Origin of the sequence: Membranihabitans marinus (assembly GCF_021729155.1) — a bacterium.
Lineage (GTDB): Bacteria > Bacteroidota > Bacteroidia > Chitinophagales > Saprospiraceae > Membranihabitans > Membranihabitans marinus.
Genome location: NZ_JAJQYA010000013.1, coordinates 1 through 115343 on the forward strand (window position 1 = coordinate 1; position 115343 = coordinate 115343).

Consider the following 115343-nt stretch of genomic DNA (forward strand, 5'->3'; position numbering starts at 1 on the left):
TTCTATCATAGAATACTCAGTCATACCCAGACATCTTTATAAATAAGTCCTGAAAGGACGTAGTCTAATAGCCGTGGTTTGAAAAACCACGGTATTGGCATCAAACAATGTTGATTTGGCGGGATTTTTGCCAAGTTGAAATAAATTATTTTTAGATCTACAGATAATATTACCATGTCATTCACAATATCTATTTGCAAAAATCATGACAAATCCATGTAAATACATCAGTGATTCAGATCAAAGCCATAGATTATCTGATGACGAATTACGTTTCAGTCACGCCAGAGCGCAATGAGAATTTGCTGTCGAATTTTATGTATTCTTGTCGCAGTGCAGTGGCTGGCCACCCATCCGGAGCGCAGTGGCTCCGGTTCCCTCATCCGATGGACATTTAGTCCATCGGGTTGCTCTATTGAGCAACTTCATTCGGTCATCCTCATCAAAGGTCGATTTACGACTTTTCCTCACCCACCCACAGCATGGTAGCTGTGGTTATCTCACCATTGACCGATTTACGGTCAATGATACTACGTATTATGTTCGATAATGTACTGCATTCGGTCATGAATGCATTTGGTAAAAGTCTGTCCAACCTTTGTTGACTGAATTGGTATTATATTTTGAAAAATAGTACATACTAATCCTCATTACCCTGTCTCCATAGATTTAGATTAAAGGCAATGTTTTGATAGCGTCTCTCAAAGAAAATTTCTGTACAAGGGGAATATTTTAGTTAATAGATTTTATTCATTTCACAAAGAATATGGTGTGGTAAATGAAAATTGAAATTTCTTAGTTTATTGTCTATGATTTTAATTTAGTTTAAGTTAAAATTTTGCTATTTGTTGCACTATGTTTGTGTTAAATTCTATAAAAAGTATTTTTGTAAAATATTCCATAATAATGCATATATGTTATTTAAGGTCCTGAATATGGCTATCTTAATGTAATTCTTCTTAAGTTGTCCATGAATTGGTCTGTATTATTGAAATTTTTATCGAGGTGTTATATTCTATATATAGAAAACTACGAATATTTAAAAGTGGTATTATTCTGTAAGTCTCACCTTCGTTGTAAAATAAGTTATAATATTTTGCATGAATAAAATTCATTATTGTTTTAATCATTGCGTAATTATCTTGTATAAAATGCTGTGAATCAATCTATAAAATAGGGGTGTTTTGTGGTTTTAGCCTGCTATTATTAATTTATTATTAATATTTTGTGTTGTTTTAAGTTTAATCAATTGTAATTTTAATGTTAATATCTTTGTCAATAGAAAAATAGTATAAGTTTTTTAAATGAAAGTACATTGTACTTCAGGTTTTGCTATATATTTTTGAGATGTGATTTAATTTAAAATTTTAAAACCTCTCAAATGGAAAATAAAATGACTTTCCGCTTAAAGCAGAAATGGTTCTTATTTCTACTTCTTACAATGTTTACATCGGGTTTTGCCTTTGGACAAGCTTCGTCTACCCTTACCGGTACGGTGGTAGGTGAAGATGGTCTTGGTTTAATAGGTGTTAATGTATTAGTAGAAGGAAGTAACAACGGTACCTCAACTGATTTTGATGGTAATTTTACGTTGAACGATGTGAATTTGACTTCTGACAAAATAATGTTTAGCTACATTGGTTACAAGTCTCTAGTCGTAAGTTTATCTGGTCAATCAACAATTACCGTTACTTTAGAATCTGATTCTGAAATATTGGATGAATTAGTGGTTGTAGGATATGGATCTCAATCTAGAGAAGTATTGACTACTTCGGTTAGTAAGATGGACACAAAAGTGTTGGAGAATGTTTCATTTTCCAATCCTACTTCAGCATTACAAGGATCGATAGCCGGTCTTAGAGTTCAGAGTACATCTGGTCAACCAGGTGCTCAGGCCCGAGTAGTATTACGGGGTGGAACTTCGATCAACAACCCGGACGGATCCAATCCTCTATATGTAATTGACGGTGTTGTTCGAAGCAATATGGATTATATCAATCCAAGAGATATAGAGTCTATCCAAGTATTAAAAGATGCTGCATCTACCTCAATATACGGATCTAGAGCTTCCAATGGTGTAATCATCGTAGAGACCAAGTCTGGAAAGGCGGGTCAAACCCAAATCAATTATAGTTATAATTTGATATCCTCTGATGTAGGTCAGTTGTATGAATTGGCCAGTGCCAAGGACTTTATATATTTTATGAGACTGGGTATAGCAGCCAGTGGTGAAAAGTCCCCTGGTGTACTATCATTCTTAACTCAGGCGAATGCAGGAGGAACGGGAAATGATTTGACTAATAATACTGCATTTACTACAATGTACCTGACTCCAGAAAACAGTTACTTATTGGATGAGCCTGCAGATCAATGGGGAGCCATTTGGGAAACCATTCCCGATCCATTAGATCCGACTAAGGATTTGATATTTAAGGGTACAGACTTTCAAAAGACGGTTTTTAGACGGTCTTATTCACATGATCACAATCTTTCTATTTCTGGAGGAAGTGAAAAAGCTACCTTTAATATGGGCTTAGGATATTTGTCCAATGAAGGGATTGCGATTAATACTGATTATACTAGATTGACTATGAACTTGAACGGTGAGATTCAAGCTACGGATAAGCTCAATTTCTTTGGTCGTCTTACCTATGCTAAAGTGACGGATTCTCAAGTACCCAATGTAGGAACGGTATTTAAAAATAATATTAACACGGCTCAAACTTCAAAGTATGCATTTGAAGATGGTTCTTTGGCGCCAGGTCGATTGTTTACCAATGGTAACCCAGCTTATTATATCAGTAGATACGATGCTAGTAATCAGAGAAACAATTATATGATGGTGGCTGGAGCTAGTTTAGAAATTTTGCCAGGCTTAATGTTTAAACCTCAGTATTCCATTGTAAATGATGATTATTATTCGAGAAGTTTTTTGAACTCTTATCTCAATGGACCTACTGTACTTAACTCTACTAGACAGGCCACTGCTTCTCAAAGTACTATAGTAGAACAACAAGCTGATGCGGTATTCAGATATGTCAAATCTTTGAATAATGTTCATAACCTAGAGACTACTGCAGGATTTTCAATGAATAAATCCAATCCAAGATCTTTGACTTCAGTGGGTAGAGACGCTGCGACCGATCTTATACCGACTGTAAATGCATCGGCCACTCCATGGAGTGTCAATGGGGCTGAATCAGAGTTGTTATTGTATGGATATTTTGGTAGAATCAATTATAATTTTGATGAAAAATACTTAGTAACACTTAATGCGAGATATGATGGTGCTTCTAATTTAGGAGACAATTACAAATGGGGATTCTTCCCAGGTATGTCATTTGGATGGAATCTTCACAAAGAAGATTTTTGGAAGGCCATACCAGAAGATTTACTTCGAGTTAAATTGCGTGCCAGTTATGGTGTCAATGGAAATATCAGTGGTTTAGGTGCATACCAAGCTCAAGGATCATATTCTGTTGGAGACCGTTATTTTGGAAATGCTGCTATTTACAATTCCTCATTAGCGAATGCAGAGTTGAAATGGGAGAGATCTAAGAGTTTCAACTTTGGTATGGATGTAGGATTGTTTAACCAACGAGTGGCGGCAGTATTGGATGTATATCAGAGGGTAACTGATAACTTGTTGACCAACCTTGCTTTGCCTAGATCTACTGGATTTACCAGTGTGCTTACCAACTTAGGTAGTTTGGAAAATAAAGGGGTTGAATTTGAAATAAGTGCTAATTTATTGCCTGTTCAGTCAGAATTCCAATGGAACCTCGGTGTGAATGCAGGTTTTGTGAAAATGAAAATACTTGAATTGCCTGACAATGGTATTGAGAACAACAGAATTGGAGGTATCAATATCTGGGATGAATCTTTGGGCGAATATGTGTGGAAAGGTGGTTTGCAAGAAGGAGGAACCATCGGAGATTTGTTTGGTTACAGACAATTGGGCATTTTCTCTACTGATGAAGAGGCAGCTGCTGGACCTGTAGATATGTTGGTAGTTGGAGCAGATAAAACAAAACACGGAGGTGATGTAGATTGGTATGATACTGATGGTAATGGCATCATCGATGAGAGAGATAGATTGTATATGGGTAATATATATCCAGATTGGACAGGAGGGGTGACGAATTCCTTTGCTTACAAAGACTTTAGTTTAATTGTTAGAACGGATTTCACTTTGGGTCATATGATTTACAACGAGACCAAAGCGCGAGTATTGGGTAATTTTTCTGGTCAAAATGCAATTTCTGAAGCGGTGACAAGATCATGGCAAAATCAAGGAGATGTCACTGATATCCCTAGATATTACTGGGCAGATCAAAATCAAAAACAAAACTTGAGAAGGGGTAATTCCGAATATTATGAGTCTGGAGATTTCTTGTGTTTACGTGAAATAACCTTGGCTTATAGTATGCCTAATAACATTTTAGAAAAATTGAGATTGGGTAATGTAAGGTTCAATCTTACTGCAAATAACCTATATTATTTCACCAAATTTACTGGGTTGAACCCGGAAGAAGGTGGTACGGACAACGGAAGATATCCAGTGCCGAAAAACATCATGTTTGGTGTTCAAATTTCTCCTTCTTTCTAAATCCTTTTTATTTCAAATAATCTAATTATGAAAAATATAGTTACTAAATATTATCTATTCTTATTTGTACTTCTCGGTTTTAGTAGTTGTACAGAAGATCTTACCCTATCTCCTATAAGTGAGATTACGAATGCTTCTTTTTGGACATCTAAAGAGGAAGCTGAAGGTGCACTAAATGGAATATATGTTCGTTTGAGAACCCAGGCTGCCAGTAATTTGTTTGCTTTGGGTGAGGCGAGAAGTGAAGTATGGACGCAAAATTTTGGTTTTGACCCTTCTGCCAACTTTTATGTTTTTACCAATGATTTAAGCAGTACCAATGCCGGTCCAGATTGGACAACTTTTTATTCGGTGATCCACGATGCCAATTTGATTTTGAAATATGTACCTGAAATCGATTTTGTTGATGAGGGAGAGAAAAATCAAATTTTAGCTGAAGCTCATGCTATGCGTGCTTTTGTGTATTTCATTATGACTAAGACATGGGGAGATTTAATTTTGGTTACGGAACCAACTGAAGATTTCGCACCAGAATCTATTTATAAAGAGCGTACATCTCAATCGTTAATCTTTGATTTTATTAAAAAGGACATCGATGATGCAATTGCGCTATTTCCCAACAGTGATTTTATGCCGGGTAGAAATAAGTGGAGTAAGCCGGCTGCACAGACTTTAAAGGCCGATGTATATTTGTGGACGGCTAAAAGATTGAATGGAGGAAGTAGTGATTTCAATGAAGCACTATCAGCTCTTGAGGAGGTGGAATTGAGTCAAGTAGCGTTGTTGGATAATTATTCTGATGTATTTGCTTTTGAAGCCAAAGGCAACGATGAAATCATAATGTCTATTCGATTTGAGGAAGGAGAGTCTTCAGCTCGAACAATTTATGGAGGAATTACTGGGATTATTGCACCAGTATTCCCTTATACAGATGCCGAAACTATAGCTAAGGTTTCTCCTTTTGAAGGCCGGTCATCATTTTGGCAAGTGAGTAGAGATGTCGCTGCTCAATTTGATACTGCTGATAGTCGTAAAGAAGGAAACTTCTACGAAGTATTCGAGACTAGAGATGGTGTTACTAGTTTTATGTACAATACTGATCTCAAATGGCCAGGTGTGATTACTGGTGGAGTAAGGGTGATGTACGATGATTATATATTATACCGCTATGCAGATGTTGTATTGATGAAGGCAGAAGCCAAAAATGCCTTGGGACAAGATCCATCTGAAGAAATAAATATCATTAGAAAAAGAGCATTTGGTGATCAATATCCAGGTCATGAATACACTTCTAGTACACAAGAAGAAAATGACGAGGTGATACTTCAAGAGCGATTATTTGAATTTTTGCACGAAGGTAAAAGATGGTGGGATTTAGTGAGGTTTGATAAGGCCTTTGAAAAAGTACCTTCCTTGCAAGGAAGAGGAGAGCACTTGTTGTTGTTCCCTATCAATGATAATATCCTTTCATTGGAACCGTTGGTGGAACAAAATCCAGGATATTAGTAGCGTTGTAAATGTTAATTGATTAGTTAATTCATTGGTCACATCGCAATTGATGTGACCAATGTTTTTAGGATGACTTTTCAATTGAGTCGGTTGTTAAAAAACCTTATGACGTACACTATTTCTGTGTGATAAATACAAATACAGGGTGGATTGTGTGTAGAATTTTTTAATAATAAATAGTTTAAAAATATATGAAAATAGGATTTTTGTTTCTCGGATTTATTACGTTATTTTCTTTTGTTCATCTTCCTTTAAATGATGACATCATAGTGTTAAATAATACCAGAGAATTGTTTGTGGATGATTATTTAATCGATGAAAAACACAAGGTTGATCACCATTTATGTGATCCAATTCCATCTGAGGGTGGATTGAAATTTGATAAGCCTTGGGAAGGAGTGTTTGTAACTTATGTGTCGGTGATTGATAACGGTCAAAAGTTTCAAATGTATTATCGCGGTAAGGGTATGGTAGAGGGTGAGTCTACTGAAGTCACTTGTTATGCCGAAAGCAATGATGGGATAAATTGGGAAAAACCCAATTTGGGCATTCATATGGTTGAAGGTACTACAAAGAACAATGTAGTTATGGTGAATGACGAACGCCTGTCCGCTCACAATTTTTCTGTTCACTATGATGACAGAGAAGGAATTCCTCAAGAGGAAAAATATAAAGCAGTAGGAGGAGCCAATCACAACAATGGTTCTAGAATAGGATTGACTCGATACGTTTCCCCAGATGGTATCCATTGGACAATGTACAAAGACAGTAGTGATTTGTTTCCAGATTATGCTTTGGATTCACACAATGTGCTGACTTATCTTCCCGCTGAAGATTGTTTTGCTATTTATTTACGGACATGGACTGGTGCCAAACCTGGATTGCCTTATCCGCCCAATGGGATCAGAACCATTGCTCGTTCTACATCCAAAGATTTTGTGAATTGGACGACTCCTGAGCTAATGGAATTTGGTGATACTAAAATAGAACATTTATATACCAATGCTACACAGCCCTATTTTAGAGCTCCACAAATCTTGGTGTCCATGCCATTTAGATTTTCGCCAAAAGAGAAGTTGTTGACCGATAAGCAATTGATATATAACGGAACGGATGAATCTCAATGGCAAGGAATATCTGATGCAATTTTTATGACGTCTAGAGGGGGAAATCAATATACTAGAAAATTCCTCGAGTCTTTTGTCCGACCAGGTGCCAGCCTTCAAAATTGGAGTGCTAGAAGTAATATTCCCGCTTTGGGTGTTATTCCAACGGCTTCTAATGAGATGTCTATGTTTGTGACCAGATACTATGGTTCTAAAGATGTAGCTTTGGAAAGACTGAGATTGAGGACAGACGGTTTTGCCTCGATAAAGGCCTATTTTGATCCTGGTTATATGGTTACCAAGCCATTAAAACTGGAGGGCACTACTTTGAATATCAATTTTGAAACCTCAACTGTAGGATATGTAAAGGTGGTAGTGTTGGATGAAAATGGGAAAGAGATTTCTGGTTTTGGAGCTGATGACGCAGTTATATTAAGAGGTGACAAGATCGATGGAGAAGTTACATGGGCATCAGGTAAGACATTGGCCGATCTAAAAAACAAAACGGTTAGATTGAAATTTTTAATGAAGGATGCAGATATGTATTCAATCGCAGTACAATAGATTTCGTATAAGCTTCACTTGTCGAAGTTTTATATTTATACTCCGCGGAATAACGTATTTGGTATTTTAAAATGGTCTTTTATTAATAATTGCAAATATCATAATAGATATTTGTAAAATAGTATGTCATTATTAATCAATAGTAGTAGGTGGTGTACTGGGTTAAATTTATTTTTGAGAGGAAGGTTGATGATGAGAGTTTAAAAGGAACTTTTATTTAAACTAGGATTTATCTTTAAAATTTAACGCTTAACCAGATAGTGCATACAATTATATGAAATATTCATATGCCACAACGAGAGATAGTCAGATCACAGTAAGCTTTGGTTTGCAAGATTTTATTCCGCAGGAAATATTCGACATTCATGTTCATCCATATAAAGCCATTCATTTTCCCGAAAATGAATGGCCTTTTTTAAAGGGCATCGATGAATTGGGCTGCCAACAACATCGCTTAGCTCTTCAGCAATATATGCCTTCTAAGACCATCCACGGATTGTATTTTGGTCTTCCGCGCAAATCGGCGCAACGTCAGGTAATGAATTCCTGGGTAGCAAATGAGGTGAGTCAAAACGGTAGCGATCTGAGTCGAAGCCTAATGGTGGTTTCGGCGAATGATGATATCTCAGAAGTAGCTTTAGCATTGCAGAAACCTATTTGGGTCGGTGTTAAAGTATACCATTGTTACGCTGATCGGCCGGATACCATGAATGCCTCCATCACAGAATATGCGCCAGAATGGATGTGGGAATTGTTAAATGACATGTCCGGGGTCATGATGCTCCATATTGTTAAAGATCAGGGTATTGAAGATTCAGATAATCAACAGGAGATCAGAAGATTGTGTAAGACCTATCCCAAGGTGAAATTGATATTGGCCCATGTGGCAAGGAGCTTTAATTATAGAACAGCTCGCAGGGGATTAAGCTTTTTATCCGATATTGAAAATGTAGTAGTAGATACATCAGCTATATGTGAGGTCGAAACTTATCGAGCGGCTTTAAAATCCCTAGGTCCTAGACGTATATTGTGGGGATCTGATTATGCTGTGAGTGAAATGCGGGGCAGATGCGTAACCATAGGGAATCAATTTTTTTGGTTGCATCCAGAATTAATTCAACCCGACTATCAATCTCCAACTGGGCACGAGTTTACCCTTGTAGGTATAGAATCATTAATATGCCTTCGCGAGGCAGCGGAAGATTTTGGATTAACCGGTGACGATGTACAGGATATTTTCTTGAATAATGCTTTGCGTCTTTTGCAACCCCACCTTTCGGTGGAAGATGAAAAAACTGACGTTAGCGGTCCAGATCAATGGTTGCGAGCCCGAGAAGTAATATGTGGTGGAACAGCGCTATTGTCCAAAAGGGCGGAAATGTATGAGGCCAATTCATGGCCAGCTTATTATAACCGATCTTCAGGTTGTGAAGTATGGGATCTTAACGATGTCAAATATATAGATTTTGTGGGAGGAGTGGGTACGACAATGTTGGGATATGCCGACAAAGAGGTCAATGCTGCAGTTCACCGACGTATGGCAATGGGATCTTATAGCTCCTTGGTCAACCCTCAAGAAATAACATTGGCAGAAAAATTATTGTCCCTGCATCCTTGGGCGGGTAAAGTTCGATATGCTCGAACAGGAGGGGAAGCCATGGCAGTAGCTGTGCGTTGTGCAAGGACGGCTACTGGTAAAAGTGGAATTGCCTTTTGTGGCTATCACGGATGGCACGATTGGTATTTGGCGGCCAACCTCGGTCAATCTTCTGCTCTCGACGGTCATTTAATTCCAGGATTACAACCCCAAGGTGTGCCTAGAGAACTGGCTGGAACATCACTGCCCTTTACCTATAACGATATATCTTCTTTCGATCGAGCCATAGAACAATTGGGACATAATTTTGCTGCTGTAGTCATGGAGCCAATGCGATCACAGTATCCTCATCCCGAGTTTATAGCTCACATAACACAAAAATGTAAAGAATTAAATGTCATTCTTGTAGTAGATGAGATAACCAGCGGATTGAGATACGGATACCCTGGGGCCCATCCCTCCATAGATTTACAGCCAGATATAGTAGTATATGCTAAAGCTATGAGTAATGGTTATCCATTTGGTGTAGTCATTGGAAAGCAGGAAATTATGGAAGCTTCCGAGGCCAGTTTTATTTCTTCTAGCTATTGGACCGATGGGATTGGGACTGCGGCAGCCTTGGCCGTATTGAAGAAAATGGAGGCAGAAAAAGTTCAAGAAACCGTCTGGCAAAAAGGTAAAGACCTAATGAATAGATTACAAGAATTGGCAGATCGATATCCAGGATGTAAAATTAAAGTGTTTGGAATGCCTGCCACTCCGAATATTGGCTTTGATTGTGGAGAAAACAGCCAGTTGTGTAAGAGTTTTTACATTGGGAAAATGTTGGAAAAAGGTTTTTTGGTATCCACTTTCTTTTATTTAATGCAGGCCCATAAAGCCAAACATATTGATTCGTTGTTAAAGGCTCTCGATGATGTATTTTCTGAATTGGAAGATATGATTATGACGGGAGAAATATTAAAAATAGAAACTTCAACTAAAAATCACGGTGGGTTCTCCCGCTTAACTTAAAACTAAAATATATTATGAAAAATAGCTTTTTACTTTTTATACAGTTGTGTTTTACTTTGTCCGTTTTTGGGCAAGGAAAGTTAGAAATCAATGATGATCGTCAGTTGTTTGTCGATGACTATATGGTCCAATCCATGGACAATGTATCTATGGTCATGCATCACCCAACCAGTGAAGGGCCTGTTCTATATTTCGATAAAGAGTGGGAGGGGAACTTTTCGGCATATTGTACGATAATTAAAGATGGACCGATTTTTAAGGCTTATTATAGAGGGGTTCGCGATGCAGGCAGTGACGGTAGAGATGGAGAAACCACCTGTATCGCAATATCTACCGATGGCATACATTGGACAAAACCAGAATTGGGTTTGTTTGATATAGACGGAAGCAAGGAAAATAATGTGATTTTGGCTCATGCAGCACCAATGAATCACAATTTTAGTCCATTCATCGACAAAAGCCCCAATTGCAAACCCGAAGAAAAGTACAAAGCTATTGGAGGGGTAAAGAAAAGTGGGTTAATGGCCTATACTTCACCAGATGGTATTCATTGGACGAAGATGCAGGCTGATCCTATATTCACAGATGGTATTTTCGATTCTCAGAATGTAGCTTTTTGGTCGGAATCAGAAGAGATGTATGTGATTTATTTCCGATCATGGACAGGGGATGGTTATTCTGGGTTTAGGAGTGTGAGTAGAACTACCTCAAAAGACTTTATCCATTGGACGAAACCCGAAAAAATGACTTTTGGAGATCGACCATATGATCATTTGTATACTCAACAGACCAGCCCATATTATAGAGCTCCTCAAATATACGTGGCTATCGGGGCTCGATTTATGCCCAATCGTCAGGTTTTGACCGATGAGCAAGCTGAAAAATTAAAGGTCAATCCCAAATACTTTAAGGATTGTTCCGATGCGATATTGATGACGAGTCGAGGAGGTAATAGCTATACTCGAACCTTTATGGAATCTTATATTAAGCCGGGTATCGGTTTGCAGAATTGGGTATCTCGATCCAATTATCCAGCCCTTAATGTGGTTCAAACTGGAGATACTGAGATGTCGGTTTATGTGAATGAAAATTATGCTCAGCCTACTGCTCATTTAAAGAGATATTCTATGCGTATCGATGGTTTTGCTTCTCTACAATCTGACTTTGAAGGGGGTAGTGTTGTATCCAAGCCTTTTACTTTTGATGGCAAAGAATTGGAGATTAATTATTCTACTTCGGCGGCTGGAAGTGTAATGATAGAAATACAAGACGAAAATGGACAGCCCATTCCCGGATTTACTATGGATGACTGTCAGGAGATCATAGGGAATGAAATATCGCGCATAGTAAGTTGGAAAAATAGTACTGATGTTAGTGGATTGGTGGGTAAAACCATACGATTACATATTGCATTGAAAGATGCCGATTTGTATGCATTGAAGTTTAATAAATAATGTAATCAATGGTTTGTTAATAAAGTTTTATACTTAAAATCAAAAGTTATGAATATTAGGGTAATTTTATTTTTGTCTGTTATTTTTTGGCTTCCTAATAAGGTATTTTCTCAATCAGTCCTGTCCATCCAAGACAATAGACAATTGTTTTTGGATGATTATATAATATCCAATCTAGATAATGTAACAGCTAAATTACATCATCCGGTGAATGAAGGCCCAGTATTGTATTTTGATAAAGAATGGGAAGGGAATTTTTCGGCCTACAGTAGTATAATAAAGGATGGTGGTCTATATAGGGCTTACTATAGGGGATTGAGAAATGCTGGTAAAGATGGTAGTTTGGAAGAGACCACTTGTATTGCACTATCAACTGACGGAATCCATTGGACAAAACCAGAGTTGGGTTTATTCGAAATAGACGGAAGCAAGGCCAATAATATCGTGTTGGCCAATGATGAATGGATTACCCATAATTTTAGCCCTTTTATTGATAAAAACCCCAATTGTCCAGCCAATGAGAGATTCAAGGCAATGGCAGGGCATACGAGAAAAGGTGGACTGTATATCTATGTGTCGGAAGATGGGTTTTCATGGAAGCGATATCATCCAGATCCCGTGATTACAGAAGGACCTTTCGATTCTCAGAATGTGGCGTTTTGGTCTGAATCTGAAAACCAATATGTGAGTTATTTTCGAACCTTGCGCGATGGTTTTAGATCTGTAAGTAGAGCTACTTCCAAGGATTTAATTCACTGGACAGATCCCGTAGAAATGGAGTTTGGCGATCGACCTTTGGAACATTTATATACACAGCAAACCAGTCCTTATTTTAGAGCTCCTCAAATATATGTAGCAATCGGGGCTCGATTTATGCCTAAGCGCCAAGTATTGACCGATGAGCAAGCCGAAAAATTCAATGTCAATCCCAAATATTTTAAGGATTGTTCCGATGCCATTATTATGACGACAAGGGGTGGGAATCAATATGATCGAACTTTTATGTCCTCTTTTATTAAGCCAGGAATTGGCTTGCAAAACTGGGTCTCCCGATCAAACTATCCTTCTTTAAACGTAGTCCAAACCAGTGATACCGAGATGTCGGTTTATGTCAATGAACATTATGCGCAACCCACATCCCATCTGAAAAGATATTCTATGCGGTTGGATGGTTTTGCATCCTTGGAAGCTGGATTTGAAGGAGGGACGGTTGTGACCAAGCCCTTTACCTTTGATGGCAAAGAATTGGAGATTAATTATTCTACCTCTGCGGCAGGAAGTGTAATGATAGAAATACAGGACGAAAATGGTAGTCCTATCTCTGGATTTGAAATGGAAGATTGTCAAGAGATTATAGGCAATGAAATATCGCGGATTGTTAGTTGGAAAAATAGCACCGATGTGAGTGCATTGGTTGGTAAAACTATACGGCTGAAAATTTCAATGAAGGATGCCGACTTGTATGCACTGAAGTTTAATAAATAGGTGAGGCAATCTGGCATTTTGATTTAGTACTAGATGTGAAAATTTGTATTTTTTAACAATAGAATAATAGAAAATGATTGCTGAATACGATATATCGGGCAAACTATTTTGGGTTATAGGTGGAGCAGGTTACTTAGGACAGGCTCTAGTAATGTATTTATTGGAGGGTGGAGCCAAGGTTTTATGTATTGACATTGGAGATCGAAGTCAAGAATTAAAGGCAAAGCTTTCGAATTCAGAAAATTATTTTGCTGCCAGTTTAGATGTCAATGAAAGTGGTGCAATAGCCAGCTTTGTTGACGATGAGGTGAAAAATTACGGAATCCCTGAAGGTATGGTCAATTTGACCTATGGAGCCACTGCCAAAACTATGGCAGATCTAACCAATGACGATTTGGCTAGGGTAAATCAAACCAATATATCTTCTACTTTTATCCTGTGCCGAGCGTTGAGTCAGTATATGATAAAGGTGGGTAAAGGCAGCATGGTGCTTTTCTCCAGTATGTATGGTGTGGTTGTCCCGGATCCCAAAATATATGAATCACCGATGTCAGTAAATCCTATTGAATATGGCATAGGAAAGGCAGGTATTGTGCAGATGACAAAATACTTAGCGGTTCAATGGGCAGAGAAGGGTATTAGGGTGAATTGTATCTCGCCAGGTCCGTTTCCCAATCCCAAGGTGGAAGAAGAATATCCAGAATTTGTCGATCGCTTGCGGGCAAAAGTACCGATGGCTAGAGTGGGGGAAGCACGAGAAGTGGCCAGTGTGGTTCATTTTTTATTGTCTGATGGATCGTCTTTTATTACGGGACAAAATTTATTGGTTGATGGAGGTTGGACACTTTGGTAGAAGGAGTTGAAATTACAATTACTATATTCAGATATATATTTTCTATAAACACTAGAGTAGATGAAAATATTTGAATGTACAGCTTAGACATCAAAAGATAATACTACATTTCTGTAATAAAGTAGTAGGGTAGCCATATATAGATGACTATATTTGGAAAACTACCAGTTGACTAAAATAAAATGTGGAGTTATTTTGTTTTTTTACCCATTTAATTTAATTGTTAATAGGTGTTCGTCAGATAGTTACAATTTTCTGATCTTGAATTTACTATATAAAATAACTGATCTATGAAGTTTAAATTTTTATTTTCCTTCCTTGCACTAAATATTGCTTTTTCGGCCTTTTCTCAAACATCTTCTGTTCACAAAATAAAGGATGTAATTATTTATGAGGATAATGATTTTCACTCTGCTTTTCCTTCGGTAATAAAAAAGGAAGATGGTGAAATCCTAGTTGCTTTTCGACGAGCACCAAATCGAGCGATTTTTTCCGAAGGTCATACCAACCATGTGGATCCCAACAGTTATTTGGTATATGTAAGATCTAGAGATAATGGTTTGTCCTGGAGTAAGGAGCCGAATCTATTGTATTCTCATCCCTATGGCGGGTCGCAAGATCCATGTATGTATCAATTAAAGGATGGTACCATACTTTGCACAAGTTATGGCTGGGCATTGTTGCGTGAGGATGGTTTGAAAAATATAAAGCAGCCCGCATTTATAGTCGATAAAAATTCAGTGTTTTTAGGAGGCTATATATTGAAATCTACCGATGGTGGAGATTCTTGGAAGGGCCCATATTATCCACCAACAGTACCACAGGAAATGAAATTGTCCGCTTTGGGAGATCCTTTACCTGCATATAATAGAGGGTCAATGTATGAAGGAAAAGACGGTAGATTGTTTTGGGTAGTAGCCGGAAGTGATGACGAGAATAATATCGGTAAAACCGCAAATTTTTTATTGATATCTGAAGATAAAGGTCATACATGGAAGTATTCTTGTGTGGTCGCTACCGATGACAAAGCTGTATTCAATGAGACTTCGATTTACGAAACGCCGAAAGGAGATTTAGTGGCCTTTTTGCGAACGGCTAAATTGGATGGAGAGGCATGTATTGCGAGATCAACTGATGGAGGAAAATCCTTCCAGCCTTGGAAGAAAATGGGTTTTAAAGGCCATCCCATGCAAGCTACACGATTGCCTGATAACAGAGTCCTCCTAGTCTATGGATACCGACATAAACCTTACGGAATTCGTGCGCGAATATTGAATGCGGAATGTACTGATTACGAAACAGCTGAAGAAATCATTATCAGAGCAGATGGTGGTAGTACTGATATTGGTTATCCTTGGTCGGTAGTATTGGATGAAAATACAGTGTTGGTAACATATTATTATAATCTTAACAATGGAACTCGCCATATAGCTGGTAGTATATTGGAAATCGATTAGTATCTTAGAATTTTTCATTATTGCCAACAAAATATTTCTCTTATGAACGATGGATTTAAGCGTAGACTATTTTTACAAAAATCACTTTTAGGGGGAGCATCATTATTGGTTCATCCAGTAATAAGTGCTTTACCTGACGGTAAAAATCTTGATTATAGCCTCGACCATATAAAACCTACAAAATTGTTCGATGGAGAGAAATGCTGGGTTCATCCCAGGGCAGGTATTGTTCCTAAATTGGGAGAAGGCAAAAATCCAAGGGTGGTAATGACTATGAATACCCTTGATCTCATTGGAAGCGATGTTTTCAAAGGTATGTATGGTATGCAGACCGATGACATGGGACAGAATTGGACAGAGGCTGAAAAAATTCCGGGATTGACACCTCGCTTTGAAGAAATTGATTCGGTTCAAAGACCTGTGGCGGCCAGTGATTTTTGGCCACAATATCACCGCAAATCAGGGGTGTTATTGGGTATTGGTCATACCGTGGTGTATACTCCAGAGTGGAAGGTTGTGATGCCACGACCTAGACAGACATCTTATTCTGTTTATGACGAATCAACAGGGGAATGGCGGGAATGGAAAAAATTGGCTATGCCCAATGAAGAGAAATTTGTAAACGCAGGTGCTGGATGTGCGCAAAGATACGACAACAAAGATGGTACTATATTTCTTCCTCTCTCTTTTTATCCTTCAGGTAAAAATTCCCATATTACTGTAGTGAAATGCGGTTTTGATGGAAGAGATTTAACCTATATCAGTCAAGGAAATGAATTGAATGTAGATGATGATACTAGAGGATTGCACGAAGCTTCAATGACGAGGTATAAGGGAAAGTATTATATGACGATTCGCAATGACAAAAAAGGCTTTATTACTTCCAGTGATGATGGCCTTCAATACCAGCCCATAAGGCCATGGACCTTTGACGATGGAAGTGATTTGGGCAGTTACAATACACAGCAACACTGGGTTACCCACAGCAAGGGTTTGTTCTTAGTCTACACGAGGAGAGGAGCCAATAACGATCACGTTTTTAGGCATCGTGCCCCGCTGTTTATGGCACGGGTAGATGAAGAAAAAATGTGTGTTATTCGTTCAACTGAGAGAATATTAGTGGAGGAGAAAGGGGCTAGATTGGGTAATTTTGGTGTATGTGATGTAAGTAAGGATGAAACTTGGGTCACGGTATCTGAGTGGATGCAGCCCAAGGGTGTTGAAAAATATGGAAGTGATGGCAGTGTGTGGATTGCTAAAATAAAATGGAATCAAGCCAATAGATATTTTAAGGCCTAGTAGTAGAAGTTATACCAAATGCATTTGGGTATAACTTCTAAATTATCCCAAGGCAAGAAGATTTTTGTCAGAATCACGGTATTTGAAAAATAGTACATCATTTCAAGAAAATAATAATACAATTTTTAGAATAGTTAGTGGATATTTGATTTTTGCCAAAATGTAACCCATTTTGAGTTATTCTATTACTTAGTCTTATTAAAACGAATAGATGATTACACTTAAACCCTACTTACGCTTAATAGCCATTCTGGCATGGTTGATAATCAGTTATTCTCCTTCATATTCACAGAGTAGTGAAAAACAGTATTCGCAGTATTTGTATAAAACCCTGGATGAAGCCCCATCTTTTTGGGTCAAGGTTCATGCGGCTGAGGCCTTATTGGACAATAATTTTTCCATTGACTTTGATGAATATTTTGGAGAGGTATTGAATACTGGTAGTTCGGAGAATATCGGAGCATTGAGAATTTTGTCGAAAATAAATCAGCGAGATAGTGGTAAACTCGTTGAGCTTGGCAATGAAATTTTGAAGATATTTCACGAGACAGAAAATCCACATACCAAGTTGGTTACTTTGGAATCCATGGGTAAATTAAATATGTATTTTGATGATGCAGAAATTTCTAGAATTGCATCCTCAGAAAAAGGTGGGATTCAAACTTTCGCCCAATGGGTCATGGCCAACGGACCAGACAGCAGTGAAATCGAAAAATTGGCCCAGCATTTATTTTCTACCGATACTTTACAGGTCAGATACGCTAGTTACGGATTGCGATTTTTAGATCGTCTTCCTCCATCTGTGTATGTTATGATGAAGGAAGCCTGGGAAAAGATGGATGAAGATCATCCATTTCGTATTTATTTGACCAGTGCACTATGGGTTCACTCTGGTCCTGAAGATGAGAGTATTATTTTAGCCTCATTAATGGATTATACCCAGGGGGAAAACTATGAAAAATACGAGGTTTTTCAATCTTTAGCACGCAAGGGCAATGAAACCATAATTCCACAGATAGAAACGAGTTTTTCTGATCCCGATGCCGATGTCAAAGTTTCAGTAGCTCAGGCTTATTTGGCGAATGAACATTATCTACAGAGCAAAGTCGGATGGTTGGATTGGGTAGTTTTGGTGGTATATGCTAGCTTTTTGTTGGGGATAGGATGGTTTTATTCCTATTATCAAAAGAGTAAAGAAGATTATTTTTTAGGGGGAGGAAATGTGCATCCCTTTATCTCTGGTATATCCATGTATGTATCGTTCTTTAGTGCTATTTCTTATCTGGCCGTTGCCGGAGAAGTCATTAAATATGGCCCATTAATGTCCATCATAGTACTGGTTAGCGCGCCTATTATCTTTTTGGTGGGCAGTTATTTTTTGATTCCATTTTTTATGAATCTAAAAATGATTTCAGCTTATGAAATTCTCGAAAAACCTTTGGGCAATCGGGTAAGAAAATTGGGTTCAGTAATCTTTCTAACTACGAGGATAGTTTGGATGGCCTTATTGATATTCTTGGCTTCCAAATCTATGGTTGTCATGATGGGATGGAATGAGGAAGTCATAATTTATATTACGGTATTGCTCGGTATTATTACCATAGTCTATACCACTATGGGTGGATTGAAGGCTGTATTGGTCACCGATGTTATTCAGTTTTTTATATTATTACTCGGTGCGGTTATGACGATAGGCATGGTCGCTTTTAAATTTGGTGGCGTTACTAATTTAATTCCCGATGCTTGGTCTGATAATTGGGAAACCATAGACTTCATTAGTTTTGACCCCTATGTTAGATTGACTATTTTCTTTGCCCTTATCAATACGATTACTTGGTGGGTGTGTACTACGGGATCGGACCAGATGGCTATTCAACGTTTTCTTTCAACCAAGGATTTAAAAGCCGCACGGCAGTCTTTTATGGTAACCCAATTGGGGCAAATGTCCATTGTCTTGGTATTGTTGTTTGTTGGTTTTTCAGTGTTAAAATTTTATGATGCCAGTCCCAATCTTTTGCCTAAAGGGAAGGATATGGTAGCTGATGCCGATTTTTTATTCCCTCATTTCATTGCCAGTCAATTTCCAATGGGTATGTCGGGTTTAGTCATTGCTGCATTGTTTTCTGCATCAATGTCGAGTTTATCCTCTGGTATTAACTCCACCAGTTCGGTGTTGTCTACAGATTTGTTGCCCCTGTTATTGAAAAATACCGAGGACACGAATGATTTAAAATATATTAGGATTAGCAGTGGGTTTATTGGTGTGTTGGTTGTGTTGCTCAGTTTGGTAATACCCTATGTGCCGGGTAATATTATAGAGGTGACGGCAAAAACCAACGGTTTGTTTATTGCCCCGCTATTTAATCTATTCTTTATGGCCCTCTTCATTAAAAATCCTCATCCTTTCGGTGTGGTTATGGGGTCATTGTATGGATTGTTGACTGCGTTTATCATTGCTTTCTGGGATGTTTTGACAGGGAATCCACCATTGTCTTTCTTGTGGATTGCTTTCTCTTCTCTCGTCGTAGCTGTAACTACTAGTGTCGTGTTGAGTCGATTGTTGAGTAACCTAGAAAAGAAGCATTATACGATATATGGTTTTATTTTTCTATTACCTTGGGTATTAATATTCTTTTATATTATTTAATTTATATAGATGAGAAGAAGTAAAGTTTTACAAAAATTAAGAGCTGGGCAACGTCCTAGCTGTACGAAAATAAATTTATTGGATGCCAGATCCTCTGAAATAGCAGGTATTACAGGTATGGATTGTGTATGGGTAGATCAAGAACACGTAGGTCATGACTGGTCGTCATTGGCGGCCAATATTTGGGCGAGCAAAGCCCATGATACCGACATTTTGGTCAGAGTGTCTAGAGGGGGATATAGTGACTATATCAAACCCTTAGAACTCGATGCTACCGGAATTATGGTGCCTCATGTGATGAGTGTTGCAGATGCCCAAAAAGTCATAAAAATGACGAGGTTCCATCCCTTGGGTCGCCGTGCCATGGATGGTGGAAATAATGATGCAGCCTATACCAATTTGGATTTTAATGAATACATAAAATTGGCCAATCGCGAGCGTTTTATTGTATTGCAAATCGAAGATCCCGAGCCCTTGGCAGAACTCGATGAGATTGCTGCTCTCGAGGGGTTTGATATGTTGTTTTTTGGTCCTGGAGACTTTAGTCAAGGCATAGGAGCACCTGGTGATTGGACGAATCCCCGAATTCAGGAAGCTCGAATCCAGGTGGCGGAAACCGCTCGGAAACACGGCAAGTTTGCCGGTACAGTAGGTAGCCCAGCCAATTTACAAGAATTGTATGGAATGGGGTATCAGTTTGTGAGCATGGGAGCCGACGTGGTTGGACTATCCAATTATTTTAAAGGTTTGATCAATGTGTTTAACGACAGTACCGAGGAAAAGGTCTCAAGTAGTTATTTAGAAAAACAATAGTATGAAGCAAAGATCATTGGGCAATACGGGAATTTCAGTTTCAGAAGTGGCCTTCGGTGCTGTGGAAATTGGGATGCAGTACGGAGATCATAAAATGCCAAGTGAAGCTGAAGCCAATCATTTATTAATGACGGCTTTGGATCGGGGGATTAATTTTTTTGATACGGCTCGCATGTATGGAGAAAGTGAGTCGAGGATTGGGCGTGCATTTGAAAATTGTCGCCATGATGCTGTGATCGCTACGAAGTGTGTTCATTTATTGGATAAAAATGGCCATCTACCCGATGATGAAGATCTTATCAAAAAGAATATTCTCCAATCAATCGAACAGAGTTTAACAGAATTAAAGACGGATTATATTGATTTGTTTATGTTGCATCAAGCCAATAGTGAAATATTGGAAAACCAGACTATTGCAGAGACATTTACAGAACTTCGCCAATCCGGTAAGACACGAGCCATTGGCGTCTCTACCTATGGTGCAGAGGATACCAAACTATGTATAGACAAGGAAATATGGAATGCCATTCAAGTGCCTTTTAATCTATTGGATCAAAGTCATGGTCGTTATTTTGAAGAGGCCAAGGCTAAGGGAGTTGCGATATTGATTCGCTCGGTATTGTTTAGAGGTATGTTGGGAGGACATGAATTAAATTTGCATTCTGCATTGTCAGCTGTACAAGACCAAATCACTGGTTATAATAATTATTTAAGACCTGAATATCCAACTCTGCCAATGTTGGCTACCAAGTTTGCCCTGTCTTATGATGAAGTGGCATCCGTACTTATTGGAATTGATAAAATGAAGTTTTTAGAAGCTGCGATTGAAGTCGCAGATCAAAATTATTTGTCTATATCGATGCGTGAAGAAATGGAGAAATTGGCTTTTCCAGAACCCGCATTTTTAAATTTACATCAATGGGAAGTCAATGGTTGGATTTCCTAAAATAAAAATATTATGATAAAAATAGGAATGATAGGAATGAGTCCGGGGAATGCACATCCCTACTCATGGTCTGCCATTATCAACGGAAAATATAATGGGGAAGAAATTGCTAAGATCGGTTATCCCGCTGTGACCGATTATCTGGATGCCCATCGGGAAGAATTGGGTATAGAAGGAAGTCGAGTGACTCATGTTTGGTGTCAAGATCGTGCCATTTCGGAAAGCATTGCTGAGTCATCTGGTATTGATCATGTGGTAGATCGAATGGAGGATATGATTGGAGAGATCGATGCCCTTATACTGGGACGGGATGATCCTGAAAACCACTGGGCTATGGCCAAACCTTTTATAGATGCCGATATTCCGATTTTTATAGATAAACCATTGGCTTCCAGTGCCGAAGATTTGGCCTCTTTCCAAGCCGAAGTAGATGCGGGTAAGTGGATCATGTCTTGTTCATCGATGAGATATGGTGTAGAGACCGCTCAAGCTTTGAAAGAAATCGATGAGTTGGGCAAAATAGAGATGGTTGTAGCAGTAGGTAAGAAAGATTGGACCAAGTACGGTGTCCATATGTTGGAGGCTGTAGTGACTATTCTCGGTGATCCAACACCGGTATCGGTAGAATCCTTTGGCGAAGATCGCAAGAGTATAGTAAAAATTGTTTTTGACACAGGTGTGGTGGCTACTCTACACCTAGTCATGGATATTTCAGGGACTTTCCAAGTTTCCTTGTTTGGACAGAAGGATTTTAGACGGTACGAAATGAAGGACAGTTATTCAATGTTTCGCAATAATTTGGAAGTATTTGTTGACAGTTTGAAGGCAGGAAAGCCTTTATTGGAATTTGATAAAACCCATGCCATCGTTAAATCGATAATTGCTGGTATTGAAAGTCAAGAATCTGGACAAAAAATTGTTTTTTAAAAGTAATTATCATGCACGTATTAGAATTGTTTAGTTTAAAAGATAAAGTAGCCTTGGTAACCGGGGGTGCTGGTATTCTGGGTAAGTCATTAGTAGAAGCATTGGCCGAGGCTGGTGGTAAAGTAATCATGGCTTCCAGAAATATAGAAGTTTTAGAAGAGGAAAAAAGAAATTTTAAAGCTCAGGGCCTCGATATTGATATATTGGTATACGATCAAGGCAATCACGATTCCATTGTCAAATTGAAGGAAGACATACAGAATGTTTATGGTCGACTTGATATTTTTGTGAACAATGCAGTAGCCCGACCAATGAAGACGGTCGATGCCGATATTGCAGTAGTGGAACAATCAATGCGCATCAATGCCGTTGGCGTAATAGATATTATGAGAGAAATGTCTGAATTAATGGCCTTAAATGGGGGCGGAAGCATCATAAACATCAGTTCAATGATGGGGATGTTTGGTCCTGATTTATCCAATTACGATGGCACTGATATGGGGACTCCACCTCCAGATTATTTCTTTCACAAAGGAGGGATGATAAATTTGACAAAGTATTATGCTAAGGTTTTGGCTGGCAAAAATATTCGAGTGAATACTATTTCTCCAGGGGGAATATTCAACAATCAACCGGAAAGATTTTTAGAAAATTATACCAAAAAAGTTCCGTTGCGTCGCTTTGGCACCGGTCAAGATTTTAAAGGGGTAACGGTGTTGTTGGCCTCTCATGCTGGAGCTTATATCAATGGGGAGAATATCCTTATCGATGGAGGTTTATTAGCCTAATGAAACCAGGTCTTTAATCAATCATTTATCCTTTGTATAGATGTGAAATATAAAACAGCTATAGATTTATTGCGAAAAATCTATAGCTGTTTTTTTGTTTGTATAGTTCACTGTGCTGAGACTACTGTAATTTTTGGCAATTGCAAGGCCGCAATACTGCCTCAGTCATACATTGAACAACTTTATTCAATGCTCTCCTCAAGGTATTCCTTTGACATAATTTCCATTTTCTATTTTAGGTATTCTTTATAATCCATTTTCTATATATGACAAATTGATATCCCTATTTAAATGCGACCGACATTTAAATAGATTTTTATTTTTAATGTCAGCTGTATGTGTATAATGATGTTTAATTGGTGGGTATTTTCTGTTAATGTGTTGATAGTATCTGTAAATAATAAAATTTTGGTATTATATTCATGAGCCTATGTGAAATGTCTAATATTTATGAAGTTCTATTTCAATAAATCTTAAAATCTAAGCACTATGTATCAGAAGTTCTTTACCTCATTATTATGTTTATTTCTTGGATTTTATGCTGGGGGTCAGATATCATCTTCCTCAATAAGCAACTTTCAAGACAACAACGACGGTTGGGATGAAGCTAGCCCCAGCCCCAATAAACCGACCTTAATCGCCACAGGTGGACCTGCTGGAGATAGTGATGGTTTTTTAAGGAATGAATCAACTGGTAGTTCAGGTGCAGGAGGAAAATGGGTGCTAATGAATAGCTCAAGTCCATGGATCGGCAATTATACCACTGCTGGCATTACCAAAATATCGATGGACGTGCGCAATGCCGGTTCTGCCGATGTTCATCTTCGAATGTCATTTGCTTCTGGGAATAATCAACTTTCATCCAACGCTGTAGTCGTAGCGCCGAGTGCTGATTGGTCTACCATCGAAATTGATATTTCTACCGACCAGCTTACGGTAGTAGAGGGCAATTCTACTGCGGCTGATATTATGGCCAATGTTACGACGGCTAGAATAATCAATAATGCCAATGCCGATTGGCGTGGTTCGCAAACCGCAGCTATTATAGAGATCGACAATATTAAAGCATTGACCGAAACAGCCGATGTCGATTACAGTCACGAGGCCTATTTGTCAGGACTGCATCAATTAGTCCCAGTTCAGAGTTTGGCTTCAGGTAAAATTGAGGCTGTATTAAGTGGAGATACCTTAAAAGTATCTGGGAGTTTTACTGGAATCTCATCGCAAGTAGATACCACTATTGGTGGTGGATTACATATTCACAGCGGGATAATTGGGATAAACGGAGGAGTTATTTTTCCTTTAAAGGCAGAGTTTTCTGATGATCTAACCAGTGGTAGTCTGACTATGGAGGACAATTCTTTTGTACTTTCCTCGGATCAAATGGAGATGTTGGATCAACATTTACTGTATGTCAATATTCATTCTAAAGACCATCCTAGCGGAGAAATTCGCGGTCAAATTACCCCTAAATCGCTTTACACTTTTTCTACTAATTTATTCGGCGGTTATCAAAATCCTTCAGTGATGACTAATGGAAGGGGATCTATTATTTTGACCATTTCTCAGGATAGTATGATGACTTTATCTGGAACTTTTTCCGGCTTACAAAGTGAATTTAATGCCGCAATAGGTGGGGGAGCTCATATTCACAATGGTATGGTAGGCAGCAATGGAGGTGTTATGCAAGCTATTTCTGCAACTTTAGATCCTAGTGGTTTATTGGGAAATTTTTTCACCGAAGATCATGAAATCCCTGTGTCAGAAGATTTTATCGATGCCTTGCTCAATAGAGAATTGTATATCAATATTCATACTGTAAATGCACCAAGTGGAGAAATTCGAGGACAACTCATACCTGCTTCCAGTAAAATGGTATTTCGCTCACATTTATCTGGAAATAATGAAGTTCACCTCCCAGAAACTTTAGCCAGTGGTCTGGTTATGGCTGAAATTATGGCTTCAGATAGTGTGGCCTTGTATGGTAGCTACAACAGTATGGTGGGAACATTAGCCACACAGATAGCTGGTGGTATTCACATTCATAAAGGAATGGCGGGACAAAATGGCGATGTAATACTTCCCCTAACCAATACCATTTTGGAAAATAACAGCGGAACCATTCCTTTCGCAGATAATGTATTTGAGACCAATGACACTCTGTTGACTGATATAATGAATAGAAGTGTATATGTCAATATTCATAGTTCGTCTTATCCATCTGGAGAAATCCGCGGACAATTGGTCGGTGATGCTCAGGCTCATTTTTCAGCCTTTCTGACCAGTTCACAGGAACTTAGTAATGCAGTGTCCGAAGGATGGGGGGGATTAAAGGCCGAATTGTTAAATAATGTATTGACCGTATCGGGATCATTTGAAAATCTTTCTGCCGATTTGGCCACGCAGATTAGAGGGGGAGCTCATCTCCATATAGCTCCTCCTGGGAGTAATGGAGGGATAGCATTTGACCTTAACTTGGACGTTGCAGACGATCTAAGGTCGGCTGTAATATGGCCAGATAGCAATAGATTTACATTGTCAGGAGAACAAGTACTTGAACTTCAAAAGCGTAATTTTTATATCAATGTCCACAGCAGTCAATATACTGGAGGTGAATTAAGAGGACAACTCTTATTTGATCCCAATCTAGTAGTCGTTTCTCTATTGGGAGGAAGTCAAGAAAATCCACCTGTAGATAGTCCTGCCAAGGGGTTGTTGATGGGAGAAGTGGATAATAGTACTGCTAAAATATTTGGTTCCTTTCAAGGTTTGACTACACCATTGAATGTGGCTTCATTGGGTGGGGCACATATTCACGGTCAAATGGCTGGGAAAAACGGCACTATTTTGAGTCCTATTGTTTTTGTTACTGATTCTACCAATCTCAATGGTGTGGCCAATGTAGCGAGCAATATTATCCCTATTCCATCAACGGTGGTCTTGGCTATATTAAGCCGCCAATTGTATATCAATGTTCACAGTGAGCAGTATGGAGGCGGTGAAATTAGAGGACAAATTCTTCCTCTGGCTCAAAACTATTTTATGGCCAATTTACTCGGAACCAATGCTTCACCTATGAATACTAGTGAAGGCAATGGATTGATATTGTTTGAATACCATCAGGGTTTGATTCAGGGTGCAGGTAGTTTCGACGGACTCGAAGGTCCAGTAGCTACCACGATTAGAGGGGGAGCACACATTCACAACGCTTATGTGGGTAGCAATGGTGGAATATTAGAGGACTTGACTATCTCACTTGACACAGATTCTACTGGAGGGGTATTCTTTGTAGAGGACAATACCATTCTTTTAGATGAAGAACAGAGGCAGGACTTTTTAGCCGGAGGAAAATATGTCAATATTCATAGTGCAACCTATGGTGGCGGTGAAATTCGAGGACAAATCTTACCTGTGAACAACTATTTCCCAGATGCAGATACTACGCAACTAATAGACAATCAGGTAGTAGTTATCGATACTACTGATGGAGAGGCACCGGTAGATTTTGAATGGTATGCAGGTATAGACAACAATCCTTTAGCCTATAAATGGCAATGGTCGGTGGATGCATCTTTCGATAGTTTATTGTTTGAATCTTCCTTAATCAATGATAATATGACCAGTGTAACATCGAGTAATCTAATGGATACATTGACGAGTTTTGGTTATTTTGCCAATGCTGATACAGCTTGTTTATACCAACGATTTTGGGTGACCGATGGAAGTTTAAGTGGTTTTGGACCGGTAGAAGAAATCTGTTTTGTACATGGGATTCGTACCAGTTTGAAGTCAGATCCACTGCTAAGTGTTACCAAAGTGGGACCAATTCCCGCACGGGATGAACTCCTTCTTACTATTCAAAACTATCAAGAATACGCAAAGCGTTCTACCATACAATTGCAGATTTTCAATGCACAAGGACGGATGGTCAAGGACAAGCGTATTCAACTGTTATCTCCGGATTATCGTGAGACCATTGAGCTTTACGACCTCAATCCCGGCACCTATTTCTTGAAATTAAATAATGCTATTTGGCCATTTGTGAAAATGTAAATAGATAATAAACTCTATGCAACAGATGAAGAAAGTATTTGGATTATTCTAAATACTTTCTTTTTTATAGGTATAATCCCAAATGTATATCACATAATATATAAAACAGTTTAAAAACTGGCCTATACATTATACATTGTATGGAAAATTTGATTGCCTACATTATTTTATTGATGCCCGCCTTATAAGTTTCCAAAGCCCTAATTCTCCCATGTCTGTGATCAACCATGGGTTGTGGGTATTGACTAGAATTCCACTCGGGAATCCATCTTTTAATGTAAATATGGTTGGGATCGAATTTTTTCAATTGTTCAATGGGATTAAATATTCGAAAATACGGGGCAGCATCACAGCCCGTTCCCGCAGCCCATTGCCAATTTCCATTATTCGAGGACAATTCATAATCCAATAGTTTTTTAGCGAAATATGATTCACCCCAGCGCCAATCGATAAGCAAATGTTTGCACAAAAATCCACTGGTAATCATTCTTACTCGATTGTGCATATATCCACTGGCATTGAGTTGTCTCATCCCGGCATCTACCATTGGATAACCAGTCATTCCTCTACACCATTTCTCAAAATCACTTTCATTGTTTAACCACTCTATTCCGTCGTACTTAGATTTAAAGTTTTGATTGACGACATGGGGAAAATGAAACAGAATTTGCATAAAAAATTCCCTCCAAATTAATTCACTTAAAAAGGTGGTATGATGATTTTTCAATTGAGCAATTACACTTCGTATCCCAACCGTACCAAATCGTAGGTGGGGACTTATATAACTGGTCGAATCTAAATAGGGATAGTTGCGATTTTTGTCGTATTGATCAATTCCCGTTAAGTCATAGTCTCGAACATATATCGACGAATGTTTAAAGCCAATATCTTCCAAGGATGGAAGATTGTGTTTCACTGAATAGAAATTAGGCATAGGAGGTAGTTCCAAAGGGGGAAAGGCTTTGTATTTTTCGAGCCACTTATTTTTATATGGGGTAAAGACGGTATAGGGAAGGCCATCTTTTTTGACAATTTCACTTTCTTCAAATATAACTTGATCTTTGAAGCTGTGAATTGATATTCCCTTGGAGCTTAGAAATTCTGAAATGACTTTGTCTCTCTTTATGGCATAGGGCTCATAATCCTTATTGATATATACATTTTCTATATCGTATGTTTCGATTAAATTTTGCCAAACTTCGATCGGTTTACCTTTCAGACAGAGTATTGACGATTGAAATTTAAGGAGGTTTTGATTCAGTTTAACCAATTGTTGGTGAATAAACTGTACACGTGCATCGTCGACAGGTAGTTCTCTAAGTATATTTTCATCGAAAATAAATATAGGCAAGACCTTGAGAGATCCATTTAGACTATGATTTAAGGCCGTGTTGTCTTCCAATCGCAAGTCCCTTCTATACCAAAATACCGCTACACCCATATCGTTTAATTGAAAAATAAAATATACCCATTAAGCGAGGTGGCAATAATCAGCCATATAAAATAGGGTAGAATGAGGAGGGATTTAATTTGGACTTCATTCTTAAATTGGAATAGAAAATAGGCGATTAGTAATGTCAATAAGGTAATGGTAATAAAGCCTAAAAGTACGGCGTGATAGTGAAAGAATATTGGATTCCAAGCCACATTCAATATCCATTGGATGGCAAATAAATAGAGTAATTTTTTTTGATCAATACCACTGCCCCAAAGATATGCCATATACACGGCAAAGCATATCATAATCAAGGTCCAAGCAGCACCAAATACCCAACCAGGAGGTGTCCATGGTGCTTGATTTAAATTTTGATACCAATTGGAAGCAACTCCCTTACTCGTAAATCTTCCACCGATGCCTAGAGCTGCAAAATTGAGCAGTAAAAACAAAATTATTTTAAGTATCATATTAAGTCGTTATTTGATTTATCATTCCCTTAAAAATAAATCCGTGGAAGGGTAGAACCCCATACCAATATATCCTGCCCATGACGCCTAGAGGTCTAAATGTAGCAGTCTGTATTAACTGATCTTCCTCCAGTTTAAATTCCAACCACGCTTCACCTGGCAATTTCATTTCTGCAAACAACAATAGTCGACCTTCTTCTTTATTAGCATATAATACTCGCCAAAAGTCAAGGGCATCACCCACCTCGATAGAGGTTTTCGATGTTCGACCTCGTCGCAATCCTACTCCACCAACCATTCTATCTAAATGCCCTCTTAATTTCCAAAGCCAGTCACCGTAATACCAACCATTTTCACCTCCAATACTCCATATCTTTTCTAGACATTTACTTCTATGTTGAAACCCTGCTCTGCGTACATCTTTAAAACATCCGTAGCTGGGTACTTGAATAAATTCAGATATATTAAAGTCCATTCCACTGCTGATGTATGCGTCTTTCCAACTCGATACTATTTCATTGTTTTCTATTTTGTTAAATGCTTTAGTTAGAGATTCCCTATAGCCAATAGGTTGAATATTCAATATTTCATTTAGTCTTTGATCTCTGCACACCACTTCTATTTTCATACTATTGACCAAGGAAACGGCTAACTTATAAGAAGTAGAGGTCACAAAATATAACCAATATGAGGATAATCTCGGCGTCATCACCGGTACCGTATAGATGTGGCGCTTCAAATTTCGAGCCCGGCCATACTCGAGCAACATCTCTTTATAGGTCAATATATCTGGTCCACCGATGTCAAAATTTTGATTATAAGTCTCTGGGTTCAACATGGTCTTAGATAGAAAGGCAATGACATCAGATATACCAATGGGTTGACATTTGGTATTCAGCCATTTTGGAGTAATCATTACGGGCAATTTTTCGACCAAATCTCGAATAATTTCAAAGGAAGCACTTCCCGATCCTATAATGATGCCCGCTCTTAATGTAGTGAAATCGTAAGACCCCTTTGCGAGTTCATCCTCTACATTTTTCCGAGAAGATAGATGTTTAGATAGTTCGGTTTCATTGACAATTCCACTTAGGTAGATGACGTGTTCAACCTTGGTTTGACTCATGGCTCTTCTAAAATTTTGAGCAGATTGATGTTCCAAGGTCTCGTAGTCTGATGATGCCGACATGGAATGGACCAAATAATAGGCACCATCAATATCATGGGGAATATGGTCCAAGGAAGTTGGATCCAATAGGTCGAGTTGAATTATTTCAATGGCGGATTTCAATGATGAAGGCGGTGAAAATCGATCTAGATCTCGAACACAACAAATGACTTTATGCCCCTGATCTACCAATATGGGCAGCAGTCGTTTGCCGATGTATCCAGTAGCACCTGTAAGCAATATTCTCATCTGTAAACTATCAAATATTCAATCAAAATTTGAATCAGAAGGAATATAACATTTTTAACTCAGACTTTATATTTATATGTAATCAGTATGTTGAATCGAAGTATAATTAGAATGAAAATTGTCGAGATAGCTATGTCAACTAGAGGATAACGGTGAATTTTTAAAGGTCTATTTAAATAAAGGTTTTATTTCAAGAGTATAGATTTTTCTTTAATTAGAAATTTTTACCATTTTTTTGGAAATTGACTGCGGAGAGGATGGATTCAATTGGATAAAATAAATACCATCTGCCAGGTCTTGAAGGCTTAATGCTATCTGATGGCCACGGTAAGTGGACAAATCCTTTATCAACACTTGTTTTCCAAAACTATTGAAGACGGATAGCTTTATAGTCTTCATATTTCCAGGAGGGACTACTATAATTTCACCAGATGTAGGATTGGGATAAATTTTGATGTCAGGATTTTTACGATCACTATTGTTGTCGATGCTGGTAACCGCGGTACAAGACGAAGGTGAAAGATTGTTAATGATAGCACTGTATTTGGGGGCCGGAATAACGGAAGTATCTTGATCCATGGTTTCCAACATTCCCCAACTGCCGTAGCGGGCATTGCGACTACTAACAAATCCGAAATGCATGGTTAGTAGGGGACGATCTCCAGATTGCAATTGACGCAATCTTTTCAACCAATGATCGTACATATTATACATGGCAGTATCTCGCTGAATATCTAGTAGTGCTTGGGCGTAAGTGGGCTCACTTCCAAATGGAGTCGGCGTCAGGTGTTGGCCTCCTTCGTAGAATATTATTGGTATGTCCAAAGGGTCGGCTATATTATTTTTGTGTTCGATTAGATAAGCCATAGATTCGTCCATTCCCTGACGAGCATGGTAAGCTACATCATTAGTCGTCGCATTTGGTCCCAGTTCATCTAATACATTATCTCCGTTTTCATTAATTCCAAAATAGAAAGTCAAAGCCAGTGCATCGTAACTGTTAGGACTTAGATTGTTGATGATCCTTTTACTTACATCGGGCCAACCCGTAAACCCACCGACTGCTCTAGTGATTCTATTTAATTGACCTTCAAAAGACTGTGTGAAGTGATCCAAACAGTTTTGGACATAGGGAACCAATCCTTCTGGCCAGGAAACATTGGGCTGAATACAACCATATTCATTTAACCACTGGGTTTGTCGGAAAATCCAGTTCCATATCTCATTGCTGTATTCCACCGTAAGATGTCGTTCGGGTTCGAGTTCATCTCTGAAGAGGTTGGCCATGCCGGTCATATAATTGTCACTGGCTGTGTGTGGCACACATACCCACCCATCTAGATCGTAATCATTCATCAATCTAATCATCATTTCATAGGGAACCCCTTTTTCATAAGCCCATGTGTAATGATCCACAGAGGAACGTTGAGACCAATCCACCAAATTGGGGTTTATCCAATCTTCGTCGTTATTGATGCCCCAATTATTGGTTTGTCCCCAATCCATAAATCGAATGGTCTTAAATTGAAGCAGTTTTTCCAACCAAATAGGGTTAAAAGGCTGTTCTTGATAAGTATTTTCAGTGCCCGGCATAAGGATTCGAATATTGCGGATGGGATCGTTGATATCAGATGAAGTGATGGAAAGTTCAATGGTGCCATTCAAAGGTTGAATTACGTCAAATACCATTCTATTGTCATGAGTTTGAACTAAATTCTCGTAGGAACCCCAAAAGGACAAAGTCCCCTTTCCTTCCCAGAGTACGGTGTATTGGCCTTTTGGCCAACCATCGGTAATGGCCCAGATGGTTACCGGTATTTGAGGATAGGGCGAGGAATCTATAGTTTGTGGACTGTGACTTGGATAGCCATCCTCTCTGTAGGTCAACTCATCGGCATGTCCACTATCGAAGCCGGCATTGGGATTTCCCACATCTTTGGAATACCATTCACGGGCATTTTTCATTAAATTGACAAATGGCAATTCTGTTCCATAATCCGTCAATCCCGAAACATTTGTACCAATATTCAATCGACATTCACTCTCCAATTGACTGAATCCTATTATGGGTAGACATATGCAGGCTAAGAAATAGATATTTAGAGGGAGAATGTTAATCTTCATGTTTTAATAATTATTCTAATATTTAAAATGATAGTTCGTATAACATAATACAAATCTTTATTTCTAAAAAAGATTTATATATTTTCAAAATGGAGAACTTCAAGAATCCTCTGTATCAAATATACACAGCTTAGCAAAAGAATGAATTTGTACAATGCGTTTTTATATAATACGAATTACATTTTATAATGACGGAAAAGATTTTGAGATGACTGAGCAAGATGCGTAGCATTGAAAGTCGTAAATCGACTTTCAGCGAAGGAGCCGTGAGCTCAGCCTCACGGATGGGGTGGCCGTTTGACGAGGCTACGACTGAAAGAAGCTCAAAGAGCCATTGACCGTAAATCGGTCAAGGTTGAAGGAGCCGAAACCTCCGCGTTTAGGGAGGGGGTGGCTCCATAGCCGTAGCTACGGTGTGACTGAGTAAAGTTGCTAGAATGGCAACCAAAGGTCGTAAATCGACCTTTGATGAAGGAACCGAGGCCACTATGCCGAGGCGTGATTGCCCTGCAAATCCTGGTTAAGATACTACCAGTATAGCATTATGTCTCAATCCACAATATTTAATCCACGACTGAATGAAGTAGTCTGAAAGACTACCAAATGCCCACTGAGGGCATTTGATGAAGGAACCGAAACCTCAGTGTTTCGGATGGGTTGGCATTGCGGCTCTACAATAAATCGAAAGATAACCGAGTAAAGTACGAAGTACTGAAGGTAGTAAATCTACCTTCAACGAGGATGACCGAGCAAAGCCGAAGGATCAAAGATCGTAAATCGACCTTTGACGAGGGAACCGGAACCTCCGCGTTGCGGGTGGGCTAGCCAACCCCCGTGTCGTGGGTGGGTGAGCTTATAAATTATAAATGTAATTCGTATAATTACTTCTCTGTATCCAAGTGTTTGTTTCATTATACCATATGCATTTGGTATCAATTACTAATGACCATGGCAAGCTTGAAACATCATTTTATATGAAATGATTTATGGTTATAGAATCGTGGAAATTCAATGATCAGAGTGAGATCGCTAAGATCTATTACATCACTTGGATCAATACCTCTATCATCATTAATAAGTCGATCGATCGGTATCTTCGTATTTGATTTGCAACTCATTGAGTTGGGCTTTTAAATCTTCAGTGATATCAGCCATATCGGCCTGTCCATAAAGGTTCTTCATCTCTTGAGGATCGGAGTTTAAATCGTATAATTCCCAGCTGTCGATATCCTCGTAAAAGTGGATGAGTTTGTATTGGTCGGTGCGAATCCCGTAATGGCGTTTTACCATATGTTCATTGGGGTATTCGTAATAGTGGTAATATAGGGCATCGCGGAGATTCTCTTCTTTGCCTTGTACGAGTGGAAGCAGTGATTCTCCTTGCATGTCCCCTGGTACGGGCAGGCCTGCAAGATCCAAAAATGTAGGAGCATAATCGATGTTTTGGACCATTTCCGAAACTTCCTTCACTGTATTTATATTCTTGGGAAATTTCATTAACAAAGGGGTCCGCATGGATTCTTCGTACATAAATCGTTTATCGAACCAGCCGTGTTCTCCCATATAAAATCCTTGATCAGAAGTATAGACTATTAAGGTATTATCCGCTAGTCCTTTTTCTTCTAAGTAATCCAATATTCGTCCCACATTATCATCTACGGAACGCACACATTTGAGGTAATCTTCCATGTAGCGTTGGTACTTCCACAGGGCTAATTCTTTTCCGGATAAGTTTGCGGCTTTAAATTTTTCGATGATGGGATTATAATATTCATCCCATACCGCTCGCTGTTCGGGATTGAGTCGATTAATCATATTTTCATAGCTCTTTCTGTATTTGGTCTGCAGATCGCCCTCGGCATCCAACATTTTTAGATCGTAAACCAAATCCATATCCTCGATGATGCTCATTTTCTGACTTTGGGCTGCCAATCGATTTTCATAATTGTCAAAATAGGTTTCTGGTACTTCAAATTTTATGCCTTCCATTGTGTGGAGTAAACTCGTATCAGGTTTCCATATTCGATGAGTAGCTTTGTGATGCAATAGGAGGCAGAAAGGCTGATCGCTGGATTGACCATCCAACCAATTGATGGCTTTGTCCGTTATAATATTGGTTACATAGCCATCGTTGAGGACGGTATCATTTTCATTGTTAATAAATACGGGATTGTAATAATTACCCTGGCCTATAAGCACATCGGAATAATCGAATCCTGTAGGCTTACTTTTTAAGTGCCATTTTCCTATAAGTGCGGTTTTATATCCAGCTTCTCGCAAATATTTGGGCATGGTGGGTTGACTGCCGTCAAAGCGTGAACTGTTGTGCGGGAATCCATTTTTATGGCTAAATTTTCCGGTAATCATTACCGCCCTACTCGGCCCACAGATGGAATTGGTAACGAAACTATTGTGGAACAGGATGCCATCTTTGGCGATTCGGTCAAGATTGGGGGTGCGGATATAAGTTGTATCGTATGCGGATAGGGTTTGGTAAGAGTGGTCATCTGTCATGATAAACAAGATGTTGGGTCTGGCATCTCGCTTGGATTCATCTGTAGATTCGGTTTGACAAGCGACACAAAATAGATATAGTGATATTAAAATCAAGTTACTTAACTTCATGTTTTTTAAATTTTAATTTTTTAAAAAATGATCAACCTAAATCATTATCTCCGTTAGCATTTCGTATCACATACTCCAATTCCTTTAACATCCGTATTTTACGGATGGCGAGATAAATATTGTTATAATGACATTGTAATACGAATTACATTTTATAAAATCCAGTTCTACAAAGAGCAGGTTTAATTCTTCCGTTTTCTCAAATAGAAGATAGTCTATTTTTACTAATTATTATCGGTATTCGCTTTGCGGTCTAGCTCTTTTGTAGAGAAAATCAAATCCTGTGATTACCTCTGAAATTGGTATTATCCCAAATGTAATTACTAGATGTAATTCGTATAAAATAATCTTTCCAAAGCAACGAATAGACAGCCAACAAATTTTAAATTGTAATTGATCTACGATGAATTCTATTCTCGAAATAATTTTTTTTAGGTCACAATCTATATCATTCCATTATCATACAGAGGCTAGCTGTGGACTAAGTTAATGATCTAATTCGAACTCTTGTAATTTTTTAAAAAATAATTCTTCCGCTAAAAACTGCCAATCAAAATTGATAGATTGGTTGGCAAGGTGAACATGATGATCTGAATCCAATATATAATCTTCTGGTTTGTTGAGAATTCTGGTCTTTGCATAAACCTCTTCAAACTGATGCCGGATTTTGTCAAACTCCCTACTTAGTTCTCCTATTTTTGATAGAGCTTGGCTTCTTTCATCGGGATTTTTCAATGAATCAGCTTCAGCAAGCATAACCAAAATCTTTGGAGGAAATCCAGCCATAGCATTTACTTGTCGATATATATCCAAGTTGTAATGATTTCTCATCGCGACCGAATCCAATCTATTAATGTTTTTGGAGACTTTGTCACATATGAGGAGAATCTTTCGCGCTTCCTCAACCCGCTCACCATATTTTTCTGTCCACGAACCGGGGTTTTGTAAATCTGGTAATTCTATTACAGCTTTATCCATTGGCTGATCCATGGTTTTTAAATAATTTCTCTGATTTCCATTCAATAAAGCATTTTTCCAAAAGGCAACTGGTTTTTCCAATTCATCGATAAATGAATATGAATTATTATATCCATTGATCGAATACATCCTATGGCGATACACCGATTTGTATTCTTCTTTTGTCCTTTTATCACCAGCCCAAGAATATTCTGCAAATGCCAAAATACCTCTAAAATACAATTCGAAATGGGGTGAATCATCATCCCAAAGTGTGAGAAACAATCCATCCAAATGGCTTTCTATAGAACTTTGAGCAAAGATTTTAATATTGTCGATATTGCTTTCATTCTGTGGCATCAACACCCATCTCGTTTGCCCTGCCGTAGCCCCTATGGCCTTTAATCCGTGAGCGGCATACCAATCCATTACCTTTCTATTGCCCGGTGCTTGGGGTGACATATAATTCCATCTCATGTAAACACAGTTTTTTGGGAATTCGTCTATAAAAGCCTCTAATTTCGGGCCGTTTACCTGCCAAAGACTATCCACTTCTCGTTCGGTAACATCTGCCTTGTGAGTCGGATAATACAGATTTACTTGCTTTAGTGGCATATCATCCCATACTATAGGTATTCGATTGTGTTTCTCGGCAAAATCGGTTACCTTATTCAGCCAATGTAATTGTAATTCCAAACTCGATTTGCCACTATTTCTACCCGTTGTGTGAACTTCGTCACCGCCTACGTGTAAATATTGTCCGTGGGGTAGGGCTTCCATTGCTTCGCGGTATAAGTCAAACTGTACCTGGTAAGTTGCAGAATCCAAAGGATTAAATGCCCAATCGCTGTTTATGTCATCGCGTAAATGGAAATATTCTGGATGTTTAAGTATAAATGATGCATGACCTAGACCTTGTACCAATGGACTCATTTTAATGTTTTTGGTCAAAGCATAGGTACTCAATTTTAGCCATTCCTCCTTGGATAAGGCATCAGCACTCCCAATAAGAGGTTGACTTTTGTATTTCAATTTATCTTCTAATTCTACAATGATGCCATTGATTTTGTACGATGCCAATCTATCAATAAGTTTATAGTAGTATTCCATCTTTTCCAGATGGTGTTTGACATCTAAATGTATGGGGCGGTATGCCAACAAAGGATAATCTTCAATCATACATTCGGGTAAATATACCTTTTGCTCCTCAGCATCTTCTATTAATTGATTTAGGGTTTGAAAGCCGTAGAAAAGTCCAGCGCCATCCTTTGCTGTAATAGTGATTTTGTTTCCAAGGATCTTCATGGTATAACCTTCGGGGCGAATATCCATTGATGAATTCAATTCCAAATTCAATACAGCATTACCAGCCGTTGTTTTAAGAATATCATTGGGGAGAAAATCGATTTCTTCCTCGGAATAATAACTTATTACATCGGTTTCCTTGAGATCGCTTACCCCTGTCACTTCAAATTTTTGAGGGGATGGCAGTATTTCAAACCTTCCAATTTCTTTATTTTCCGAACAAGCCAATAAAATTATACTGGAGAAGAAGAGAATCAATACATTTCTCATTAATATTTATTTTTTGTTGTAATACGAATTACATTTATAATTAACGGTAATCTTTCGATTTATTAGAAGTTTTACATCGTTTAAAATACTCGCCGTAGCTACGGCTATGCCTGTGTTTTTAGCCTCGTCAAACTTCAAATACTCTCGAAATCTTTTCCGTCATTATAAAATGTAATTCGTATAACTAATATAGGGTTATTTCGACAATTGTTTTTAAATAATACAAAGGTTATGAACCGATGTGGAGTTTATATCTGTCATTTTGTAGGAATTTTTGCTAACACATTATTAGTCTTTACTACTACAGAATATGAAATACAATATCCTCTATCGCTATTTTTAATGCCCTTCACAAAATCCTGCCAGACCTAGGCCAATATAGACTTGCCGATGGTACTATTTCTAGTATTGTCTACCAATGGTTTGATTTTTCTTAGACCAACCTATTTTAGGTTTATTTAATTATCTGAAAATCATCAATATGTTGGGTTTTCATTACAGAAGATAAATATTTTCAATCCAATAATCTAACTTCATTGTTGAGTAATTCGTATAATATCATCTCAATTATACCGCGGTTTATAAATATGATATAATTATTTAAATAATTGATATTCAACACTTTTATTGCAAAGTATTTTTATTCTTTTAAAAAATTATAAACCTAAGTCATTATCTCTGACTTCTTTTAGTTTCTCCTTTAATAAGGATTTCATTTCTTTGACTACTTCTTGATAATGTGGGTTATAAGCTAAGTTGTTGAATTGTTTTTCATCGTATTCCATATCAAAAAGTTCCAAGCCTTTGCTTCCATCTTCTTTATAGGATATAAAAGCCCACTTTTCATTTCTAATAAGATACATTAATTCTCCTTTATGTCTGGAAATCGAAAAAGCAAAATCGCGGACCTTTACCGTGGCATCATCTAAGGTAGTCACTAAACTTTTACCTTGTAAGTGGGGTGAATACTCCAGTCCAGCGAGTTCGGCAATGGTGGGATATAAGTCGATAAGCTCTGTAAAAGAATGGCATACACTAGGAGCTTTTCCCGGAACTTTGATAATGAGTGGAACTCGAACAGATTCTTCGTGAAGACTTACCTTCATCCAGAAACGGTGTTCTCCCAAATGAAATCCATGATCGGAAGTAAAAATAACAATGGTGTTGTCCTCTAAACCCTCTTCTTTCAGTGTTTGCAAAACCTTGCCCACTTGTCGATCCATATAGGCAACAGAGGCGTAATAGCCTGCAATAGCTTTTTTCTCTTGCTCCGTACTCATATTGGCATTTAAACTATTGACGTAATTGATGCCATTAGCAGGAATGTCGTCCCAGTCGTTGATTACTTGTGGAGGAAGGACCATTTCATCATGTGGATAAGGGATGAAATCAGCTTTAGGGGCTACAAAGGGTACATGGGGACGAACAAAGCCAACGGCGAGAAAGAAGGGTTCGTCTTTGTGTTCTCGAATTAGAGCACTGGCTTTTTCAGCCGTCTTGCCATCGGAATGGGCTAAGTCATCTCCTTCACCTTTGACGATGGTCATTACATTGCCTCCTTTTCTTTCTATTTCTCCGTAGGGATTATTTTGAACAAGTTCTGCTTCTCCTTCTGCCATCCATTCTGGACCTTGGCTGTTGAATCGCTCCGTCCACGACAGTTCGTCGTCTTGTCCATTTGAACCTTTTTCTATGTCAATGGGTACGCCCATATGATATATTTTACTGACTCTTGCGGTATAGTAGTCGTTGTCCTTAAAGAGTTGTGACCAAGATGGACGTTGCCCCACCTTGTCTCTGCCACTTACATAGCCATAGGTGGTGGTAGCACTGGGATAATAGCCAAACATAAAAGACGCCCTTGAAGGACCACAAACCGGATATTGGCAATAGGTTCTTGTATATCTAGTGCCCTCAGCAGCCAATTGGTCAATATTAGGAGTTCGACTGATTTTGTTTTCATAGGCGGATACAGCCGTAGTAGTGAGATCATCGGCGATAATAAATAGTACGTTGTATGGTTTATTGTTTTGAGCACTTGCGCTAAGTGAGATACAAAGTAATCCAAAGAATAATAAATATCGAGACATTAATGCTATTTTAAAGAGTCAAGTTTTAATTTTAAATTATCAATTACAGATTTTTCTGAAGGTGGAATATCGGTAATTTTTAATGGATATTTTTCATAAAGATCGTTTTCTAAATCATAAATAGAGCCATCGCCATAGATCTTCCAATGGGTATTGTATATAAAACGACTGGGTTTAAACTTGCCCCAATGTGGATCATAAGAGCAAAAAATCCATTCTCGATTATGTGGGCTATCAGGATCTTTTAAGTTATCAATAAAACTAATGCCGTCGAGGTCATCGCCTGAAGCCGAAGATTGAATCAAGTCGAGAAAACTAGGTAAAAAGTCCGTAAAATCAACCAGTCTTTCATTGACCTGACCTGGATCTATGCTGCCCGGCCAATGTGCTATCATGGGAACATGGGTGCCTAAGTCATTGGTATATCCTTTATTGCCCCTAAGTTTTTGACCTCTATTTATAGAGATTACATCTCTATCGGTACCATTGTCCCCTATGAAAAGGATTAAGGTATTGGAGCTCAAATTTAAGGTTTCTACCCGGTCGACAATCCGCCCCACTATATCGTCCATATACCTTACCATGGCAGAAAAATGAGTGGTGTCGTTGACTTTCTCATCACCATTATTGTAGTTTTTACTAAATGGTGTGGGTTCAAATGGATCGTGAACCAAGGTCATTGGGTAATAAACGAAAAAAGGCTCTTCCTGGTGATCTGTTATAAAGTCTTCAATGTATTCGGTAAACAGGTCTGGCCCATAGGATTTGGGGTAAAGTTTGATTTCGCCTTCGCTATTCTCCAAGGTAGGATTGCCATATCGGTAGCCTCGGTCTTTGACCTGCCACAAAAGATATTTATCAAATCCGGCTTCTTTGGGCAGACTGCCCGTTCTACCCCCTGCCAATTCCTGTTGTTTTTGATTGCCGTACAACTGCCATTTTCCAACGATACATGTGCTGTAGCCCGCTTCCTTAAAATAATGACCAAAGGTCTTTTCATTGGGATCTAAGAGGCCAAATCCTATATAGTTTCTGAAATTGTATTTGCCTGTCATTATCTGTACTCGAGAAGGCGTACATAACGGGGTAGAATGACAGTTTTCGAATATCATACCTTCTCTTGCCAATCGATTGATATGAGGGGTGAAATTGGAATTATTGCCATAACATTCTAATACTTCTCTACCCAAGTCATCGGCCATAATAAGGATAACATTGGGTCGATCCTGACTGTAGAGATTAAGAGCCCAGCAGAGTAAAAGGATAATCATCTTTACTTTGCTACAAAAAATACACTTTTCTAATTTTCGCATTGGGGACTGATTTAATTTTTTGAGCTAATAACTCCATCTGTTTTAATAATCAAGGCTTCTAACTCTTTAACTTTTTCTGGAAATAGGGGAGCCAGATTGTTTTCTTCATCGATGTCTTTTGATAAGTCGTACAGCGCTTTTTCAAATGTTCCATCTCGTTTAGCAACCCATCCCCTGCTCTTTTTTATGTGGAGTTTCCATTTTCCATATCTAATGGCCTCTACTTCTCCATTTCTGGCATAGTAGAGGAATGGATAATCTTCCAATTGGTCTTGGCTGGGGTTTTTGAGTAGGGACAATATATTATGTCCGTCATTGTTGTGAGTACTTGTGGAATCCAAAATATGAGCAAATGTGGGAAAAAGATCCAAGGTCGATGTCATAGATTTTATAGTATGGTTTGCCGGTATGTGTTTGGGCCAGGTGATGATGCAGGGTACTCTTTGACCGCCTTCCCAGGTTTCCGCTTTTTGGCCTCGCAGTTCTCCAGCAGAACCGTCTACCCTCAAGACTGGACCATTGTCAGAGGTAAATACAACAATTGTGTTTTCAAATATTCCTTCTTCCTTTAGTGTTTTAACGATTTGTCCCATGCTCCAATCCAATTCCATGATGACATCTCCGTATAATCCGAGTTCGCTTTTGCCTTCAAATGCTTCGGAAACGTATAATGGCAAGTGGGGCATGTTGTGAGCAAGGTAGATGAAAAACGGTTTTCCGTCTCTGTTCTTTATTTGAGCAATGGTTTCTTCCGTATATCTTTTGGTTAAATATCGTTGGTCTGGATCGTCTTCTATTTTTGTTTGATTTCTGTACATGGGCAATGGAGGAGCTTGAAAATCAATGCGTTTGTAATAATGATTGTTCATGTCATTGCTATAGGGTACGCCAAAAAAATGATCGAAACCGTGTTGATTGGGCATATATTGAGGCAAGTGACCCAGATGCCATTTGCCTATACAGGAGGTGGTATATCCGTGGTCTTTGAATAATTCAGCCATGGTGTATGTTGATGTATCCAATCCATTCTGAGAATACGGAAATAATACTGCTTCGTGAAGGTCCAATCTTTTGGGGTATTTGCCGGTGAGTAAACCCGCCCTCGATGGTGTACATACGGTTGCAGGCACATAAAATTCGGTAAATTTTAAACCCAATTCAGCTAGGCTGTCGAGGTGAGGAGTGGTATATCCTTTGGCGCCATAAGTGCCAATATCCCCATATCCTAGGTCGTCCACAAAGAACACTATGACGTTGGGCTTGTCGGTATTTTCATTTGTTTTTTTACATTGAAAGAAGGTGAGGATTAGAATGGCGAATAATAAGTATCTCATATGGTTTGGTTTCTTGAATTTAAGAATCATAAAATAACAAATAATTAAAAAACAACCTATAAAATTTTAGTGCAACTACTATTTCACAGTTGAAATGCCTTACATAAAATGGAAAAACGGTGAATAGAATTGCAGATAGGTCTGTTTTGTAGAGGATAAACCATAGAATATTACCTCCCTTCCTAGTTCTAGTTAATGGGCTCAGTTATGACTTTTCTCTTATTGATGGGATACATGGTTTTCTATTTATATTGGTTAATTCTAGGTGATACTCTGTTGTGAGTTACAGAAAATAGTAGACCATGGGCAATCGTTTAGGTTCCTAAATGTTGCTGGAAATATTTTAAATTTAAATATTTCTCAAGAGGTCTTATCTAAAATTATATGTGGATAGTGTTAGTTTGTCTATAGTAAAATATTAAAAATATGTTAATATGCCATTAGGTTTATTCTTTGTATGATTTATATCAAATACAAAGCAATGTACTTTTAATGTGTTGATATTCATGATGTAATCCGAAAATTATTAGTCCTGTGTCAATGTGTTTTAAGAGGAGGTATTTACTTTTATATCCATTTTTGATTTTAAATTATTGGAGAAATATTGAGTTTATCGTTGGTTATCATTTTTTCAATAATATTTGATTAGTTTTGACAAATTTGTCGCTTTAGACTATTTTAAAGATGAATTTTCAAAAATTACTGAATAGGTAGTTTTTAAGCGAGAATATAAAATATATAATAGTGAATAGGAATATTTTGGAAACCGAGGAAGCAATTTCCTTCGTAAAGGATACTTTTTCTTCTAATTTAAGTGATGCTTTGGGCTTGGTACGCGTATCATCACCTATAATGGTCTTGGATGGAACCGGGGTAAATGATGACTTAAATGGAGTGGAGCGATGTGTAACATTTCCCGTTAAACAAATGAATGACCAGAGGGCCGTGATTGTCAATTCATTGGCAAAATGGAAGCGAATTCGTTTAATGGAATTGGGGATAGAAGTGGATCGTGGAATTCTAACCGATATGAGGGCAATCCGACCTGATGAAGACTATAGTCCTATACACTCAATATATGTAGATCAATGGGATTGGGAGAAAAATATGGATCCCCAACACCGGAATTTGGCAACTTTAAAGGCCCATGTCAATGGTATTTATAATTCCATATTGAAAACCGAATCAGCTATAGCGGATAAATATTCTGATATTGCGCCGATACTGCCTCAAGAGATAAGATTTATCCACGCCGAGGAATTGCTACAGCGCTATCCCAACAAAAGTCCTAAGGAAAGGGAAAATGCGGTAGCAAAAGAGTATGGTGCTGTCTTTATCATGGGCATTGGTGGCCCATTGAGCAATGCTGAAATACACGATGGTAGGGCTCCTGATTACGACGATTGGAGTTCAGAAAATGAAGATGGGTATCGCGGTTTGAACGGAGATTTATTGGTGTGGAATCCGGTATTGAATAGTGGATTGGAATTGTCTTCAATGGGTATTCGAGTGGATGCTAAGAGTTTGGAACGCCAATTGACCATGAGGGGTGATGAGGCTCGAAAGCAACTCTTTTTTCATCAAATGGTATTGGGTGAAAAAATACCTCAAAGTATAGGAGGAGGAATTGGACAATCTCGTATGTGTATGTATTTATTGAGAAAACAACATATTGGAGAAGTGCAAGTAAGTGTGTGGCCCGATGAGGTAATTGAGCAAAGTCGAACTGCTGGAATTCAATTGTTATAGGATATTGTCTTTGTAACTATATTCGGTTTTGATTTTCTAGGTAAAGAAGAAATGGTTTGATATTTCCCTTACAGGGGAATGTGGTATTACATATTCTTATGGTGAAAACTGATCTTGTATTGTAGAGTCGCGCTGCATCATTCTTTTCAATAAGATTTGAAAAGGATCTTCAATAGACCTGTGATGGTTGTACCGGTAGCAGTATTCAAAAAGATATTTTTGTAGAATTTTGTTTTTGCCCGGGATGTTGCGCAACCAATGATTAATGGCCGGAGTTAAATCATCGGCATGGCTAGGGAAGTAATTTTCTATTTCGTCTTCCACAATGTATTCATAACTGAAGTCAGACTTTGTGTGGTTTTGATAAATTAAATCCATAGAAAAAACCGCATCGTCATCGATGTAATGCTGGATAAAATTCGTCAAAGTAGATTTGTCGATTTTGTCGGTATATATGCCTTGTATTCTATTAATCTTACCTTCTTTTTTTTCCATGGCCATTAAAATGGTTTTCTTTTCCAAACTCGGTTTACGTTGATCCTTATAATTTTTTACCGTAATGGGATACAGGTTTATTTCTACTGCACCATTTAATTTGTCAGCATGGAGAAATGGCTCCATGGCTAGTTTTACCTTTTGGATAAAGTGCCAAACTGTTTTTTGTCTGAGTTGTAAACTTTTACTTAAATCGGTTGAATGAATTCCATAGGGTTGAGAGGCAACGGAATAGACAATATAAAAAGCCTTTTGTAAACTAAATTTTACCTTGTGAAATAAGGTATTGGCTGTTGGCGATTGTACGTATCCACATGCGGTACAACGTCTATCATATTTTTTCACTCCTCCACAATACTTTTTACGATTACATCGGATGCAATGGAATCCTTTTTCCCATTTTTCATAAAATAAGTGCTTGAGACAGGATTCATCATTAGGATACTGATCTATAAACTGATCAAATAAAAGTAGAATGTTATTTGATTCCATTTTGGACAATATTTCAATTAATATAATGAAATATTGTTAGATTGTCAAAATATTATGATTTATAATAGAAACTTAGGCGATGTGTTCTAATAAATTCAATTTTTTGGTAATTATCCAAGTTCAAAGCTGGTAATACCGTAGACTTTATGCCAAGGCATAGTGGGTATTTTTTGGTAATACATGCGTGCGCACTCAAAGACGTAGCTGGCTTCAAAGCTTTCAACGAGATGTAAAGCATTTGAGTTGCTCATGGGGATATCGAGATATACCATTTGTTCTGGGACGGCGTTGAGGCAGGCTTTGTACAATTCCTCCGCAATGGAATAGGAATCTGCAAATAGAGGACCAATTTTGTAACCAATATTTGCTTTTCTGATGATCGCCATGCCTTTCAGTTGGCCATTTTCTACATATTTGAAGCTGTGGTTTTCTGGTAGTTTTAGCCAAGGAAGAAGGAAACTCGGTCTAGGAAATCCAAAGCATTGATTATCGTATGTGGATATTTCGGAAAAATCGCCATCATCAATGGCTGTAATATTGGAATGGATAGGAAATGTTTGTCCCTTACGCTCAAATCTTAGATCTCTAAAGGCGATTTTAAAACCACCTTTTTCGTAAAAGGCTTGCATATCCACCACTCCGTCCATACCGATGGTTGCACCTGGATGTATTCTAGACAAGAGTTTATCTCGTCTTTGTTTCCACAATTGTCGACCGATGCCTTGAGAACGGTGTGGTTCATCGACAATAAAGAAACCCATAAACCCAAATTTTCCATCATAGGAAACGATAGAACCTCCACCGATGAGTTCGTCATTGTGGTAGTAGCCATAGTATCCATTTGGGTCTGCGTTCCAGAAAGCTTGTGCGTCGTAGGGCCCAGGGTTCCACCCTTCTTTTTGAGCCCATGAAACCAGGGTGTTCAGTCCTTTTTGATCTAATGGACTAAGCTGTAACTGATTAATGTCCAACATAAAATAGATTTGAGGTTGTTAGCTAGTTTAAATTTAACGGTTGATTTTCAATACCTAAGGTAGGTAAGAATTTTTTCAATTCAAGGTAAAATCTGATTAAAACGTATTGAATTTGTAATTGTCGGTTATATTTAGGACATTGGATACTTTGTATTTTACTCGTTCACAGCCGGAACGCGGAGGCTTACCCACCCGAAACACGGAGGTTTCGGTTCCTTCATCCTGGCAATCCCACCCGGAGCACAGTGGCCTACCCACCCGAAGCCAGTGGCTTCGGTTCCCTCGCCAAATGTCCATTAAGGACATTTGGTTGCTCTAAGGAGCAACTTTGCTCGGTCATCTTCATCAAAGGTCGTAAATCGACCTTTGGTTGCCCTAAAGGGCAACTACGTTCGGTCATCCTGAAGGGATGATATGTTATAGCCGTGGTTTGAAAAACCACGGTATTGGTATTAATTAATGTTGATTTGGCGGACTTTTTGTTTTATACACCATAATATCACGGAGAAATCATTCTTATTAATTTAATGATGTCATACACGTTGTTTGTTAGTACAAAAAGTGTGACAAATCAATTTTATAACATCAATTGAAAGCCGCACTAGTAGCGCGGCTCTACATCGTGCAAACCTTCGTGTCTTTTGTGATGAATACTCCTAACCATTGATTCAGAAGCGATAGGTTAAATTGAATCTGACCCATCAATCATTACCCATTATCCATTAACCATTAACCATTATCCATTAACCATTAACCATTATCCATTATCCATTATCCCAAGTGTTTTTTAAAAAATTCTATAGTTCTCTGCCAGGAAAGCTGGGCTGCTTTCTCGTCATATCTCGGGGTGGTGTTGTTGTGAAAACCGTGATTGACGCCGGGATAAAAATGTACAGTATAATCTTTTTTGTTTTCTTTTAAAGCCGTTTCATAATCTGGCCAACCCGCATTGACTCTTTCATCCAACTCTGCATAATGGATCAGTAATGGCGCTTGGATTTTAGCCGTTTCTTCCGCTGTTGGCTGACCACCATAATACGGTACAGCAGCCGATAGATTCGCTATATTTACCGCCATCATATTGGATATCCATCCACCAAAACAAAAACCAACTACCCCAATTTTGCCATTGCAATCCTTATGTCCTGCTAAATAATCATATGCGGCTATAAAATCATTGAGCATTTCATGACGATCTCTTTTTCTTTGCATCGCCCTGCCTTCGTCGTCGTTACCCGGATATCCACCCAGTGGACTTAATGCATCGGGTGCTAATGAAATAAATCCTTCTACCGCAGCTCTTCGTCCTACATCTTCGATATAGGGATTTAAACCTCTATTTTCATGGACTACAATAATGGCGGGTTTCTTACCGGTGATATTTTTCGGTTTGGAATACAAGGCTTTGATTTCCCCACCTCCATTCGGTGATTTATAGGTAATGTAATCACTATCCAATCGTTCATCTTGGGGTGATATCACCATATTGTCTTTGTAATTGGGCATTATATAATCCAGTAAAGCCATTACGCTTATACCGCCAACTGCGTAGAGTGAAATTCTGTCGATAAATTGTCGGCGATCGATTTTGTTGTGAGCGTATTCATCGTATATGTCAAATACGTCCTGGGGAATGTCTTTCTTGTTTAATTTATTCATGATCTTGTGTATTTTATACCAAATTCATTTGGTATTAGTGAAATTCTATGTTGGATTGTCCTTAGATTAATCCCGACTTTTCGCACAATTACCTCATTGAATCTAAGATAATCATTCTGGTTTATTACATTGATAGGTTTACAAGTCCTTTTTATAAAAATAAGGCAGCCTTGGTTATCCACTATCAATGGGGGCTAATTTTATACTATAACCATTGAATTTCAAACCATAACTGTCCAGTATTTCTATCCAAAAGACATTGCCATTTATACTTACTGTCTTCGCCTTTGGCACAATAATAGGCGTGTTCTTCATGAGGGAGCTGGGCTTCATGAATATTTAAATACTGTTGGGACCAAAGTAAATCTTTCGGATTTAATTCTATTATTTTTAATCTGTAACGAGAGATAAAATCGTCCATCTTGGCAATACTATATATGCCCGTTCTTATTTTATTTTTTTCGTCGTAATAACAACTGGCATTGTTCTGTTTGGGGATGTCGATTCCCGATGCTAATTCATAGGTGTCAATGACAAACTGATTGCACTGGGTAGAATTTTTTATGGTAGAAAATGCAAAGAATGCAATTAATATCGTAGAAACTGCCAATATGGTAAAGGGGACTAATAGAAATTTTATTTTCATACTGATATATTTTAAACTAAGCTATAGAGGTCGATTCAATTCCTAATTTATCATCGATATGATCTCATATAAGTTGCAAGATGCAGACCCATAACTGCTATTGCGTTTGGGTAATAAAAGATTTTATAGGGTGTTTTATATTATTGTTTAGTCTATCTATATTTCACGATGTCTGCATAAAATACAAGTATTCTAATGGCTGCAGTTGTTGTTATTTTAATTGTGGAGTATTCAATTTTTGTCTGTGTTTTTTGACCGTATTTGTCTTATAACTCAATGATTGTGAATGTTATTATGAAAAAATAAAAATTAACACTTTAGCTGTGAAAGATTGTGGTTATAGGACTAATATATTTGGCAGGTCGTTCATTTTTATTCACCCTTAATAAATCCCAATTGCATTTTTAATTGTGGAGTATATTTCGATTTATTTATGTCTCGACGGTAATTCACATTTCACTCTGTCATTATAAAATACATTTGGTATAAGCCTAACAAGGATGTATGGTTCAAGGAATAGCATGAATCCAAATCATGCTTTAGTTTGATGAATTTTTTAATAAAGGAAATATAAGAGTTAGGAAGAAGAGGAAAGTCTTGTTATACGATTTCCGTCAATTATAAACGTAATTCGTATTACTTGGTTTTGCTTTTAATTTCTCTTTTAAGTTGATCCCACATTTCTTCAGGCACAGCGGATAATTTGTTGAACATTCCTGCCCCCATTAGCCATTCTCCACCATCGATGGTTATGCATTCCCCATTGATATAAGCGGCATAATCACTAGTGAGATAGGCTGCCAGTTGTGCCAATTCTATATGTTCGCCTACCCTGTGAAGTGGATTGTTGACAGCGGGATCAAGGACCTTTTGAACAGAAGGTGGAAATAGTCGATCCCATGCTCCTTTTGTAGGGAAGGGTCCAGGGGCAATAGCTACGTGGCGTATTCCGTATTTATGTCCCCATTCAACAGCTAGAGATTTTGTCATGGCCAGTACCCCAGCTTTGGCAGCAGCAGAGGGGACGGTATATCCACTACCGGTCCAGGCATAACTCACCACGATATTTAGAACCACTCCTTTGATTTTGTTTTCAATCCAATATTTACCAATGGTCAAGGTGTAGTTGGCCGTGCCTTGAAGAACGATGCCTATTACACTTTCAAAAGCGCGATGGGACAATCGTTCTGTCGGGGATATAAAATTCCCGGCTGCATTGTTGATCAATATATCGATTTGTCCAAATTTTTCTATTCCCTTCTGGACGACATTTTCCACATCATCTATTTTTCTGACATCTCCAGCTATGGGAAGCACTTCGCTTCCGAATTCCGATTTGATCTCTTCTGCTGTAGTGGTTAATTTGTCTAAACCCCTTCCCGTGATGATTAATTGACCCCCCAAAGAAGCAAAATACTTGCCCATTGACTTTCCCAGACCACTGCCTCCGCCTGTGATTAATATGGTTTTTCCTGCAAAGGTATTATTGGGTAACATAGCTGGGTGATTTGTGAGTGATCAATATCCTAAGTTAAGATTTATCCTAGAATTATAATAATATAATCGTCTTTGGACAAGAGATGTTAGAATGGCCTGAGTTTTTAAATTTTCCTTATATTGATTTCATCAGTCTTTGAAATCTTATCGCGGTATTGGCTAATCTAGGTTTAGTAATCGTTTCCTATTTTTTGGAAATTTAATTCCTTTTTTGTGTAAATCATCATTCTTCGGTTTCCAAAGCGGGCATTCTAAATTTTTCAATGACTGGGGTTTCGTGTTCTTCTTTCATTATCTCCACTATCTGAGCGAGGATATCGGGATGTTGACCTGCCACATTGTTTTCTTCGCGAATATCATCATCGAGGTTGTAGAGCTCAATAGTCAAACTGTCTTTTAATATATTTTTTCTGATTCCCTTCCACGGACCCATTCTCACCGCTTGTTGTCCAGTATAGGAGGGAAATTCCCAGTATAGAAAGGTATGAATCTCTTCACTATTTTCACCCAAAAAGGTAGGTAATAAACTCTTGCCATCGACTTCTGCGGAAATTGGACTGCCAGCTACATCGGCCAGAGTAGGAAAAATATCGTAGAATGCGGACATAACTGTGCTGGTACCGTGTTGGATCTTACTTGGCCAACTCGCTATCATAGGGACTCGGATACCTCCTTCGTGGGTATAGCCTTTGCCCCAGCCACGACTTTCATTAAATGGTCCTGCACTATTGAACCATTCGGAGTCACTGCCCCCATTGTAGGTAGGTCCATTGTCGCTTGAAAATATAACCAAGGTGTTTTCATATTGACCGATATCCTTTAGTTTTTGGATCAGTTGTCCCACCTGATCATCAAGGTAAGTAACCATGGCAGCATAAGCAGCTCTTGGATAACGGTGTGGAAAATAAGAGTTTTGACCTAAATAGGGTTTTTCATCGCCAAATTTTTCTATGTAATAGTCCACATATTCTTGAGGGGCCTGAAGGGGAACATGAGGTAGGGGGGAGGCAAAGTAAAGGAAGAAACTCGAATCGCGGTTTTCATCCATAAAATTCAATGCTTCATCTACCATCAATTTTGGCGCATAATCTTTTTGGGTATATATTTCGTAAGAGCTAGGGTCTAAGGTATCGGCTTCTGGATCTAATTTGTGTCCGGGTACAACAATTTCGTTGTCCAACCAAATTTTTTCATCATTCCGCCATAAATGTTTGGGATATAAATTATGGGCTTGACGTTGACAATTGTATCCATAAAAGAAATCAAAACCTTGATTATTGGGAACACCTACGGTTTCTGGAGCTCCGAGCCCCCATTTTCCTATAACGGCCGTCTTGTATCCTACTCTCTGCAACATTCGTCCTATGGTTTCTGTATTTTCAGGTATGGGTCGCTGGCCTTCGAGATTAATGTCGTAAATGGCTTTCTCATAATTCCAGACCTCTCCTCTTTCTCTCCATTCGTCGTTTCCGCGAACAACAGCATGACCCATATGCTTGCCAGTTAGTAAAACACATCTGGAAGGTGCACATACTGGAGCTCCTGCATAGTGGTCGGTAAAGATCATCCCATTTTGGGCCAAAGCGTCGATATTTGGAGTTTCTATTTTTTCTGATCCGTAAACGCCGATATCTCCATAACCTAAATCATCGGCTAGTATATAAATGATATTCGGTTTCCTATTTTCTACTTCATCCTTCGATTGGCAGGCCATCACTGTAGTTATGAGGAATAGCGAGAGATATAATAAAGATTTACTAGGGAGATATTTCATGTTAGAATAATTTTTATGATGGCTAAATCGACTGAACTTTGCGGTATTTGTTGAAAGACATTAACCTGTTTTCTTGAGGTATTCTGTTTTTTATAAACATTTGTATGTTATACGAATTACATTTATAATTAACGGTAATCTTTCGATTTATTGTAGAGCCGCAATGCATTGCGGCTTAAATATTGTGGATTGAGACATAATGCTATACTGGTAGTATCTTAACCAGGATTTGCAGGGCAATCACGCCTCGGCACAGTGGCCTCGGTTCCTTCACCAAAGGTCGATTTACGTCCTTTGATTGCTCAAAGAGCAATTTTGTTCAGTCATAGCCTCGTCAAACTTCAAATACTTTCGAAATCTTTTCCGTCATTATAAAATGTAATTCGTATTAATAATTGAAATTCCATATTAATTTATCCCTGTTCATCATTCAGGTTTACTTTAAAAATGGTAATATGGTATTAAATATAAAGTAAACCGTGGATAATATAAAACGGTATTTAAGTATGAAATTCAATTCGAATTACTGAGGAGTTATTTGCTAAAATTACACAATCGATAAAAACGAGGGGATTAATTTTATTTTCTTAACACGATAATTTTGTCATGGGAAATGTGATTTGACTACTTTTAAAAGAAATATTTGAAAAAATGAAAGCAAGGTTTACTCTAATAATGTTAATAATTGCCCATATATCCTCGGCAGACACATTGCGCGTATTATCATACAATATTTTGAATGGTTATGATTATGGCAAAGATACGGTTCGACAAGCCAATGCTATTGATTTTATAAAGAGTCAAAATGCCGATGTAGTGGCTTTGCAGGAATTGTGTGGATTTACGCAAGAAAAATTGGAAAAATTGGCCCAAAAGTGGGGGCATGCCTATGCCGTCATAGTAAAGGAAGAGGGCTATCCTGTCGGAATCACCTCAAATAAACCGATTGAATTAAAAAAGAAAATGAGAGAAGGGTTGTGGCACGGCATGTTGCACGTAAAAACACATGACATTGATTTTTTAGTTGTTCATTTAAGTCCATTTGATTTTCAATTTCGCAGGAATGAAGCCAAAATTATCACGGAGTATATGGCCAATGAAATCGACGATAAAGGAAATTTTTTAGTGCTCGGTGATTTTAATGCCCTGTCATCTTTCGATGGATTTTTAAATAATTCAAGACCGGCATTGTTAGAGAGATATCGGAACGGGGATGCCAAAAGTAAATACAGTAATTTAATGGATGGGGAATATGATTATTCCGTGATGTCTATTTTTTTAAGTTATCCTCTTATTGATTTGGCTGCCAAATATGTGTTGCCGAGAGATCGATTCTCCTATCCTACGCCTATTTTAATAGGAAGTTGGCGAGAAGTTGGCGAAATTATTCCCAGTCGATGCAGGATTGATTATATTTTGTCCAGCAGAAATTTAGCTCAAAAATGTAGTAATATAGAAATCATCAATAAAGGTGTGGTTGATTCATTGTCCGATCACTTTCCAGTTTTAGCGACTTTTAGATTATAGACAATTATTTGTATAAATCTATTTGGTATTTTAGAGATTGCCAGCACTAGGGTTGTCAGAGTTATAAGAGATAAATCTTGACTAATGTGGCGTGACAACTGAAAAATTCAAACCCTGATTTTTTAATAGGCTATACGGCTCTGAATTTTATAAGTCTTTGGAGGAAGGAAATATTTTTATATAATTATTTGATTTTATTTATTCAAGAATAGTGTTGTTTTATCTATTTGCTTGTTTGTATTATGTTAATTGGTTTTAATAATGTAGTGGTAAACGCATTAATAAGTTTTTGTTTCACGCTTGTTTTCCATTTAAATAAATACTAATTGTTGTTTGTCGTTGCTGGGCGTTTCGTAAAATTAATCTGGTTTAATTGTCTAATTTAATTATTTTAAATAATTAAATTAATAAATTTTTTCATAATTTTAATTTATGGTTCATAGAATAAAAAACTCATAATTATGAATACAATTAAATTATTCAATGTTCAAAAAGGGCGACTTATATCCAAATACGTTATATGGCTTGGACTTGCTTTAATGCTGTTAAACAAGTTTAAAGTACTGGAACATGAGACGTGGGAGATTGCGGGGTTTTCGATGGTCATTTTGGGAGGTTTATATATTATATTATACAATACCAAATTAGCTAATAAAAAATTGGCCATCATTGGATTGAGTGGTTTAGTGGCAATTACTTTAATCGTTGTTTATATTATGTATTTTAGCAATAAGTGAATTTGGTAAATAGTGTCTACAATGGATTCAACCGTATAATTTATTTTTATAAAAGGTCGACCATAATCCAAATTCATCACATGACTTGTGGACTTGTTTTAATGCTTTAAAATAAGTTTAAAGCCCTTCTGCATAAAGTATCGCGTATTTTGTAATCGTATTCTTTAGTGGAAATATACACGGAAATATTCAGATGTTAACTGGATTATAAAATGAGGAATATGATTTTATTAATCATCTATCACATTATTTAATTTTAAACTTTGTATTGTTAACAATAAATTGAGAATTAATCAATTATACCCTGTAACAAAAAAAGGCTGACTTCACGTGAAGTCAGCCTTTTTTTGTTACAGGGTATTCCTTACTTTATAATGTTTTATACCAATTATAAAAGTAATTCGTAAAAATTCATATCGTATTATTCAAAATAGAATCCGTTGGGTCCAACACCAACTGGATTTTGAATGGCCAATTGACCTACTTCATTGTATATTCTGATTTCACCTGCAGAACTAAAGTCTTTGGCGTCACCGAGGAATATTTCCCCAGTCTGTGGATGTACCGTTAAGTCATACAAGTAGGTAACATCGTCTAACAGAAACAAAGCATTGGCTGCGATTTGACCTGTCGCTATATCATAGATATAAATTCCGTTGTCACGATTGAATAAAATCCGTTGATTGGATTCGTCAAAGGCTAAATGAGCACCTTTGTTGGTGTAGTCTAAGTCCAGAGTAGATACAACGGTCTTGGTTTGAATATCTAAGCCTATAATACGTGCACCTTCGTCTCCATTGTCTACTTCTTTTCCACTGCAATAGATGTACAACACATCATTGGCTTCGTCAAATGCCAAATCAGATGGATTCCAGCCAATAGCTATTGAATCAACAGAATTGTCATTGAGGTTTACGGTATAAATGTGGTTTTTGTCTCTACCTTGCCATTCTTTTGGGCTTAGGACAAAAATTTCATCGTCCTCTAAGATCATTTTATCTGATTGTTCTCCTATATCAATACTGTCTACAACGCTTAAAGTTGTCATATCCACTACTTGAATGTATGGACTGTAAAGATTGGTTACATAACCGTTGTCACCGGAAAACTCCAAATATCTCGGAGATGATAATCCTGTAATTTCAGCTGTTTTGGTAAAAGTCGCTTGTTCTACCTCGGTAATTTTACCTGAACCATTTAATACCAAATAAGCGGCATCATCTTTAAAAGAAATGGACTGCAATACGTCACCTGCGGTTTCATTGTTTGCAGCGCTATATATATTTGTGTAAATAGTAGCCGTGGTAAAATCAATAAATTGAATGGAGGCATTGTTACTTCCAAATCCTCCTTCACAACTTACAAATATTCCATTTTCAAATTGAACTGGTTCTGGTTCTGTAATGATTGGATCATCTTTCGAACAAGCAGTGAAAAATAAAGTGGTTACAAGTGAAAGGAGTAATAAATGATTTAATTTTCTCATAGAATAAAATTGTATTTAGTGTTTATTTCAAATGTGATACCAGGCATAGGTCTATTTTTTATGCCTTGGTATGAATGATTTAATAGATTATATATGGTGGCATCCAGTTGCCATTGTTTATTAGACGATTTGAAGGTGATACTGGGATGTAGGAGAAAGTATGGATGCAAATCATCGGAATGATCACTGAGGACGTATCTTCTACTGGTGTATTCAATATCCAATAAGAACGAAATATTCTCGGTTATCGTCTGTCGGCCGTGCAAGTTTATCAAATGCTCAGGGTTGTAAATAGTCTGTTTGTAGGCTTGTGGATGGTCAATGAGAAATGTACGTGCCCATTGATATCTCGTTTGGATGGTGGTGAAATGATTCGACCAGGTTAGAGAAGCGTTGATGCCGTAATTTCTGGCTTTGTTGAAATTTTGAGGACTCCAGTAACCATCACCGGGCAACCATTGTATCCAATTGTCTGCATGGCGGTTGAACCATTCCAATTTATACGACCAATGCGATCCAATACTATGATGATGTCGCAATCCATAAGTAAAATTACTTTCTGGTATTAGATCGATATTCCCTCCAGGTACCCAAAATCGATCGTTAAAGGTGGGGAATACTATATTCCTACCACCATAGATTGTCCAAGATCCCAAATCTTTAGGTCTTATTTCTACCTTGATTTCAGATACCAAATCCATGTCAAATGAGGTTGCCCATTCTGGTTTAAGCAGTCCGGATACCGTAATTGGCAACCTTAGTGGATTATATATAATTTGGCTATAAATAGAGGTCGATGTCTGTTGATGTACCTCTGAATAATTATCTGATTTTGCCTGGAAGGACTGTATAATACCTCCGTATTTAAAGGTGAATTCATTGTTTAAATACCACTGATTGTCCAACCTCAATTGAGGATTGTAAAAAGTATGATGAGCATCGAGAATTATAGCTTCATCGTTGTAGTTTTGATGTTGGATTCCCATAAAGGATTTGATATTGGACACATGTCGGTTGGATACATGATTGTATTGTAGACTTGCGCGTACAAATCGGTCACTTTGTTCGGCTTTACTTTCTTTGCTGTTGATGGGAGCCGGAATCTGTCTAAATTGATCTCTAGCCCACAATGCCAATTTCCATTCCCTATTGGATTTTCTGTACTTAGCATCGTATTGCAAATTGTACACCTGATGAGCCGCGTGTTCTAGTTTTTGTTTTTCATTTTCATTGTTTGTATAAGTAAAATTGTTTTTGGATTGCAATCCACTTATTTGAAAGCGTTGGGTCCAATTTTTGTGTTTAAATCCCAGATTCAAATGAGCCATCCCTTGTTGATAAGATGTATAGCCCAATGTGAAACTATGGGGCATGGTCGGATCAATTTCTGTATCGGTATTGAGGGCAATCGTCCCTGAGATGGCACCGGCACCATAGATATTGTTAGATGCCATGTCGATGATCTGAATCTTAGATAGATCACTGAGGCTGATCATGGAGTAATCGTTCACGCCCAGCATAGGATTTTGGAGAACGATACCATTCCACACAATGGCTACTTCACCGGCTTTGCCTCCATTCATTGAGATGGTTGAGGAAGCTCCGGGGCCATAATTTTTAAAATAGATATTGTATTTATTCCTAAGATAGCCCGCAATGGAAGGTTGTTGATAAATTCGGTGATCGATATCTATGGAATCGTATTGGTGGGCTAAGGGCTGACCAGTAGAAATATTGATTTCAGGTATGGTTACAGCTGTATCTATAGATTGACTAAAAATACTGGAAATACTGCAGATCGAAATGATAATATGGCTTAAAAGTCTTCTAATATCCTTGATAATTATTGATAAAAAATTCAAAATGGGGGATAGGCAGAAGAGGGTCGATAACCGATTAGGCCATAGATCTTTCAATTGCTTTTCTCCCGAAAGCATAGAAAACAATAGAATGTGGGCAGGTCTTCTGGCTCTTCTTTTTATAGGATTAACCTTCCCGTCGAACAATAATGATCAACAGTGGTTTTACATCCTTCTGGTAATGTCTATAAATCTACTACCAGAAAAGAATTACAGCTGCGGGGACAGCTCCGGAATCTTTAGTTTCGTCTAAAAAGACGAGGTAAATCACCGGATTCCCTTTTCATTTCACAAATGGAAAACCCATTTCTATATTTTTACACTGCAAAGATAGTCGAATTTTTAATTCGACTATCCTGCATTCAATATCATTACATACTTAAGTACATGGATCGTCTTTTATCCAATTCTCTAAAGTATGGATCTTTTAAATCTTTGATGAAGTATATCATTTCTCCAGTTGATTTCATTTCTGGGCCCAAACTTTTGTCGACGTTAGGGAATTTGTCGAATGAAAATACTGGAATCTTAATGGCATAACCTTTAAGTTCTTTCTTAATGTCAAAATCTTTCAATTTTTTATGTCCCATCATTACGTGGGTTGCCATTTGTATATATGGAACACCATAGGCTTTTGCAATAAATGGCGTTGTTCTACTTGCTCTTGGATTGGCTTCAATCACGTATACTTTTTCATTGTGTATAGCGAACTGAATGTTAATCAATCCTTTGGTCTTCAATGCCTTGGCTAATTTCTCAGTATATTCCACCATGGTTTTGACCACGTTTTCGGACAAGCTATAGGTCGGCAATACTGCGCTACTATCTCCAGAGTGAATACCGGCGGGTTCGATGTGTTCCATTATCCCCATGATATGCACGTCGTCACCATCACAGATGGCATCGATTTCTGCTTCTCGAGCACGCTCCAAGAAGTGGTCAATCAATACTCTGTTGTCTGGCAAATGCTTAAATATACTCAATACATGTCTTTCGAGGTCGTGATCGTTGATCACTATTCTCATTCGCTGTCCACCTAATACATAAGAAGGACGAACCAATACTGGGTATTGAACTTTTTTAGCGATTTCAACGGCTTGATCTACATCATCAGCTACACCATAATCTGGGTATGGAATGGAAAGTTCTTTCAACATATCAGAGAATCGACCTCTATCTTCGGCCAAATCCAGTGAAAGATAATCGGTTCCTATAATTGGAATACCTTTTTCATGAAGCTTTTCAGCCAATTTAAGTGCTGTCTGTCCACCTAATTGAACGATAACACCTTCTGGTTTTTCAAGTTCGATGATTTCTTCTAAGTGTTCCCAGAATACAGGTTCAAAATATAGTTTGTCGGCGATATCAAAATCAGTTGACACAGTCTCGGGATTACAGTTGACCATAATGGCTTCGTAGCCGGCTTCTTTAATCGCCAAGATCCCGTGAACACAGCAATAGTCAAATTCTATACCTTGTCCGATACGATTGGGACCAGATCCCAAAACAATTATCTTCTTTTTATCCGAAGGAATGCTTTCATTTTCTTGCTCAAAGGTAGAGTAATAATAAGGAGTTTGTGCTTCAAATTCAGCAGCACAAGTATCTACCAATTTATAAGTTCTTCGAATACCTAATTTCTTTCTATGTCGAGTGACTTCATTTTCGTTGATTCTCATCAACCAAGCGATCTGAGCATCAGAATAACCGTGTTGTTTCAATTCCAACATAAAGTCGGCATCGATGTCTTCGGCTACATTGTAATGCATCAATCGTTGTTCTATCTTAACTAGACCTTTGATTTCTCTTAAAAACCAAGGATCTATTCCGGTCAATCTATGTATAGTGGTAACTGGAACGCCTAGTCTTAAGGCATCTTTTACCCGATAGATTCTGTCGTCGGATGGTGTTTCCAATCGCTGAAGTATATCATCGGTTTTAATCCATTCTTTTTTGTCTGCTCCCAATCCCATTCGATTGTTTTCTTGGGATTGACAGGCTTTTTGCAAGGCTTCGATAAAAGATCGCCCAATGGCCATAACTTCACCGACAGACTTCATTTGCAGTCCTAATACATGGCTAGAACCGTAAAATTTATCAAAATTCCATCGTGGCATCTTAACGATAACATAGTCCAATGTTGGTTCGAACAAGGCTGAAGTATTGCCCGTTACTTGATTGTTCAACTCATCCAAGGAATATCCTATGGCTAGTTTCGCAGCTATTTTGGCAATCGGATAACCCGTTGCTTTGGAGGCCAATGCAGAGGATCGCGATACCCGCGGATTGATCTCAATGGCTATTATTTTTTCTGTTTTGGGATCCGCTGAGAACTGTACATTACATCCACCAGCAAAATTACCCAAAGATCGCATCATTTTGATACTTAAATCCCGCATCTCTTGGAATGCAGTGTCGGATAACGTCATGGCTGGTGCTACGGTAATACTGTCTCCAGTATGGATTCCCATTGGATCCAAGTTTTCAACGGTACAGATAATGACAACATTATCGTTTTTGTCTCGCAACAATTCCAACTCATACTCTTTCCAGCCCAATACCGCTTCTTCTACCAATACTTCGTGGGTAGGAGAAGCATTTAGTCCTCGTCGGAGTGCTTCATCAAATTCACTGGCTTCCATTACAAATCCACCACCAGTACCACCTAATGTGTAAGAAGGTCTGATTACCAATGGATAACCGATCTTTTGAGCGGCTTCTTTTCCTTCTAGAAAAGAATTCGCTATAAATGATTTGGCTACACCTATGTCCATGTTGACCATCAATTGTCGGAACGCTTCTCTATTTTCAGTGATTTCTATGGCATCCAAATCAACACCGATGAGTCGAACATTGTATTTTTCCCAGATACCCATTTTTCCAGCTTCTATAGCTAGATTCAATGCTGTTTGACCACCCATTGTCGGTAGGACAGCATCAATCTGTCTTTCCTGAAGTATTTGTTCAATACTTTCTGGAGTTAGCGGTAATAAATATATGTTGTCAGCGGTTACGGGGTCGGTCATTATCGTTGCCGGATTGGAATTGATAAGGGTAACTTCTATACCTTCTTCCCTGAGGGACCGTGAGGCTTGAGACCCTGAATAATCGAATTCACAGGCCTGTCCTATGATAATAGGACCGCTACCAATGATAAGGACGGACTTAATACTTTGATCTTTAGGCATATTTGATGTGCTATTAAAATTGCGTGCAAATATACAGTACAAATGTTTAAACTATCAAATCATATTAAGATTAATTCAGAAATTATATTATAGACGGTATTGTAATGTCGAAATTTTAATCATTATCGCGTGGAGGAGGGAAGAGTGAAATTTAGAATTCTCAATTTTAAATCAAATTTGTTTACTATATAAATAATACTTCTGCTAACCCTGTTTTTCTTATTCTATTTATAAAATTAAACAGCAAATACCGAATTATTTAATCCCTCCTGTTGTCTGGAAATAAAGTTCTTCTCTTTTGTATTTTCATTGTTTACTTCCTGTGAAATGAGGATAGATAATTTTTCTACAAAAGAAAATAATCGATTCTAGATGGAAGAACATCAACAAGTAGGTATCATGTATATATAAAATAGGTGTATAATAGGTTGCTTTTTCAAATGGTATCGATTGCAAAAGCGAAATAATGAATTTGATCAGTTGTTATTAAACCTGTCACCTTGTCGATTAAGTAAAGACGACTTTATTGGCAATTCAGTAAATATTTATTATAAACTTGCCAGTCCTGAATTTTGTATTAACCATTTGAATCTCTGATTTTCCACGGATAAATAAACTTATGTCATTTTAAAAGTGAATATGGAATCGATGGTTCGGATAATTTTTATGGAATTTGAAGGATTTCTATAGATCTTGTGTCTTGAAAACTTTAAAATAGAATATACAATTATGGAAAAATCATACTTAACTTGGGAGGAATTTAAAAAAGTTGATCTGCGAGTAGGTACAGTCACAAAGGTGGAAACTTTTCCCGAAGCTAGAAATCCCGCTTATAAAGTATGGGTGGATTTTGGAGGAGATTTGGGTATTCGCAAAACAAGTGCACAAATTACGGTGTTATATTCTCCAGAGGAATTAGTGGGTAAGCAAGTGATCGGAGTTACTAATTTTGAACCCAAACAAATCGGACCCTTTATGAGCGAGTTTTTATTGACTGGGTTTGCCGACGAAAATAATAACATTATCATTGCAACCGCAAATTCTACAGCACCCAATGGTGCAAAATTGATATAAACCCAAAGGAATACAATATGCTAGAAGCAATTAAACAACGACGATCTATTTATCCTGAATTTTTTAATCAAGTACCGGTTTCTGAAGAAGAAATACAGGAACTGTTAGAAGCAGCTAGATATGCGCCTACTCATAAGTTGACCGAACCATGGCGATTTACTGTTTTGATGGGGGATAGTAAAGATCGTTTTCAATCTTTTACAGTGGATTCGTTGATGGCCAATGAAGCATTGTCTGCTAAAGCCCCTCGTATGGGCAATAAAATAGCTAAATCTTCTGCACTATTAGTAATAAAGTATCAACGAGACTTGCAAGAGCGACTGCCAGAATGGGAAGAACTGGCATCGACGGCCATGGCCGTGCATAATATTTGGTTGTATGCTGGACAGTTGGGTTTGGGTGGCTATTGGTCAACGGGAAAACCATTGATGAATGCGGCCAAAGACTTTGTTGAAATGAAAGAAGGTGAAGAAGTTATTGGTTTGTTTTTTCTTGGCAAATACGATGAAAATTTAAAAGAAAGACCCCGCAAAGCCGTAAGCGATTTTACGACTTGGATGAAATAACACAGTAAATAAACACTATGGCTGAATTTTCGATGGTTCTTATTTTGAATGATTCAAATGTGGATTTTGGTATTGAGTTTCACAACGCAACAGATTATGGATTTGTTCTAGAAGGCGAGGTTACCTTCAACGAATTGCCTCCTCAAGCTATCGATCTTCACATTAAACCTCATGACAATGAAAGGTGGAAGCGTTTTCCCTTTGATACCATCAATGACTATCCACATTTTGAACTAAAGATATACAAGCAGAGTACACAGGGCTTGGAGGCAGATTTCTTTGTGAAAATAAAACCTAAGCCCAAGCATTTACTTCAATCAATGTCATTGAGCGACGGTTCAGTTCACAAAGGGAAAAAATATTATTTATGGTCGGAGAAAGATCTCGATAGTCAAAAAATTCAAATCCCGTCTCCCAAAAAACACATTCGAAGAGAGACGGTGAAGCCAGAGAAAAAGGTATTTAATGATTTGTCTCAATTGGCCTTCTTTAAACAAGAACTCGATTTACACGCTGAAAATCTTTTTGACGATTTATCCAAAGTAAGACCAGACGAAATCTATCGCAAACAAATTTCCGCTTTTAATCATTATTTGGATAAAGCTATTGAAATGGGGGTAGATCGTGTTTTTATTATTCACGGCATAGGCAGTGGTAGATTGCGCAAAGGGATTCATCAAAAATTGTCCCATCACCCCTATGTTAGTCATTTTTCTAATACATACCATCCTAAGTATGGGTTTGGGGCTACAGAGGTCTTGTTTCAATAAAAATAATTGATTCCTTTGACGGTATATTATTTACATAGCCCTCGTTTTGGCAATTGTAATCTGGTAGATGTTATTCTTCTAATGGTCAATGAATCAAGGATATTTTATAATATTGAATAACCAAAGATTATTGATAATGTACTGTAATTAGTTTTCCAATGTACATAATCACTTAAAACCTCTCTACCTGTATAGTATCTCAGCTCAAGGCTATATTTATTGTTTTGATTGTATCCAGCTCCTATAGCATAGTTAATTCTTGATTTAATATCTAAATTGCTTCTAGAATTATAAATAATAGTCGAAGAGGAAGAACTCAGATCAATAACATAAGAGGCATTAATGAAAATTTTAGATTTTGGGTTGAGAAAGAAACTATACCTCACTCCAAAAGGGATTTCAATGGATTTGTAGTCAATTGTAGAAATCTTTTCGGAGACTACTTTTTCAGTTTTATAATATTGATAAGTGGGTTCGAGCAGGATCGACCATTTATTTTGTAAAAAAGGTAAAACATATTCGAATTCAATGCCCATTCTAAAGTTAACTTTATTGTCAAACTCAGTCCCAGTTAGGTTTGAAATACTATTTTTCATTGAAAGAGAGGAATAATTAATGCCAGGTCGAACATTTATTTTAAATAACTCATTGTTTTTCTTTTCTTCATACACTGTGAATTTATAATTATTACATTCGTTGTATGTTTTAAAAAATTTGATAAGTTGATTTTTATCATAATCTAGATTTTCAACTTTTGACATTTTAATAGTTTGACATTTTAAGTCAATCCAGAGTTGTTGTTTATATTTATCGTTTTTGTGAATTTTGCGATCGTCTAAATATTTTTTAAAAAACAATTGTTCTACACTGGAATCATCTTTGTTGTAGAAGAATTTTAATAAGTTACTCTGTTCAAAGGAATACAGACTCGCTTTCCCTTCAATTAGAACTTTTAAAAAGAGTTCTTCTTCGATTAAATCAAATTTTTTGACCACGCTTAATCGACTAATATCTTTACTAGATTTATCAATTTTTACCTTATGTCGACTGTATTTAGATTTATTGTGAATGCCGAATTCCTTAACTGTTTCGATAGTTGCCTTTTGTTTATCTGAATTTTCATTGAGTTTATATTCAAATTCTGTAGGATTGTTTTTCCAGTCAACGTTTTTGATTAAACAATTGACTTTCTGATTATTATCGCTTATAAAATAGCCTTTCTCATAGGTTATTTGAGAGTAGCATTTTAGACTCGTAATTGCCATTATTAGGAATAGAAGAAGGCTTTTCATAATTAGAATATTTTTAGAAATGATCAAAGAGTATTTTACTATGCGTTTTTCAGCAAAATGGAATTCAATTGTAATTGCATTAGTGTGAAAGGGGAGAATTGTTTTTTGTTAATACCTCTGAATTGATATGAATCTTAAGTCAACTAAATGGACTTCACAGCTATTGTCTAGATTACTACACTTTGAATGTAATTAAATAGAGGCTTAAATTCTTTCGGAGAAAGTAATGTTGTTCCACATGCGATTAATTTTAAGCTTTCGCAATATGGAGAATTTGCACATATACTTTTATAACTTTAAATCTGATGGGGGTGGTTTTCAAATGAAACATCTTGAGGCGTTTCGTATTGTTGATTCCTAAAATATTAGAAATATGATAGTAAAAATAATGATTTTTTTTTGATATCGACAACTTTTAATAAGAGAATAAGAAGATTAAAATGAATTCATTCATTCAAAAGGGTCATAAAATTCACTTTTAAGTTATAGGTAAATTTACTACATCCTATATGGTTTGACAAGACAGGGGTTACTTTTTAATATCGTATTGATCACCGGCATCAGCCATAGCCTGTTGTAAATCTTTATGCAGTTTTTGTCTAATTTTTCTATACTTTTTCTCCTTGTACACATTTTGATTTTCGAATGGGTCTTTCTCTAAATCGTATAATTCCCAACCCGGACTAGTCCATTCTGACTGGGGGCCTGCATTGTTCATAGGACGTCCATAATAGTAAATGAGTTTATAGCGCTCAGTTCGCAATCCATAGTGGGCTGGACGCGTAGGGCTATGGGTCCAATACCGGTAATACATATGGTTGCGCCAGTCTTTCACTGATTCTCCCTTTAATTGTTCTCTAAAACTTTGGCCTGCGATAAATGAGGGTTTTTCTAAACCAGCATAATCGGCCATTAATGCGGGGAAATCTATGTTTAGTATAATATCGTTGACTTCACTTCCACCCTTGATTTCTTTAGGATATCGAATTACAAAGGGCATGCGCAAGGATTCTTCCAACATCATTCGCTTGTCAAAGAAACCGTGTTCGCCCAAGAAATATCCTTGGTCGGAAGTGTATATAACAATGGTATTTTCGGTCAATCCCCTATCATCTAAATAGTCGAGGATATGGCCAATATTTTCATCGATTCCAGCTCCACTGCGCATAAAATCCTTTATAAACTTTTGATATATTTGATACCTAGCGCTGTCAGCGGATAGGTTTTCGGTGGAAAATGGTAGTCCAGGATATTTTGCCCAAAAATCACCAGTAGAGGCTTGTTCGTATCGCTGTCCCAATATGTCCATAGAATGACCGGTAAATACCCGATTGGTAGAAGATGGACCTACATCATATAGGTTATCTGGTGTCGGAATATCGACATCTTGGTATAAGGTTTCGAATCGATGAGCATAATCAAAAGGCTCGTGTGTGGCCTTAAAATGACACATTAAAAAGAAAGGTTGGTCGGTTTTTCTATCATCCAACCAATCCAAGGACATTTGAGTAATGACATCGGTCGAAAATCCCTTTTTTTGAATTAAATTCTTCTGATTGTTTTCCCAATAATCGCGTCCGCGGAAGTAGGGATCGTGGTAGATTCCCTGACCTGGCAATACCATATAATCGTCAAATCCCATCGGTTGACTTTTTAAATGCCACTTGCCAAACAATCCGGTTTGATATCCAGCTTCTTGAAGTACTTTGGCGATATTGTCATGGTGGGGATTGAGAGAATCTTGTAAGGTGAATACCTTATTATCGTGACTGTATTGACCAGTAAGAATCGACGCGCGACTGGGAACGCAGATGGAGTTGGTACAGAATGCATTGCGCAAAACCGCTCCTTCTTCGGCCAATCGACTTATATTTTTATTCTGTACATAATCTTTTAATATCCCTCCGTATATGCCCCAGGATTGAGAAGTGTGGTCGTCTGACATTATAAATACGATATTGGGACGAGAAGAGGATTGGGCTTGAAGTCCGTGTCCTAGGATGACAGTGAATAATATGATACTATAAAACAATTCTTTTTTAACAACCATTTTGATAAATTGTAATTTCATATAATATGTAATTCTATTCTTCTTCTGTTGAATAATGGATACCAATATAAGCTTTTATATCAATCGTTCGACCATTGGAATTGGATCGATCATAAACCTCAAAGTCGGTAATGTAATTACGGTCGAGACCAGCATTTATGATTTCTTCTTGCAGGCTTGGCTCAGTATCGTAGTCTACTACTTCAGAAAACATAAAATAATGACCTCCTTGAACCTCGACCACGGAGAGACCTTCGGGCACATAATCATATTCCGATACATCATAGCCTATTAAAATGGTCTTTCTCTGTTGTTCCTCTCCATCAAAGTCGGTTTGAACTCCAAATAATAATTCCGAATTGGGTTTGGGAATCTTCATACGGACATTCTCTGCAAAAATACGATGCCATAAATTTTGTAATCTTTCTTCGTAATCCTCCATATCATCTCCGTCAAGGCGGACGGCAAGACCCATAACTCTAAAAGCGGGGACATAGTAAAATTCCATGGCGATTTATTTACAATATGAGTGAATATCTAACTTTTAACTATTGGGGTATTTCTTCCAACTTCATGGTCTCTAGATAGTTCTGTCGAGCAAGTGCAGCCGTTTGATGATTGCCCAAATGATGCCAACCTGGAGGTTTGACAATGTATAGCAGTTTGTTTTTCCATCCCGGGGCGGCTATGATATCTCTATACAAGGCTATAAATTCCCCGAAATATACATCGATAAAACTGCCGGAGTCCATTTTTCTAGTTATGCCATATTCAATTTTTAAATCCGGTAATTCTGGTTGGAAGGTACCAAAAACCTTATCCCAAATCAACAATAGATTGCAGAAATTGGTATCCATATAAAGTGGATTTCGTGCGTGGTGGACTCGATGATGGGAAGGGGTAAGTATTATTTTATTGAGGAAGCCCATTCTCCCATCTTTTAAAAGATTCTCTCCCACATGAATAAAGGCTCCGTAGGTCCCATCAATAAACATAATTAAAAACAAGAGTTCAGGCTGTAATCCAAGCAAAATGCATACAGTGGTTCGAATGGTGTCGGCATAGGGTGCTTCCAGAAAAAAATGAGCATAAGTGACGGAAAGATTCATGTTTTCAGGGGCATGGTGTGTGGAATGGAGACACCAAAATAATCGGACTTTGTGCCCCCAATAGTGATAGAGAAAATGGCCGAATTCCCATACGATATAACCGTATAGGAAATAGTACCAAGTGAAGCTGGTCTGGAAAAGGGCATAGGGTTGAAACAAGCCTATGCAAAGAGCTACCATGGCGATGGCAATAAATCGGGAGATGATCCGGTTTGCGACATAGATTAAGAAGTTTATTTTGTAAACTTTGGTTTGTGGTTTTTTGTAAATTATTCCCAGTAAGAATTCAAGCATGACCAATAAAGGGATAATTGGGATGATAAGTGCTTTGATACCGTCGGCAGTAGTCAATGCGCTGTAATCACCGCTGGTCAAAATTTCAAACAATTGTTCTAGACCGAAAAATCCTTTTACTTCATTGAATAATACCGTTAACCATTCCATATATTATATATTGAGATGATTGTAAATTAATAATTTATTTTGGGATTATTTGGATTTGCCTATCCATGCAAGGTGGTGAGCTGTCGTGATAGTCAATTGTAAATAGAAAGGCAAGTTGGTGACGTTTTGAGATCTATAATTAGAACATCGAGGATAGGAGAAGGATAAATAATTCTTTTACGCCTCTTAGATATTTAATCGCATGGCTGATATGAGTTTCTACCGTTCTTTTAGAAATCCCCATTTGATCGGCTATTTCTTGATTGGGAATATGTTGAAACCGACTCATATAAAACACTTCTCGACATTTGTTGGGCAGTTGATCTAGGGTTTGAATAATTTCATCTTTCAATTCCATTGCAGCCCTACTATCATAGGAGGATTGTTCTTGTTGGAGTCTTTTTATGATTTCTAGGTGTTCGTTGGATATTTTATTCTTTCTCAACACCATAAAAACCTTGTATTTGGTGGCTTGGTACAGATATGCAGACAGATTGTGAATCGGATTTTGAGGTGGTTTTTGCCACAAGTCTATAAATATTTCTTGCACAATATCTTCGCAAGCGATTTTATTTTTTAACACTTTGTAGGCAGATAAATAAAGTTTTTCCCAATATTTGGCATATAACGTCTCCATAGCGGACACATCCTTTTTTTGTAAAAGGACTAGCAAGTCAAAATCTGACTGAGTGCTGGTCGTATGCTTCATACAAAAGAGAGTTAATCGTTCTACAGTTTGTTTTTAAATATTACTATTCTGTATCCTATTTTACAAAGTGTATCAAACTATGTATTTAACGTAAATATAAAGGTAATTTCTCAGTTATTTAAGATTCCCAATATTCTATGTGAAAATCTGCGCTAAAATTTAACAGTTGGTCCAGCGATATCAATGATTTGTATTGATGTTTTTATTGGAATAAAATGCTTTGTTCGAAAAAAAAATCATTTTTTTTATCAGTGAACTACGTGTTTGGTGGATTTAAAGCAACATAGAGGTATAGAAGACAGATATCAATATGAATAAAGCTAATTTTTCCAACCTATTAAAAAAATACTTGACTCGTAAAGCGTCTGAAGGAGAAAAAGAATTGTTGGAAAAATTTTATTCAGAAATTCAAAATGAAAATATAGGGTGGGAGGATTGGTCGTCAGAAGAAAAGACCGCTTTAGAAGCGAGGATGCGTTCTAAAATTAAAGCGAAGATTCAACCTCGTCCATCCATTTTTAGGATGCAGTCTTTTTGGAAAATGACAGCAGCTCTAGCTTTGTTACTAATCACGGCATATCTGGTTATTGATACCATTAAACCGATATCATCGGTTCAATCGCTTAGTCAAATCGTGGTATCCAAAGCAATAAATGCATCAAAGTCGGTATTGCTGTCCGATGGTAGTTATGTACTCTTGCAAAAAGGGTCTAGTATTAAGTACCCCCTATATTTTGACAAATCGAATCGACAAGTTGAATTGACAGGAGAAGCTTGGTTTGATGTGCAGCGTGATACGTTAAGACCTTTTTCTGTTCAAAGCAATGATATCACTACTACGGTTTTGGGTACATCCTTTAGTATAAAAGCACACGCTAACGAAAGTAATATCGAAGTGAAAGTGACCAGTGGTAAGGTCAGCGTGAAAAATGTAGATCAAGAGTTAAGTGTTTTGGTCAAAGATGAAGAGTTGTTGTACAATACTGAAACCAAGGATTTTACCAAGAAGAAAATTGAAAAATTAGCTACTGAAGCCAATAATGTAGAACGCAATGAATTTCAATTGTTAAATGTGACCATGGCTGAAGCAGTAGATTTTTTAAACAAAAGATGGGAAAAGATTATAGTTATTGAAAACGAAGAAATCAAGGATTGTCGATTGGTTGCTTCCTTTTACCAAGAAGATAGTTTAGAAGATATCTTGACCATAATATGTGGAGTAAGCAATTCGAGGTATAGTTATAAAGATAATCAAATAGTAATTAATGGAACTGGATGTAAATAGCAAAGTAATGAAATAAAAAATCAAATAAGGAATGGAATAAAAAAAGCCATCTTTTCTCCAGGCGTGCAGGCCATAAAGAAGGATGATGGCTTCTTGTTTAAATAATTCATAATCAAATTATTCAAATGGAAATCAAATTTACAGAAAATTTAATTTTTCGGGACTGTCCTACATATATTTTAGGGCTACCCGCACAAAAAAAACGGTTTTGGATGAGAATCAGTTTTGTTTTGGTCACCAGTCTGGTAATGGGCATACAAATGCTGATGGCTAGCGAGAGTTTTGGACAACGATTGAGGGCAGAGGTCATTCAATTGGATGTCGAAAATGAACAATTACCCGCAGTCTTTAAGAAAATCGAAGATCAAACTACTTTTCGTTTTGCTTATGACCCTAGCGTTATTGATGCCTATCGGGTCAGTATTCGACGCAATGCCATCAATGTGGAGACAGCACTCAACCTTATCCTAGAGGGAACACCTTTGCATTATAAATTAATTAAGGATAAGGTGTTGATTTACAATCGAAAGACTAAGTCCGTAGTTAGGCCCATATCCACCAAGGTAAATCATTTGTTTTTGGGACAGAAAATTCTCAAGGAATTAGAGATTAATCTTACCGGTAAAGTGGTTGATTCCGATGGCAATCCATTAATTGGGGTCAATGTTTTGGTCAAAGGAAGTGATAAAGGTACAGCTACTGATTTTGATGGTAATTTTTCGATCAAGGATGTCGATGAGCAAGCTGTGTTACTGATATCTTATATCGGATATCAAACCCAAGAAGTGGCTGTAGCGGGTAAGACTAATTTAACCATTACCCTAATAGAAGATTCACAGACTTTAGATGAAGTCGTAGTGGTGGGATATGGAACGCAGAAAAAGGTAACGTTAACGGGGTCTGTTTCTGATGTGAAAGGAAGTACATTGGCGAAGAATCCAGGTACAAATTTAAGTAACTCTCTTTCTGGTTTACTTCCAGGTATTATCACTAGAAGTTCTTCTGGGGAGCCAGGGCGAGATAATGCATTGGTTTTGGTACGGGGACGCAATACAACAGGGAGTACCAGTCCCCTAGTAGTGGTTGATGGAATCCAAGGTTTTTCTGGATGGGAGAGAATCAATAAGGAAGATATAGAATCGATTACGGTTCTAAAAGATGCTTCAGCAGCGATTTATGGAGCACGGGCAGCCAATGGAGTTATATTGATCACAACCAAGCGTGGAAGTGTTGATAAGCCAACTATTAGCTACTCTTTTAATCAAGGTATTAGTACTCCAACAAGAGTACCAGATATGGCAAGTTCAGCAACTTTCGCCAGTTATCTCAATCAATTGGATGTAGAGAAAGGAACTACGCCAAGATATACAGAAGCTGAATTGCAAAAATTTAGAGACGGCAGTGACCCGAATTATCGAAATGTAGATTGGCATGGTAGTGTATTGAAAAAAACAACTCCTCAAAGTCGTCATAATTTGAATTTGAGAGGAGGTAGTGAAAATATTCAATATTCAGTATCTGGATCATTTTCTAATGAGAATAGTATATTTAAAGAGGGTAGTCTTAATTTTAAAAATTATTCATTGTTTTCGAATCTGGATTTTAAAATTAATGATTATTTGAGTGTGGGCGTAGATGTCAATAGCATCTATGACATCGGTAATTACCCTACCGCAAACACGAGCACTACGTTTGCAGCCTTACGTCAGATTCCATTTTACCCAGTATATTGGGATAATGGATTGCCATCTGCAGGTATTGAGAGAGGTGAAAACCCCATTGTTATGTCTTCTTCTCTTTCAGGGAACCTAAGCGATAAAACTCAACGAAATATCATTAAAGGATCATTTGATCTAAAATTACCTTGGGTAGAAGGATTGGGAATAGACGGGTATTATGCGTATACCAATAATAATACCTTAGAAAAATTATGGCAAACACCGTGGACTGTATATGATTACGATGCAAGTAATGATGAATATATTCCTAAAACAGGAGGTGGAATCACAAATCCGCAATTACAACAATCTCAATCAACTTACCAGCGTAATTTGATCAATTTGAGATTGAAATATGAATTTTCTATCGACAAACACAATTTCAATACTTTCGTAGCTGTAGAGCAGGAAGAAAGTAAAAACAGTTCATTTTCTGCCAAAAGAATTAATTACTTATCCAGATCTATTGATGAGTTATTTGCAGGTAGTTTGGCCGATCAAGCCACTTCTGGAGTAAGTAGTGATTTTGGTCGAAAAAATTTATTTGGTAGGATTAACTATTCCTATGACGAGAAGTATTTATTGGACTTTAATTACCGATACGATGGTTCTTCTGCTTTCCCTGAGGGACAGCAATTTGGGTTCTTCCCAGGGTTGTCTTTGGGATGGAGATTGTCGGAGGAGAATTTTTTAAGTGGATTCTCTAATTTGGATAACTTAAAACTTCGATTCTCGACAGGTAAAATTGGTAACGATGCCATTAGTCCATTTCAATATTTAAGATTGTATTATTTGGGAAATACAGGTTTGCCATTTGGAGCAGATCTTGTACCTGATTTAGGTTTGGTCTCTGGTGTGGTTCCCAACCCCAATATTACTTGGGAAGAAGCCAATCTTACTAATATTGGTATCGATGCAGGATTTTGGGAAGGAAAGTTTGGTTTTGAAATTGATGTGTTTAAGCAGCGTAGATCCAATATCTTAACTCAACGTAATTTGTCAGTACCTAACTTTACCGGTCTAGTGTTACCAGTTGAAAATATTGGTATCGTAGAGAACAAAGGGATTGAACTTCAGTTGAATCACCAAGACTATAAAGGAGATTTCTCTTATCGTTTGGGAGCCAATGTGTCCTATGCAAGAAATAAAATTATAGATATCGATGAGGCTCAGAATGTACCAGAATGGCAAAAGTCTGAAGGAAATGTCCTCGGTTCTACTTTGTTGTATGAAAGTTTAGGAATTATCAGAACACAAGAACAATTGGAAAGTTTACCTCTTTATCCAGGTTCCCAAATTGGTGATTTGTATTATAGAGATTTTAATGAAGATGGAAAAATTACAGCATCTGATAGAATAAGGACTGATCATACCAATGTTCCTGAAGTGACTTTTGGATTTAATGCCGGTTTTGAATACAAGGATTTTTCATTGTTTATGAATTTTGCAGGTGCTACCAATTTTTGGCAGCAGTATCGTATATATTCATCAGAAGGGGTTAGTAATTTAGAAGATGTATTGGCCAATAGATATACTGAGGGAAGTATGGATTCAAAATATCCTCGACTTCCTAGGTTGAGCAGTGAAAGTGAGCCAAGTGGATTGCCTTCTACTTTCTGGCAAAAAGATGCGACATATTTGAAATTGCGAAACGTTGAATTAACCTATACTTTGCCCGATGCTGTTATAGAAAAACTTGGCATAGGCTCTTTGAATATCTATGTTAATGGTAGCAACCTATTAACTTTTGATTCATTGAAATGGGCTGATCCAGAGGCTACCGGAGCATTGGCCAATAGCTATCCGCAAGCCAAAATTTATAATATAGGATTTAATCTATCATTCTAAAAATTATGAAAATGAATTTACTTACAACTATAAAATTAAAATATACAGGGGTAAAACTAGGATACGCTTTCTTAGTGTCCATACTTCTTTATACCAGTATTTCATGTAATGACAATGTATTGGATATAGCACCATCCGATCGATATTCTGATTTAGAGGTGTGGCAAGATGGTGGATTAATTGAAGCTTTCGTTAATAATGCCTATGCCGTAGTACCCACAGGGTTCTTGTATCCTTTTAGAAATAATTTAAGCTGTTATGCAGACGAAATTTATTACCGAGGAGGGGGGACAGATTATATCAATGCTGGAGATATTACTGCTGATCGTTTATACAATTTGGATCGATGGAATGGCTCCCAAAGTTACTGGGACGTGGTAACCAAAACCAATATATTTTTTCAAAATATTGGAACATCCGAAATTGATGAAGATTTAAAAGCAAGAATGAAAGGGGAGATGAATTTCCTTAGAGCATATGCGTATTTTATGTTAAATCAAATGTGGGGAGGGGTTCCATTAATCACAGAACCTTTTGAATTGGATAGTAATTTCGATGTGCCTAGAGCTAGTTATGATGAATGTATGAATTTTGTAATTCAAGAATTGGATAATGCTATTGCCCTGTTGCCAACTACTTATGCAGATGAGGATTTAGGAAGAGTGACTAAAGGGTCAGCCTTGGCACTTAAATCTAGGGCTACATTGTATGCCGCAAGTCCATTGGTTAATAAATCCAATGATATGGCAAAGTGGCAGGAAGCTGCAGATGCAGCTAAGGCAGTAATTGATCTAGGTGTTTATTCTCTGTTTAACAATTATAAAACTTTGTTCCTTAGAGAGAATATGTATAATTCTGAGATTATTTGGGCTAAACCTTTTAATTATCCCATTAGTACAGAAAGAAGTTTTGTAGAATTAGCATTATACCCCAATGGATATGGAGGGTATGGACAACCACACCCCATTCAGAATATTATCGACGATTATGAGACGACGAATGGTTTGTTGCCTGAAAATGATCCTAGCTACGATGATCAAAATCCCTATGTCAATAGAGATCCACGATTCTATTATAGTATTTTCTATGATGGAGCTCCATTTCAAGGGAGAGAAGTACAAACCTACTTGCCCGGAGGGTTGGATACTAGAGAGAGTCCCATCTCTCCGTGGAATGCAACAGAAACTTCCTATTATTTGAGAAAGTTTTGTGACGATAAAATCGAAGGACCCAATACTATAAATCAAGGAAATTCTCCTTATATCTTTATTCGCTATGCAGAAGTGTTACTCAACTATGCTGAAGCGATGTATCATTTAGGCGATGAAGCTACTTGTAGAGAATATCTAAATATGATCAGAAGTAGACCTGGAGTTGAAATGCCTCCAATTACTGAAAGTGGAGACGAATTATTGGCTCGAATGAGAAATGAACGCAGAATTGAGTTAGCTTTTGAAGAACAACGATATTTTGATGTTCGCAGATGGATGATAGCACCAGAAGTATTAAATGAAAATGCATCGCGAATGGAAATCTATAGAGATCCAGATACCGGTAAAAAGACTTATACCGTAGCAGAGTTTAATGAGCGCTCGTTTAGTGATAAAAATTATTGGTTACCTATTCCTTTATCTGAAATTGAAAAGGATGCAAACCTAGAGCAGAATCCAGGATATTAATGACTAAATTGTAGGAGCAATAACTGTAGACTATGAAATCCATTCTCTTTTTTTTAATTCTTTTTATAGCGCATTTTGGAAATCCCATATTCGGTCAAGAAAAAATTCCAAATGTGTATCAAGAAGAGGGACTGGATTTCGTAGCTTCTACCCTAAATCACAAGGCCTTATTGGCTTATTACAATCATCCTGTTCCCAGTTACAAAGCAGATTGGGAATCATATAAATCTTTGTTAAGATCTAGGGTAGAGGAAAAAACAGGATTGAAGCGATATCCCGATCTTCCTTTGGATTATCACGAAACCCAAAGTCATTCCATCAACGGAATTACAGTAAAAAACATTTACTTTCAGACCAGACCTGGCGTATACGCTACTGCCAACTTGTACATTCCCAGTGGAGAAGGACCTTTTCCGGCTGTAATTACTATGATGGGCCATGGAAGCAATGCTAAATTATATGATTTATACCAGTCCATAGGGCAAACATTGGCAGTAAATGGCTATGTGTCCTTGAATATTGATCCCTGGGGCTCAGGAGAACGAGCAACTGTAGATGGACAACATGAATATCATGGATCCAATCTCGGTGCTTCACTTTTTAATATTGGAGAGTCTCTTATGGGAATGCAATTGACGGACAATATCAGAGGAGTAGACTTACTAACTTCACTTTCCTTTGTGGATAAAACCAAAATTGCAGCTACTGGATCTAGTGGTGGTGGGAATCAAACCATGTGGTTGACGGCCATGGATGAACGAATTCAGGTCGGTATGCCGGTGGTTAGTGTAGGTACTTTTCAATCCTATATTATGAGCAGTAATTGTGTATGTGAAACATTGATCGATGGATTGACCTATACCGAAGAGTCCTCTGTCTTGGGCATGGTTGCTCCCAGAGTATTAAAAATATGTTCGGCAGCTAAAGAGTCTAATAAAGCATTTTTCCCCGAAGAAATGAAGAGAAGCTATAACAATGCTTTACCCGTGTTTGAATTTTATGGTAGTGGACATCATTTAACCAATCAAATCTTTGAAACCACTCATGGGTATCATCCTGAGATGAGAGAAGCACTATTGGGCTTATTGGATTTTCACTTTAAAGGGATCGGTGATGGAATGCCCAGACCAGAAAAGCCATTCGAATTACTGGAAGCTGCCGATTTAAAGGTGTTTATAGATGGTCAAAGACCATCAAAAATTGTTACAACTATGGCCTACTGTCAACAAAGAGGTCGTGATCTTAAGAATGAGATTCGAGGGTCTAAATCAATAGATCTTGAGGAAAAGAAATCCCTTTTATCTGGATTGCTAAAGCAAGATAGAGTTACAGAAAAACCTGTGGTTTTTCAACTGTCAAAAGAATTGGGTTGGGAACGGTATTCCTTTCAGGTGAAGGATGGAACATTAATCCCCGTTCTAATAAAACGAAATTCTCATGACTCGGGAAAGTATCTAATCATTGGAAGACCTAAAGGTAAGTCGGTTGTAGAAAACAAAATAATCGACGATGCTTTAAGGGATGGTTATCATGTGTGCCTGATCGATTTTTATGGTAGTGGAGAAGCTGCTTCTCCTGCAGAGGCTACTTTAAATGGAAGTTATTTGCCCGATTTTCACACGACGGCGAGAGCTGAATTGTGGTTAGGGTCTTCGATTTCGGGAATCTGGACACAGCAGTTGAATCATGTGATTGATTGGCTAAAAATAGAGCAAAAAGCAAAGACTATTGATGTCGATATGTCGAAAGAACTGGGGCCTGTGGCCTTGTTTTATTCCGCACTGTATGATCCTTTAAATTCAATTACATTGAGAGATGCACCGGTGAGTTATGTTTTTGACACAAGAGAGAATATTGATTATTATTCAATGGCTTTGCCCATTCCCAAGATTTTACAGTGGGGTGACCTTTCTTTGGTTGCAGCTATGTCTCAGTCGAATATTTATTTTGAAAACCCTCGAACCGCTTCGGGAAATCTAATAACCCCATCGGACTGGAAGTTGTTTGAAGCAGAATATCGTGATTTCAAGAAAACGTTACAAGTAAAAAATGGTTCAATCGATAAAAAGTAGATATGAAGGATAAACAGGCAAGACGGAAATTTTTAAAAGGACTCGGAGTAACTGGATCAGTATTTTCTCTAGCTCCAATGACTATGGATAATTTATGGACTCCTAACATTCAGTCAAAGTCAAATACATCTAAACCCAATTTCGTCACAAGTTATAACAAAACGATTGATGAGGCCAGAGAAGTGGCCTTAGATATATTGAAGCCTTCAAAGCGGGATCTTGAACACGGATTGGAATTACATAGAGCATCGATAGTATTTGATACCTATGGTTTTATGCCACGTTCTGCCTATGACGGTGATGCTATTGCTCAATTGGTTAATAGTGGAGCTTCATTATTGGAGATTAATAATATGAAAGAAGACCATTCTATGACACGGATGGTTTCTAATGCTATAGAATATCAGGAAGTTAAGTTGGGCTGGGAAGCATCTGGTGTAACTTGTGTATTTCAAAATACGGGCGAAGAGAGCAATACCATTAAGGTGTTGTTAAAGCGATTAGCTAGGTTTATGCACGTTACAGATAGTATACCGAAACTGGTTCAAAAAGCATTGACGGTAGAAGATATTCGTTTGGCAAAGTCGGAAGGTAGACACGCCTTGTGTTTTAGTGGCAACGGAGTACCTATGGCTTTGGATATGACATCACTTGAAGAGGAATTGGAGTATATCCGGATATTTTATCAATTAGGTATTCGAATGATGCACCTTACTTATAATCGCCGAAATCTAATTGGTGATGGTTGTGGTGAGACCTCTGATGGAGGCTTAAGTGATTTTGGTCGGGCAGTAGTCAAAAGAATGAATGAGCAAGGCGTAATTGTAGATATTGCACATTCCGGTTGGCAGACGAGTTTGGAAGCCGCTCAATTATCTACTAAACCCATGGTGGCAAGCCATACCACAGCGACAAGTTTGAAACATCATATCCGATCCAAACCCGATAATGTTATTCGGGCCATTGCCGATACCGATGGCTATGTGGGTATATGTTCCATACCGCGTTTTCTAGGAGGTAAGGGAGATATTTCTGTTATGTTGGATCATATTGATTATGTGGCCAAAAAATTTGGACCTCAATATGTGGGTATAGGTACTGATGTGCCTTACAGTTCGAGTAATTTTTCTGTCGAGAATGCTAAAATTCCAAAATATAGAGGAGCGAGAACGCGCTGGGAGGCCTTATGGCCAGAGGATCCATTTAAGGAAACTCATCGAATGCGTCAGAGTATGTTGTGGACGAATTGGCCGCTTTTTACGGTGGGACTGGTGCAACGTGGATATTCTGATGACGACATTCAAAAGATGATTGGCGGCAATGCATTGCGTGTACTCAGTGCAAATAGTCAAGCTAAAGTTTAAATGTTATTGTGGACGGTGTCAATATGTTAAGTATATTGGTTTTGGGTTAAATATATTTTTGCCTGGTTAATTTTTCAAAATATAAAAAAATGAATCATAATAAAACAAGAATAAAATACCATCTTTTATTTGGAGCGGTATTTTTCTTTGCTATGATTTCCCAAACGCAAGCACAGGCGGTAATTAATAACAACCCCAATGCTAAACGACCTTATTCATTGGTAGAAGTGAATTCGCCTGGAAATACCGATATGGGGCTTCCTATGGTTATCCAAAATGTGAAACTCATTGATGGATTAGGCAACAATCCGATAAATAATGCAACCGTAGTCATAGAAGGCAACAGGATAACTGCAGTTGGAAAAGCAAATTCTATTGAGATTCCAAGTGAAGCTGAAGAGGTAGATGGTAGTGGTAAGACTTTGATGCCGGGATTATTAGATGCCCATCTTCATACTCTAAATAACAATAAAACATTATTTACTTTTCTCAGTCACGGTGTCACGAGTTTGAGAGATCCAGGCCATCCCTTTCATTTTTATCAAGCTATGCAATTTGCCGATCATGTCCTACCCCGTGCCTTCTTAACTGGGGCTCATTTTGATGGATTTCCAGCTGTGTATCCCGATCATGGATTGATGATTAAAGATGTGGATCACGCTCGTCAAATGGTATTGCACCATGTGGAGAAAGGATCTTCAGCGATTAAGGTTTATTTTAGATTGCCATTGGAATATTACGAAACAGTGGTCAGTACAGCAGAACGATACCATATACCGGTTATCGGTCATTTAGAATTGGTCGATGCCGATGATGCTATTTTGGCTGGAATGACAGGAATATAGCATGTAACTTCTTTTGGTACAGCCATCGCAGAACCTAGTGAAGCGAGGTCATTTAAAGAAAAAGTAAGTAATAATAGTAGTGCGCGTAGAGAAGGGCGATTTCGATTGTGGTCAACCATTGATTTAGAATCTGAACGAGTGAAAAAAGTGATCCAAATAGCTGCGGATAACAAGGCTTATTTATGTCCTACCCTAGCTACATTTGAGCGACAAAGAGGAGACGATAAAGTGGAACCGTATGAAGCTAAGGCATTTGAAAACATGGTAAAATTTGTTGGAATGGCCCATAAAGCAGGAGTGAAGATCGTGACGGGTTCTCATACCACAGGGAAATATGTGGATTTCGGATGGGCCTATCAAAGAGAAATGGAATTACTAGTACAAGCGGGCATGACGCCAATGGAAGTGATCAAAGCCAGTACTATAGACAATGCAGAATATTTTCGAACAGAGAATCGACTTGGAAGCATTGAAGTAGGAAAATTGGCAGATATGATCTTGATAGATGGCGATCCAAGTCAGAATATAAAGGACATGTATAATATAGATCGAGTAATGCTAAATGGGATTTGGGTACCAACGGCAGATATTCAAGCTCAATATCAAAATAAATAGCGAACAGATAGAAAGTAATTCCTAAACAACTTGAGCTTTTGGATTACAGATATGATATTGAAGGCTCATCCAAAATAATATTAAATGAAGGAGAATCGAAGAAGTTTTTTAAAATGGACAGGATTATCCAGCATTGGTTTAACTCTGCCATCGTCTATAGTGGCAAGGCCAAAAAATATCGACAACTCTTCTTCAATTGATGGTGGGATGGCTCTCCCAACAGAAAGGAGTCAACGGTTTTCTAGCATGATGCAAGAATATTATGTAGGTTTAGTAAAGAAGAAGGATAAGGAACATAATCAACGGATATTTGGAATGTCATCCAAGCGGGAAGCATTGGAATACCAATCACAAATTAAAAAGCGTTGGTTGGATTGCTTAGGTCCATTTCCAGAAAAAACTGAACTTAATCCTGTGATTACTGGTCAACTGAATAGAGAGGGGTATCGAGTGGAAAAGGTAATTTTTGAGAGTCGGCCTGGATTTAAGGTAACGGCTAATTTTTATGTCAACGAGAAAACCAATGGTCCTTCACCGACCATTCTTGGGCTTTGTGGTCATACTAGGGAGGCCAAAGCCAGCGGCTACGAGGTTTTTGCACAATCCTTAGTTCGTAAAGGCTACAATGTTTTAATGATAGATCCAATAGGACAAGGTGAGCGTTTGCAATATGTGGATACCGATGGCGAGTCTGAATTTAGCTATGGGGTTAGAGAGCATATGTACGCTGGAGTTCCCCTAGTGTTGACAGGTGCATCCATGAGTGGGTTTTTTGTTTGGGACTGCATAAGAGCAGTAGATTATTTGTATACCAGAGCAGAAGTAGATAAAAATCATATTGGTGTGACGGGTAACTCAGGTGGCGGAACCCAGACCGCTTTATTGTGTGCGGTAGAAGATCGCTTGACCATGGCGGCTCCGAGTTGTTATATAACGACCTTGCGCAGAAATATCGAAAATGAGGAGATACAAGATACAGAACAGTGTCCACCTAAGATATTGGGCCATGACATGGATCATTTTGATATGATGGCGGCCATGGCGCCCAAGCCTATAATGTTGATCAGTCAAGAATTTGATTTTTTTGATACGAGAGGGACGGCAGAATGCTTTGAAAAATTAAAACATTTTTATAACCTATTAGGAGCTAGCGAAAATGTAGCACTATTTGTTGGTGATGGATATCATGGCTACCATTTAGACGGTCGAGAAGCGATGTACGGATTCTTTAATAAGATCACAGGAGTTAGCAATATTGATAAAGAAGGTGATGTAGATATAGAAGAAGATGAAGATTTATGGTGTACCTCAAACGGTCAATTGTCGGAAGCGGAATCTAAACAAGTTTATGATATTTTAAAGGAAAAGTCCATAGCCTGTGCACAACAAAGGAAGAGTCTTACTGGATCAGGTTTGAATAAGGCCATAAGTGAGGTACTTCGATTACCGATGGATATACCTTTGCCCGATTATCGAATATTGAGGGGTAGGAAGGAGAAAAAGTTTCCGAAATTAAATGTGGCTGATTATTTATTAGAGACGGAAACAGGTATTAATATATCAGTCTATCGATTGTCCGACAATTCATTGTATTCGCGTCCCCCACAATCTCCGAGCAAAGCTATATTATATGTATCACATAAATCGATGGATGAAGAATTGATATCAGATCCTTTTTTAAAAGAATTGGTTGATCAACATCCAGATCATGGTTTCTATTCCTGCGATTTAAGAGGTATTGGACAGTCATTTCCCAATATTATTATTCCCGATAAAATATTTTTTAAGTCTGAATATCAGTATGCCAATATCGGCAATATGCTAAATGAGCCCTTAGTGGGTAAACGCACTTTTGATTTGTTGTGTGTAGTTAATTGGTTGGCATCGCACCGACATAGAGACATTACTGTCGTGGCGAGGGGATGGGGAAGTATTCCAGCTTCTTTTGCTTCTTTGATGACGGATAAGGTCAATAAGTTGGTATTGAAAAATGCCTTAACTTCATTCTCTTCTATAGCGGAGTCCAAATATTATCACTGGCCCCTGTCTTCTATGCCTCCAGCAGTTTTACAATACTTTGATTTGCCTGACTGTTATGCGGAGTTGAAGAAAACGAAGCAGTTGGAGATGATGGATATGTGGGATGAAATGGCTGATAAAGCCTAGATTTCCCTTTGTCTAAACAGGATTAGTTAGACACTGAAGAATTCCAATGAGGTGAGGTTCGAATGTTTGATAGATGAATTGCAATATTAATCTACTGAAGTTTTTAACTACTCAGTCAGTCTTCATTAAATCTAGTTATGCCACAGTGGGTATGACTTCACTCGCTAGTGGCGAACCCACATGAAACACGGAGGTTTCGGTTCCCTCATCCGATGGACATTTAGTCCATCGGGTTGCTCTAAAGAGCAACTTTATTCAGTCGTGCACTTCGCTCGGTCATCCTAGACAATTCCCCTCCTTTGGAGGGGTGTCAGTTTACTGACGGGGTGGTATGGAAATTCTGTAGGAAATATTAAAATTTATTTTTTTTCAATTGAACCACCCCGTCTGACAAGTCAGACATCCCTCCAATGGAGGGGAATTTTTACCCGACTAACTCGTCCTAAAAAAAATTTTTTTCGTTATACAAAGTCAAAAATTTTCTTGACAATAGGCATCTCAATTTTCAAAAAATTAAATCCTTGACGAGATCCATTTTAGCATCCCGGTAGTTCGTTATATGAGTAAGACAAGGGGGCAATTGTTGTGCTGTGTAGGTAGACAATACACCAATTACGCCGATCCCTGCATTGATTTCCGCTTGGACTCCGGAAGCAGAATCTTCAAATATTAAACACTCTGAAGGTTCTACCCCAAGATTTTTAGCAGATTGAAGATAGACTTCAGGATCTGGTTTGTGGTGAGTAACATCTTCGCTGGCCAAAAGGGATGAAAAATAATTCTCGATACCGAGTTGTTGCAGAATCATAATTCTATTGGCAGCAGGTGCTGATGTCGCGTCTCCCAATTGAATATTGCTATCTTTCAAAAGAGTTAAGAAATCTAGGTATCCCGCTAGAGTTTCTACCTTGTCTTTATATAGTTCTCTAAATAAGCTCTCTTTTTCGTCTGCTAGGATATCCAATTCTTGTCCTTGAATCGGTCTGTCCAAGAAATGACTCATTATGTATTGGTTGTTTTTGCCATACATGTGGTCTTCAAATTCTTTTTCAGTAGGATAGATTTCATGTTTTTTGAAAAATTCCTGAAAGGCTATTTTATGATGGGGGTTGATTTGGTATTATTCGTTTTTACCCAAAAAACCTAGTTTCAAATTTTGTGAATTATAACCTCTTTCAACCGATCAATTAGATTTGTTATAGATCGAACTCATGTTAATAGCTAAAATCTGTATAAATTATTAAAAACATATCAATGAATAGAAAGTATTCTATTTAATAAAATGTCTAGTTTAATAAATATTTTTGAAGAATTTTTTTATTAAACAAAATTTGTATAATACTGTGTTAAGTGTAATTGTGTTTTTTATTATTGTTTTTTAAGTAAAATAAATTTATATTTATTGATAATTAATTATGATTAAAATAGCTAATGTCATAAATTGTGTTTTATAAAATACATGTAATTTTATTATTTTTGTATGTGTTTTATTTATTGTAATATGTGTTTAATTTATAGTATGTTTGAATTATTGTAAAATAAATATATTATACGAAATCGATCTTAAGTCAATTTAAATTACTTTTTTTATTTGCACCGAAAGTGGTTATAATGAGGAAATAGCTGGGAAATATTCTAACAATTACGACTGGAACGAAATTGGTCAACTACATAATGATGGAATGGAAATTCTCTTCAATGAACTTAAAAGTAAGAAACTAGATTTAAATATTAGTGAAGGAAAAAATATTTTAAAAAGAATTGCACTGGAATATTTTGAAGAGATTCAATTGAATTTAAAACATCCTCACTATCCTATTGGTTATTTACAACATGAAAAAATAGTAGTAAATAGTTTTAAGCACTTTAATATTTTTTATGAAGGTAGTAGTGAACAAATTCATGAATTATTTTTAGAAACTGGGATAGACGATGAAATTGTTCTTAATATTATAAAAATTATAGAAATTTTTGAGAATTCTAATTATAATACTTCGTATGATAAATTAAGGTTGAAATTTAATGAATTTAAAATAGAATTGGAAGGATCAAATGATTGGAATTATATTTTAGATGATACATATAATATTGCACTGGCTTCATTTGATTATTGGACTCGTAATTTCGATAAATGGGAGTCTGAATTTGGGAAAATTCAATTAAGACAAAGTAATAGGTTGTTATCAGTGGGCAGAGCGGATCTAGATGGAGCTACATATGGAGCAATAATCGGCGACGGTCCTAGTGCAGTAGGAAGTGCATTAACATCTTCAGGATTAGGAATTATTATTTCAGTTTTTTGGGAATGAAAAAAGTAATTGTTTTTTTATATTGGTGGATAATAGGAGTAATAGTAATGTTCGGATTCTATAGTTTTATTAAATTGACCAACAAAGAAGAAGAATTCAATGTGGGTGTTTCATTATTGGCGTTTATCGCGTTATCTTTTATTCTCACCTTAGTCATTAAAAAGGAAAAATAATTGTTTCCCAAATAAGAAGATTATATACTAATTTATATTAGTAGTGAGAAATTCAATATCCATGTAGGGAGTCTTCCTGAAAAAAATTCTTGATGATAGGCATCTCAATTATCAAAAAATTAAATCCTTAACGATATCCATTTTAGCATCCCGGTAGTCCGTTATATGAGTAAGACAAGGGGGCAATTGTTGTGCTGTATAGGTAGACAATACACCAATTACGCCGATTCCTGCATTGATTCCCGCTTGGACTCCGGAAGCAGAATCTTCAAATATTAAACACTCAGAAGGGGGTACTCCAAGATTTTTGGCAGATTGAAGATAGACTTCGGGATCTGGTTTGTGGTGAGTAACATCTTCACTGGCCAATAGGGATGAAAAATAATTCTCAATGCCGAGTTGTTGTAGGATCATTATTCTATTGGCAGCAGGTGCTGATGTCGCTACACCCAATTGTATGTTATGCTCTTTTAGAAGAGTTATAAAATCTAGGTAGCCCGCTAGTGTTTCTACCTGGTCTTTATATAGTTCTCTAAATAAACTCTCTTTTTCGTCGGCAAGGATATCCAATTCTTCACCTTGAATCTTCCTACCTAAAAAATGACTCATGATGTATTCGTTGTTCTTGCCATACATATGGTCTTCGAATTCCTTTGCAGTAGGATAGATCTCATATTTTTTGAAAAATTCCTGGAAGGCTATTTTATGATGGGGATTGGTATCACAGATGACTCCATCCATATCGAAGATGACTGCTTTTATTTTCATGGAACAAAACTAGGGTTTTGCCATGGTAATTTGAAAATATGCCTCAATATATCGTCAATATTTTCTTCTTTATTTAACCCATTAATTCGAATTGCATTTATAATAAAGACTTCACCAAATGAATTTCCGTGATTATAAAATACATTAGATAAATGTATTTTGCAAAACATAAATTTTATAACCGGTTAATACCAATTACAAACGTATTTGGTATAATATACTTCGTTTGGGGAGAATAATTATAAATGCATTTCGTATAAGACGCACAACTTTGCTTAAAAATCATTTTAAAATTATGATTATCCAGCTTTACTTCGGCTAATTCTGTGACAGCGATAATAATTCAATACGACGTCCACCATTCTGCAAAGGTCTGTGTAGAATCTTTTACTATGATTTCGTGTCCAATTTCTGGATTTATAACTTGGATATTCAACTCTTTTGCTTTTGCCAGAATACGTTCTATGGGATCTGTCCAAGTGTGAAATGCCAATTTAAATCCTGCCCAATGAATGGGCATTATTTTATTTGCCTTTAAGTCCAATCCTGCTTGTGCTGTTTCTTCTGGCATCATATGAACATCGGGCCACAGTTCATTATACTGCCCACATTCCAATAAGGCAATATCGAATGGCCCATACTTTTCACCAATCTCTGAAAAGAAGGGGGCGTACCCACTATCGCCACTAAAATAAATGTTTTCTGTTGCTGATTGGATGACCCAAGAACTCCATAAAGTACTCTGTCTGTTGTTCAATTTGCGACCCGAAAAATGTTGTGCTGGTGTACAAACAAACTTCAATGAATCAATTTGTGTTTCCTCCCACCAATCCATTTCTATAATTTTGTTAGATGATACGCCCCAAGCTTCCAAGTGCACACCAACTCCAAGAGGTACAATGAATCGGAGGGTCTTATTCTTTAGTTTTAGTACGGATTGATAATCGAGGTGGTCATAGTGGTCATGGGAGAATATCACTGCGTCGATCTGTGGTAGTTTTTCTACTTCGAGGGGAAACTCAGAATTAAACCTCTTACTTCCCAGCCAGGGATGTGGGGCAGCCACTTCACTAAACATTGGGTCAATCAGCATATTTTTCCCATCCATCTGTAATAAAAATGAGGAGTGGCCATACCATATTAATCTTGCCTTACCTTGATATTGAGCAACTGCTGCCGAATCGATTTTGTTTGCTTTTAAATCTTTCTTTGGGCGATCATTGGGTACTTTTGCAGTGAAAAACTTGTAAGCCAAACCCATGGTTTCTGAAAAACTGAGGTCTTGAGGTGCTGAAGTATTGATATTGTAAAATATCCCTTCTTTAAATTGCTGCGATTTTTGATACCTATTTTGTCTTTCTATCAGAACATCTCCTCCAAAACTCGGGTAAAAATTAGTGAACATCAAGTATCCAATGATTAATACACCAATAATGATTGGGATCGTTATCAATATATTTTTTAAAGTATTTCTGTGCATTACCCTTATTTGTGCTTAGTTATTTCCCAAAATTTAAAAACTTAATTTAATTTGTTTTTTTCCCTGTATGTCTTTAGACCTATGCCTTCTTTTTCAAGAGACTCGAGAAATAGGGAGGGTATTCAAAACCCAGTTAATAAACTACTTCTGAGTTGGTTTTATTGGTATCTAATTGAATATTCTTGACCTCTTCAATTAGGCGCAACTGTAAAACTTCAACAGATGGTTTCTCAGTTTCCTTTTTGACTGTGTCAGTGAGATTCGTCGTACCCTCCCCAAATCTGGGTTAGAAAATCGAAGATTTTAATATAAAATTATCGTATTTCTTTTCCTATGTTGTTAATTTTTCTTGCCGAGCTTTCTTCAAGCTGTTTCAATAAACATACTAGTCATTGACTTCAAAGAGAATATGGCCTGTGGATGAAAATCATTCCTCGCTCTGAAAACGGCTCAATAAGCTTTCTCCACGAACCATAGATGGAAAATATTGAGGATATTCAGGTTTAATAGCACTCACTTCATCCAGTTGTTTTATTTCCTCATCGCTTAATTCAATATCAGCAGCACTCAGGTTATCAATTAACTGTTCTTCCTTACGAGCCCCAATAATGACACTTGTAACACCTTGTTTATGAAGTAACCAAGCCAAGGAAATTTGTGCAACAGAAGCATTTTTACTATCTGCAATTTCCATCAATTTATCCACGACATTAAAACCCTGTTCCTCTTCAACCGGTGGAAATTTAAATTTCTCTCTTCTTCCCGATCCCTCTCCTTCTCGGTTATATTTACCACTTAAGAAACCTCCAGCTAACGGACTATAAATCAATGTGCCCAGTCCCAAATCGAGAGAAGCAGGTATAATTTCCCTTTCTAGCTCACGACCCACCAGAGAATAATAAGCCTGAACAGAACAGAATTTTTCTGTGTTCAACAATTTCGCCATTCCGTCTGCTTTGGCAATTTGCCATGCGCTGAAATTCGAAAGTCCAATGTACCTTACTTTGCCTTGACGAACTAAGTCATCCAGTGCTTTCAATGTTTCTTCAAGAGGTGTAGTTGTATCGAACTGATGAACCTGGTATAAGTCAATATAGTCCGTTCCCAATCGCTTTAAACTGCCTTCCACTTCACGCATAATTGCCAGGCGGCTAGTTCCCAGGTCATTGGGTCCAGGAGACATGGTGCTGTATACCTTAGTGGCTATAAGTACATCTTTCCGTTTATTGCCTAAAGCTTTTCCAAGCATCATTTCTGATATGCCAGAACTATATACATTGGCGGTGTCAAAAATATTTATACCAGCATCAATCGAAAGGTTAACCATTTTTGTGGCGAGTTCCTGACCAGTTGCCCCAATCATTCCCAAGAAACTTCCAACTTCGTTGTTGAAGGTCATGGTTCCGAGTGTTAACTCCGAAACGTACAATCCTGTATTTCCTAAGCTTTTGTATTTCATAATTTTTATGTCTTATTAAATTGAGTATTTAATTTAGGATTCATGTCATCATTTAAAAAACCATCTCTGACAGTTAGTACTTTGGCAAAAAGACATCGTCATTGTGTCATTTGACAGGCAATCGATCTTGAATTATATTTATTATCATTCACATAGTGAAGTGGAAATTCATCGAAGACCTTGGCTAGTTCTTCAGTATTTTCACCGGCGTAATCTTTGACCTAGGGACTAGATAAAATATAGTAGTTGCGCATTTCAATTTTTGCCCAAAAGCCAGTGAGCATACCAAAAACATTTATTTTAAATATTCAGCGAATGGTATCTTCCGAGGAGTCAATAATTATCTCTTTAATACCAAATGCGTTTTTAGTAGTTAATTGTAAATGTATTACCTATAATCACGATTGCTTTTTTTTGTTTCAAATAATAAACTAAAGGTAAGTATGGAGATATCTTGATTCCTTATACTGATTTCCTAATCTTATATACTTTTTGGTTTTTTATTATCTTATTAACTTCTTTGATGAGTCTCTCTATTTTTTGGTCATAAGCGAACTAATGTGGTTTTGCATAGACGTCTGATCATTATAAAATATATACCTTCCAGTATTTCGTATAAGACGGATTGTAACTTTAGATATTAGGATATGACCAATTGGGTTTTCAAATGTAGATTAGACACGTATATTTTGTAATTGGATATTTAATTTCGATATTCATGTTGATCTATAGTATATTAGTAGTCTTAAATCATCATTGTTTATGTATAATTTTAGACAATTATTTCCATTGTTTATTTTATTTGCCGCTTGTTTTTCTTGCAATAAGGTAGATATTTCGCAAGAGATAAGGGAAGAAATGTCTAAGCTGCCCGATCAATTAGATTATAATCAACATGTCAAACCTATATTGTCTGATAAATGTTTTGCTTGTCATGGTCCAGATAAAGCTACGATATCGGCTGGTCTCCAATTGCATCAGAGAGAATTGGCCTATAGTGAATTGGTTGACCATCCAGGTAAATATGCTATTGTGCCTGGAAAATTGGGCAAGAGCCAAGTCATAGCTAGAATTTTAACTCAAGACCCAGATTTGGTGATGCCAAAACCCGAATCCCATCTTACACTTTCCAACTATGAGAAGGCGGTATTGATTCAATGGATAAAAGATGGGGCAGAATACAAATCTCATTGGGCATTTCTACCCTTGGATGAAACACTAGATGGCGAGGATCTTGATAAAAATCAATATTTTAATCCTATTGATAAATACGTTCAAAGAAAATGGAAAGAAAATCAATTACATGGAAATCCATTGGCAGATAAGGAGACCATATTGCGCCGGTTGAGTTTTGATATTACTGGACTGCCACCGAGTGCTGAAGAGATATCTGCTTTTTTAATGGATACCAGTGTTCATGCTTACGAAAAACAAGTAGATCGATTATTGTCATCACCACAATATGGTGAGCAAATGACATTGAGGTGGATGGATTTGGCGAGATTTGCGGATACTCATGGGTATAGTGTGGATCGTTACCGAGATATGTCACCATGGCGAGATTGGGTCATCAATGCATTTAATGAAAATATGGGTTATGATGAATTTGTCGAGTGGCAATTGGCTGGTGATTTGATGGATAATCCCAGTAAAGACATGGTCTTGGCGACTGGATTTAATAGAATTCATCCTCAGAATATGGAAGGAGGCATTGTCAATGAAGAGTTTTTAATTGAGTATGCAGCCGATAGGGCCAGTACTTTTGGGCAAGCATTTTTAGGGCTTACAGTGGCTTGCGCCAGATGTCATGATCACAAATATGATCCAATCAGTCATAAAAACTTCTATGAGTTGACCAGCTATTTTAATAATGTAAATGAGTCTGGACAAATATCGTGGAATAATGCCATGCCAGTGCCTACCATGTTATTGCCCACTGAGGAGCAAGAGGCTGTCATTGATTTTTTGGAGTCGGAAATAACTAAACAGGAAAACAAAAGAGATAGTCTTATTCAACGAGTTGTCCGAGAAGAAGCTGTAGAATGGATCTCTAATCAAGGGTATAATGAATTGCCAAAAGAAGTAGGTACAGCGTTTTGTACGGCCTATTTTCCCTTAGACAAAGATTTGTCAAATACTATTAGTCCTAAGGTTGTGGGGGATATGGCCAATGAAACAGGGGGCAATAAAAAGATAGAGTGGTCAGAGGGCAAGAAGGGCTCAGCGATATTATTTAACGGTGACAATTGGTTGAATTTAGGAGGTGAAGGTGTTTTTGGCAGACATGAGTCTTTTAGTGTGGGTTTTTGGATTCATCTTCCAGCGGATTTAAAAGATGGTAATATTTTTCATAAAGGGGATGGCGCTATTCTCTACAATTGGCGAGGGTATCATCTGCGTATTGTCGGTCAACAGTTGGAAATGATGTTGGCCCATACTGCACCAGATAATGCTATTGTAAAATATACCATGGAGGATGTGCCGCGTGAACAATGGATTTATTTGACCATGACCTATGATGGGAGCAGTAAAGCCAAAGGGTTGCGATTGTACCTCAACGGTGAGGAGATGGCGACAGAGACTAAGGTCGACAATCTATACAAGGATATTTTATTTCATCGGCAAAATGAGCCAGGATTACAGTTTGGCGCTAGATATCGAGGTAAGGGTATTAAGGGAGCCATGTTAGATGAAGTGAGGGTGTATAATAAAAAACTTACCGAAATGGAAATTCGTCTTTTGGCCACAGGAGACAGTGATGATTATTATCCAGATAGGCCTCCAGAAGCATTAAGTCAAGATGAAAAACAGTGGTTAACGGAGTATTATATTGAAAGAAGGTCGGATAAATTAGAAAAGAATAATCAAGCTTTACAAGATCTGCGAAAAAGATATGTGGATTCAATGGAGGTTATCCAAGAAGTTATGGTTATGAAGGAAAAAGAGGAAGCCGTTCAGGCTTTTGTACTAGAGCGCGGGGCATACGACAGTCCAAGTGAAAAAGTATATCCCAATACACCAGAAGTGTTTTTACCTATTCCAGATCAATATCCCAACAACAGGTTGGGTTTGGCCAAATGGCTGTTTCATCCCGATCATCCATTGACGGCTCGGGTGGCAGTGAATCGAATTTGGCAGGATTATTTTGGTCGTGGATTGGTGGAGACGAGTGAAGATTTCGGGAATCAAGGTAGTATGCCCAGTCACCCTAAACTACTCGATTATTTGGCAAAATATTTCCAAGATTCAGGTTGGGATTTGAAGGCAGTTCAAAAGCATATAGTGATGTCCTATGCCTACCGTCAATCGTCGATTAGCGAAGAAGGTCATCCCGATATTGAAAATATATGGTTGTGTAGGGGGCCTGTAAAAAGGTTGTCCGGAGAGATGTTGAGAGACCAAGTACTCAAAGCATCAGGGTTGTTGAATGCCACTATCGGAGGTAAGAGTGTTAAGCCATATCAACCTGCTGGATTGTGGCGAGTGAATGGTTCGACTTATGTGGCAGACAAAGGAGAATCCTTATATCGACGCAGCATGTATACTTTGTGGAAACGATCAGTACCACATCCAACTATAGCTAGTTTTGATGCTCCTGCCAGAGATGTCTGTGTGATTAGAAGACAAGAAACCAACACCCCGCTTCAGGCATTGGTCTTGTTAAATGATCCAATCTATATAGAGTCAGCCAGGGTAATGGGAAGTAGATTTTCCAATTATCCGAATGCTGAGGCCGGAATTGTGGAAGGGTTTTTAAGATTGACGGGGCGAAATATTAAGTCAGAGGAAATGGATATTTTATTGAAATTATATGGTGCAGAGGTTGAAAAATTTCAAAACTATCCGAAAAAGATGAAGGGATGGTTGACGATGGGTGATAGTTCTGTAGCAGATGATCATCGATCTGCAGCAACGGCAGCTATGGCTGTAGTGATGAATACTATAATGAATTCAGATGCCTCGATTATGCTTCGATAAAATTATTTGGTAAGTAAAACATAGATTATGTGTGGCCACGAAAAGATATTGCGATCCAACCATCCAGAACTTTCACAGGTAGAGCGCCAGCTGGATCGAAGAAATTTTTTGCAGAAAACAACTTTGGGACTAGGGGCATTGGCTTTGGGGAATTTGCTGAACCCGAGGATGGCCCATGGTCAAGTGAGTCCATTGATGCAAAATGGATTGGGTTTGCCTCATTTTGTGCCTAAAGCCAAACGAGTGGTTTATTTGTTCCAGAGTGGTGGACCATCGCAGCTCGATTTATTTGATTACAAGCCTGAATTGCTGCAGAGATTTGGCCAGGACTTGCCGGCTTCAGTGAGGTCGGGGCAAAGATTAACTGGGATGAGTGCCGATCAATCTATTTTTCCAATAGCACCTTCAACTCTCCAATTTAGTCAATATGGTGAGTCTGGTGCATGGGTAAGTGAGGCTATGCCTTACCTATCGGAAATAGTGGATGATTTGTGTTTTATAAAGTCTATGCAAACAGATGCCATTAATCACGATCCAGCCATTACGTTTTTACAAACGGGCAATCAAATTGCAGGACGACCTTCCATTGGTTCGTGGTTGAGTTATGGATTGGGGTCGGACAATGACAATCTCCCGACTTTTATTACTTTAATCTCCAAAAATGGTTCTGGTCAGCCTTTGTATGCCAGACTTTGGGGCAATGGTTTTTTGCCCACTGAACATCAAGGGGTGCAATTTAGAGCTGGGAAGGATCCTGTTTTGTATTTGAGCGATCCCGAGAATTATGATGGACATGATCGAAGGCAAATGTTAGATTATTTAAAAGAGTTAAATGGTGTCCAACATGATGTTTACGGAGATCCAGAGATTAATGCTCGAATAGCGCAATACGAGATGGCTTTTAGGATGCAAACTTCGGTGCCGGCTATTACTGATTTGTCTGATGAAAAAGATTATATTTTTGATATGTACGGGGAGGATAGTCGTGACCCAGGAACTTATGCGGCCAATTGTTTAATGGCAAGAAGGTTATTGGAGCAAGATGTCAAATTTGTGCAGCTCTATCATCAGGGATGGGATCAACACGGTGACTGCCCTGGCGGGGTAAGATCGAATGCTAAAAAGACGGATCAGGCTACAGCTGCCTTGATCAAGGATTTGAAGCAGCGAGGAATGCTAGAGGATACTTTGGTAATTTGGGGAGGTGAATTCGGTCGTACGGTATATTCTCAAGGACAATTGTCCAAGAGTAATTATGGAAGAGATCATCATCCCAAGGCTTTTACAATGTTTATGGCTGGTGCTGGAATAAAACCTGGAATAACTTATGGATCGACCGATGAATTTTGTTACAATGTAACTGAAAATCCAGTTCACGTTCACGATTTTCACGCCACCCTACTTCACCTGTTTGGCATTGATCATGAACGTTTAATCTATAAAGTGCAGGGGCGGAGATTTCGATTGACCGATGTACATGGTCATGTAGTCCAAGATATCTTGTCTTAGTTCTATTTTTAAAACCATTTTTAAGGGAGTTAGAATACATGGTTAAATATCATCAGAAGCGTCCAAAAAAAGTAAAAAAAGCCCTGAAGGGGCGTAGTCTAATAGCATAGGGTGCAACCCTATGGAGGATAGATCTTCCAAAAATAAGTCCTGAAAGGACGTAGGCAAATAATAGAGATAATGGGTATAGTAAAAATATTGCTGTGTTAAAAATATTAATCTTAACAGTGTTAATGAATAGAATAATAACGATAGAATGAATTATGTAGGGTAATCATTAAAACGCTTTAATCGGATTTGTCATGATTTTTTCCCAATATATCTTTATATGAAAATATATAAGATTAAATCCAAATTTGTTTCATAATAAAAATATGATATCGCAAAAATATCGCAAAATCAACTCTGAACAATATCTCCTCACCCACCCGAGATCAAGAGATCTCGGTTTCCTCATCGTAGACCGATTTACGGTCTACGGTTCTTCGAACTACATTCGGTCGCCCACAGCTATTAGACTTCGTCCTTTCAGGACTTTCCTTCAAAGTAAGATTTTATACCGAATGAATTTATTTTGGACGATTATACTAGGATGTATATGGTGAATTATCCTCAGATTAACATCTTATTTTAACAAACATAGGTTCGTTTTTCTTTTGATCCATTTTTAAAGCCTAAATTCTTGGTTTTGAATAGCTATTTCTTTGTATTGAATTTATTTTGGACACCTGTGAAATATCAGATGTTTCCATTTTGGGCTTTATTTAAATAGTTAATCATTTTTTTGATATTCTTATTGTATTAGATGTTATTCACATAATTTCTAATAAATATTGTATTGGGTAATTATTAATTACGTTGGGTATAACAGTAATGTGTAGTCGTATAATGTTGTAAATAAGTTGTTTATAGGTTTGAATAGGTGAATGTATATTTTTATATAGAAATTCCAATAATGTGTATGTAAATAATGGTAAATATTGAATTTTAGGAAAAAATATTTTTTTATTTATATACAATGAGATGAATTATGATGTGTTAACATGGCGAATATCTTAAATAGAGACAAATACTTAATATTATTCTACTGTAATTTTTTAAACAAAATCAGACCTTTACGATGCTTGACTGGGTGTTAATGTGTTAAAAATACTTATGTGATTATCTTATAATTTGAATTTCTGTTCATCGACAAAATGAAAATAATTGTTGGATTATATAAACTAATGTTTCTTAACAATTGTAAAATGTATTCTGTTTTTCGATTTTTAACAATTAGTTAATAAATTTAACAAATATTTTTTGTTGTAAAATAGTATAACTAATTTTTGATCTCTAACAGTACTAATTCATGCGAAATAGTTCTAAATACTAGTAAATGAATTATTTATTACATTAGATTGTTATATTTTAAGTGTATAATTTACTGTTAATGTAAGTAAATGTGATGTTATATTACATATATAGTTTGGTTTAATTAATATGTGAGGGCAATATGCTGTATTTGTTAGCTATATTTATGACTTATTTATTCTAAACCAAAAAGCATATTAAATGAAATCAATTCTACAAGGAATAGTTCTATTCCTGTGGCTGCCTATGTTGGCCATAGCAGAACCCAATTCGTCAGGAGATGACGTAAAACCCAATCTCGATTTAACCCTTTCTCTTGTTTCCGATGTTAGTTGTTATGGTGAGTCCGATGGTTCGGCGACCATAGTTATAGCCGGATTGTCCTCATTGTTTAAGTATTCTTATGAGGTGAAAAATAGCGCTGGAGACGTAGTTCAATCAGGTACAGAAGGACTGTTGGACAATTTGTTGGAAGACTTATTAGATCTTAATACTGGTTTGACGGTGCGCGTTGAAAATTTGGCTGCGGACGATTATACCTTTATTTGGAAATCTCGTCCGTTAATCATTGGTCCAACTACGACCAAAACACAGACTTTTACAATTGACGAGCCCGATGAATTAAAAATTGCTGGTCTCAATATTATTGACCTGTCCTGTATCAATCCAACAGGGTCTATTGAGGTATTGACTACTGGAGGTCTTGGAGGTATTGACTTAAGTTTTTTAAATTTAGGAGAAATTCTCAATATCGGTGGTGAGGGAAATACCATTACCGATTTAACAGAAGGCGTATATGATATTCTCGTTAAGGATATCAATGGTTGTACTGCGGATACCACAGTAGAAGTAGAATACTTGATTGAGTTTCCGGAAGTAGAAATTATTGGAGACGTTAATCTTGGATGTCACGATTTGTTAGATCTTTCTGTTACCTCATCAGATGGGGTAAATTTATCCCTCGATACTCCTGATGGCAATATTGTAGGAGACTTGGTTGGAAACAGCTTTTCCGTAAACACTCCTGGTGTGTATGTAGTATCGGCATTGGACATATTGAATGGATGTGTATCGAAGGATACTGTAAATGTAGTGGCCGATATTGATATTCCATTGTTGGATGCGGGAACTGATCGTATCTTAGGTTGTTTAGACGATCTCGAATTGACAGCCATTACTGATGCCACTTCTATTGTTTGGGAAAACTTAAGTGGTAATGTGTTGAGCAATAATAATGTATTGGAAGTAGAAGCTCCTGGTACATATGTAGCTGTAGCATTGAATTATTTAACAGGTTGTGAGTCTAGAGATACTGTAATTGTGACTCCTGGAGATGAAGATGACAATGCTTTGCTAGACTTTCAATTAGGAGCAACCTATAATTTGGGTTGTTTAAATGTTTTGGATTTGGTAGTAATTAATCCATCAGAATTGGCTATTACTTGGGGAACCATCGGTGGTCAAATTCTTGGAACTGAGGGAGAAGATATTTTGCGTATTTCTGAGCCAGGTCTATATATTGCTTCAGCTGTTGATTTGGTTACCGGATGTTTGGTTTCAGATACTATTAAGGTGATAGCAGAGGTTGACATTCAACCTATTTCTATAGATGAAGATGAAACCTATTTGCCCTGCGAAGGTAGTTTGGTAATCGAAACCAATTATGATAATATTGATGCTAATGTAGAGTTGTTGTGGAAAACCATTGAGGGAGATGTAGGAATCGATTCTGATGGTACGACAGCTGAGGTAACTGCTGCTGGTGTATATGCAGTAGTGGCAACTAATATAATTACGGGATGTAAAACATCTGATACTATTACAGTGGTAGATCCAGTGTCTTTGGAAGCTACGGCTACCATAGTTCAGCCAAGCTGTTCAGGAGACAGCAATGGTTCTATTTCTTTGGCAGTAACTGGTGGTGTAGCCCCTTATTCTTATGATTGGTCCAATGGTGCGAGTACTAAAAATGTAAGCAATTTAGCTCCTGGAACCTATTCAGTAGAAATAGAAGATAGTAACGGATGTGGAAAAACATTCACTTATACAATAGTAGCGCCAGAAGAAATTGAGGTAGATGCTACTGTTTCACAGCCAAGCTGCTCTGCTGAAAACGATGGTGCAATTTCATTGACTGTATCGGGTGGAAATTCACCTTATACTTACAAATGGTCAAATGGTTCAACTTCTAAGAATGTTAGTAATTTAGCTCCAGGAAGTTATACTGTTGAAATAAAAGATAATAATGATTGTATTTCGACAGCTACATATACAATAGTACAACCAGATGCTATTGCTGTTTCTCTTACTTCATCTCAAGATGTGGTATGTGCCAGTGAAAACAGTGGTTCATTGAATGTGTCTGTATCGGGTGGAAATTCACCATATACCTATAAATGGTCAAACGGTGCAACAACTCAAGATATAGCCAACCTAACTGCGGGTAGTTATAGTTTGACGGTCACTGATGCCAATGGTTGCTCGGCTACAGCTTCTTACGATGTAGACGAAGTAGATCCGATTACGGCAACCACTTCTATTGATTCTATTGGATTCAATAACTCTAAACTTTCAGTAAGTGTTTCTGGAGGAACTGCCCCTTATCAATATTTATGGAGTACAGGAAAAACAACTTCTACCATTGAAGTTGGTCCTGGAAGTTATACACTAACCATCACCGATGCCAACCAATGTTCTGATGTAGTTAATTTTGTCGTTGATCCACATATGGTAGAAGAACCAGATTCATGTGATTTGGCTTTAGAAATTGAGACTACTGTAGAAACCGATACTAGTTTAGGAACTGCCAAAGTAATTATTACGGGAGGAACTTCTCCATATGTTTATTCTTGGAGTACAGGTGACGATAGTGAATCGATTGATAGTCTTGTGGCTGGAACTTATACAGTTACTGTAACGGATTCATCCATGTGTGCAGTGACTATGGACTTTGAAATAGAGAAAGTTACAGATACTATATATCTCAATTGTCAAAGTGATATTATTGTAGATAGTTGTAATCAAATCGTGGAATACAGTGAGCCAAGTATTGAATCGACAATGAATTACACTATTTCACAGATCAGTGGATTGTGTAGTGGAAGTATATTCCCGATTGGGGTAAATGAAATTACTTATTTAATCCTATTTGAAGATGGCAGTTATAAATTCTGCAATTTTAATGTAATTGTGTCTCCTGAGGAATTGGATTTCACTCTTCAACATCCAACTCAAATGGATTCAAAAGATGGATCAGCTACTTTACATTTGCCAGATTCTACTCTTGAATATTACTTGGAATGGAGTGATTCATTACGTCAGTTAGGACCTCAAATGGTTAATGTAGGAGCAGGTGAATATACGGTTAAGGGTATGGATGAAAATGGCTGTATCATCAATGAAACCATTGAATTGGAAGATGTTAAACCATTGGAATTGATGCGAGCCATGGTATTGAATACTGTAGATACTTTGAGCAATGGAATGATCGAAGTCACTGTTGTAGGGGGTACTTATCCTCATAGTTATTCATGGACGGGTCCAGAAGGATTTACTTCTACTCAAGAAGATTTATATAACGTAGCTCCTGGATCTTATATGTTGGAGGTGGTTGATGCCAATGGTATGTTTGGATCGTTTGGACCTTTTGTAGTAGAATCTGAAGTTTTAGCCTCTGCGGAGAGTACGAACTTAGGTAGATTTAAGACCAATGTCTTAGATCAAACCAAAGTTTTCCCTAATCCATCTCAGGGTGATTTAGAATTGCAATTGGATTTCGATATTGTAAAAGATCTAGAAATCAATGTTGTAAATGCATTGGGAGAAACAATAAAGATTTCCAAATACGACAATGTTAAAAATTCAACCATTAATTTGGATCTAAATAGTTTGGTGCCAGGTCAGTATTTCTTAATACTAAAGTCTGGTGGTCAAATCGCTAATAGAAAGATTACCTTGTATTAATTGACAAGTTATAATTTGCTTTGGATAGAGGTTCTCGATAATGATTCGGGAACCTCTTTTTTTATTTATATTATTATTGTTTTCTATATTGCTGTATATTTAAAATATTCGATATGCAGGATGTAAATAGAGATCTATCAAACCATCATGAATTGCTCACCGACATGTTTCCACAATTGTCTAGTGAAGAGATATGGGCAAATTATAGATTGTCCGAGGATGATGTTTCTTTTTTTAATGAAAATGGTTATCTGTCTCATATAAAATTACTGGAGGAGGACCAAGTAATGATTTTGAGAAATGAGTTGGAGGAAATAGCCGGTGGTCAACATCCCAATCACGATTTGTTTCACGAATACCATTCCAATGAATCCGGTGATCCCAATGCGGTTTTGTTTCATTCATTAGGTCATTGGCGGATTACTCCGGGTTTTCACGATGTATTATGGAATCCGAGGTTTGTGGTGGCGGCCTCTCAACTATTGGGTGATAGAGCGGTGAGATTTTGGCATGATCAATTGTTTTGCAAGCCAGCTCAACACGGTGGGGTGGTCGCATGGCATCAAGATTATAGTTATTGGACTCGAACCTCGCCTATGCAACATTTAACATGTTGGGTGGGTCTAGATGATGTCGATAAGTCTAATGGTTGTGTATATTATATACCAGGAAGTCATCGATGGCCTTTACTCGATAAGATTACACTAGCCGGTGATATGGATAGTTTGCAACAACATCTCAGTCCAGATCAACAACAACAATACGATAAAAAAGTAGCGATAGAATTGCCCATGGGGTATGGAACTTTCCATCATCCATTAATGGTTCACGGATCATATGAAAACAGATCCAATCGATCGAGAAGGGCTTTTGTGCTCAATGTTTTTGCCGATGGTACTCAGTCTAGCACCGATGGAGAACTATTGCAAGGTGTGCCGATAATAGAGAAAGGACGACGACTAGAAGGTCAATTTTTTCCTTTATTGTACACTCCTAGTCATCATCTAATAGATTCTTAATATCCCTTAATCCATTTGTTATATAGACTTGGTTACAATTCAGCGGACTGCGTCCATATATTTATATCTCCGTCTTTGGCATAGCGATCAATTTCTTTCAGTTCGTCTTGAGTAAAAGTCAAATTACTCAATGCTGCCACGCAGTCTTCTACCTGAGATACTTTACTGGCACCAATAAGGGCTGATGTTACTTTTTCACTGCGCAATACCCATGCTATGGCCATTTGAGCCAAAGATTGTCCTCTACTTTCCGCTATGCGGTTGAGTTGGCGTATATTTTCAATATTTTCTTCACTGAGAAATTGCGGCCTTAACGACTTGTTTTGATTGGCACGGCTATCCTCGGGAATACCTCCTAAATATTTTTGTGTCAACATACCTTGAGCAAGAGGTGAAAATACAATGCTTCCGATTCTCAAATCATCTAAGGTATCTAACAAATTATCTTTTTCAACCCAACGATTGAGCATGGAATAACTAGGCTGGTGGATGATAAAAGGAGTGCCTAGTCTTTTTAATATTTTATAGGCTTCGCGTGTTCTCTGTGTATTGTAGGAAGATATACCGACGTAGAGAGCTCGACCCGATCGCACAATATGATCTAGAGCTTCCATGGTCTCCTCTAAAGGAGTATTGGGGTCGAAGCGATGTGAATAGAAAATGTCTACGTAGTCTAATCCCAGTCTTTTTAGACTTTGATCGCAACTTGAGATAAGGTATTTTCGACTGCCCCATTCTCCATATGGACCAGGCCACATATTGTACCCCGCTTTGGATGAGATGATCATCTCATCTCTATAGCCCCTAAAATCTTCTTTTAAAATGCGACCAAACGCCAACTCTGCACTTCCTGGAGGGGGCCCGTAATTGTTGGCTAAATCAAAATGAGTAATTCCTAAATCAAAAGCTTTTCTACAAATGGCTTGTTTATTGGAATGAGGATGGTCATCGCCAAAATTATGCCACATGCCCAATGATATGGCGGGAAGATGAAGTCCACTCTGTCCACATCTTCGGTAAATCATTTTGTCGTATCGATGGTCCAAGGGTTGATAGTCCATAAATTTTTCTATTTTAGTTGTCCAATTTACAATTATTGAATTTTTCTTTATATCAAAAGAATGGTTTGTTTAACTTAAAAACATCTTTAATGAAATATTTTATTCTGTTTTTGGTCTCTTGTTCGACTTTCATTTTAGAGGCAACTCCGTATGAAAAACGTAATTTATTACAAAAACAAGTATCGAAGGAAGAATTATTTCAATTTATTCAGAAGCCAGAAGATTGGATCCCCTATCCTCAATACAATGATCGCGGGGCATGGGATGAATTTTTAGCCGGAGCTAAGGAGTCTCTTATTCAAGCTGGAGAGTCCTATTTGGATTATCAGTGGCAGGTGGTTAAGCTCAGTGATTATCTTGAGTTTGAAAAGAGTGGGTCGCGAGATATTATGCAAAAACCATTTGGAGATAATAATTCGGCGATGTCTGCATTGGTATTGGCTGAGTTGGCCGAAGGAAAAGGACGGTTTATGGATCAGATCTTAAATGGAACATGGCTGGCTTGCGAGATGACGACCTGGGTATTATCTGCTCATTTGCGTTCGCATCAGACCAATAAGCGTTCCATCCCCGATCCATATGAATACACCATTGATTTAACTGCTGGTGATTTGGGTTCATTCTATTCATGGGTGTATTATTTTTTTAAAGACGAGATGGATAAGGTGCATCCTTTGGTCGCACAGAGGTTGAGACAGAATTTAGAGGATAGAATCTTGCGTCCATATATGGAAAGAGATGACTTTTGGTGGCAAGCTGTTGATCTAGAGCCTGGAGGCAAGGTCAATAATTGGAATCCATGGTGTAATTTTAATGTGCTGACCACCTTTTTATTGCTAGAATCAGATAAAAATAAGCTGGTGGACGCCGTTTACAAATCTATGGTCTCAGTCGATCAATTTATCAACTACAATCATGTCGATGGGGCCTGCGAGGAAGGGCCTTCCTATTGGGGCCATGCCGCTGGAAAAATGTTTGATTACTTAGATCTTCTTTCTATGGCTACTGAGGGAAAGGTGGATATCTTTGATCAGCCAATTATTAGAAATCTCGGTGAATATATTGCCAAATCATATGTAGGTGATGGTTGGGTGGTCAATTTTGCCGATGCTACCGCTCGATCCAAAGGAAAGCCTTTTGTGATTTTTCGATATGGCAAAGCAGTGGAAAGTACTGAAATGAAGGCTTATGCAGCTTATTTATATGAAAGCCAGAAGGGCGATAAAAAGTGGAGTTTTGGAAGGGATTTTTTTAGGGCTATGGAGGCCTTTCGAAATTTGGAGGAAATAGAATCTATTAATCCTTCCCTGCCCCATTATCAGAATGCATGGTATGCAGAAACAGAGTTTTGTTATATGAAAAACAATAGTGGATTCTTTTTTGCAGGAAAAGGAGGATATAATGCCGAAAGCCATAACCACAACGATATGGGTAGCTTTTCTTTGTACTATAATCAAACTCCCGTCTTAATTGATGTGGGAGTAGGTACTTATACACGGCAGACCTTTAGTAGTGAGCGATATTCGATATGGACCATGCAAAGTGAATATCACAATCTTCCTTTAATTAATGGCCAAGGACAAATGCCTGGGCATAAGTATCGATCGAAAAACGTAGTATTTGATGATCAAAATCAAATTTTTCAATTGGATCTCGCTCGTGCCTATGGTGATGAGGCCAAAGTGAAAGAATGGACAAGACAGTATAAGTTATTGAGTAATGGTCTTCAAGTGAAGGAGGAGTATTCTCTAGCGGAAGTTGATCAACCTTCTGAGTTGCATTTTATGACTTGGGGAAAACCTACATTAATAAAACCGGGGCAAGTGAAATTAGTGGCTGGGGACGAAACTTTGATTTTGGAGTATGATCCAGTAGAGTTGTCCTTCGAATCTGAGACTATAGAAGTTACAGATAATCGCCTGCGCAGTGTGTGGAGGGAAAGGGTGTATAGAATAGTCCTCTCACTTACTTCAAATGCAAAACAAGGGAATTTAACTTATCTTATTAAGACTATGTAGTTAAAATAGATTTAAGAGAATTTTGTGGAGGTCTTGGTTGACAGAGTTGATAATAGTTCTTAGTTGGCTATTGTAGCTATATCTATGGGTGTGAATAGCTGTAGTTTTTTATATGATTAATGTTGGTATTATTTGTCTGTTAGACTATGTCTTCGCTTTATGGATGGAGTAATTAAATGCTCTGTTTGATTACTGGAATTTCTTTTTTATTAACGGTGATTTTTTTCGTCTTTTTTAATGTTAAATCAGGATAAATCGATTTTGAATTGATCGATTTTATACGCAATCGTTTACAATAGTTATCTATTTCTCTATTGAAACTTTCCTTCCTGCAGTTTTTTCTACACTAAAACCATTGGTGATGGAATTTTTCATTTTGGTTTAAATCCTATGAATTGGTTCAAAAAGTAATTCTTTTTTGAATAGTTAGAAAGTGAATTCCGTTGGAGTATGAATGTTAAAACACGTTAATTGTCAATAGTTGTTTTTGTTTCCATTATGTTAAAATTAACAAATTATTACATTTTTAGTAAGTGAATGCATGAAATGTACCACAAATTGCACGATATGTACATGAAAAATAATTCCTTCTTAATATACCTTTATCGAGAAAATAAATAGTGTCAAAAATTGCCTAAAAGCTATTATAATAATTTGTAAATGCAATAAAATAAAATAAAGTTGGCAGCGTTTTTGGCGTCTTTTATGTTTTCTATATGTAAATTTAATGTTGTGAGGCATTTTTACCTATAACAAAAGGTTAAAACGGTGAATTGCTGTAGTCCTTAAAATTGTTAAGGAAATTAATATGAATTCAGTAGTGGAAAATATTTGGTAATTTTTAATTAGGATTTTATGAAGTGGAAATTTATTTACTCTTGTTTTTTTGTAGTTGTCAGTGCGCTGACTCTGCAAGCACAAAGCAACCTCAAATTAACTGGAACAGTTATCGATAGTGAGGAAGAACCTCTGATTGGGGTAAACATAATCGTTAAAGGAACTTTGAATGGAAGTTCAACCGATTTCAATGGCAATTTTGAACTTGAAGATGTTCCATCCGATGGTGTATTGGTCGTTTCTTATGTGGGTTATGAAACCACAGAGGTGGCGGTGGACAATAGAACTAATGTGTCCATCACTTTAGGACAAAACCTGCAAGCATTGGAAGAAATCGTAGTAGTGGGATATGGAACTCAGAAAAAGGTGAATCTTACTGGTGCAGTATCTTCGGTTTCGAGTGAAGCATTGGCCAATCGTCCTATACCCAGTGTGGGGCAAGGTCTACAGGGCTTAATTCCAAACCTTAATATTTCAATTAGGAATGGTGATCCGACTCGAAGTGCGGATTTTAATATTAGAGGATATGAATCCATAAATGGTGGATCTCCTCTTATATTAGTTGATGGTGTGCCGATGGATATTGAGCGGATCAATCCCAATGACATTGCCAGTGTCAATGTGTTGAAAGATGCATCAGCAGCAGCAGTGTATGGAGCAAGAGCAGCTTTTGGAGTTATTTTAATTGAAACTAAAAAAGGTAAATCTGGTAAAGTAAACATTCAATTGTCTACTGAATTGTCAGCGGCTAAGCCAATATATCATATCGATCCAGTGACCGACCCTTATACCTTCGTATTGGCTAGAAATGCGGCATCGATTAGAACCAATGGTTCTCCATCTTATAGTGATGAGTTTGTGGCAGATGTAAAGGCTTTTTCTGATGGAACTGGACCAGAGTGGGGTGTGCGTGATGGGGTATTACAGTTTTATGGGTATAACAACTATCAAGATCAGGTAATTACAGATTATGCTCCACAACAAAAATATGACTTAAGTGTATCCGGAGGTTCAGAAAATGCGACCTATTATGTGTCATTGGGAGCATTAAACAAAGATGGGTATTTAAAGAACAAAGAAAAGAATGAAAATTTTCAACGCTATAATGTCTTAATGAAAGCCGATTTTAAGGTAAATAATTGGTTGAGTTTGGATGAAAAAATAGTTTTTAATTCACAGATAAGTGATAAACCTCACTTTTACAATTGGGATGTAAATATTAATACTGTGGCTCGGGTTTCACCCATTACAGCTATTACTTTTCCCGATTTAGATTATTACCTCACTCCGGGTGATCATGATGAATACGCTCAGTATATTGGAAAACATTTTTCCACGGTAAACTTTTTGCCTTATTTGGAGCAAGGTGGTCGTGAAACTTTTACTAAAAACGATACTTGGTTGTCTCAAGGAGTTACCTTAACACCTCTTGCAGGATTGAAAATTCGAGGAGAGTTTTCCTATAATATTTATAATCGAACCTATCAGGATGTGGCCAGTAAGGTGGAGGTCATAGAAAATTCAGATTTGGAGTCGGGCATTATTGTAGGTAATGGATTTAGTGGTAATGATTGGATTAATAACATCAATGATTACAACACCTATTACGTGTTAAATACTTTTGCTGAATATACATTGGATCCTGGTAATGACCATTACCTCAGAGGTATGGTGGGATTCAATCAGGAGTATGGTAGTAATTCATTTACCAGATCACAAGCCAATTCATTGATTACTCCACTGATTACTGATTTGAATGCAACCACTGGTAATCAGCAGACATTTGGAGGTAAATCACATGTGGCTCTTCGCGGAGCTTTTTATAGACTCAACTATATTTACAAAGACAAATATCTATTTGAAGCCAATGGTCGATATGATGGAACTTCAAGATTTTCAAAAGACAGTCGATTTGGTTTCTTCCCTTCATTTTCTGCGGGATGGCGGATATCGGAAGAAGGTTTTATGGATGGTACAAGATCGGTATTGGATAATCTGAAGATCAGAGCTTCTTATGGAGAATTAGGAAATCAGCTTTTGGGATCTAATTACTATCCCTATATCTCTACTTTGGGCATTGGAACTTCACCTTATTTAATGACAGGAGGATCGAGATTGCCTTATGTTTCGCCTGCGGGTTTGGTTAGTCCTTCATTGACATGGGAAACCGTAATTTCAAAAAACATTGGATTGGATGTGAGTATACTCAATCAGAAGTTGGATTTTACTTTTGATCTATATACAAGAGAAACTGTAGATATGTTGACCGATGTTGAATACCCGGATATTTTGGGAACAGATGCCCCTAAAGCCAATGCAGCCGATCTTAAAACCAAAGGTTGGGAGACCTCAGTTACATGGCGCGATCGAATTAACAATGATTGGAGTTACCGAATAACGGCTTCACTTTCCGATTGGAAATCTGAAATTACCAAATACGACAATCCGACGGGTGCATTGTCTGAGTTTTATGTTGGGTATCAGATTGGTGAGATATGGGGGTATGAAACCGTTGGTATTTTTCAATCTGCTGAAGATGTGGCTGCTGCACCTAATCAAGATCGATTGGGGAGTAACTGGAGAGAAGGAGATGTGCAGTATGCTGATTTAGATGGTGATGGAGAGATTAGCCCAGGTAACAATACCCTAGAAAATTCTGGGGATCGAAGAATCATTGGTAACTCTACACCGAGGTATAGTTTCGGTTTAAATTTCGATGTGAAATACAAAAACTGGGCATTGACTACCTTCTTTCAAGGGGTGGGTAAAAGAGATTACTGGCCATCTGATAACAACTGGACACCGTTTTTCCCTTTCAATGCTGGTCATGTTGAAAATTACTTTATCACAGATACATGGACGGTTGATAATAGAGATGCTTATTTCCCAGCTGCTCACTTGTCTACCAATACCAAGCAAAATCTCGAAACACAAACTCGATATCTTCAGGATGCCAGTTATATTCGATTGAAAAACTTGACGCTTAGTTATGATTTCAATGCAGATATGTTGAATAAAGTAGGAATAGGAGGAGTAAGACTTTATTTGTCTGGGATGAATTTATGGGAAGCTTCAAAAATTAGAAAACCATTGGATCCAGAAAATTTACATCAAAATGTATTGTCGGGAGAGAACTTTAATGGTGCTGTTGAATATCCTATTCAGAGAATATTTTCTGTTGGGGCCAATGTAAACTTTTAGTAAATATTAAATCAAGAAGAATGAAATATAAAAATATAATATACGCATTGTCAATGGTGGCTTTGATGTTGACCATGGGTTGCAATGATGATTTTCTGGAACGCTATCCATTGGATGAAATCAGTAATGAAACTTTCTGGAATACTGAAAATGATCTTAAGGTATATAACAATGGCTTATATGATTTGACAAGGAATGACGACAATGTTCCGATATTAATGGGCCATGACGGTGGATTTAATAGCCATAAATATGGCATCTGGTATACCGATGAATTTACGGACAACATTGCGCCACGACATTCACGACACAACAGATATCAGCAGGTGAGAGCAGGTAAACACCTCGTGCCTTCGAGTACGGAATGGTATGGGTATAAAGGATGGAATTTTGTGCGAGCTATTAATATAGGGTTGGACAATTACGACAATGCAGACATCGAGGATGCTGTGCGCAATAAATACGTTGGAGAAGCTCGTCTTTTTAGAGGTTGGTTTTATGCCGATAAAGTCTCTAAGTTTGGTGATGCACCCTGGGTAGATCATGAATTAAACGTTGATTCCGATGAGTTGTACGGGGCTCGAACACCAAGAGAGGAAGTTATGGCCAATGTTTTGGCGGATTTAACTTTTGCTGCTGAAAATTTGCCTTCAGACTGGGGCGATGGAGCCGGTCCAGGTCGATTAAATCGTTGGGCAGCATTATTGGTCAAATCTAGAGTATGTTTATTTGAGGGTACATGGAGAAAGTATCACGGTGGTAGTAATCCAGATATGTGGTTGCAAGAAGCTGCGGCGGCGGCCAAGGAAATAATGGACGATGGTCCTTATTCTCTTTATTCCACTGGTGATCCATTGAATGATTACAACGCCATTCATCAAATGACGGCCGACCTTACCGGTGTTTCTGAGGTGATGTATTGGAGAAGATACGAATTGGGAATTAATACCAATCACGTGCAGTCCTATCACAGAGGTTACAATGGAGGTGCTACTAAAAGTATGGTGGAAGATTATTTATGTGCCGATGGATTGCCTATAACGTTGTCTGATCAATATCAAGGAGATGAGGTTTTTGAAAATATTTTTGAGAATCGAGATCCGAGACTGCGTCAAACCATATTGCATCCCGATGATGTATTAAAATATGGATATGGTAATTTTGATACTAGACCTTATCCTCGATTGAGAGGTATGGAAGGTGGACAGACCATAGAGACTGGTTATCACATTATCAAAGTCTTTGATCCGGTTACTAGTTATGCAACCTACAATACCTCTAACACCCCTGCCATTACTTTGAGATTTGGAGAAGCGTTACTTAATTATGCAGAAGCCATGGCAGAGTTGGGTACTATTACTCAATCTGATTTAGATGCCAGTATCAATTTGTTGAGAGATCGTGTCGGTATGCCTCATATGGATTTAAACAATGTACCTGTCGATCCTAGATATGTAGACGATGGAGTTTCACCGCTTATTGTAGAAATTAGACGTGAACGCAGAGTGGAGTTGTTTATGGAAGGATTTAGATACGATGATTTGCGCAGATGGAAGCAAGGCAAAAAGCTATTGACCAAAGATTACGGGGTTCGCTATGATGATGCTGCTCAAGCTCGTTATGAAAAATCCAATGTAGCCTCCTCATTGGTCGATGGTATTCCCTATGTAGATGTATACAAGGGATCTGATTATGAAACTCCAGAATTCGATGAAAATAAGCATTATTTATGGCCAATTCCTTTGAGTGCTCTGTCTCAAAATCCGAATATTGGTCAAAATCCAGGTTGGTAAAATAAAATTTTTTATAATTTAATTGTATATGATCCCGACGTAAGTTATCTTGACGTCGGGATCATTTTTTATTTAAAAAACTAATATAACATGAGATTTAATTTTGTATGTCAATACTTGGCGGTAGTATTGATCTTGACATTGTCGTCGGCCATAACTTTAAGTGCTTCGAATAGCACATATTTTCCTTCAGATTCATCGGTACTTGACAATCCAATGAGTCCAGAATATTTAAAAAAGAATCTTCGGAAAGATGGACCAAAGTTGTTCTTTACTCCAGAAATAGAAGAAAATTTAAAGGCAAAAATTAAGTCAGATCCCATTGTTAAAAATGTATACAAAGCCATTCAATTGAATGCTGCGCAAATTGTTGAAAAACCATTGTTGAAAAGAGAAAAAATAGGTCGTAGACTATTGAGTGTATCTCGAGAAATGTTGTATCGGATGAATATTCTAGGTATGGTTTATCGGATGGAAAAAGAGGAAGAAATTCTCGAGAGAATCAATGAAGAAGTTATAGCGGTATGTGAATTTTCGGATTGGAATCCTTCTCATTATTTAGATGTTGCGGAGATGGCTCTAGCTGTAGCTATAGCTTTGGATTGGACAGATGGTGCTCTGCCTTCTAAGACGGTTTCTTTGGCTAAACAAACCCTAATTGATAAAGGGATAATGCCATCGTATAAAGGTAAGGCCGGTTGGGCAAAGGGTAATAACAATTGGAATCAAGTTTGTAATGGCGGGATGATTGCCGCATCGTTAATGATTGCTGATGTCGATGTGGAACTTGCCTCTAAAACCATATCAAGAGCACTGGATGGCATGCCCAACGCTTTGGAAGAATATGGTCCTGATGGCGTATATCCTGAGGGGGCAACATATTGGGTCTATGGAACATCATTTTCTGTGATGACAGCGTCCATGTTAGAATCTGCATTGGGAACTGATTTCGGATTGGGTACTTTTCCTGGATTTAGAGAAAGTGCATTGTTTAAGGTACTTTCTGAAGCACCGAGTGGTCGCTACTACAATTTTGCCGATTGTGGGGAATTCCCCTATAAGGTCGGTGATATGGTCTTGGCTTGGTTTGCAGCGAAAACAGGGAACAGTATGTACCTTCAAAAAGAGAAATTTTTGATTCCAGCTGAGGATATGGGTAAACTTCCTCGATATGCCGGTGGTGGTTTGATCTGGTTGTCGCAGTATGAAGCCAATAAAGACAAAGTCCAATTACCAACTTCGTGGAAAGGGGATGGAGCCAATCCCATTGTGTTTTTTAGAGATGATGCCTATCAGTATTATTTCGGAGGTAAAGGAGGTCGCGGTACAGTAAATCACGGAAATATGGATGGTGGTTCTTTTGTCTTTGAGCTCGATGGTGTTCGTTGGATCGTTGATTTAGGTAATCAGGGTTATCACGATTTAGAGAAAACGGGTTTTAAATTATGGGATAGATGTCAAGACTGTGAAAGATGGACACTGTTGACCAAAAACAATTTTGGACATAGTACCCTCTCTGTGAATGATGAATTACACGTAGTTAATGGGATGGCTAGTTTTATTGATTTTCAAGAAGGAAATCAGCCTTCAGCTACTCTAGATATGAGTCCTACTTTTAAAAATCAATTGGCAAAGGCTCACAGAACCTTTGTGAAAGATGGTCCAAGATCACTGCTGATCGAAGATGAAATTGAAGTATTGTCGACTACTAAAAAAGTAGTCTTTCAATTGATGACAACGGCAGATATTGAATGGACGGATTATGGTCTTACCTTGCATCAGGATGGCAAATCTCTTCATATTGAAAATGTGAGCCACCCATCGATTAAGGCCAATGTGGTACAACTCGATCCTCCTCCATTAAAGCTCGATCGTCATATGGCCAACTTAAAGCGAATAGAGTTTGAATATCCAGCATGGTTTTTTGAAAATAGCAAAGGCAAAATAAAAGTTAGGTTAAGTGGAATGTGATATGCTGGCAATGATTAAATCATTTAGATGAATTAATTCACAATATAATTGCATATGATGCCGACGAAAGTTATCTTGACGTCGGCATTATTTTTTATTTAGAAAACCAGAATTACATGATATTTAATTTTAACTGGACCGGTATTTCAGTGATGTTTATTTTGAATTTGTCGCTTATTTCTATGTTGACTGCTTCGAATAGTGAATTTGTCTCATCAGATTCCTTGATTCTAGAAAATCCAATGAGTCCAGAATATTTAAAAAAGAATTTGCGAAAAGATGGACCAAAATTGTTCTTCACGCCGGAAATAGAAGAAGATTTAAAGGCAAAAATTAAATCAGATCCCATTGTTAAAAATGTATATGAAGCTATTAAATTAAATGCGGCATCAGTTGTAAAAAAGCCCTTGTTGAAAAGGGAAAAAATTGGACTTCGACTATTAAGCGTGTCTCGAGAAATGTTGTATCGAATGAATATTTTGTCCATGGTGTACAGGATGGAAAAGGATGAAGAAATTCTTGAGAGAATCAATGAAGAAGTCATCGCTGTTTGTGAGTTTTCGGATTGGAACCCTTCGCATTATCTAGATGTGGCCGAGATGGCTCTAGCTGTAGCTATTGCTTTGGATTGGACAGATGGAGCTCTGCCTAAAAAGACGGTGGCTTTGGCCAAACAAACCTTAATTGATAAAGGGATATTGCCATCCTATCAAAAGAAGGGCTTTTGGGTTGAAGGTAATAATAATTGGAATCAGGTGTGTCATGGAGGCTTGATTGCAGCATCGTTGGTGATTGCTGATATTGATGTAGATCTTGCATCAAAAACCATATCAAGAGCACTGGATGGCATGCCTAATGCACTGAAAGAATATGGTCCAGATGGAGTGTATCCAGAAGGTGCAACTTATTGGATGTATGGAACTTCGTTTTCAGTCATGACAGCTTCTATTTTAGAGTCCGCTTTAGGGACAGATTTTGGATTGGGTACTTTTCCTGGATTTAGAGAAAGTGCATTGTTTAAAGTACTTTCTGAAGCACAGAGTGGTCGCTACTATAATTTTGCTGATTGCGGGGAATTCCCCTCAAGGGTTGGTGATATGGTCTTGGCATGGTTTGCTGCCAAAACGGGTAATAGTATGTATTTACAAAAAGAGAAATTTTTATTACCAGCCAAGGAAATGGGCAAATTACCTCGATATGCCGGTGGTGGTTTGATCTGGTTGTCGCAGTACACAGCCAATAAAGAGAAAGTTCAATTGCCCAATTCATGGCAAGGGGATGGGGCCAACCCCGTTGTGTTTTTTAGAGATGATATCTATCAGTATTATTTCGGAGGTAAAGGGGGGCGCGGTACAGTAAATCACGGAAATATGGATGCTGGGTCTTTCGTTTTTGAACTCGATGGTATTCGTTGGATCGTCGATTTAGGGAATCAGCGCTATCACGATTTAGAGAAAACTGGTTTCAATTTATGGAATTCATGTCAGGATTGTGAAAGATGGACATTGTTGACCAAAAACAACTTTGGACATAGTACCCTTTCTGTGAATGATGAATTACATGTAGTTGAAGGGATGGCTAATTTTATTGAATTTCATCAAGGAGATAATCCATCAGCCACTCTGGATATGAGTCCTACTTTTAAAAATCAATTGGTAAAAGCCCATAGAAGGTTTGTGAAAGATGGTCCAAGATCACTGCTGATAGAAGATGAAATTGAAGTACTGCCAACTACTAAAAAGGTCGTCTTCCAATTGATGACAACGGCTGATATTGAATGGACGGATTATGGCCTTACCTTGCATCAAGAGGGTAAAGTCCTTCATATTGAAAATGTGACCAACCCATCGATTAAGGCCAATGTGGTACAACTCGATCCTCCTCCATTGAAACTCGATCGTCATATGGCCAACCTAAAGCGAATAGAGTTTGAATATCCCGCATGGGTTTTTGAAAATGGAAAAGGAAAAATACAAATTAGGCTATCTGGAATTTAAGTCTAGTTATTTCAACTTTTTGTTAATCTATACTATTTTTTATGTTTAAAATTTTACTGTTTTTATTTACTTGTTTGACCTTTACATCGGCAAGTGATACCAAATCTGATATTGAAATCGTACGAGAAAGAATCATTGACGAGGCTATGAAGTCCTCTGTTGATGACAATGAAGTTAAGAATATTTTAGAGGATCAAACCCTGAGTGGAAACTGGGATTACATCAATTATATTGATACTACTAATACTGGTTTTGAGCATAGAGTACACCTGTCTAATATTATCAAAATGGCGTTGGCTTATAAGACAAAGAGCTCTCAATGGTATGGCAATCAAAAAGTGTATTCAGGTATTTGCAAGGCCTTAAAATATTGGAATGACCGCGATTTTATTTGTCAAAATTGGTGGTGGAATCAGATAGGAACACCTACTTCGCTGATGCGCGCATTATTGGTGATGGATGCAGACCTTCCGAAAAGCCTAACGGAGAAATCGATAGAGATTATCGGTCGTGCCCATATGGATGCTTCTGGAGCAAGACCGAGTGGAGATCGAATAAAAATAGGCGGGATATTGGCTAAAAAACTTTTGTATTTATACGATGAAAAGGAATTTTTAAGGGTCATAAATATCATTGAAGGGGAGATTAAATTTTCGACAGGGCGGAGAGGATTACAGCATGATTTTAGTTTTCATCATCGACAAGATCGGGTGAATAATACCCTGTCTTATGGAGCTGGTTATGCTAGCGCTTTTGCCGAATGGGCAGCTTATGTTTCTGGTACTTCATTTGCTTTTGGAGAAGAACCAATTCAAATATTAACAGATTATTATTTAGATGGAATTTGTAAGATGATGCCTTATGGACTATATCCGGATTTGGGGGCTAAGAATAGGAGTATTTCTAGACTAGGATCTCTTAAAAAGGTAAGTAATCAAACAGCGCTTTATTTGTTAAAGGTATCAGATTATCGATCGACAGAATTGCAAGAAATTATTAATGCTTCTTCAGGGCTACAAAATAAAGTGGCAGAATACAATAAATTTTTCTGGCAAACAGAATATATGTCCCACCAGAGATCAAATTTTTTTGCATCGGTTCGAATGTATTCTAGTAGGAACTATAATATGGAATATCCCTACAACAGTGAAGGGTTGAAAAATCATTTCCTTGGGGATGGATCGAGTTTTTTGTCGCGAACAGGTCAAGATTATGTAGATTTATTTCCGGTTTGGGACTGGCATAAGATCCCGGGAACTACCGTTGTTCAAAAACCAAATTTTCGACCGGAAAACCAAATTCAAGAAATCGGAGTTAAAGATTTTGTTGGAGGAGTGAGCAATGGTCAATACGGAGCAGCGGTGATGGATTATTGGAAATCTCAGGATTCGCTTAAGGCCAAAAAATCATGGTTTTTCTTTGATAATGAATATGTTTGTTTAGGTTCAGACATCGGTTCAAAATCAAGATTTCCGGTAGCGACCACCATCAATCAAAATGCTTGGAAGACCGATGTAGTGATCAATGAAAACGGCAGTCAAAAAATCCTAGAAGAAGGACGTTTTCAGAGTAAAAATCCTCAGTATGTATGGCAGGATAGCAATGCATACTTTTTTCCAAGTTCGCAATCTTTGGTTGTACACAATAGGATAGCCAGTGGTTCTTGGTACGATATCAGTAAACAGGCCAATAGTCCCAAAACAGAAATTAAAAAACCATTAACTACCCTATGGTTAGATCACGGTCATAGACGATCAAAGTCGAAGTATGCATACATTGTTCGACCGGGTATTTCACTTGAGGATGCTGATAAACTGGGTGATTATGAAGTCTTATCTGTTTTAGAAAATTCAAATATGGTTCAGGCAGTTTATCATAAAGATTTAGAGATTTTTATGGCCGTATTTTATAGTGGAGCTGAAATGGATATAGGAAATGGAGTGAAGTTGGAAATGGATGGTCCAGGTCTAGTGATGATAAAATTTGATAATAACGAGGTAACTGAAATAACCTTATCAGATCCATCGAGAAAGAACCGAAAAATGCATTTAAGTATTTCCCAACCATTGACTTGCAACAATGCCAATGTGGATTCTACCTTTGACGATGAGAGTGGACTGTCAACTTTATCTGTCACTATGCCCAAGGCCGAATTCAGTGGGCAAAGTGTAATTGTATCAATGAATTAAGAAAAGGAGTATATGGTATTTCTGGATAAATTAAATGCCCAAAATGGGCGATGGATTACTTTGTTTTTTGTGGGCATATTTTTGGTCGGATGTTTTCGACAATCTACATCTCCCG

71 protein-coding genes and 1 riboswitch (1 of these 72 running past the window's edge) are annotated in these 115343 nt (G+C 37.6%); of the genes, 42 read left to right on the top strand and 29 right to left on the bottom strand.

Translation table 11 applies throughout. The features are described 5' to 3' along the window. Positions 1 to 333 precede the first annotated feature (333 nt). The 16 genes from LVD51_RS09960 (at position 334) to LVD51_RS10035 (ending at position 27121) form a co-directional block, all read left to right on the top strand. Positions 334 to 489: a hypothetical protein gene (locus tag LVD51_RS09960; RefSeq protein WP_236971082.1), complete on the top strand. Its 156-nt coding sequence runs from the start codon at positions 334 to 336 to the stop codon at positions 487 to 489. An 892-nt stretch (positions 490 to 1381) separates the two neighbouring features. Further along, complete coding sequence (locus tag LVD51_RS09965) at positions 1382 to 4609, top strand: SusC/RagA family TonB-linked outer membrane protein (protein WP_236971083.1); 3228 nt, start codon at positions 1382 to 1384, stop codon at positions 4607 to 4609. 27 nt (positions 4610 to 4636) lie between these two features. Next, positions 4637 to 6115: a RagB/SusD family nutrient uptake outer membrane protein gene (locus LVD51_RS09970; protein ID WP_236971084.1), complete on the top strand. Its 1479-nt coding sequence runs from the start codon at positions 4637 to 4639 to the stop codon at positions 6113 to 6115. A gap of 194 nt (positions 6116 to 6309) precedes the next feature. After that, a complete protein-coding gene (locus LVD51_RS09975) occupies positions 6310 to 7788 on the top strand; it encodes a glycoside hydrolase family protein (protein ID WP_236971085.1) in 1479 nt (492 codons plus the stop codon). Between the two features lie 274 nt (positions 7789 to 8062). Further along, complete coding sequence (locus LVD51_RS09980) at positions 8063 to 10399, top strand: aminotransferase class III-fold pyridoxal phosphate-dependent enzyme (protein WP_236971086.1); 2337 nt, start codon at positions 8063 to 8065, stop codon at positions 10397 to 10399. 14 nt (positions 10400 to 10413) lie between these two features. After that, positions 10414 to 11853: a glycoside hydrolase family protein gene (locus tag LVD51_RS09985; RefSeq protein WP_236971087.1), complete on the top strand. Its 1440-nt coding sequence runs from the start codon at positions 10414 to 10416 to the stop codon at positions 11851 to 11853. Positions 11854 to 11901: 48 nt separating this feature from the next. Continuing rightward, positions 11902 to 13338, top strand: a complete 1437-nt coding sequence (locus LVD51_RS09990) for a hypothetical protein (protein WP_236971088.1) — start codon at positions 11902 to 11904, stop codon at positions 13336 to 13338. Between the two features lie 73 nt (positions 13339 to 13411). Further along, positions 13412 to 14191, top strand: a complete 780-nt coding sequence (locus LVD51_RS09995) for an SDR family oxidoreductase (protein ID WP_236971089.1) — start codon at positions 13412 to 13414, stop codon at positions 14189 to 14191. Positions 14192 to 14481: 290 nt separating this feature from the next. Then, complete coding sequence (locus LVD51_RS10000) at positions 14482 to 15648, top strand: sialidase family protein (RefSeq protein ID WP_236971090.1); 1167 nt, start codon at positions 14482 to 14484, stop codon at positions 15646 to 15648. 42 nt (positions 15649 to 15690) lie between these two features. Continuing rightward, complete coding sequence (locus LVD51_RS10005) at positions 15691 to 16947, top strand: hypothetical protein (RefSeq protein ID WP_236971091.1); 1257 nt, start codon at positions 15691 to 15693, stop codon at positions 16945 to 16947. 211 nt (positions 16948 to 17158) lie between these two features. Beyond that, positions 17159 to 19594 (top strand): sodium:solute symporter family transporter, encoded by a 2436-nt coding sequence (locus LVD51_RS10010; RefSeq protein WP_236971092.1) that lies wholly within the window; start codon positions 17159 to 17161, stop codon positions 19592 to 19594. Positions 19595 to 19603: 9 nt separating this feature from the next. Then, positions 19604 to 20407, top strand: a complete 804-nt coding sequence (locus LVD51_RS10015) for an HpcH/HpaI aldolase family protein (protein WP_236971093.1) — start codon at positions 19604 to 19606, stop codon at positions 20405 to 20407. A 1-nt stretch (position 20408) separates the two neighbouring features. Then, complete coding sequence (locus LVD51_RS10020; RefSeq protein WP_236971094.1) at positions 20409 to 21353, top strand: aldo/keto reductase; 945 nt, start codon at positions 20409 to 20411, stop codon at positions 21351 to 21353. 12 nt (positions 21354 to 21365) lie between these two features. Continuing rightward, complete coding sequence (locus LVD51_RS10025) at positions 21366 to 22280, top strand: Gfo/Idh/MocA family oxidoreductase (protein WP_236971095.1); 915 nt, start codon at positions 21366 to 21368, stop codon at positions 22278 to 22280. A gap of 11 nt (positions 22281 to 22291) precedes the next feature. Next, positions 22292 to 23068 carry an SDR family oxidoreductase gene (locus LVD51_RS10030; protein ID WP_236971096.1) on the top strand — a complete coding sequence of 259 codons (777 nt, stop codon included), beginning with the start codon at positions 22292 to 22294 and terminating at the stop codon, positions 23066 to 23068. Between the two features lie 489 nt (positions 23069 to 23557). Then, positions 23558 to 27121, top strand: coding sequence for a CHRD domain-containing protein (locus tag LVD51_RS10035; RefSeq protein WP_236971097.1), 3564 nt, complete (start codon positions 23558 to 23560; stop codon positions 27119 to 27121). A 157-nt stretch (positions 27122 to 27278) separates the two neighbouring features. Here the strand turns inward: LVD51_RS10035 and LVD51_RS10040 are convergent, their stop codons facing one another. From LVD51_RS10040 to LVD51_RS10085, 10 genes are all read right to left on the bottom strand, one after another. Next, positions 27279 to 28562, bottom strand: coding sequence for a cryptochrome/photolyase family protein (locus tag LVD51_RS10040; protein WP_236971098.1), 1284 nt, complete (start codon positions 28560 to 28562; stop codon positions 27279 to 27281). A 5-nt stretch (positions 28563 to 28567) separates the two neighbouring features. After that, complete coding sequence (locus tag LVD51_RS10045; RefSeq protein WP_236971099.1) at positions 28568 to 29026, bottom strand: TspO/MBR family protein; 459 nt, start codon at positions 29024 to 29026, stop codon at positions 28568 to 28570. A 1-nt stretch (position 29027) separates the two neighbouring features. Next, positions 29028 to 30443 carry an SDR family oxidoreductase gene (locus tag LVD51_RS10050; RefSeq protein ID WP_236971100.1) on the bottom strand — a complete coding sequence of 472 codons (1416 nt, stop codon included), beginning with the start codon at positions 30441 to 30443 and terminating at the stop codon, positions 29028 to 29030. 210 nt (positions 30444 to 30653) lie between these two features. Then, a complete protein-coding gene (locus tag LVD51_RS10055; protein WP_236971101.1) occupies positions 30654 to 32567 on the bottom strand; it encodes a T9SS type A sorting domain-containing protein in 1914 nt (637 codons plus the stop codon). Positions 32568 to 33299: 732 nt separating this feature from the next. Then, positions 33300 to 33479, bottom strand: coding sequence for a hypothetical protein (locus tag LVD51_RS10060; protein WP_236971102.1), 180 nt, complete (start codon positions 33477 to 33479; stop codon positions 33300 to 33302). 159 nt (positions 33480 to 33638) lie between these two features. After that, positions 33639 to 35192, bottom strand: a complete 1554-nt coding sequence (locus tag LVD51_RS10065) for a sulfatase family protein (RefSeq protein WP_236971103.1) — start codon at positions 35190 to 35192, stop codon at positions 33639 to 33641. Positions 35193 to 35678: 486 nt separating this feature from the next. After that, positions 35679 to 37724, bottom strand: a complete 2046-nt coding sequence (locus tag LVD51_RS10070) for a glycoside hydrolase family 20 zincin-like fold domain-containing protein (RefSeq protein ID WP_236971104.1) — start codon at positions 37722 to 37724, stop codon at positions 35679 to 35681. A 656-nt stretch (positions 37725 to 38380) separates the two neighbouring features. Then, entirely contained in the window at positions 38381 to 39814 is a 1434-nt protein-coding gene (locus LVD51_RS10075; protein WP_236971105.1) for a sulfatase, read from the bottom strand. A 5-nt stretch (positions 39815 to 39819) separates the two neighbouring features. Beyond that, positions 39820 to 41127, bottom strand: coding sequence for a sulfatase-like hydrolase/transferase (locus LVD51_RS10080; RefSeq protein ID WP_236971106.1), 1308 nt, complete (start codon positions 41125 to 41127; stop codon positions 39820 to 39822). Positions 41128 to 41138: 11 nt separating this feature from the next. Beyond that, complete coding sequence (locus tag LVD51_RS10085) at positions 41139 to 42461, bottom strand: sulfatase family protein (protein ID WP_236971107.1); 1323 nt, start codon at positions 42459 to 42461, stop codon at positions 41139 to 41141. A 741-nt stretch (positions 42462 to 43202) separates the two neighbouring features. Between LVD51_RS10085 and asnA the strand changes: the two genes are divergently transcribed. Continuing rightward, complete coding sequence (gene asnA, locus LVD51_RS10090) at positions 43203 to 44210, top strand: aspartate--ammonia ligase (RefSeq protein WP_394803168.1); 1008 nt, start codon at positions 43203 to 43205, stop codon at positions 44208 to 44210. 96 nt (positions 44211 to 44306) lie between these two features. Here the strand turns inward: asnA and LVD51_RS10095 are convergent, their stop codons facing one another. The 6 genes from LVD51_RS10095 to LVD51_RS10120 form a co-directional block, all read right to left on the bottom strand. Beyond that, complete coding sequence (locus LVD51_RS10095) at positions 44307 to 45197, bottom strand: hypothetical protein (RefSeq protein ID WP_236971109.1); 891 nt, start codon at positions 45195 to 45197, stop codon at positions 44307 to 44309. A 110-nt stretch (positions 45198 to 45307) separates the two neighbouring features. Continuing rightward, on the bottom strand, positions 45308 to 46171 hold the full coding sequence (locus LVD51_RS10100) for a GNAT family N-acetyltransferase (protein ID WP_236971110.1): 864 nt from the start codon (positions 46169 to 46171) through the stop codon (positions 45308 to 45310). Between the two features lie 771 nt (positions 46172 to 46942). Next, positions 46943 to 47830, bottom strand: coding sequence for a dienelactone hydrolase family protein (locus tag LVD51_RS10105; RefSeq protein WP_236971111.1), 888 nt, complete (start codon positions 47828 to 47830; stop codon positions 46943 to 46945). A 205-nt stretch (positions 47831 to 48035) separates the two neighbouring features. Further along, entirely contained in the window at positions 48036 to 48476 is a 441-nt protein-coding gene (locus LVD51_RS10110; protein WP_236971112.1) for a hypothetical protein, read from the bottom strand. 636 nt (positions 48477 to 49112) lie between these two features. Continuing rightward, entirely contained in the window at positions 49113 to 49973 is an 861-nt protein-coding gene (locus LVD51_RS10115) for an SDR family oxidoreductase (protein WP_236971113.1), read from the bottom strand. Positions 49974 to 50196: 223 nt separating this feature from the next. Then, the gene (locus tag LVD51_RS10120) at positions 50197 to 51747 is read right to left on the bottom strand and encodes an arylsulfatase (RefSeq protein ID WP_236971114.1); all 1551 of its coding nucleotides are present in this window, start codon (positions 51745 to 51747) and stop codon (positions 50197 to 50199) included. A 651-nt stretch (positions 51748 to 52398) separates the two neighbouring features. Here LVD51_RS10120 and LVD51_RS10125 point away from each other — a divergent pair. After that, positions 52399 to 53274 carry an endonuclease/exonuclease/phosphatase family protein gene (locus LVD51_RS10125; RefSeq protein ID WP_236971115.1) on the top strand — a complete coding sequence of 292 codons (876 nt, stop codon included), beginning with the start codon at positions 52399 to 52401 and terminating at the stop codon, positions 53272 to 53274. A 461-nt stretch (positions 53275 to 53735) separates the two neighbouring features. Further along, positions 53736 to 54011 (top strand): hypothetical protein, encoded by a 276-nt coding sequence (locus LVD51_RS10130; RefSeq protein ID WP_236971116.1) that lies wholly within the window; start codon positions 53736 to 53738, stop codon positions 54009 to 54011. Between the two features lie 421 nt (positions 54012 to 54432). Here LVD51_RS10130 and LVD51_RS10135 read toward each other — a convergent pair whose 3' ends face one another. The 3 genes from LVD51_RS10135 to carB all read right to left on the bottom strand — a co-directional run bounded on the left by LVD51_RS10135 (position 54433) and on the right by carB (position 60544). Next, on the bottom strand, positions 54433 to 55497 hold the full coding sequence (locus LVD51_RS10135) for a DUF5074 domain-containing protein (RefSeq protein ID WP_236971117.1): 1065 nt from the start codon (positions 55495 to 55497) through the stop codon (positions 54433 to 54435). Further along, entirely contained in the window at positions 55494 to 57359 is a 1866-nt protein-coding gene (locus LVD51_RS10140; RefSeq protein WP_236971118.1) for a TonB-dependent receptor plug domain-containing protein, read from the bottom strand. The genes LVD51_RS10135 and LVD51_RS10140 overlap by 4 nt, the downstream gene beginning before the upstream one ends. A 76-nt stretch (positions 57360 to 57435) precedes the next feature. Continuing rightward, positions 57436 to 57677, bottom strand: a riboswitch (cobalamin riboswitch). A gap of 50 nt (positions 57678 to 57727) precedes the next feature. After that, the gene (gene carB, locus LVD51_RS10145; RefSeq protein WP_236971119.1) at positions 57728 to 60544 is read right to left on the bottom strand and encodes a carbamoyl-phosphate synthase large subunit; all 2817 of its coding nucleotides are present in this window, start codon (positions 60542 to 60544) and stop codon (positions 57728 to 57730) included. 729 nt (positions 60545 to 61273) lie between these two features. On the opposite strand from carB, the gene LVD51_RS10150 reads away from it, so the two are divergent. The 3 genes from LVD51_RS10150 to LVD51_RS10160 are packed head-to-tail and all read left to right on the top strand — an operon-like array spanning position 61274 to position 62954. Further along, positions 61274 to 61618 (top strand): tRNA-binding protein, encoded by a 345-nt coding sequence (locus LVD51_RS10150; RefSeq protein ID WP_236971120.1) that lies wholly within the window; start codon positions 61274 to 61276, stop codon positions 61616 to 61618. 17 nt (positions 61619 to 61635) lie between these two features. Next, positions 61636 to 62184, top strand: a complete 549-nt coding sequence (locus LVD51_RS10155) for a nitroreductase family protein (RefSeq protein ID WP_236971121.1) — start codon at positions 61636 to 61638, stop codon at positions 62182 to 62184. Positions 62185 to 62201: 17 nt separating this feature from the next. Then, entirely contained in the window at positions 62202 to 62954 is a 753-nt protein-coding gene (locus LVD51_RS10160) for a Smr/MutS family protein (RefSeq protein ID WP_236971122.1), read from the top strand. Between the two features lie 104 nt (positions 62955 to 63058). Here the strand turns inward: LVD51_RS10160 and LVD51_RS10165 are convergent, their stop codons facing one another. From LVD51_RS10165 to LVD51_RS10185, 5 genes are all read right to left on the bottom strand, one after another. Beyond that, the gene (locus LVD51_RS10165) at positions 63059 to 64246 is read right to left on the bottom strand and encodes an outer membrane beta-barrel protein (protein WP_236971123.1); all 1188 of its coding nucleotides are present in this window, start codon (positions 64244 to 64246) and stop codon (positions 63059 to 63061) included. A 529-nt stretch (positions 64247 to 64775) separates the two neighbouring features. Then, the gene (locus LVD51_RS10170; protein WP_236971124.1) at positions 64776 to 66317 is read right to left on the bottom strand and encodes a sulfatase family protein; all 1542 of its coding nucleotides are present in this window, start codon (positions 66315 to 66317) and stop codon (positions 64776 to 64778) included. A 13-nt stretch (positions 66318 to 66330) separates the two neighbouring features. Continuing rightward, positions 66331 to 66804 carry a GyrI-like domain-containing protein gene (locus LVD51_RS10175; protein ID WP_236971125.1) on the bottom strand — a complete coding sequence of 158 codons (474 nt, stop codon included), beginning with the start codon at positions 66802 to 66804 and terminating at the stop codon, positions 66331 to 66333. Between the two features lie 40 nt (positions 66805 to 66844). Further along, positions 66845 to 67849 (bottom strand): sterol desaturase family protein, encoded by a 1005-nt coding sequence (locus LVD51_RS10180; RefSeq protein WP_236971126.1) that lies wholly within the window; start codon positions 67847 to 67849, stop codon positions 66845 to 66847. A gap of 139 nt (positions 67850 to 67988) precedes the next feature. Continuing rightward, positions 67989 to 68558 carry an RNA polymerase sigma factor gene (locus tag LVD51_RS10185; protein WP_236971127.1) on the bottom strand — a complete coding sequence of 190 codons (570 nt, stop codon included), beginning with the start codon at positions 68556 to 68558 and terminating at the stop codon, positions 67989 to 67991. A 310-nt stretch (positions 68559 to 68868) separates the two neighbouring features. Here LVD51_RS10185 and LVD51_RS10190 point away from each other — a divergent pair, with 310 nt between their 5' ends. The 8 genes from LVD51_RS10190 to LVD51_RS10225 all read left to right on the top strand — a co-directional run bounded on the left by LVD51_RS10190 (position 68869) and on the right by LVD51_RS10225 (position 82150). Beyond that, positions 68869 to 69843: a FecR family protein gene (locus LVD51_RS10190; protein WP_236971128.1), complete on the top strand. Its 975-nt coding sequence runs from the start codon at positions 68869 to 68871 to the stop codon at positions 69841 to 69843. 212 nt (positions 69844 to 70055) lie between these two features. After that, on the top strand, positions 70056 to 73409 hold the full coding sequence (locus LVD51_RS10195; protein WP_236971129.1) for a SusC/RagA family TonB-linked outer membrane protein: 3354 nt from the start codon (positions 70056 to 70058) through the stop codon (positions 73407 to 73409). Between the two features lie 11 nt (positions 73410 to 73420). Beyond that, entirely contained in the window at positions 73421 to 75088 is a 1668-nt protein-coding gene (locus LVD51_RS10200) for a RagB/SusD family nutrient uptake outer membrane protein (RefSeq protein ID WP_236971130.1), read from the top strand. A gap of 32 nt (positions 75089 to 75120) precedes the next feature. Then, a complete protein-coding gene (locus LVD51_RS10205; RefSeq protein ID WP_236971131.1) occupies positions 75121 to 77160 on the top strand; it encodes an alpha/beta hydrolase in 2040 nt (679 codons plus the stop codon). 2 nt (positions 77161 to 77162) lie between these two features. Further along, entirely contained in the window at positions 77163 to 78524 is a 1362-nt protein-coding gene (locus LVD51_RS10210; protein ID WP_236971132.1) for a dipeptidase, read from the top strand. Between the two features lie 89 nt (positions 78525 to 78613). Then, a complete protein-coding gene (locus tag LVD51_RS10215) occupies positions 78614 to 79369 on the top strand; it encodes an amidohydrolase family protein (protein WP_236971133.1) in 756 nt (251 codons plus the stop codon). Between the two features lie 138 nt (positions 79370 to 79507). Then, positions 79508 to 79984 (top strand): amidohydrolase family protein, encoded by a 477-nt coding sequence (locus LVD51_RS10220; RefSeq protein ID WP_236971134.1) that lies wholly within the window; start codon positions 79508 to 79510, stop codon positions 79982 to 79984. Positions 79985 to 80068: 84 nt separating this feature from the next. Next, positions 80069 to 82150, top strand: a complete 2082-nt coding sequence (locus LVD51_RS10225) for an alpha/beta hydrolase family protein (RefSeq protein ID WP_236971135.1) — start codon at positions 80069 to 80071, stop codon at positions 82148 to 82150. Between the two features lie 505 nt (positions 82151 to 82655). Here the strand turns inward: LVD51_RS10225 and LVD51_RS10230 are convergent. Beyond that, a complete protein-coding gene (locus LVD51_RS10230) occupies positions 82656 to 83264 on the bottom strand; it encodes an HAD family hydrolase (RefSeq protein ID WP_317207898.1) in 609 nt (202 codons plus the stop codon). A 568-nt stretch (positions 83265 to 83832) separates the two neighbouring features. Between LVD51_RS10230 and LVD51_RS10235 the strand changes: the two genes are divergently transcribed. After that, complete coding sequence (locus tag LVD51_RS10235) at positions 83833 to 84459, top strand: hypothetical protein (protein ID WP_236971136.1); 627 nt, start codon at positions 83833 to 83835, stop codon at positions 84457 to 84459. Between the two features lie 284 nt (positions 84460 to 84743). Here the strand turns inward: LVD51_RS10235 and LVD51_RS10240 are convergent, their stop codons facing one another. The 3 genes from LVD51_RS10240 to LVD51_RS10250 form a co-directional block, all read right to left on the bottom strand. Then, positions 84744 to 85400, bottom strand: coding sequence for an HAD family hydrolase (locus tag LVD51_RS10240; RefSeq protein ID WP_236971137.1), 657 nt, complete (start codon positions 85398 to 85400; stop codon positions 84744 to 84746). 343 nt (positions 85401 to 85743) lie between these two features. Next, positions 85744 to 86880, bottom strand: coding sequence for an MBL fold metallo-hydrolase (locus LVD51_RS10245; protein ID WP_394803167.1), 1137 nt, complete (start codon positions 86878 to 86880; stop codon positions 85744 to 85746). Between the two features lie 427 nt (positions 86881 to 87307). After that, entirely contained in the window at positions 87308 to 88339 is a 1032-nt protein-coding gene (locus tag LVD51_RS10250) for an aldo/keto reductase (protein ID WP_236971139.1), read from the bottom strand. A gap of 762 nt (positions 88340 to 89101) precedes the next feature. Here LVD51_RS10250 and LVD51_RS10255 point away from each other — a divergent pair. The 4 genes from LVD51_RS10255 (at position 89102) to LVD51_RS10270 (ending at position 100161) form a co-directional block, all read left to right on the top strand. Beyond that, positions 89102 to 92317, top strand: a complete 3216-nt coding sequence (locus LVD51_RS10255) for a DUF1553 domain-containing protein (protein WP_236971140.1) — start codon at positions 89102 to 89104, stop codon at positions 92315 to 92317. A gap of 27 nt (positions 92318 to 92344) precedes the next feature. Then, positions 92345 to 93826, top strand: coding sequence for a DUF1501 domain-containing protein (locus tag LVD51_RS10260; protein ID WP_236971141.1), 1482 nt, complete (start codon positions 92345 to 92347; stop codon positions 93824 to 93826). 1554 nt (positions 93827 to 95380) lie between these two features. Next, positions 95381 to 99142, top strand: a complete 3762-nt coding sequence (locus LVD51_RS10265; protein ID WP_236971142.1) for a T9SS type A sorting domain-containing protein — start codon at positions 95381 to 95383, stop codon at positions 99140 to 99142. Positions 99143 to 99255: 113 nt separating this feature from the next. Beyond that, the gene (locus LVD51_RS10270; RefSeq protein WP_236971143.1) at positions 99256 to 100161 is read left to right on the top strand and encodes a phytanoyl-CoA dioxygenase family protein; all 906 of its coding nucleotides are present in this window, start codon (positions 99256 to 99258) and stop codon (positions 100159 to 100161) included. A gap of 32 nt (positions 100162 to 100193) precedes the next feature. On the opposite strand, the gene mgrA is transcribed toward LVD51_RS10270, so the two are convergent. Beyond that, positions 100194 to 101222, bottom strand: a complete 1029-nt coding sequence (gene mgrA / locus LVD51_RS10275) for an L-glyceraldehyde 3-phosphate reductase (RefSeq protein ID WP_236971144.1) — start codon at positions 101220 to 101222, stop codon at positions 100194 to 100196. A gap of 89 nt (positions 101223 to 101311) precedes the next feature. Between mgrA and LVD51_RS10280 the strand changes: the two genes are divergently transcribed. From LVD51_RS10280 to LVD51_RS10310, 7 genes are all read left to right on the top strand, one after another. Continuing rightward, the gene (locus LVD51_RS10280; RefSeq protein ID WP_236971145.1) at positions 101312 to 103240 is read left to right on the top strand and encodes a heparinase II/III domain-containing protein; all 1929 of its coding nucleotides are present in this window, start codon (positions 101312 to 101314) and stop codon (positions 103238 to 103240) included. An 855-nt stretch (positions 103241 to 104095) separates the two neighbouring features. After that, positions 104096 to 107278, top strand: a complete 3183-nt coding sequence (locus LVD51_RS10285; protein ID WP_236971146.1) for a SusC/RagA family TonB-linked outer membrane protein — start codon at positions 104096 to 104098, stop codon at positions 107276 to 107278. A gap of 20 nt (positions 107279 to 107298) precedes the next feature. Then, positions 107299 to 109071: a RagB/SusD family nutrient uptake outer membrane protein gene (locus LVD51_RS10290; protein WP_236971147.1), complete on the top strand. Its 1773-nt coding sequence runs from the start codon at positions 107299 to 107301 to the stop codon at positions 109069 to 109071. Between the two features lie 90 nt (positions 109072 to 109161). Next, positions 109162 to 111042 (top strand): heparinase II/III domain-containing protein, encoded by a 1881-nt coding sequence (locus tag LVD51_RS10295; RefSeq protein ID WP_236971148.1) that lies wholly within the window; start codon positions 109162 to 109164, stop codon positions 111040 to 111042. Positions 111043 to 111158: 116 nt separating this feature from the next. Next, positions 111159 to 113039: a heparinase II/III domain-containing protein gene (locus LVD51_RS10300; RefSeq protein WP_236971149.1), complete on the top strand. Its 1881-nt coding sequence runs from the start codon at positions 111159 to 111161 to the stop codon at positions 113037 to 113039. Positions 113040 to 113080: 41 nt separating this feature from the next. After that, positions 113081 to 115228 carry a polysaccharide lyase family 8 super-sandwich domain-containing protein gene (locus LVD51_RS10305; protein ID WP_236971150.1) on the top strand — a complete coding sequence of 716 codons (2148 nt, stop codon included), beginning with the start codon at positions 113081 to 113083 and terminating at the stop codon, positions 115226 to 115228. Positions 115229 to 115240: 12 nt separating this feature from the next. Beyond that, positions 115241 to 115343, top strand: the start of a protein-coding gene (locus tag LVD51_RS10310) for a BNR repeat-containing protein (protein ID WP_236971151.1). It continues 1313 nt past the right edge of the window; 103 of the gene's 1416 nt are visible here — the first part of the coding sequence; its start codon is at positions 115241 to 115243; its stop codon lies off the right edge, out of view.

Bases quoted from the DNA above. Each gene is read 5' to 3' on its own strand.
- LVD51_RS09965 (WP_236971083.1), top strand. From the start codon at position 1,382: ATGGAAAATAAAATGACTTTCCGCTTAAAGCAGAAATGGTTCTTATTT.
- LVD51_RS09970 (WP_236971084.1), top strand. From the start codon at position 4,637: ATGAAAAATATAGTTACTAAATATTATCTATTCTTATTTGTACTTCTC.
- LVD51_RS09975 (WP_236971085.1), top strand. From the start codon at position 6,310: ATGAAAATAGGATTTTTGTTTCTCGGATTTATTACGTTATTTTCTTTT.
- LVD51_RS09980 (WP_236971086.1), top strand. From the start codon at position 8,063: ATGAAATATTCATATGCCACAACGAGAGATAGTCAGATCACAGTAAGC.
- LVD51_RS09985 (WP_236971087.1), top strand. From the start codon at position 10,414: ATGAAAAATAGCTTTTTACTTTTTATACAGTTGTGTTTTACTTTGTCC.
- LVD51_RS09990 (WP_236971088.1), top strand. From the start codon at position 11,902: ATGAATATTAGGGTAATTTTATTTTTGTCTGTTATTTTTTGGCTTCCT.
- LVD51_RS09995 (WP_236971089.1), top strand. From the start codon at position 13,412: ATGATTGCTGAATACGATATATCGGGCAAACTATTTTGGGTTATAGGT.
- LVD51_RS10000 (WP_236971090.1), top strand. From the start codon at position 14,482: ATGAAGTTTAAATTTTTATTTTCCTTCCTTGCACTAAATATTGCTTTT.
- LVD51_RS10005 (WP_236971091.1), top strand. From the start codon at position 15,691: ATGAACGATGGATTTAAGCGTAGACTATTTTTACAAAAATCACTTTTA.
- LVD51_RS10010 (WP_236971092.1), top strand. From the start codon at position 17,159: ATGATTACACTTAAACCCTACTTACGCTTAATAGCCATTCTGGCATGG.
- LVD51_RS10015 (WP_236971093.1), top strand. From the start codon at position 19,604: ATGAGAAGAAGTAAAGTTTTACAAAAATTAAGAGCTGGGCAACGTCCT.
- LVD51_RS10020 (WP_236971094.1), top strand. From the start codon at position 20,409: ATGAAGCAAAGATCATTGGGCAATACGGGAATTTCAGTTTCAGAAGTG.
- LVD51_RS10025 (WP_236971095.1), top strand. From the start codon at position 21,366: ATGATAAAAATAGGAATGATAGGAATGAGTCCGGGGAATGCACATCCC.
- LVD51_RS10030 (WP_236971096.1), top strand. From the start codon at position 22,292: ATGCACGTATTAGAATTGTTTAGTTTAAAAGATAAAGTAGCCTTGGTA.
- LVD51_RS10035 (WP_236971097.1), top strand. From the start codon at position 23,558: ATGTATCAGAAGTTCTTTACCTCATTATTATGTTTATTTCTTGGATTT.
- LVD51_RS10040 (WP_236971098.1), bottom strand. From the start codon at position 28,562: ATGGGTGTAGCGGTATTTTGGTATAGAAGGGACTTGCGATTGGAAGAC.
- LVD51_RS10045 (WP_236971099.1), bottom strand. From the start codon at position 29,026: ATGATACTTAAAATAATTTTGTTTTTACTGCTCAATTTTGCAGCTCTA.
- LVD51_RS10050 (WP_236971100.1), bottom strand. From the start codon at position 30,443: ATGAGAATATTGCTTACAGGTGCTACTGGATACATCGGCAAACGACTG.
- LVD51_RS10055 (WP_236971101.1), bottom strand. From the start codon at position 32,567: ATGAAGATTAACATTCTCCCTCTAAATATCTATTTCTTAGCCTGCATA.
- LVD51_RS10060 (WP_236971102.1), bottom strand. From the start codon at position 33,479: ATGAAACAAACACTTGGATACAGAGAAGTAATTATACGAATTACATTT.
- LVD51_RS10065 (WP_236971103.1), bottom strand. From the start codon at position 35,192: ATGAAGTTAAGTAACTTGATTTTAATATCACTATATCTATTTTGTGTC.
- LVD51_RS10070 (WP_236971104.1), bottom strand. From the start codon at position 37,724: ATGAGAAATGTATTGATTCTCTTCTTCTCCAGTATAATTTTATTGGCT.
- LVD51_RS10075 (WP_236971105.1), bottom strand. From the start codon at position 39,814: ATGTCTCGATATTTATTATTCTTTGGATTACTTTGTATCTCACTTAGC.
- LVD51_RS10080 (WP_236971106.1), bottom strand. From the start codon at position 41,127: ATGCGAAAATTAGAAAAGTGTATTTTTTGTAGCAAAGTAAAGATGATT.
- LVD51_RS10085 (WP_236971107.1), bottom strand. From the start codon at position 42,461: ATGAGATACTTATTATTCGCCATTCTAATCCTCACCTTCTTTCAATGT.
- LVD51_RS10095 (WP_236971109.1), bottom strand. From the start codon at position 45,197: ATGGAATCAAATAACATTCTACTTTTATTTGATCAGTTTATAGATCAG.
- LVD51_RS10100 (WP_236971110.1), bottom strand. From the start codon at position 46,171: ATGTTGGACATTAATCAGTTACAGCTTAGTCCATTAGATCAAAAAGGA.
- LVD51_RS10105 (WP_236971111.1), bottom strand. From the start codon at position 47,830: ATGAATAAATTAAACAAGAAAGACATTCCCCAGGACGTATTTGACATA.
- LVD51_RS10110 (WP_236971112.1), bottom strand. From the start codon at position 48,476: ATGAAAATAAAATTTCTATTAGTCCCCTTTACCATATTGGCAGTTTCT.
- LVD51_RS10115 (WP_236971113.1), bottom strand. From the start codon at position 49,973: ATGTTACCCAATAATACCTTTGCAGGAAAAACCATATTAATCACAGGC.
- LVD51_RS10120 (WP_236971114.1), bottom strand. From the start codon at position 51,747: ATGAAATATCTCCCTAGTAAATCTTTATTATATCTCTCGCTATTCCTC.
- LVD51_RS10125 (WP_236971115.1), top strand. From the start codon at position 52,399: ATGAAAGCAAGGTTTACTCTAATAATGTTAATAATTGCCCATATATCC.
- LVD51_RS10130 (WP_236971116.1), top strand. From the start codon at position 53,736: ATGAATACAATTAAATTATTCAATGTTCAAAAAGGGCGACTTATATCC.
- LVD51_RS10135 (WP_236971117.1), bottom strand. From the start codon at position 55,497: ATGAGAAAATTAAATCATTTATTACTCCTTTCACTTGTAACCACTTTA.
- carB (WP_236971119.1), bottom strand. From the start codon at position 60,544: ATGCCTAAAGATCAAAGTATTAAGTCCGTCCTTATCATTGGTAGCGGT.
- LVD51_RS10150 (WP_236971120.1), top strand. From the start codon at position 61,274: ATGGAAAAATCATACTTAACTTGGGAGGAATTTAAAAAAGTTGATCTG.
- LVD51_RS10155 (WP_236971121.1), top strand. From the start codon at position 61,636: ATGCTAGAAGCAATTAAACAACGACGATCTATTTATCCTGAATTTTTT.
- LVD51_RS10160 (WP_236971122.1), top strand. From the start codon at position 62,202: ATGGCTGAATTTTCGATGGTTCTTATTTTGAATGATTCAAATGTGGAT.
- LVD51_RS10165 (WP_236971123.1), bottom strand. From the start codon at position 64,246: ATGAAAAGCCTTCTTCTATTCCTAATAATGGCAATTACGAGTCTAAAA.
- LVD51_RS10170 (WP_236971124.1), bottom strand. From the start codon at position 66,317: ATGAAATTACAATTTATCAAAATGGTTGTTAAAAAAGAATTGTTTTAT.
- LVD51_RS10175 (WP_236971125.1), bottom strand. From the start codon at position 66,804: ATGGAATTTTACTATGTCCCCGCTTTTAGAGTTATGGGTCTTGCCGTC.
- LVD51_RS10180 (WP_236971126.1), bottom strand. From the start codon at position 67,849: ATGGAATGGTTAACGGTATTATTCAATGAAGTAAAAGGATTTTTCGGT.
- LVD51_RS10185 (WP_236971127.1), bottom strand. From the start codon at position 68,558: ATGAAGCATACGACCAGCACTCAGTCAGATTTTGACTTGCTAGTCCTT.
- LVD51_RS10190 (WP_236971128.1), top strand. From the start codon at position 68,869: ATGAATAAAGCTAATTTTTCCAACCTATTAAAAAAATACTTGACTCGT.
- LVD51_RS10195 (WP_236971129.1), top strand. From the start codon at position 70,056: ATGAGAATCAGTTTTGTTTTGGTCACCAGTCTGGTAATGGGCATACAA.
- LVD51_RS10200 (WP_236971130.1), top strand. From the start codon at position 73,421: ATGAATTTACTTACAACTATAAAATTAAAATATACAGGGGTAAAACTA.
- LVD51_RS10205 (WP_236971131.1), top strand. From the start codon at position 75,121: ATGAAATCCATTCTCTTTTTTTTAATTCTTTTTATAGCGCATTTTGGA.
- LVD51_RS10210 (WP_236971132.1), top strand. From the start codon at position 77,163: ATGAAGGATAAACAGGCAAGACGGAAATTTTTAAAAGGACTCGGAGTA.
- LVD51_RS10215 (WP_236971133.1), top strand. From the start codon at position 78,614: ATGAATCATAATAAAACAAGAATAAAATACCATCTTTTATTTGGAGCG.
- LVD51_RS10225 (WP_236971135.1), top strand. From the start codon at position 80,069: ATGAAGGAGAATCGAAGAAGTTTTTTAAAATGGACAGGATTATCCAGC.
- LVD51_RS10235 (WP_236971136.1), top strand. From the start codon at position 83,833: ATGGAAATTCTCTTCAATGAACTTAAAAGTAAGAAACTAGATTTAAAT.
- LVD51_RS10240 (WP_236971137.1), bottom strand. From the start codon at position 85,400: ATGAAAATAAAAGCAGTCATCTTCGATATGGATGGAGTCATCTGTGAT.
- LVD51_RS10245 (WP_394803167.1), bottom strand. From the start codon at position 86,880: ATGCACAGAAATACTTTAAAAAATATATTGATAACGATCCCAATCATT.
- LVD51_RS10250 (WP_236971139.1), bottom strand. From the start codon at position 88,339: ATGAAATACAAAAGCTTAGGAAATACAGGATTGTACGTTTCGGAGTTA.
- LVD51_RS10255 (WP_236971140.1), top strand. From the start codon at position 89,102: ATGTATAATTTTAGACAATTATTTCCATTGTTTATTTTATTTGCCGCT.
- LVD51_RS10260 (WP_236971141.1), top strand. From the start codon at position 92,345: ATGTGTGGCCACGAAAAGATATTGCGATCCAACCATCCAGAACTTTCA.
- LVD51_RS10265 (WP_236971142.1), top strand. From the start codon at position 95,381: ATGAAATCAATTCTACAAGGAATAGTTCTATTCCTGTGGCTGCCTATG.
- LVD51_RS10270 (WP_236971143.1), top strand. From the start codon at position 99,256: ATGCAGGATGTAAATAGAGATCTATCAAACCATCATGAATTGCTCACC.
- mgrA (WP_236971144.1), bottom strand. From the start codon at position 101,222: ATGGACTATCAACCCTTGGACCATCGATACGACAAAATGATTTACCGA.
- LVD51_RS10280 (WP_236971145.1), top strand. From the start codon at position 101,312: ATGAAATATTTTATTCTGTTTTTGGTCTCTTGTTCGACTTTCATTTTA.
- LVD51_RS10285 (WP_236971146.1), top strand. From the start codon at position 104,096: ATGAAGTGGAAATTTATTTACTCTTGTTTTTTTGTAGTTGTCAGTGCG.
- LVD51_RS10290 (WP_236971147.1), top strand. From the start codon at position 107,299: ATGAAATATAAAAATATAATATACGCATTGTCAATGGTGGCTTTGATG.
- LVD51_RS10295 (WP_236971148.1), top strand. From the start codon at position 109,162: ATGAGATTTAATTTTGTATGTCAATACTTGGCGGTAGTATTGATCTTG.
- LVD51_RS10300 (WP_236971149.1), top strand. From the start codon at position 111,159: ATGATATTTAATTTTAACTGGACCGGTATTTCAGTGATGTTTATTTTG.
- LVD51_RS10305 (WP_236971150.1), top strand. From the start codon at position 113,081: ATGTTTAAAATTTTACTGTTTTTATTTACTTGTTTGACCTTTACATCG.